This window comes from Pseudonocardia autotrophica, from assembly GCF_003945385.1.
Classification (GTDB): Bacteria; Actinomycetota; Actinomycetes; order Mycobacteriales; family Pseudonocardiaceae; genus Pseudonocardia; species Pseudonocardia autotrophica.
The window spans coordinates 2,336,231-2,450,250 of the sequence record NZ_AP018920.1 but is presented as its reverse complement, the minus strand read 5'-3'; the positions used below and the strand labels follow the sequence as shown (position 1 = coordinate 2,450,250).

Below are 114,020 nucleotides of genomic sequence, written 5' to 3'. Positions count from 1 at the left end.
GCGATGGGATTCGCCGTGCACGTCCCGCACTACCTGTCGCGCTCGGCCTACCCGCAGGCGGCGCGGGTGCTGCTCGACCACGCGGGCCTCTCGGCGGGTCTCTATCTGCCGACCGAGACGCTGACCCGTGCCGCGGAACAGGCCGACACCGAGATCGCCGAGCAGATGGCCGAGTCCGACGAGGTCGTCCAGGTCGTGAAGGCGCTGGAGGAGCAGTACGACCAGGTCGTCGCCGCCCGCGAGGCCGGTGACCTGACCGACGGGCTGGCGGGCGGGCAGCTGCCCAGCGGCGACGAGCTGGCGGCGGAGTTCGAGCGGTTCCTGGCCGAGGGCGGCGACGAGAAGCCGGGCGGGAAGTCCGGCGGCGACGAGCCGCCGCACGAACCTCCCGCCTGATCCCTACAGCAGGTCCAGCGCCGCTCCCACCACGGCGTCCGCGTCGAGCCCGTGATGGGCGTAGACCGACGCGAGATCGCCGGACTGGCCGAACCGGGTCACCCCCAGGTGGGTGGCGGGGACCCGGTTGATCCCGGCCAGGAACGCGAGCGTGTGCGGGTGGCCGTCGAGCAGCGTGACCAGCGGGGCGGCCCGGCGTGCGGGGAACACCGAGTCCAGCACCCACGGCTCCGCCTGCGGCCGGGCCGGCCGGCCGGCCCTGGCCTGGACCGCGTCGAAGAGCAGTCCGGGTGCGGTCACGCACACGACGTCGGCCTCGTGCCCGAGCTCGGCGAGCCGGTCGGCGGCGGCGAGCGCCTCGGTGAGCAGCGGCCCCATCGCGGCGATCGTCACCGACGGCGGGCCGTCCGCCCGGCGCAGCGGGTACGCCCCGGCGACGACCTGCCTGCGGCGCCGCTCGCGGGCGGCCGGATCGGCGGGGACCGCGGCCAGCGACTGGTCCACCGGCCGGGTCGACAGGCGCAGATAGGCCGACGTGCCGTCCGGGCGCCCGAGCCTGGCCAGCGACGCCAGCAGGGTCCACTCGACATCGATGGCGAACGCGGGCTCGTAGGTCACGCAGCCCGGCTGCTCCAGTCCGACCGACGGAGTGGTGATCGACTGGTGGGCGCCGCCCTCCGGTGCCAGCGACACCCCGGACGGCGTCCCGACCAGGATCGACTGCCCGCCCGCGTAGATCCCGAACGACCACGGTTCCAGTGCCCGCTCGACGAACGGGTCGTAGAGCACCCCGATCGGCAGCACCGGGCTGCCCCAGCGCGACCAGGTGGCCCCCAGCTCACCGAGCGCACCGACCAGGTTCCCCTCGGCGATGCCCAGCTCCAGGTGCTGGCCGGTGGGCCGCTCACGCCAGTGCAGGATCGTCTCCGGGTCGTCGTCGAACCAGTCCCGGCGCTCGGCCGTCGACCACACCCCGACCTTGTTCACCCAGCCGCCGAGGTTCGTCGAGGACGACACGTCGGGGCACAGGGTGACCACCCGCCCGGCCGCGTCGGGGGCCTCCCGGGTCAGATCGAGCAGGGCCCGGCCGAGTGCGGCCTGGGTGGTGGCCCGCCCGGTCGGCGTACGGCCGATGTCGGTCGGCACGGCGGGTGCCGGCTCCGGGACCGGTGCCGCCCGGCGCAGCCGACCGGCGGTCTCGGCGCACAGCCGCCCTGGCGGGCTCGCGGGATCGAACCGGCGCCACGGGTCGTCGACATCGGCGCCGACCGTGCCGGCCAGCTCGCTCATCTGCTCGGCGGACAGCAGCGAGCCGTGGTTCTGCGGGTGGCCCGCGGTGGCCAGGCCGTGGCCCTTGACGGTGTAGGCGAGGATCACGGTGGGACGGCTGTCGTCGATCGCCTCGAACGCCTCGCCCAGCGCGGCGGGATCGTGCCCGCCCAGGTTCCGGACGGCGGCGAGCAGCGTCGCGTCGTCCAGCCCGTCGACGAGCTGTGCGACGCCGGGGGCACCGTCGGGCAGCCGCTTGCGGACCTCGGCCGCGTCGCAGCGCAGCAGCCGCTGGTACTCGGGGTTCGGCATGCCGTCGATGCGCTCGCGCAGCGCCTCCCCGCCCGGCCGGGCGAACAGCTCGTGCAGCAGCCGTCCGTACTTCACGGTGAGGACCTGCCAGCCCGCAGCGGCGAACATGCCCTCGATCCGCGGTGCGCCGATGTTGGGCACGACCCGGTCCAGTGACTGCCGGTTGAGGTCGACCACCCAGACGACCTCGCCGAGCTCGCCGACCATCGGGTCCAGGATCGCCTCCCAGACCGCGCCCTCGTCCAGCTCGGCGTCGCCGACCAGGGAGTACTGCCGCCCCTCCCCCGCGCCGCCGAAGTGCGAGTCGACGTAGCGGCGCGCCACGGCGCCCCAGATCGGGGCGGTCGCACCGATGCCGACCGAGCCGGTGGAGTAGTCGACCGGATCCGGGTCCTTCGACCGGGACGGGTAGGACTGCAGCCCACCGAAGGCGCGCAGCGTCGGCAGGTAGGACTCGTCGAGCTCGCCGAGCAGGTAGTTGATGGCGTGCAGCACCGGTGACGCGTGCGGCTTGACCGAGACCCGGTCACCGGCCCGGAGGTGCTCGAACCAGAGCGTCGTCATGATCGTGACCAGCGAGGCCGACGACGCCTGGTGCCCACCCACCTTGAGCCCGCTCGGGTCGCCGCGCCGGTTCGCCGCGTCGATGATCGCGGTGGACAACCACAGCACCCGCCGCTCGATCTCGCCGATCGCCGCGTCGTCGCGTCCGGTGCTTGCCGTCATCGCCGTTCCCTACTCTCGCCGCCCACGCAGGTTGCCGGGGAAGCTCACCAGGATGGGGACGACTGCACAACCGTCCGGGTCGATCACGTGCAGATTGCTCAACATACGGTGGCGTCGATGCGGTTCGGGACCGCAGAGTGCCCACCCGACCGGACGCTCACCGGTAGCCGGCGACGACGGTGCACGGCTCCACCCACCGCCGCACCGCGGGCCCACCGTCGCGCAGACTGCACGCCACGGGATGGGAAGGAGTCGCAGAATGCACACCGACGACAGGGACGGCGCCGTGGACGGCAGGGACGACACCGGCCCGGCCGCCGCGGTACGCGCGGCACCCACCGATCTCGACGGTCACGACGCACGGCTGCTCCTCGCGCTGGCCCGGGAGCCGCGGGCCACCGTGCTGGCGCTCGCCGAGCAGGTGGGGCTGTCCCGCAACACCGTGCAGGCCCGGCTGGCGCGACTCGACCGGCTCGGCGCGCTGGACACCTTCGAGCGCCGGGTCGATCCCGCGGTGCTGGGCTACCCGCTGACCGCCTTCGTCACGGTGCGGGTGGTGCAGCGAGAGCTGGCCGCGGTCGCCGACGCGCTGGACCGGGTGCCCGAGGTGCTGGAGGTCCACGGCATCTCGGGGGCCGAGGACCTCCTCGTGCACCTGGTCGCCCGCGACGCCGACGACCTGTACCGGATCGCCGGGCACCTGCTCGCCATCGAGGGTGTCGAGCGGACCTCCACGTCGCTGGTGATGCGCTCGCTGGTCGGGTTCCGCACCGCCCCTCTGCTGCACCGGCTGAGCCGGGGCGACCGGTGAACCGGCACCGCCCTCCACGCACCTGACGGTCCGGCGTGTGGCGGGCCGAGCATGCCGGGCCGCCCCGGCTACGGTCGTCGGGTGCTCCCCTCGACCCAGCGCACCCTGCTCGCCCGCGTCGCCCGCGCCCAGCGCGACGGCCGTGTCCCCTCGCTCGTCGCCGGTGTCGTCCGCGACGGTGCGCTGGCCTGGCACGCCGGCCGCGGGACCTTCCCGGACGGTGCGGCGCACGACGACGTCCAGTACCGGATCGGGTCGATCACCAAGACGGTCTGCGCGATCACCGTGCTGCGGCTGCGCGACGCGGGCGTCCTCGATCTCGACGACCGGCTGGAGCAGCACCTGCCCGGTACCCCGCTCGGTGACCGGACGCTCGGCCAGCTGCTCTCGCACCTGGCCGGGGCCGGCTCGGAGAGTCCCGGGCAGTGGTGGGAGCGGGCACCCGGCGGCTCGCTCGACGAGCTCGGCCTCGGCGAGGCCGACCGGGTGCTGCCCGCGGCCCGCCGCTTCCACTACTCCAACCTCGGGTTCGGTCTGCTCGGGGAGGTCGTCGCGCATACCCGCGGTACCGCCTGGGCCGAGGTCGCGCGCGAGGAGGTACTGCTCCCACTCGGGATGACCCGCACCTCACCCCGTCCGCAGGACCCGGCGGCGCAGGGCCGCGCGGTACACCCGTGGGCCGAGCTCACACTGCCCGAGCCGGAGCACGACGCCGGAGCGATGGCCCCGGCCGGGCAGCTCTGGTGCACCGCCCGTGATCTGGCCCGGCTCGGCGCATTCCTGCTCGGCGACACCGGCGATGTGCTGGCCCCCGCCACCGTCGAGGAGATGACGCTGCCCGCGGGCATCGACGCGTCGTCGCCGATCTGGGCGGGCTACGGGCTCGGCGTACAGGTGCTGCGCGTCGAGGGCGGGGCGACGCTGGTCGGTCACGGCGGGTCGATGCCCGGCTTCCTCGCCGGCCTGTGGGTCGACCGCGAGGAGGGCACCGGGGCTCTGGCGATGGGCAACACGACTTCGGGGATGGACTCGGGTCTGGCAGCCGGGCTGCTCGCCGACGTGAAGGCCGCCGAGCCGCGGATCGTGGACGCCTGGGCGCCGGAGCCGTCGCCGGTGGATCCGGCCCTGCTCGGCCCGTGGTTCTGGGGCCCGTCGCCGTACGCGCTGCGGGCGGTCCCCGGCGGGATTCTGCACCTGGGCGGGCTGGGCCGCCCAGGACGATCGTCGCGGTTCCGGCCGGGCCCGGACGGCACCTGGATCGGGCTGGACGGCTACTTCGCCGGTGAAACGCTGCGGATCTCCGACGACCACCTGTGGCTGGCCACCTTCGTCTTCACCCGGACCCCCTACGATCCGGCGGCTCCGGTGCCGGGCGGCGTGGACCGTTCCGGATGGCGATAAAGATGAACAAATCGGACAAAATTTGAGCGATATCGAATTGAAACAGTCGGCCGTAACGCGCTGACCTGCACCGACCATTTCCGACGGGTTGCCCCGTCACCACAACATCGTCCGATTTTCCTACACTCCCCCGGCAAGCATGTGCACGATCGAGCGTGCTCGACCAGGGAGGGGGAAACGCCCGAACGGGCGTGACCTGGAATGACACAGGTGGAACCGCGCGCGGATTCCGGCTCTGCCGGATCCGATGAGGGTCGGTCGCGCACCGACTGGACGATCTTCGGGGTGGGCGCGGCACTCGCGCTGCTGTTCGTGGTCTGGGGGATAGCCGCCCCCGACAGCCTCGGCTCGACCGCCGAGACGATGCTCGAGGGCCTGATGCGCGGCGGCGGATGGGGGTTCGTCCTCGCCGCGACAGCGTTCGTGGCGTTCGCACTGTTCCTGGCGTTCAGCCGGTTCGGCCGGATCAAACTCGGCACCGACGACGAACAACCCGAGTTCCGCACCGTGTCCTGGATCGCGATGATGTTCTCCGCCGGGATGGGCATCGGACTGATGTTCTTCGGCGTCACCGAACCCCTGTCGTTCTTCACCACCTCCACCCCACCCGGCGCCGCCGAACCCGGCACCACCGAAGCCATGCAGGTCGCCATGGCCACATCGCTGTTCCACTGGACCCTGCACCCCTGGGCCATCTACGCCGTGGTCGGACTGGCCATCGCCTACTCGACCTTCCGCAAGGGCCGCCGCCAACTGATCAGCCAGGCCTTCATCCCCCTGATCGGACACCGCGCCGCCGAAGGCCCCATCGGCAAGGCCATCGACATCCTCGCGATCTTCGCGACCCTGTTCGGATCCGCCGCCTCACTGGGCCTGGGCGCCTACCAGATCGGCGGCGGCATGCAGACCGTCGGCTGGTCCGATGGCCCCGTCGGACCCGGCACCCTGGCCGCGATCATCGTCGTACTCACCGCCGCCTTCGTGCTCTCCGCGGTCTCCGGCGTCGCCCGCGGCATCCAATGGCTGTCCAACACCAACATGGTCCTGGCCGGCGTACTGGCCCTGTTCGTGTTCGTCGCCGGCCCCACCGTGATCATCCTCGACCTCATCCCCACCTCGATCGGCGCCTACTTCGCCCAGTTCTTCGACATGGTCGGCCGCACCGAAGCCGTCGGCGGCGAACCCATGCTCGCCTGGCTCTCCGACTGGACGATCTTCTACTGGGCCTGGTGGATCTCCTGGACCCCGTTCGTCGGCATGTTCCTCGCCCGCATCTCCCGCGGCCGCACCATCCGCGAATTCGTCGGCGGCGTCATCCTCGCCCCCTCACTGGTCTCCCTGGTCTGGTTCTGCATCTTCGGCGGCACCGCCATCACCCAGTCCCAGCAAGGCACCCAGTTCTCCGACGACTCCAACGTCCAGCTCTTCCAGATGCTCGACGCCTACCCCCTGGCCACCGCCAGCGGCATCCTGGTCATGATCCTGGTCGGCATCTTCTTCGTCTCCGGCGCCGACGCCGCCTCCATCGTGATGGGAACCCTGTCCCAACGCGGCACCATCGAACCCAGCCGCTGGATCGTCATCTTCTGGGGCGCAGTCATGGGCGCCGTCGCCGTACTCATGCTGCTCACCGGCGGCGAGAACGCACTCGACGGCATCCAGAACCTCACCATCCTGGTCGCCGCCCCCTTCGTCATCATCATGGTCCTGCTCTGCTTCGCACTGTTCCGCGACCTCCGCCGCGATCCGGTCGTGCTGCGTGAGCTCAAGGGCGCCGAGGTGATCGAACAGGCCGTGGACTGGGCGACCGACCGGCACGGCGACGACTTCTTCGTCAAGGTCGGCGCCTTCCCCAAGGACGGCTCCGACGACGAGGACTTGCCGAACGGTTACGCCAACGGCCCGGGCACCGGCCCTGGCTACACGATGACCGAGCCCGGGGAGGGCCCGGTCACCGATGGCGACTCCGACCGCAAGGACAGCCCGGTCGGCGGCGACTGAGCGACCCTGCGGCACCACTCGCCGCACATCCGGAGCACGCGGCGGCGGCCGGACACCCACCGGGGTGTCCGGCCGCCGTCGTTCGTGGGAGGGTCTGAAGACGGTCGCGCAGGGGGAGCGGCCGGGGTCGAGGGGGCGACACCAGCGGTCACCGACCGTCCACCGACGGTGAGCGGTCCGGCGTGACCGATACCGCGCGCACTCGTTGCACCATCTACGACCCGACGCGCGGGCCCCCGCGCGCGCCGGAGATCATCAGTCGTGCGCGCAGCCGCACCCGGAGTGGATCATTGAGCCACCCCGGAGCCGAACGGACGGAGGGACCTGACACAGTGGGCCGGATGCGTCTCGTGTTCACCCCCGGGGACGACCAGGGGTACGCCGAGGCCCGGAGCCGGCTGCTGGAACAGTTCCTCGTGTGGGCCCGGCGGCACCGGGTCGAGGTCGACACCGCACTCGTCGCCGCCGCCGTGGACTACAAGTACGCGCGCGACCGCAGGCTCGGCCGGTGGACCCGCGCCCACGTGGCCGACGCACTCGGGATGTGGTTCCCGCGCAAGGTGACCGTCCTGGAACCGGACGACGTCGCCCCCGCCTTCCACGCACTGATCGACTTCCTGGACGACCACGACTGGTTCGATCCCCAGTCGTCGTCGCCCGATGCGCTGCACCGTCAGGTCCTCGACTCCACGCCCGCACTGCACGACGGGCTCGCCGACGAGCGCAACTACGATCTCGGCAAGTTCTGGGGCGTGCAGCTCCACCGCAACGGGATCGACCCGGCCGATCCGGTGGCCGTCCAGCGGTTCCTTGACCGTGCCGGCTCCGGTGAGGCCGATGTCGACCGGCACGCGCTCGCCGAGATCATGCGGCGGGACGCCGAGCGCCCGGCCCGCACCGAGTGGAACCCCGAGCTCCCGCCGGTGCCGATGCCGAGCGCCGCGGCGCTGGTCGATTCGGCCGAGCACTCCGAGGCACTCGATCTGCTGCGCAAGCTCACCGTCTGGGTCCGGGCCGGGCGCCGGCTGACCTCCGACGGCAGGCTCGGGCGGGCGGACGCGCTCGATCTGGCCGCGCACCTGCAGCTCGACCACATCTACCGGGAGTCCGCCCGCACCAGCGACGACCTGCCCGAGGTCTCGCTGCTGCTGCGGTGGGCCCGCGCCGCCCGGCTGGTCCGCGTCGTCCGGGGCAGGCTGCTGCCGGTGAAGAGCGCCGGGCCGCTGCTGAACCGACCGATCGAGCTGTGGCGCAGGGTGTTCGAGTCGGTCGGCCGGCTCGGCGACAACCTCGGCGGCACCGACGTGTTCGGTGCCCCGTCGCTGTTCGGGATGTCGATGTCCGAGGCGTTCCCGATGCTGTGGGTCGGCCTCTACGCCGCGGGCGGGGGGCCCGTCCCGCTGGAGCACTTCCACCGGCAGGTCCGCGACACGGTCAACGACGACGCGGGTTGCGTGGTGGACGACCTGGCCGGCGACGTCGAGCAGCGGCTGTGGCGCCGCGACGTGACCGCGCTGCTCGACGCCTGCGAGCTGCTCGGTGCGATCGAGCTGACCGAGACCCTCGACGCCGACGAGTTGGACGCACTCTCCCAGGTCGCGCACCGCGACGACCCGGATCCCACGGTCGTCGCGCTGACCCCGATGGGGCTGTGGGCGGTGCACGAGTACCTGCTCGAGCAGGGCATGCACGTCCCGGCGCCGGGTGAGCTGGCCGACGAGGACATCGAGTACCTGTGCGTCCGGATGGGCGGAGTGCGCGAGGAGACCGCCCGCGCCGAGGCCGTGCTGTGGGCGCTGTCCCGGGGGCCGGGCGACGCGGTCCGTGAGCTCGACCGGTTCCTGCGGCGTTGCGAGGTGCCCGCGCACCGGGCGCTGGCGCTGCACGCGCTGGGCGAGACCGGGCCCGCCGGGCGGGCACTGGCCGCCCGGCACCGACTGCACGTCGCCGAGCCGGGCCCGGCACTGCCGCCGTCCGGCTGGTCCGGCCCGGCCCCCGCGCCGCGGGAACCGGGTGCGGCCCACCCGGCGGCGGCGCCGCACCCCAGGACCCCGGTCCGGCACAACCTCGAACCCGCGGGCTGAGTCCGCTCAGACCTCGAGGACGACCTTGCCGGTCACCACCCGGTCGTCGATCCGGGACAGTGCCGATCCGGCGTCGTCCAGCCCGAAGCGCTCGCTGATCAGCGGGAGCAGCGCGCCGGAGCGCAGGTGCGGGACCAGCGCGTCCCACTCGGCGCCGACGAACCCGTCCCGGGCCAGCGCGTAGGCACCCCAGCCGACACCGCGGACGTCGATGTTGTTCAGCAGCAGCCGGTTCACCTTCACCGTCGGGATGTCCCCCGCGGTGAACCCGACGACCATCAGCCTGCCCAGCGGGGCGAGGCTGCGCAGCGAGTCGGTGAACCGGTCTCCGCCGACCGGGTCGACGACCATGTCGACGCCCGCTCCGCCGGTGATCTCCTTGACCGCGTCCTTGAACCCGTCGACGCCGACGGTGTGCGCCGCCCCGGCGCGTTTCGCCACCTCGGCCTTGGCCTCGGTGGAGGCGACACCGATCACGGTCGCGCCGAGTGCGGCCGCGAGCTGGACGACGGCGGTGCCGACACCACCGGCCGCGCCCTGGACCAGTACCGTCTCCCCCGCCTTCAGACCACCCCGCAGCTCCAGGGTGAAGTGCGCGGTGAGGTAGTTCATCGGCAGGCAGGCGCCCTCGGCGAAGCCGACCTCGTCGGGCAGCGGGAGGACGGTGGACTCGGGGACCGAGACGGTCTCGGCGAACACGCCCGACATCGTGAAGGCGACGACCCGGTCGCCGGGCGCGAACCGGCTGCCCGGCTCCGCCTCGCGGACCGTGCCCGCACACTCGGAACCGAGCGTGAACGGCGGCTCCGGCCGGTACTGGTACTGCCCACGGGTGAGCAGGACATCCGGGAAGTTGACCCCGGCGGCGGCGACGTCGATCAGCACCTCGCCCGCGCCGCGCGCCGGCGGCTCCACATCGTTGACCCGGACCGCGGACGGCCCGTCCAGCTCGACGACCTGCACTGCGCGCACGTGTTCTCCCTTGCTGTCGCTCGACGGCGGTGTTCCCGCCATCGAACCACGCACGCGCGGGGCCGGCCTCAGATCGGCTGGGCGTCGCCGTAGCGCGGCGAACGTGGCTCGCTCAGCGCGTCGCACAGCTCGGCGAGCCGGTGGTCGATGCGATCCTGTACCCGTTCCAGCGCGTCGAGTTCCAGCATGAGATCGAGCGCGTGGCCGGTGCTGTCACCGGCGAGTGCCCGCTCCAGCTCCGCGCGGCGCTCGGTGGTGCGGTGACGACAGGCATCGGCGGTCGCCTTGTGCGCGACGAGCCGGGCGCGGGCGGTGTCGGCGAGACCGGGGCCACCGGAGACGGTGGCGACTCGTTCCTCCAGCAGGTGCGGGTTCACAGGACCCCCTGATACGTCGGCGTGGTGGGTTCAGCGGTGGCGGGACGGGTGACCGCCACCACACCCACGCTAGACGATCAGCGTGTGCCGCGCATCACATCGCGGGAGTCAGTCGCCGCGGCGCGGGCGCGGGATCAGCTCGGCCGGGCCGCGGCGCCGCTCGGCGACCAGGTCCGTGGTCAGGTGGAAATGCCCACGCCGCGACCGGCGGCACAGGTAGGCCCGCTGCGGCCGGCCACCGAGAGCCTCCAGCTCGCGCGCCGCGCACTCGGCGGCATCCCGGTCCGGGTAGATGACCTTGCCGTCGCTGCCGGGGGCGGTACCGGTCCCGGCGCGCTCGCGCTCCTCGATCTCCCGGCGACCGGGCCGGCAGACCTCGGGCCGCCCGGACCGCATCAGCCGGGCGTAACGGGCCAGCACCCGCCCCCGACCGGCGTCCGCAACGCCACGGCCGGACGGGAGGGTCTCCACCGAGCGCCGCGCAGCCGGGATCAGACCCGGGTGCACCGCCGGGGTGCCGTCGAACTGTCCGTTCATGTCGCCTCCACGTCGCCGTCACTTGTGGATCGCTGGCATCATCCTGCCTCGTTACTGCCCCTCGTGGAGTCCCACGATCGTGTTATACATCACCGCCGAGCAACCCGTTCCGGTGACGGTGCGTCATCTCCGGTCGCGATCCGGCACAGCCGGCTCGGCCGCTCGCGGCATGGTCGTCGGGGGTTGTCACACCTCCGGGTACGGCCGTCGGCGCCGTACTGTGCTGCCGTTCGCCCGCACGTATCCTGGGAACCCGGCTCTTCCGTGACATCACTCACCGGGGCCCGCCGCCCGAGAGCTGCGTGGCCGGAGCCGGGTGGTGATCGGCCCGGGGGGCGAGACATGGCTATCCAGCCCGATACGGCGGTCGACGGCGGCGTGCCGGGCGGGCCGCGCTGGGACGAGGTGTTCACCCCGTCCGATCTCGGGAGCGGTGTGTTCGACGTCCGCTGGGACCTGCGTCCCCGGCTGCGCCGCTGGCTCGCCGCGCAGAACCTGCCGACCGCCTCCGGCCGGGAGGCGCACCGGCCGGCGGTCGACGCCTGGGCGATGCTCGACGGCGGGGTGATCGCGGTGTCCGCGGTGACCCTCCCCGGCACCGGCGCTTCCTCCCCCGCGCCGGCCGCCCTGCTGCTCGGACCGGGTATGCGGGTGATCGGGTACCGGACACTGCGGCTGCTGATCGACCGGCTGGAGCTGCCCGGCCCCGAGCAGCCGCTGGCCGGTGAGCACCTGGACGTGCCGGGACTCGTTGCGGACCTCTTCGATACCCGCCGGCACGACGCCGCGGCGATCGAGCAGGTCGAGCTGCTGGCGAGCTGCACCGATCGCTCGACCCTGCGCTGGGTGGTCACCGCACTGCGGGTCTAACGCCCCCGCGGTTCCGATACCGCGGTTCCGACACAGCGGTTCCGACACAGCGGGACCGCTGCCGGCACCGATCACCCAGTCGTGTCGGCATCGTAACTCCCGTTAATGGGTGTGAAACGGATGTCCGGTTTGCTTCGCCCACGACATTCGTCCGTTCCGCCGGCGCCGGCGGTCCCCGTTCACCCCCACATGACCGGAGTTGCCCGTGCCCGCAGCAGATCTCGCGTGGTTGCTCGCCGCCTTCGCGCTGGTCCTCCTGATGTTCCCCGGCCTGGCGCTGTTCTACGGCGGAATGACCAGCAGCAAGAACGCCCTCAACATGATCATGATGGTGCTGAGCACGCTCGGTATCGCGTCCGTGCTCTACGTCCTCGTCGGGCACAGCATGGTCTCCGGCAACTCGGTCGGCGGCCTCGGCCTGATCGGTAACCCGGTCGAGTACCTCGGCTTCGCCGGCGTGCACGACGACACCGGTTCCGGTGGCCCGGAGGACGTGTTCTGGGCGGCCTTCTTCATCCTGTTCGCCGCGATCACGATCGCCATCGTGGCCAGCGGTGCGGCCGGGCGGATGAAGTTCTCCGCGTGGCTCGTGTTCGCGCCGGTCTGGCTCACCCTCGTCTACTTCCCGCTCGCGCACTGGGTGTTCGCCGCCGACGACGCGGAAGCGGGCGTCGTCGGGGGCTGGATGCTCAACAGCCTCCAGATGCACGACTACGCCGGCGGCACCGCCGTGCACATGAACGCCGGTGTGGCGGCGCTGGCGCTGGCCCTGGTGCTCGGGAAGCGACGCAACCAGGCCGAACGCCCGCACAGCCTGCCGCTGGTCGTGCTCGGCGCGGGCATCCTGTGGTTCGGCTGGATGGGCTTCAACGGCGGCACGGCGGGCGGCGCGAACTTCCTCGCCCAGTACGTCGTACTGACCACGCTGCTCGCCGGCGCCGCGGGCATGGCCGGATTCTGCCTGGTCGAGCGCCTGCGCGACGGTCACGCCACCACCCTCGGGCTCGCCTCCGGGATGATCTCCGGGCTGGTCGCGATCACCCCGTCCGCGGACGCCGTCAACTCGATCGGCGCGCTCCTGGTCGGCTTCGCCGGTGGTGCGATCGTCGCCTGGGCGTGCACCTGGAAGAAGCGGCTGGGCATCGACGAGACGCTCGACGCGTTCGCCGTGCACGGCGTCGGCGGTATCGTGGGCACCGTCTGCGTGATCCTGTTCGCCGCCTCGAACGCCCCGGCCGGGCTGACCGGGATCCTGTTCGGCGGCAGCTGGGACATCGTCTGGCGCGAGATCGTCGCCATCACGGTGACGTGTGTGTACTCGTTCGGGATGACCTATCTGATCGCCTGGGGCCTGGACCGGACGATGGGGCTGCGGGTCGACGACGAGACCGAGCTGGAAGGTCTCGACGTCACCGTGCACGCGGAGAGCGCCTACGACTTCGAGCGGGGCAGCCGGATGGGCAGCGGCCTCAGCACGACCGCGGTGCCCGATGTGTCCGGGACTCCGGGGGCCTCGGAGGAGTCACGGAGCAGCCCCGCCGCCACCTGATCCCTTCTCCGCACCATCACCGCCCGGCCCGCTCCGATCGCGGGCCGGGCGGTGCCGTGTCCCCGGCGCGGACGACCACCGGCGTCCCCGCACCGACGCCGAGCGGATCAGGACCCGAGGATCGCCGATTCGCATGCTGAGACGATCCCCTGGAACACCCCGTTCGACCGGCCGGCGATGTCGGTCATCGCTTCCCCGTCGACCCTTCGGGCCGCGGCGCCGGCCTCCTCGAGGAGGCCGGACGCGTCGCGCAACGACGCCGTCACCTCCGGGTCGGCGGCCGTCACGGCTGCATCGGACAGGTCGCTCGATGCCCGGTCCGAGGCCCGTGCCATCTGCGGGAGCGTGGTCCCGGCACCCAACTGCACAGCGTGCTCGCTCCAGTCCCCGATGATCGATGCCGCGTCCTGGCAGGCCAGCGCGTCGGCCGGGTTCGCGTCCGCGGCCGGGGGCCCAGGCTGGACCGCGGCGCCCTCGGCCGCCTCGACGGCAGGTCGGGCGGACGCCGCGTCGACCCCTTCCGGCGCGGGGTCCGAGCCGCCGAGGAGCATCCCGCACCCACCGAACAGCAGGACCGCGGCGCCGATGCCCACCCCGGCCTTCTGGCGAGAGGTCAGCGTCGGGCGTTCCGGTGGGCTCGCGCTCGCCGGCCGGGCGCCCGGCCGTGCCACGTGGTGCAACCGGACCGTGGGCGCGTCCAGGTCGACGTGTGCCGGTGCCGGCACCGGCAGCCGGCCGGCCGGGACCTCGCCGCCGTACCTGCGCACGTCCTCCCAGGCTCGGGTGGCCTTCGCGGTGAGCTTGACGCGCTTGGCCGGACCGGTGGCAGCCGCGGCGCGCCTGTCCAGGTCACGGGCAGTCGTAGCGGCCATCTTCGCGAGGATCGTGGACACGAGGGGGTACTCCCGGGGTGTGCTCGGCGGCGGGCTGGTCGATCTACGCCGTGTGTCGCCCGGAGCGCCGTTGGCGTCTACCGGTCGCCGAGATCGTCAGGGGACCGCAAGCCGGGTCGATCACCACACGTCGAGCCGGACCGCCCGGTCCGGATGCCCGGGGGTGCGGGCCGGCCACGGTGATCGTCACTTCTGATGATCGCGACCGCCGGTGCGATAACGAGCCGGCGTACGAACCGACACATCGTGCGGCGGCGCGCCCGGAATCGGCCGGACGCCCGGATCAGGAGGACGATGTGCGGCGTGCAGTACGGGCGGCAGCGATGCTGCTGACGGCCTCGGTGGCGGGCGGGCTGCTCACCGGGTGCGATGCGGCGCGGGCCACCGTGTCCCGAGTGGTCGACGGCGACACCATCGACGTCGTCGTCGACGGCCGGGAGCAGCGGATCCGGCTGCTCAACATCGACACCCCGGAGACCGTGCATCCCGACGAGGACGTGCAGTGCCTCGGACCCGAGGCATCCGCGCATCTCGCGTCGCTGCTGCCGGCCGGGACCGAGGTCGAGGTCCTCACCGACGAGGAGACGACCGACCGGTACGACCGGGTGCTCGCCGGGATCCGGCTCGACGACGGCCGCCTGGTGAACGCGGAGATGGCCCGCGCGGGCCTGGCCCTGCCGATGCAGGTGGGCGCCAACGACCGCTTCCTGCCGGAGGTCGAGCAGGCCCACGCCGAGGCGGTCGCCGCGGGCCACGGCCTCTACGACCCGGAGATCGAGTGCACCGTGCCCGGCCAGGTCACGGCCGTCGAGGCGGCTGTCGCGGGCCTGCCCGCACTCGGCGGGTCGAGTACCGCGGATCAGGCCGACACGGCCGCCGCCGGAGCGGCCGCGGTCGCCGCGACGGCACTCGCACTGCGCTCCGCGCTCGGCTCCGACGCGCCACGCGACGGGCTGGTGTGGGCCGCGTTCCGCGACCGGGACGACCGCCCGGCGATGGCGCAGCGGGTGGGAACGGCCGCGGGAACCGCCGAGGAGCGGGCCGACGGTCACCGGGCGAAGGCCCGGGAGCTGCGCACTCCGCCGCCTCCGCCGCCCGCACCACCCGCCCCCACCAGCGGCTCGCGTCCCTCGGCGGGAGCCGGCGGCGGTACCGCGAGCACACCCCGGCAGTCGCCGGCCACCCGGCAACGGCCCGAGCCGGCGCCCGCTCCTGCCCCGGCGCCCGCGCCTGCCCCGGCGGCACGCGACTCCGGCGACTCCGGTGGGTCCGGCGGTCCGCCCGGATACACCGGGCCACGCTGCTACGCGCCCGGCGGGAAGACCTGGAAGCCCTGCTGAGACCAACCCAGGCCGCCACCCCTACGGGTGGGACCACCCCTCCCCTGTTTCTCGCATGGTGTGTGCACGGACACATTCACCGGACGAGGAAAGGGACCGTCGATGACGACATCTCCGTCCACCGATTCCGACACGACCGCCGTCGAGCAGCTCGACGCGGTGGTCCTGGGCGCCGGCGTCGCCGGGCTCTACCAGCTGCACCAGCTGCGTGAGCAAGGGCTGAACGTGCGCGCCTTCGACGCCGCGGGCGACGTCGGAGGCACCTGGTGGTGGAATCGCTACCCCGGCGCGCGGTTCGACTCCGAGGCCTACATCTATCAGTACCTGTTCGACGAGAAGCTCTACACCGACTGGAGCTGGAGCGAGAAGTTCCCCGGCCAGCCGGAGATCGAGCGGTGGCTGCACTACGTCACCGACCGGCTCGACCTGCGCCGTGACATCACCTTCAACACGAAGATCACCAGTGCGCACTACGACGAGGACCGGGGTCGCTGGACCGTCCGCACCGATGCCGGGCACGTCATCGACACACAGTTCTTCGTCAGCTGTGCCGGGATGCTGTCGGCACCACTGACCGACCAGTTCGAGGGGCAGGACTCGTTCGCCGGGCAGCTGGTCTACACCTCGTCGTACCCGGCGGACGGCCTCGACGTGACCGGGAAGCGGGTCGGGGTCGTCGGGATCGGCGCCACCGGTATCCAGGTGATCCAGACCATCGCGCCGGACGTCGGGCACCTGACCGTCTTCGCACGGACCCCGCAGTACGTGCTGCCGATGAAGAACCCGAGCTACGGGCCGGCGGAGCAGGCGGCGTACAAGGCGCGGTTCGCCGAGCTGAAGGCGACCATCCCGCACACCTTCACCGGGTTCGAGTACGACTTCGAGCACGCCTGGGCGGACTGCACGCCCGAGCAGCGGCTCGAGATCCTGGAGAACACCTACCAGGACGGCTCGCTGAAGCTGTGGCTGGCCGGATTCGGGGAGATGTTCTTCTCCGAGGAGGTGTCCGAGGAGATCTCGGAGTTCGTGCGGGACAAGATGCGCGAACGGCTGCGTGATCAGCACCTGATCGATGTCCTGGTGCCGACCGACTACGGCTTCGGCACCCACCGGGTACCCCTGGAGAACGGTTACCTGGAGGTCTACCACCAGCACAACGTCGATCTGATCGGTGTGCAGGACAACCCGATCGCCCGGATCCTTCCCGGCGGGATCGAGCTCACCGACGGCGCCGTCGTGGAGCTGGACGTGATCATCCTGGCGACCGGGTTCGACGCCGGCACCGGTGCGCTGACCCGGATCGACATCCGCGGCCGGGACGGCCGGTCGCTGGCCGAGGAGTGGGGCCGCGACATCCGGACCACGATGGGATTGGCCAAGCACGGCTACCCGAACCTGCTGACCACCGCCGTCCCGCTGGCGCCGTCGGCGGCGCTCTGCAACATGACGACCTGCCTGCAGCAGCAGACCGAGTGGATCACCCGGGCGATCCGGGACCTGCGGGTCGAGGGCAAGTCGACGATCGAGCCGACCGAGCGAGGTGAGGAAGCCTGGGTCGCCCATCACGAGGAGACCGCGGGCGCCACCATCGTCGTCAACACGACGTCCTGGTACCTGGGCTCCAACGTGCCGGGGAAGCCGCGCCGGCTGCTGTCCTACATCGGTGGCGTCGGCACCTACCGGCAGCACTGCGAGAAGGAGGCGGCGGACGGCTATCCGGCCTTCGAACGCCGGTGAGTCAGGCCAGCAGCCCGTGCCGGCGGGCGACCGAGACGGCCTCGGTCCGGTTGCCGGCGCCGAGCTTGCCGTAGATGTTCTTCAGGTACCACTTCACCGTGTTCACGGTGACCGACAGCGACCGGGCCACCTGCTGGTTGGTCCGGCCGACGTCGAGCATCCGCAGGATCTCCAGCTCCCGGCCGGTGAGATCCACCGACGCGGTGGTCACGGTGGCGACCCGTTCCCCGAGCAGCGTCTCGAGCTGCTCGGGGAACGGTGACCTGCCGACCGGCCAGGTACCGGCCCTGGCCCGCACGACGAGCCGCTCCACCACCGCCCGGACGGACGGCCCGCCGTCCCGGACGATCTGCGGCACCCGCTCGGTGAGGACCCGGTCCAGCGCACCGGCCAGCGTCCGCTCGGCCGCCATCCGCAGCGCGGCCCGTTCCTGCACCCCGGCGAGCTGCACCGACAGCACGGCCGCCGACCGGATGCAGCCGCGTTCGGTGTCGGCTCCGACCAGGTTCTCCAGCAGCGCGGCCGCACCCTCGTGATCGCCCTCCGCGGACAGCACCGCGGCCAGCGAGGAGGTGCGGAGCCGGTCGATCGCCTCGGCGATCCCGCCGTGCCGGCACGATCCGTCGGGCAGCTCCTGTGCGACCCGGCGGGCGTCGCGGACCTTGCCGGCGTCGAGCAGCTGCACGATGCGCTCCGCCCCGATCGCGGCCCGCAGCCGGACGAGCCCGAGCCGCTCGGCGACCTGCGCGCCCTCGGCGAGCAGCTCGGCGGCCTCCGCGACGGCACCGCGGCGGGCCCGGACCCGGGCCCGCAGCGCGTACCCGGCGGCCATGAACTCGACGACGCCGCTCTCCGCACCCAGCTCTCCGCACTCCTCCAGCAGCCGCTCGGCCGCGTCGATCCGGCCGCGCATGTAGTGCAGCTCGCCGAGCATCGCGGCCGCCAGCCGGGCCGCGTGCGAACGTTGCCCGGCCGAGCTCCTGGCCAGCTCGACGGCGTCGGTGAGGTGCTCCTCGGCCGCGTCGACGGCCAGCTGGGACAACGCGGCGATACCGGCGAAGCACCGCCCGTACACGGCCGCGAACGATCCGGTCGTGCGGTCGTGGAACGGGCGCGCCCAGCGCTGGCGTTCGCGGGCCATGCCGTGCCGGGTCGCATGGAAGTCGCAGAAGGTCTGGATGTTCGCCCCGACCGCGACCACCCACGGCCGGTGCTCCCACGGCCGGTCGAGGCTGCGCCGGACCAGGCCCTCGGCCCGGTCGGTGCGGTCGTTGTAGATGTCGATGCACGCCTGCACGACGTCCGCCTCGATCTCCATCCCGGCGTCGCCCCGGGGCAGCGCCGACCGCAGCAGGTCCAGCGCGGCCTGCGCCGCGGCGGTGCGCTGGAGCAGGCAGTTCGCCCATGCCACCGCCATCAGCAGGCGAGGACGGTCGTCGGCGGCCGTCGACGGGAGCCGGTTCATCAGCCCGAGCAGGCTGACCATCCGGCTGTGCTCGACGAACGACATCGCGTGCTGCTCGACCAGGTCGGTGGCCCGGCCCACCTCGCCCGCGGCGAGCGCGTGACTGACCGCCTCCGGGGCGAGCCCGGCCCGGGCGAACCAGTCGCTCGCCCGCAGGTGCAGCACCGCGACCCGGTCCGGGTGGTCGCGCCGCAGCCGTCGTCGCAGGTGGTCGGCGAACAGATGGTGGTAGCGGAACCACTCACGCTCGTCGTCGAGCGGCCGCAGGAACAGGTTGCGGATCTCCAGCTCCTCCAGCACCGCTTGGCCGTCGGTGCGCCCGGTCAGCTCACTCGCGAGATCACCGCAGAGCCGGTCACAGACCGACGTCGTCAGCAGTGCGTCGAGGAGGTCCGCCGGCAGCGCGTCCAGGACGTTCTCGGTCAGGTACTCCCCCACCGAGTGGTGCCGGCCGGAGAAGCCGCGGATCAGCGCCTCCGGATCGGCGCAGTCGCGCAGCGACAGCGACACCAGCTGCAGCGCGGCGACCCAGCCGTCGGTGCCCGCCGAGAGCCGGGCGACGTCGTCGCCGTGGAGCGTGAGCCCGTTCAGCTCGACCAGGAACTCGCGGGCCTCGGCCAGGTCGAAGCGCAGCGCGTCCGCGTCGATCTCGACCAGCTGACCGCGCACCCGCAGCCGGGACAGCGGCAGCCGGGGGCGCCGCCGGCTGGTCAGCACCACCGAGAGGTTGGACGGGGCGAAGTCGAGCAGGTGCACCAGCGCGTGGTGCACCGCGGCGTCGTCGATCAGATGCCAGTCGTCAAAGGTCAGCACGACCGGTGCGGCGGCCGCGCCGAGCAGCTCCAGGAGCGTGGACAGCACGTAACGCTGGGTGTCCTCGGCGTTCTGCTCGATCAGCTCGGCGAGGTCCCGCAGCGACTCCTCGGCATCGGGCAGCACCGTGCGCACCGCGCCGAGCAGGTGCGACAGGAACCAGTGCGGGGCGTTGTCGTCGTCGTGCAGGCCGAGCCAGGCGACCAGCGCGCCACCGGACTCCACCTCGCGCAGCCGCTGCACGGCCAGCGTCGTCTTGCCGTATCCGGCCGGTGCGTGGATGACGACCAGCCGGGTCGCCCCGTCGGCGCGCAGCCGGTCGAGCAGGCGCCGGCGTTCGATCACGTTGTGCACGTGGGTCGGCGCACGGAAGCGCGTGGAGACGTGGGGTGGAACCGTGCGACCTGCCGGCTCCGGAGCCGTCATCGGCCCACCTCCGTGAGGATCACCGGGCGTCGCCGCCCGGGCACCGATGGTACGCAGTCATCGGCCCGCAACGGTCCCGGAGAATGTCAGAAGGTGACCAGCGGCTTGATCACGTTGTCGGACTTGGACGCCATCAGCTCGAATGCCTCCTCGATCCGGTCGAAGCCGAACCGGTGGGTGGTCATCGGCGTCGGGTCGACCCGGTCGGAGAGCATCAGCCGGAACAGCCGCTGCATGCGCAGGTTGCCGCCGGTGCACAGCCCGGTCCGGATGGACTTGCCGTTCATCCCGAGACCGAACGCGTCCAGCGGGATCTGCAGCGGGTTCGGGTTCTCGCCGTGGTAGCCGATGTTGGAGACCCGGCCACCGGCCTTGGTCACCCGCAGGCACGCCTCGAAGGTCTGCGGGAAGCCGAACGCCTCGATCGCGGCGTCGACACCGACCCCGCCGGTGATGTCCATGATCTGCTCGACCGGGTCGCCCGCGGTGAAGTCGACGATGTCGTCGGCGCCGAACTGCTTGGCCAGCGCCTGGCGCTCCGGCCGGGACTCGACGGCGATGATCCGGCCGGCGCCGAGCCGGTGCGCGCCGATCGTCGCGCACAACCCGACCGGGCCCTGGGCGAACACGGCCACCGTGTCGCCGATCTCGATCGCCGCGTTCTCCGCGCCCATGATGCCGGTGGAGAGCATGTCGCAGGCGTAGGCGGCCTTCTCGTCGGACAGCTCGTCCGGGATGGGGGCCAGGTTCCCCTTCGCCGCCGGGACGATGAAGTACTCGGCCATGTTGCCGTCGATCTGCGCGGTGTAGCGGTACCCGCCGAGCGGTCCGCCGCACTGGCTGGTGTCGCCGCGTTGACAGTAGTCACAGCGGAAACAGGGGGTGACGGCGTTGACGGCGACCCGCTGTCCCTCGGTGAACCCCTCGACGGCGGAGCCGAGCGCGTGCACCACGCCGACCGCTTCGTGGCCCAGTGTCGCTCCGTCGGCGACCGGGAGCGCGCCCTTCACGGTGTGCACGTCGGAGGTGCAGATCAGGGCCGCGGTCGTCCGGACGACCGCCTCCTCCGGTCCGGGCACCGGGATCGGCTTCTCGACCACGGCCGTCCGGCCGACCTCGGTCATGACGAACGCACGCATCGTCCCGCTCATGGTGGACCTCCCTGTCCGATGTGACGGCACCCACAGTGGCAAGCACGGCGCCGTCATGGCCCACCCCTTCGGGTGGGCACAGCGGAATCGGGGACACTGCCGCACGTGACGACGTGGACCGCTGACGAGTGCGCCGAGCAGTGGGGCGTGCAGGTGGGGACCTGGAACTCCTACGTGAGCCGCGGGCAGGCCCCCGCACCGCTACCCGATCCGGACGACGCCGGGCGGCGCGTCTGGGACGCCGGCGCCGTCCGCGGCTACCCCCGCCCGGGGGTCGGGCACCGCCGCTCCTCGGATGCCGCCGACGACCTGCTGGTCGAGATGGGCGAGGTCGGGGCCCGGATGGCGGAGCTGCGGGACCGCCAGCGCGAACTGCTCCGGGCCGGCCGGGAGGCCGGTTGCGAGATCCGGGCGATGTCCGAGGCACTCGGGATCTCCCGGCAGACCGCCTACTCGTGGCTGAAGAACTGAGCCATTTCGGGATCATCAGGATCGACGAAATTCTGATAGGGTCTTCCCAATTCGGCGCACCATGGACACACCGGACGGCGTGGGGTTCGTCCGGCGTGACCGGGGGCGACGATGGAAGCGCTACCGGGACGGCTGAGCCCCGACCGGCGTCAGTAGCCGATCGCCGAGGTGTAGTCGGCCGCGCCGAAACCGATCGCCGTGGCCACGATCGCGAGGGTGATCAGCGCGAACGGCCAGGACACGCGTCGTTCGACGATCCGCAGCACGGTCATCGCGAGCCCCGCGATCCCGGCTGCGGCCGCGACCACCAATGATCCGGCCACCGACACCAGGATCCGCGATGAGCTGCAGGTCTTCGGCGGGCAATAGTCCAGGAAGGCCATCAGGAAGATGCCGCCGAACACGCCGAGCGCGACCAGCATGCCGGTCAGTGCCAGCGCGATCCCGGACAGCGCGACATCCCACCTGATCACGGGCCGACGGTCCGCGCCGGTCCGCGGGGAACCTGCCGACAGCATGCCTCAACGGTACTCGTATCGCCCGGAGTGGGACAGATCGGACACCACTCCGGGCGATCATCCGTCACCCGCCCCGGCCCGGCGGCGAGGACGTCGAGCGGCTCGGATCAGGCCCGGTGGGCGGCCACCCGGCCACCGCTCACGGCGCCCGGGACGCGGCGCGAGGCCAGCAGGTGATCCACCGAGAACCGGCCGGGACCGGCCGCGGCGAGCGCGAGGGCCAGCGCGGCGATCACGCCGACCAGCTCCCAGCCACCGTCGGACACGAACACGGTGAGCCCGAGGTGCGCGAACAGGAAGGCCCCCACCATCGCGACCACGGTCGCCAGTCCGGCGACGGTCGTCGCGGCACCGGCGATCAGCAGGAGCCCGCCGAGCGTCTCGACGGTGATCACGAACAGCGCGGACAACGTCGGGAGCGGGATCCCCATGCCGGAGAAGCCCTCGGCGACACCGCCGACACCGCCGCCAAGCTTCTGGACACCGTGCGCGACGAGCACGACGCCGAGCAGGATCCGGGCGACCAGCAGGGCGATGTCGGACACGGGCGCGGGGAGCGGGCGCATGTGGCATACCTCTCAATGGTTGAACATTCACTGACTCGTTCGACGGTACCGACATCGGCCGTCCGGCCGCCGCCGCCCGACGTGACGTTCGCCCGCCCCCCGATCGGCGGTTCGGACTTGCCCCGCCGTCTCCCCGTCGGATCACCTGTACGGGTGCCCGACCACTCGACCCTGTCCCACCTGGAGTGCTCCCGCGAGGGAACCCGGCACGACGCCGACGTCGTCCAGGGCACCTCCCCCGCCGGCGCCCCGCTGCTCGCCCGCTACGACCTCGACCGCGCTCGATCGTCGGTCACCCCGGCCGAGATCGCCGGCCGACCGCCCGACCTGTGGCGCTACCACGAGTTGCTCCCGGTGCGTGATCCCGCGCAGGTGGTCACGATGGGCGAGGGAATGACCCCGCTGCTGCCGCTCCCCCGGGCCGGGGCACGTCTCGGCCTGCCGCGGCTGCTGATGAAGGACGAGGGGCTGATCCCGACCGGCGCCTTCAAGGCGCGCGGCGCCGCGGTCGGCGTCTCCCGTGCCGCCGAGCTCGGTGTGCGCGCGGTCGCGATGCCGACCAACGGCAACGCCGGCGCGGCCTGGGCCTGCTACGCGGCCCGCGCCGGGCTCGGCGCCCTGATCGCGATGCCGGTAGACGCCCCGGAGATCACCCGCCGCGAGGTCGTCGTCTCCGGTGCCGAGCTCTACCTGGTGGACGGCCTGATCGGGGACGCAGGCCGGCTGGTCGCCGACGCCGTCGCCCGGCGCTCCGGCTACCAGGACACCTCGACGCTGCGGGAGCCGTACCGGCTCGAGGGCAAGAAGACGATGGGCTACGAGATCGCCGAGCAGCTCGGCTGGCGGGCCCCGGACGTCATCCTGTACCCGACCGGCGGCGGTGTCGGGATCATCGCGATCCACAAGGCGCTGCAGGAGATGCGCGAGCTGGGCTGGCTGACCGGGCCGATGCCCCGGCTGGTGGCGGTGCAGGCCGCCGGGTGCGCCCCGATCGTCGACGCGTTCGACGCCGGTCTGCGCACCTCCGAGGCCCCGGCCGATCCGCACACGGTCGCGTTCGGCATCACCGTGCCCAAGGCACTGGGCGACTTCCTCGTGCTGGACGCGGTGTACGCCACCGGCGGCACGGCCGTCGCCGTCACCGACGACGAACTGCTGGCCGCCCAGCACGCACTGGCCCGGGACGAGGGCACCTGGATCTGCCCGGAGGGTGCGGCCTGCGTGGCCGCGGCCGGCCGGCTGCGCGAGTCGGGCTGGCTGGACGGGGGCGATGAGGTCGTCGTCCTCAACACCGGCAGCGGGCTGCTCTACCCGGACACAGTCGTCGCCGAACCCCCGGTGCTGGCGAAGGACGGGATCATCCCCTGATCGGACCGGGTGTCCCGGCGCCCCGGGCATCGGGCACCCTGTACCCCGTGGCACTGCTCCGACCCGCGGCCGAGCCGCCGCCCGCGCCGCTGTCGCGGTACTGGAAGGCCTACGTGACCGACTGCACCGAGCAGGTCACCCGCTTCCACCGGATCACCGCCGTGGTGGGTGCGACGCAGGTTCGGACCTGGCTCGGGGAGATCGGCAAGCGGCTCGACGCCGAGCTCGAGGCGGTGCACCGGCTCGCCGCGGTCGGCGACTCGATCGAGCCGGCCCGCTTCCGGATCACCGAGCCGCCCGCGAAGCGCATCGCGAGCCGGCTGAGCAAGGCGAAGGTGTCGCTGAAGCAGTCGGTCGACCAGGCCGCCGAGATCGCCGAGCAGGCGGTGCTCGATCCCACCCACGACGACGTCCGGGTGCATCTCGACGTGCTCAACGAGCAGGTCGGGCGGCTGGCGATCGCAGCCCCGCTCGCGGAGGAGCCCGAGCCGGGGCCCCGCCGCCGCCGGTGGCGCCGTCCGGCGTCCTGACGGCGGCGGGACTCGGTCAGAAGGGCCGGTCCCCCGCGATCGCGACACGCTCGGCGACCCGCCGGTGCGGGTGGTAGTCGCCGACCGCGTAGTGCTGGGTGGCCCGGTTGTCCCAGAACGCGAGCGTGCCATCGGTCCACCGGTACCGGACCTGGTACTCGGGCACGTGCGCCTGGGCGAACAGGTGCCGCAGCAGCGCGTCGGACTCCGCGGCCGGCAGGCCGACGATGCGGGTGGTGAACGATGCGTTCACGTTCAGCGTGCGGCGGCCGGTCTCCGGGTGGCTCCGGACGACCGGGTGGGTGACCGGCGGGAACCGGTCCTCGAGCCGCTCCAGCTTCGCCGGGTCCAGGAACCGCGCGAATCCGGGCACCATGTCGTGCACCGCGACGGCGTCGTCGATCGTGGCCTTCACCTCGGCGGACAGGTTGTCGTAGGCGGCGGCCATGTCGGCCCACAGCGTGTCGCCGCCGAACGGCGGGATCTGCACCATCCGCAGCACCGCCCCCATCGCGGGCGACTCCCGGAACGTGGTGTCGGCGTGCCAGATGTTCTCGAAGGTCCGCGCCCCGGCGCCGAACCGGACGACGTCGGCGGTGTCGCCGGCGTCGAGCATCGGGTTGGTCTCCAGCTCCCCCCACGCCGCGCCGAAGTCGCGCTGCTGGGCGCTGCTCAGGTCCTGCCCGGGGAAGAACAGCACCTTCCACTCCAGCAGCGCGCGGTGCAGCTCGGCGCGCAGCTCGCCGGCCGGGACGGTCCGCAGGTCGACGCCGGTGATCTCGGCGCCGAGGGTGCGGCCGAGCGGGGTGACGGTGAACAGCTCGTACGGTCGGTCCGGGCCGTCGCCGGGCAGGCGGCACAGCAGCCGCTCACCCTCGAGAAGATCGACGGCGGGAGTGGACCGGGGCCGGGTGACCGGCGAGTCGAGCTGGATAGTCACCCCCCGATAGTGCGTCCAGGCGACGGGCGCCGACAAGCAGGGTCCACGAACCGGTGAGATGTCCGGTCACCCCGGCCGGGCGCCCGCACGGATCCACCCGAGTGTCGACTCGATATCCGATCCCGGACCGGACACGAGCAGCCCCCGCACGTCGGCGTCCGGGAGCGGGAAGCGCACGCCGTCGTTCAGCGACGCGGCGACCGACGCCGCCAGCGCCGCCGGGCCGACCGACCGCACCAGCAGCGGCACGACCTGCCGATACTCCGAGCCGACCAGCTGATCGAGAGCGGACGCGGCGACCGAGACGTCGAAGTCGATCTCCCCGGCCCCGGTGCCGTCGGCCAGGTCGAGATGGCGCCGCTCCGCGATGACGCCGAGGAGCACCGGGTGCAGCCGGGGATGGTCGCCGACGACGCGATCGGGATCGATCTCCCACATGCCGGGAACACCCAGCCCGAACGCCCGTGCGCAGAACTCCCGGTGGAACCGGTGCAGCGCGAGCAGCCGCAGCACCAGTTCACCGCGCTGGTACTCGGTCCCGGCCGCGGTCCGCCCGGCCGCCGTCAGCACGCCCCAGGCCCACGCCGCCCACGCCGGCTCCGACCCGTCGTAGCGCAGGTCGAACACGTCGACCGCGAGCTCGTACAGATCGCCGAGGACGTCGGCGGGGTCCGGCGGCTCGAACAACTCGTCCCACATGTCGGTCATCACGATCTTTCTACCCGGGCGCGGTTCCGGTCGCCTCGAAACCGCCGGTCGCGGCAGGCAGGATGGGGCCATGACGACCACCGAGCCCGCTCCGGGAACCCGGCGCTCCGGCCTCGACCTGACCTGGGTCGATCCGGAGGTGCGCCCGCAGGACGACCTGTTCGCCCACGTCAACGGCCGGTGGCTGGCGACCCACGAGATCCCCGAGGACCGCGCACAGGACGGCGCCTTCCGGGTGCTGCGCGATCGCGCCGAGGAGCAGGTGCGGGCGATCGTCGAGGAGTGCGCCGCGGGCTCCGCCGAGCCGGGGACCGACGCCCGCCGGATCGGCGACCTCTACCGCTCGTTCATGGACACCGAGCGGGTCGAGCAGCTCGGTGTGGCGCCGCTGCGGCCGCTGCTCGACGAGATCCACGCCGCCACCGGCAAGGCCGAGCTGGCCGCCGTGCTGGGCCGCCGCCAGCGGGAGGGTCGGGCGGCACTGTTCGGCGAGTTCATCGCCACCGACCTGAAGGACTCGTCCCGCTACCTGGTGAACCTCAACCAGTCCGGGCTGGGCCTGCCCGACGAGGCGTACTACCGCGAGGACGGCTCCGCCGAGATCCGCGCCGCCTACATCGAGCACCTGCAGCGCCTCGCCGAGCTGGTCGGACTCGCCGAGCCGGCCAGGGTCGCCGAGCAGGTGATGGAGCTGGAGACGGCGCTGGCCGCCGCGAGCTGGGACAATGTCACCAACCGGGACGCCGAGAAGACCTACACCCTGTTCACCCGCGAGCAGCTCCGGGCGAGCGCGCCCGGTTTCGACTGGGCCGAGTGGGAGGCGGCGCTGGGCGTGCCCGCGCACTCCTACGACGAGGTGATCGTCCGGCAGCCGAGCTTCGTCACCGAGGCGGGCGCGCTGTGGGCGGACCGGCCGCTGGAGCAGTGGCAGGCCTGGCTCGCCCTGCACGTGACGTCCGCCTGCGCCGACCACCTCTCGTCGGACCTGGTCGAGGAGGACTTCGCGTTCTACGGCCGCACCCTGTCCGGCACCCCGGAGCTGCGGGAGCGCTGGAAGCGGGGCGTGTCGCTGGTCGAGGGCGCGATCGGCGAGGCCGTCGCGCAGATCTACGTGCAGCGGCACTTCCCGCCGAAGGCGAAGGAGCGCATCGAGCAGCTGGTCGCCAACGTCGTCGAGGCGTACCGGCAGTCGATCACGACGCTGGACTGGATGAGCCCGGAGACCCGCGAGCGGGCGCTGGACAAGCTCGGCAAGTTCACCCCGAAGGTCGGCTACCCGGAGGCCTGGAAGGACTACTCGGCTCTCCGGATCGACCCGGCCGATCTACTCGGCAACGCCGGCCGGGCCGCGGAGTGGCGGCACGACCACGAGTACTCGAAGCTCGGCGGGCCGGTGGACCACCAGGAGTGGTTGATGACCCCGCAGACGGTCAACGCCTACTACCACCCGCGGCTCAACGAGATCGTCTTCCCGGCCGCGATCCTGCAGCCCCCGTTCTTCGACGCCGACGCCGACGACGCGGCCAACTACGGCGGCATCGGTGCGGTGATCGGGCACGAGATCGGCCACGGGTTCGACGATCAGGGCTCCCGCTACGACGGCGATGGCAACCTCACCGACTGGTGGGAGACCGCCGACCGGACGGAGTTCGAGTCCCGCGCACAGATGCTGATCGACCAGTACTCGGCGCTGTCGCCGAAGGGCCTGCCCGACCACAAGGTCAACGGCGCCCTCACCGTCGGCGAGAACATCGGCGACCTCGGCGGCCTGACGATCGCACTCAAGGCGTACGCGATCGCCAACGAGGGCGGCGAGCCCCCGGTGATCGACGGGCTGACCGGCGAGCAGCGGGTGCTGTTCGGCTGGGCACAGGTGTGGCGGGCGGTCACCCGCGACGCCGAGGCGATCCGCCGGCTGGCGACCGACCCGCACTCGCCGCCGGACCTGCGCTGCAACGCGGTGGTGACGAACCTGGACACCTTCCACGAGGCGTTCGAGGTCACCGAGGACGACGCCCTGTTCACCGAGCCGGGCAGGCGCGTCCGGATCTGGTGACGGCCGCTGCCCGCCCAGGCGCGAGATAGGTGTGCCCGGTCGGGGTGGTGGTGCGCACCCCGTCGGGGGTGCGCTGGACCTGCCACCCCGGCTGCTCGCGGACATGGTTGTGGAACTCGCAGGTGCCACGCCCGTTGTCGAGTGTGGTGCGGCCACCGTCGGCGACCCGCCGGATGTGGTCGACGTGCCGGATCGGTGCGTCGCAGTACGGCTCGGTGCAGCGGTTGCCGCCCCGCGCCCGGACCAGCAGGCCCAGCAATCCGGTGAAGCTGCGGCTGCGTGAGTCGCCACCGATCACGGTGCCCGCCCGGGTGAGCAGCCGCCGCACCGTCTTCCGGCCGGTGCTGGTGGCGAGCAGCTCGACCGGGACGGGGCCGTGGCCGGGGACCTCGGCGGGCAGTGGCGATCCGGGATCGAGCAGGGCCTCCACCGGCACCACGACCTGCACGTCGATGTCGACATCGGTCGCGGTGGCCCGGCCCGTGAGACGCTCGACGACGGTGTCGGCCAGCACCTGCCCCCGGCTGCGGGTCAGCGGCGCCGGATCGACCGAGGCCTGCACGAACGCCTTCTGCAGGGCGGCCAGGCAGGCAGCACCCTGCTCGACGGGGAGGTAGCCGGTCAGGTAGACCATCGCATCCGGTGCCGGGCGCAGCGTGACGCGGCGCTCGGCGCGGGCGGCCTCGACCCGGGCCCGGAACTTCTCCGGCGCGATCTCCGCGGCGAGCCGGCGGACGAGATCACGGAGCCGCCCGATGCCCAGGCGAGTCAGATCGTGGTGTGCGAGCCGGGCGTCGACCCGGGCGCGCTCGGCGGGGTCGAGATCGGAGCAGGCTGCCACCACCGCGGCGACCTTGGTGGCGCTCAGCCCGCCGGAGGTGAACACCTCACGGACGTGGTCGAGCCCCGCCCGCAGGTCCCGGGCGGCCCGGATCCGGGAGCGCGCCTCGGCCGGCGAGGTGTGACAGGCCAGTGCCACCTGAGCGACTGCGCCCCGCTCCAGGCGCTCCGGATCGGTGCGCCCGGCGGCGATGCCGTTGCCGACGTGCTCACGGGCGAACGCGCGGATCCGGGAGGACTGCAGCGCAGCGACGGAGTGCTGCAGCGACTCGATCTGCTGGATCTGGTCGATCAGTTCCGCCTCGGTGCAGCCCGACGGCTCGGTGGCGCGGGCGGCGTGCTCGATCACCAGCTGGACGAGAGCGAGATCGATGCGTGGGAATCCGGGCTCGTCGACATCCGGCTGGTCGGCATCCGGCATGTCCGGATCGGGCGTGTGGACATCGGGCCTGTGGACATCGGGCCTGTCGGTCGGGAGTGGAGGGTCGTGGACCGCCGTCATGGAACCAACAGTACTCGAACGCATGTTCGACGTCGAGTTCTCGTTCACGATTGCAAAGTCCTGACCAGCAGCGATGCTTCGGGCTGCTCCCGTCACTCCCCGGATCCGCTCGGCCGTCCCCACCGGCTCCGGCGGTGCGGTCTCGACACCGATCGTGGTGTCTCGGACTGGGAACGGGGAGCTCCTCGCGCACTCGCCGGCGTCCTCGGCGGTGGCGTCCAGGGCCTGGGAACCGACATGCAACGGTCCGGGGGTGTAGGCGAGGATCGGGCGGTGACGACATCCCCACCCCGCACCGGACTGCTCGCGGTGGTGCTGGGACTGCTGTTCGGGCTGGCCGGGATGTCCACCTCCGGGGTGACCGTCGCGCTCCCGCAGCTGGCGGCCGACCTGGATGTGACGACGGCGGCCTCGACCTGGATGGTCACCGGGTACACGGTCGCGCTCGCCGTGGCCACGCCGGTGCACGGGCGTCTCGCCGACACCGTCGGCATCCGCGGCCCGCTCTGCGCCGGCATCGCGTTGCTGGGGCTCGGAGCGCTGACCGCTGCGCTGGCACCGAACTTCGGGCTGCTCATGGCGGCACGGGTGGTGCAGGGGCTCGGGGCGGCGTCGGTACCGGTGCTCGCGGCGGCGCTGCTCAGCGCCCGGTTGCCCGCGGACCGGCGCGGCCGGGCGCTGGGCAGGCTGGCCGGCACCTCGGCGCTGCTGTCCGCGCTCGGCCCGCTGGTCGGCGGCGCGCTGACCACCGCGGGCGGCTGGCGGGCGGCCGTCGCGTTGCCGGCCATCGGCCTGCTGGCAGTGCCCTACCTGTGGCGGCGCTCGGCCGTCCGCGGCGACGGGATCCGGCCCGACCTGGTGGGCGCCGTGATCGTGGCGACCGCGGTGACCGGGCTGGTGCTGCTCGTCCAGTCCCCGAGCGCGGGAACCGCCGCCGCGGTGGTGGGTGCGGTACTGCTCGCGCTCGGGGTCCCGGCGACCGCGGCCTGGGTCCGGCGCCGGCCCGACGGCTTCCTCCCCCGCGCGGTGATCCGCAACCGCGCGGTGGTGCGCAGCGCGGTGTGCGCCGCGATCATCCCGGCCGCCTGGTTCGCGCTGCTGCTGGGCATCCCGCTGGAGCTGGCCGAGCGCGGCTGGACGCCGTTGGCCACCGGACTGGTGCTGGTCCCGTCGGCGGTGGTCGCGCTGGCCTGCCCGTCGCTGTCGGCTCTGCTGCAGTCCACGATCGGCGCCCGGCGCACGCTGACCGCGGCCTGTGTGACGACGACCGTCGGCCTGCTCGTCGCCGTGGCCGGCGTCACCTGGCACCTGCCGTGGGTGCTCGCGATCGCTCCGATGCTGGTGACGCTGGCGTTCGGCACCGGGCAGCCCTCGATGATCGCCGCCGTCGGCGACGCCGTGCCCGACGACCGGCGCAGCGGCGCGATCGGCGTCGCGACGCTCTGTTTCCTGACCGGTGCCGGGATCGGCGCCGCCACGATCGGCGGGTTCGCCCCGGTCGTCGGGCTTCCGCTGGCGCTCGTGCTGCTCGCGGTGGTGGCGCTGCTCATGAGCGCCGTCGCCGGCTACGCGCGTTCCACCTGAACCTTGGTGTCGGAGAAGGTCGGCGCGTGACCGAGATCGGCGAACCCGGTCGGGTTGATCGCGTTCACCGTCGCCTGGCCCTTGGTCTGTGCGCGCCAGGCGCCCATGCTCGCCATCACCACCCCGCGGGTGACGTCGGCGGTGACGACCGCCCGGACCAGGATCTCGCCGCGCTCGTTGAACACCCGGAGCAGGTCGCCGTCGGTCACCTCGCGGTCGGCGGCGTCGTCGGGATGCAGCCAGCCCGACGGCTCGCCCTGCGCGCGTTGCTGGGCGGGCAGGTTCGCATAGCTGGAGTTGATGTAGGCGTGCGACTTCGGGGAGATCAGCGACAGCGGGTGCACGCCGTCGGTACCGACCGGCGGCACGTAACGGGGTAGCGGATCGACGACGCCGCCGGGCTGGAACTCGTTCGAGCCCTGCCGGAACAGCGGGAGGACGAAGTCGCCGCCGGCGGCGGCCCCGGAGAGGAACTCGTGCCGGCCGGACGGGGTCGGGAACCCGCCCTCGGCGTGCGGGGCGTAGGCGTCCGGGCCGGGCAGGTTCAGCCGGGCCCAGCCGGTCTCGGCCAGCGACGCCGGGGTGATGCCGTCCAGCGCGGGCGCCGACCAGTCGTAGGCGGCGGCGATCAACTCCTCGTCGGTCATCCGGAAGCAGTCGTCGTCGTAGCCCATCGCGGCGGCGAGCCGCCGGAACAGCTCGACGTTGCTGATCGCGTCTCCGACCGGCGGGATCGACGGCCGGTTCAACCCGATGTAGAAGTGCCCCCAGGAGAACATGATGTCGGTCTGTTCCAGCTGGGTCGCGGCGGGCAGCACGATGTCGGCGTAGAGCGCGGTGTCGGTGAGGAACTGCTCGGAGACGACGGTGAACAGGTCGTCGCGGGCCAGGCCGGCGAGCACCTTCTCCTGGTCGGGGCAGACGACGACCGGGTTCGAGTTGTAGACCATCAGTGCCTTCACCGGTGGCCCGTCGATCTCCCCCGCCAGTGCCCGTCCCAGGTGGAACTGGTTGATGATCCGGGTGCCCTCGGGCCGTAGCTCGGGTCGGGACAGCGCGTCCCAGTTCACCGGGAACGCCCACAGCGGCAGCGCCAGCAGCCCGCCGCCCGGCTTGCGCCACGCCCCGACCAGGCCCGGCAGGCAGGAGATCGCGCGGACCGTCGAGCCGCCGCCGGGGTGCCGCTCGATCGCCACCCCGATCCGGATCATGGACGGCTGCCCGGCCGCGTACTCGCGGGCCAGCGTGCGGATGTCGTCGGCCGGGATCCCGGTCTCCGCCTCGGCCCACTCCGGGGTGCAGTCGCGGACCCGCTCGGTCAGCTCGTCGACACCGAGGGTGTGCTGTTCCACGTAGTCCCGGTCGGTCAGCCCCTCGTTGATGATCACGTGGATCAGCGCCATCGCGAGTGCGCCGTCGGTGCCGGGGCGGATCGGGATGTGCCAGTCGGCGCGGGCCGCGGTGCGGTGCTTGACCGGGTCGATCACGACGACCTTCGCGCCGTTGCGCTGCGCCTGCGCGACGAACGGCCACAGGTGCAGGTTCGTCGACACCATGTTGCACGCCCAGATGACGATGTAGCGGGAGTGCACGAGGCTCTCCGGATCGACGCCCGCGGTGGGGCCGACGCTCATCACGTACGCGGTCGACGCACCGGAGTCGCAGTAGGTCCGCTCGCTGACGGTGGCGCCCATCCGGTTGAAGAGCGGGTCGCCGACGTTCAGCCCGTTCAGCGTGCCCTGGGTGCCCAGGTAGCTGACCGGCATGACGGCCTCGGGGCCGTGCTCGTCGATCACCTGCTTCCAGGTGCCGGTGACGGTGCCGATCGCTTCGTCCCAGGTGATCGGCTCGAACCGGCCGGAGCCCTTCGGCCCGGTACGGCGCAGCGGCGCGGTGACCCGGTCCGGGCTGTACACCCGGTCGACGTAGTTGTTGACCTTCACGCAGAGCCCGCCCCGGGTGAAGGGGTGCTCCTTGTCGCCGCGGACGGCGGTCGCCCGGCCGTTCTCGACGGTCACCGTCATCGCACAGCCGTCCGGGCAGTCGTGCGGGCAGATGGCGCGGCGAGTACCGGATCCGTTCAGGTCGATCAACGGCAGCTCGGGAGTGGTGGTCATCGCGGGACTCCTCCGGTGGTGGTGCGGCCAGCATCGGACCCACCGGCGGCGTCCCGTTTCGCGCAGCGCGCCCATTTGTTGCCACTGGGCGACAGACATTGACCGGACGACGTCCGGACGGTGGACTCGGGTGGACGCCCGAGTGATGCGGAGGTGCCCCGTGGTCCTGTCCCCCGGAGCGGCGCCGGTCGCGTCCCGGACCCGGCGCTGCGACGAGTGGCGGGAGGCGCTGCGGCACGACTTCGTCGCGCTCGACGTGGCCCCGGACCGTCGTCGGGGCGGATCGTTCGCCGGGGCGGTCGACAGCGCGACGCTGGCCCATCTGCAGATCTCCCGGGTCTCGTCGGTGTCGCAGACCTGCCGCCGGACCCGGCAGCTGGCCGACCGGGACGACCGGCGGTTCCTGCAGGTCGGGATGCTGACCCACGGGACGGCGGTACTCGACCAGGACGGCAGGCGCGCCGTACTGCATCCCGGCCATCTCGCCCTCTACGAGACCGAACGGCCCTTCACCTGGGCCTTCGGCAGGGACTGGGAGCTGCTGGTCTTCACCTGGCCGCGGGACGCGATCGACCTCACCGCCGGTGAGTCGGCCGGCGCCACCGCCCGGCGCTTCGACACCCGGGCCGGCCTGGGCTCCGTCGTCGCCGGGGTGCTGCGCGAGCTGGCCTGCATGCCGCCGTCGCTGAGCGCCCCCGGTGCGGTGCGGGTCGCCGACGAGGTCGGCGGGCTGGTCGGGACGCTGGCCGGCGAGCTCGCCCCGCCGGCCACCGGCGAGCGGGCGCACGCCGAACTGCGGGATCGGGTCGAGCGGTACCTGGACGAGCACCTCGCTGATCCCGATCTGGGGCCGGCGTCGGTCGCCGCCGCGCATTTCGTCTCCACCCGGCAGTTGCACCGGCTGTTCGCCGGTTCCGGTGAGTCGGTGACCCGCCGGATCCGGCGGGCCCGGCTGGACCGGGCCCGCCGCGACCTCGCCGATCCGCGGCTCGCCGGGACGCCCGTCGGGCAGGTCGCCCGGAGCAACGGCTTCACCGATCTCGCCGGGTTCAGCCGGGCGTTCCGCACGGCCTACGGGACGGCGCCGAGCGACTACCGCGCCCGGGCCGGGCTCGGCTCGCGGTAGACCAGCCTGCGCAGCAGCGCCTCGGCCGGACCGGGCCTCCCCTGCCGCTCCAGCACGACCGCATAGATCAGGAGGAGCAGCCACACCCCGGTCGCGAACAGTGCCATCGTCGCGCTGCCGAGCACCGCCCCCAGCCCGAGACCCCACGCCGCCAGCAGCGGCGCGCACAGCACCGACTGCCCCAGATAGCAGGTGAGCGACCGCTTCCCGACCGCGCCGATCGCGAACCCGACCGGCCCGGGCGCTCGCCCGGTGAGCCGGTCACCGATCAGCCCGAACAGCGCGACGTAACCGATGCCGCAGGCCAGCCCAGTGATCATCTGGGTGGTCGTGAACACCCACATGACCTGGTCCAGACCGCCGAGCGCGCCGACGTGCGCCAGCGCATGCGGCAGCCCGCCGATCCAGCCGATCGCGATGCCGCCGACCGCGGTGATCCACAGCAGCCGTCGGTACTGCGCGGGCTGTTCCAGGATCCGGCGCCGCGCGGCCCAGAAGCCGAGCAGGATCGCCACCGGCACGGCGAGCCCCAGCAGCCCCTGCACCAGCACGATGAACGGCCACATGGTGATCCGCGCGCCCATCGCGGCGAGCACGCTCTCCGACGAGGCGGACGCGGTCACGAAGTCCGGGATCCCGCCGGCGGACTCGGCCGCGGTTCCGGTCGCCAGCACCGCCCAGGCGCCGAGCACCGACATCGCTGCGAGCAGCACCAGCACGCCGGCCCCGATCCCGGCCCACACCAGCAGCGTCCGGTCCGCGCGCCGCACGAACAGCCACACCAGCACCAGCCCGCAGAGGCCGTAGGCGCCGAGCACGTCGCCGCCCCACAGCAGCAGCGCGTGCACGAATCCGAACACCAGCAGCCACAGGTTGCGCCGCTGCAACAGCCGGAACGCCTCGCGTTCCGGTACCCCGTTCTCGCCCTGCCGCCGGTAGATCACGGCGAGGCCGTAGCCGAACAGGAACGCGAACATCGGATACACCCGCAGGTCGACGCCCGTGATCAGCACGGCCTGCACGATCCGGTCCGCGACCGAGCCGTCCACCGGATGGAAGCCGGCGTCGGAGTGTGCCCGCCCGTACAGGTAGAACGGCGTGTTCGCGAGCGCGATCAGCAGCAGCATGAAGCCCCGCGCCAGATCCGGCGCCGGAGCCCGCCCGGTGAGCCCGACCGGCCCGGACAGGCGTGGGCGTCCCCCCTCGACCGTCATGTCCCTCCCCCTCGTGACATCCCCGAACGCAAGCAGACCGGGACGAACCGGGAGCGTCAAGCCGAAAACACCACCCGCCGGAGCTCGGCGGTGAACCGCAGGCGCTGGTCCGGGAGCGATGCCGGATCCGTGGCCCGGGCGGTGAGCTCGTCGGTATAGACCCGGAAGCACCCCTGGATGCCTCGTAGTAGGCCCTCGACCAGGCACGGACCCGGTTCGGCCGGGTCGAGGACGGTCCGCACCATCCGGTGCCCGGTGTCGTCGGGGCGGCCCGCGTCGTCCGGGCAGACGACGAACAGTCCCCGGCCGGCCAGCACCGCCTCCTGAAGCAGGTCCCGGACGAGCTCCGTGTCGTCCACCGTCCTCGGGTCGCCGAACCCCGGCTGCAGCACATGCCGGGCGACCAGCAGATCCTCGTGGTCGATCGCCTCGGCGAGCGCGACGACATCAGCGACCGGATGACCGACGACGCTCGACACGTGCGTCGCCGCGGCGCGCAGCCAGCGCAGTGCGGCGGTCGCCGCCGCGGCCGGCTCGACCTCGGTCAGCAGCCGCCATGCCTCCAGCGGGTCGTCGTGCAGGAGGTGGTGGGCCAGCGCCAGCTGCTCGGCGGGGATCCCGATCCGGACGTGGGTGACGGCCTGGGCGGAGCGTCCGGTGAGCTTGCCGAGATCGGCTTCGGCGACGGCGTCGATCTCGGCCCGGACCTCACCGACGATCGCGTCCGCGAAGACCCGCCCCGGTGCCACCGACACGATGTGCCCCAGGGCATGCGCGATCCGGTCACGGTCGTCCTCCGGGCTCTCGGGTGGGTCGACGAGCGGGAACCTCGGGACGCGGACCGCCTCGACCAGCCGGAACCCCCGGATCAGGCCGACCTCGTCCTCGGCGTAGGCCGACCAGAGCAGCGCGGAGAGCCGGGTCAGCAGACCGGCGACGCGACGGGCGTGCACGGCCTCCCAGTTGCGGGGGACGCGGGCGATCCGGGTGGCGACGGTGCCGCCGCCGGTGGGCCAGGTCGCGACGATCACGGACGCGGTCGGGTCGTGGGCGTAGGAGGTCATGCGGCTTGGACGACGCCGGGTGGCCGGCGGTTCCGGTGGGATTCCGGTCGGGCACCGGGAACCGCGGGGAGCGCCCGGCGGCTGCGCTCAGAAGTTCCCCAGCACCCGCACCGGCGTCACCAGCACCGCGGCGCGGCGCTGCTCGGCCATCACCCGGTCGTACTCCGCCCAGTCGTCGTGGGTGCCACCGCAGGCGGCGAACACCTCCCGCAGCAACCGCGGGACGTCGACACCCTCGGCCGGATCGTCCGGCCCGATGATCTGCGATGACCCCTCGACGGCGGCCCACCGCCATCCGGCCCGCCAGTGCAGCGACGTCGCGGGTCGCGCACGCAACGCCCGCAGCTTGACGGGGCCGTAGGTCACGTAGGCCGCCACCGGGTCACCGCTGACGGGATGGTCGAGGACGCCGGCGTTGACCAGCGAGGTGTGCGGGGTTCCGTCGGACCGGACGACGGCGACGGTGCACAGCCCGCTGTCCTCGGCCACGATCCGCCGGACGATGTCGAGATCGGCGCTCATGGCCCGAGTCTGCCCGCTCAGCGCCAGCCGAGCTTCTTCGTGCAGGCCGGCCAGGCCTTCCAGCCCTGCTGGTCCTGGACCTTCTTGGCGACGGCGATCTGCTCGGACTTCGACGCCTCGTCGGCGCTCGACGCGTACCGGGTACCTCCGAACTCCTCCCAGGTGGACGGCGTGAACTGCAGCCCGCCGGTGAAGCCGTTGCCGGTGTCGGCGTTCCAGTCGCCGGTGCTCTCGCAGTGCGCCAGCTCGTCCCAGGTGTCGGTGCTCTCCACGGACGGCGCCGCGACCGCGGTGCCGACGATGCCCAGCGGGGCGGCCGCCATCGCGGTCAGCGCGCCGATCCGGGCGGCGTGCCGGCCGGTCGCGGTGGGTTTGCGGTGACGTCCTGCCATGGGTCGTGCCTCCGTGCCTCGGGGAGCGGTTCGAACGGGCGACACCGTAATCACGCCGAGACCTCCGGTCACAACTCGTGACACACGCTCACCGTTCGTGGCACGACGAGCGGTCAGCCGTACGCGGCAGCCGCCGAAGGGAGTAACGCAATTCGGACGAACAGCGCAGCGGCACCGATTCAGCCGCCTGCCGATCACCCGGTGCGGGTCGTCGCGGGCACCCGTTCCCCGGTGGCGGCCGCGGGGACCCGTCGCGCCAGCACGGTCGCGACCACCGCCAGTACGACGACCACGCCGCCGTACACCAGCGCGGTCGGCCGCAGCCCCACCGCCGTGGCCGCCACCCCGGCGAGCATGGCGGGCACGCTGAACGCCAGGTAGGCGAGGGTGTAGGTGGCGGCGAACAGCTCACCGCGCTCGTGCGGGGCGGCCAGCGCGGCCAGTGTCCCGAACGTCGCGTATGCCGCCGATCCGAACCCGACCCCGGCCACCAGCGTCCCGGCGGTGGCGAGCGGGAGCAGCCCGGTGAACACCCCGGACAGGGTGACCAGCGTGCCGATCCCCAGCAGCGCCGCTGCCGGGCCCAGCACCCGCACCGGCGCCCGGCGCCGCAGTGCGTAGGCGCTCGCCGCGCCGGTCAGGCACAGCGCCGCCACCACCAGGCCTCCGACGAGATGGTTCCGCACCCCGAACGGCCCGCTCACCACCGAGGGCCCCAGCGACAGGTACAGCCCGCCCAGCGACCAGCTGGCCAGCAGGGTGGGGACGACCGGGCCGAATCCCGGCCGGATCCGCTTCGGCACCGAGATCCGCGGGCGCAGCGAGGCGAGCGCACCGGGCCGGCGGGTGATCGTCTCCGGGATCAGCGCGATCAGCACCGCTGCGATCAGCAGGCCGCCGAGCAGCAGGACCCACACCAGCCGGGTCGGGGCCGGGGCGAACTCGACGAGCGCACCGGTGGCGAGTGCACCCAGGCCGAGCCCGGCGAGCGGTGCGACGCCGTTGACCAGCCCGGCCCGCTCCGGGGCCGGTGCGAGATCGACGACGGTGGCGGGCAGCGTCGCGGTCGCGGCGCCGGTCGCGATCCCCTGCACGATCCGGGCCGCCAGCAGCCAGCCGACGCCGTCGGCCAGCAGGAACAGCACCAGCGCGACGATCTCCAGGGCGATCGCCGCGAGCAGCACCGGCCGGCGGCCGACGTGGTCGGACAGCGCGCCGACGACCAGCAGTGCGGCGATCAGCGCCAGCACGTAGACCGCGAACACCGTGGTCAGCGTGAACTCGGTGAAGGCGAACCGCTCCTGGTAGACGACGTAGAGCGGGGACGGTGCCGACGACGCGGCCAGGAACCAGAGCAGAGTCGCCCCGACCACGGCGAACCCGACCGGTGGGGACAGACGGAACCGCTGCACGACGCTCCTCGGGGCGCTCGGGAGTACTGAGCACTGCCAACGGTCCACGGACGGCGCGGCATTCCCCGGGCAGGTGCGCCGCACACCGATCCTGCCGCGACGGCCCGGGTGGTGGCAGGCTGACCGGGTGCTGCGTGCATCGTCCACCCGGGTGCGACTGTTCAGCGTCCGCTACGAGGTCACCCAGGACGGGCGGCCGGTCACCGGCTGGACCGCCCGGACCTGGCAACCACATCGCGATCTGGTGATCGACGGGCATCCCTACGCGCTGCGCTCGGAGGGGATCGCCCGGTTCGCGCTGGAAGGCGACATCCGCGCGCACATCCTGCGCACCGTCGACCATCCCTACGGCCCGCTCTCGGCGCCGCACTGGAACATCGAGGTCGGCGACCTGAGCTACCGGCTCACCGGCTCCGGGATCGGCCGCCGGTTCGCGCTGCTCACCACCGCGGACGCGGCGAACGAGGCCGGGCGGGTGTGGCGGACCGGGGCGCTGCGGCCGTCGTATGCCGCCCACCTGCCCGGCGCGCTGGCGTTGCCGGTCCAGGTGTTCGTGCTGTGGTCGGCGATGGCGATCTGGCGAGCCAGCGTCGCGGCGGCCACCGCGGCGGTCACCCACTGAGCGATCACCTGCTGAGTGATCACCTACCGAGCGATCACCCACCGGGGGCCGGAGATCAGCGTGCGGTCACGCCTCGCCGCGGTACCCGGCTGCCTGGGCCTGCCACATCCAGCGGGCCTCCTCCAGCGCGCGGCCCAGCTCGATGAGCAGGTCCTCGGTGAGCGGGTCGGCCTTGCCGGCCTGCTCGATGCGCGGGCGCAGCCGGTCGACGGCGACGTCGACGGTCGCCGAGACGGTCAGCACGGTGTCGGCGTCGGACACGTAGCCCTCCGGGTACTCCGGCAGGCCGGTGTCCCGGCCGACGGTCCGCACCCGGCCGTCCGGGGCGACACCGATGGCCGCGGAGCGCTCGGCGACGTTGTCGCCGTGCTCACGGGCCAGGTCGACGAGCTCGTCGAGGTGCAGGTGGACGTCGCGGAACTGCTTGCCGACGAGGTTCCAGTGCGCCTGCTTGGCGATCAGGGACAGGTCGACGAGATCGACCAGGGTCTCCTGCAGCACGCGACCGGTGAGGTCGCGGGCACCGTCGTCGAGCGGGCTGGTGATCGGGGTGGCCATGGTTCGCACGGCTCCTTTCGCGTCGGTCCGGAACGAGCATCGGCGGGGGTCCCCCGCCTACACGGGTGCAACGCCGGACTCGATGTCGGTATGCCCCGAACCGCGCGCCGGCATGCCGTTCCGTGACCCGTCAGACACCCGGTGAGGCATGCCTGACCTGGGAAAAGGCCGGCCTATCTGGCCGCGTGGGTGACCAGCACCGGCACCGGCGACTCCAGGATGACGCGCTGCGCGACGCTGCCGGTGAGCAGCTTGCCGACCGGGCTGCGCCGCCGGACCCCGACGACGAGCAGCGACGCCCCCGCCGCCGCGGCCAGGTCCAGGATCGCCTCGGCCGCGTCGCCGCCGTCGTCGATGACCCGGACGTCGGTCTCCGGGTCGCCGTCGGCGCGCAGCGCGGCGAGCCGGGACTCGACCCGCTCGCGCAACGGGCCGCCGTCGCCGGGCTCGGTGTCGGTCTCGAACCGCTCCTGCTGCTCGGTCGCGAGCGCGACCAGCCTGGTACCTCGCAGCCGGGACTCGCGGACCGCCAGGTCCAGCGCGGCGGCGCCCTCCGGCGTCGGGCCGTAGGCCACACAGATCGTCATTGTCGCTCCCCGTCAAGCGCGTGCGGACGGCGCCGACCCTAACCACGGAATGGGGAGAAACCCGGAAAAGTTCATTGTGTTCGCAGCGGACATAGAGTTATCGAAGCGGACATTGGTAACCGCCACCGCCGGTGATTACCGTTCCCGCCATGCCACGACGGCAGGTCATCGCAGCCCTGGGAATCGTACTCGTCGCCGCACTCGCGGTGACCGCCTTCGCCGACGCCGCCCGGTCCGGGGAGGGTCAGGCGGCACGCTCCAACCTCACCATGATCGCCCCCGCAGCAGCGGGCGGCGGCTGGGACCTCGTCGCCCGCGAGTCCCAGCAGGCCATGCGCACCGGGAACATCGTGAACACCGTCCAGGTGGTCAACATCCCCGGTGCCGGCGGCACGATCGGACTGAACCAGCTGGCCGGGCTCGCGGGCGAGGAGACCACGATGATGGTCACCGGCACCGTGATGCTCGGCGGCATCAGCCAGTCCGGCAGCCCGCTGAGCCTGGCCGACACCACCCCGATCGCCCGGCTCGCCGAGGACTTCGAGGTGATCGCGGTACCCGCCGAGTCACCGTTCCGCACGCTCGAGGACATGCTCGTGGCGTGGGAGTCGAACCCGGCGGCGCTGCCGATCGGCGGCGGATCGGCGGGCGGCATCGACCACATGGTCGCCGCACAACTCGCGCAGGCCCGCGGGCTGCCGGTCGAGAACATGGTCTACACCCCGCATCCCGGCGGCGGCGAGCTGACGCTGAGCCTGCTGTCCACCGCCGCGGGCACCGTCGGCGTCGGGATCTCCGGCTACAACGACTTCCGTGACCTGGTCGAGTCCGGCCAGCTGCGGGTACTCGCCGTCGTCTCGCCCGAGCGGCTGACCGGGGTCGACGCGCCCACCATGGACGAGCTCGGCTTCGGCCAGGTGGATCTCGTGAACTGGCGCGGCCTGGTCGCCCCCGCCGGGATCACCCCGGACGAGCGCGCCGAGCTCGAGACGATCGCCCGCGAGATGGTCGCGACCGAGTCCTGGGCGGAGGCGGTCGAGCGCAACCGGTGGGTGCGCAGCGAGATCTACGGCGAGGACTTCGAGAAGTTCCTCGTCACCGAGCAGACCCGGATCGACGACCTTCTGAAGGAGCTGGGATTGGCATGAGCGGCCGTCCTGCACATCTGTCGAGGGGCGCCCTGGTCGTCCCCGCCATCCTCGCCGGGCTGGGGATCTTCCTGGTCTACGGCACCGTGACGATGGAGGTCGTCGGCGACGGCGGCCTGTTCGGCCCGACCACGATGCCCTGGATCGTGGCGGTGCTGTGCTTCGTCGTCGCTGCGCTGCTCGCGTTCGACATCCTGCGCCCGCGACCGGAGTACGACTCCCCCGCCGAGGCTCCCGCCGAGAGCTCCGCCGGGGACGAGCCCGGCGCGCCCGAGGGCGTCAACGTCCCCGCCGTGCTCACCGCGGTCGGCGGCGTGGCCGGGTTCATTGTCGTGCTGCCGTTCCTCGGCTGGATCCTGTCCGCGACCGGCCTGTTCACCGCGGTCGCGGTGGCGCTGGGCAACCGCCGCTGGCCGAGCATCCTGCTCGGTGGCCTCGCGGTCTCCTCCGCGGTGCAGGTCGTGTTCAGCGGCCTGCTGGGGATCTCGCTGCCCAGCGGGTTCGTCGGGGGGTTCTGAGATGGAACAGCTGTCCAACCTGCTCGGCGGCTTCGCCGACATCATGAGCCCGTCCGCGCTGCTGTTCGTGTTCCTCGGCGCCCTGATGGGCACCGCGGTCGGCGTGCTCCCCGGCCTGGGCTCGGCGATGGCGGTGGCGCTGCTGCTGCCGCTGACCTTCGTCCTGGACCCGACCAGCGCACTGATCATGTTCACCGGGATCTACTTCGGCGGGCTGTTCGGCGACTCGATCGCCGGCTTCCTGATGAACACCCCGGGCAACTCCACGGCGATCGCCAGCACCTTCGAGGGACACCGGATGGCGCTGCGCGGCAAAGCCGCGCAGGCGCTCGCGACCGGCGCGATCGGCGCGTTCATCGGCGGCATGGTCGCCTCGGCGCTGGTCGTGTTCTTCGCGCCGACCCTCGCCCGGCTCGCCACCGGGTTCGGCCCGGCCGAGTTCCTGGCACTCGCCGTGTTCGCCTTCGTCGCGATCTCCGCGGTCGTCGCCGACTCCGCGATCCGCGGCGTCGCGGCACTGGCGATCGGCCTGACCCTGGCGCTGATCGGGATCGACCAGCCGTCCGGCAGCCCGCGGTTCTCGTTCGGCTTCTCCCCCCTGCTCGACGGCATCTCGATCGTCGTCATCACGGTGTCGTTGCTCGCGCTGGGCGAGGTGTTCAGCCAGGCCGCGAAGGTCGGCCGGGCCCAGGACACCAAGGCCGTGATGCCGACCGGCCGCTGGTGGCTGTCGAAGGCCGAGTTCCGGCAGGCACTGCCGGCGTGGCTGCGTGGCACCGCGATCGGCGTGCCGTTCGGGGTCATCCCGGCCGGTGGTGCCGAGGTCCCGACGTTCCTGGCCTACGGCACCGAGCGCCGCCTCGACCGGCGCAAGGCCGAGCCGACGTTCGGCAAGGGCGCGATCGAGGGTGTCGCCGCCCCGGAGGCCGCGGGCAACGCGACCGCCGGTACCGCGATGGGCGCGCTGCTCGCGCTCGGCCTCCCGACCTCGGCGACCGCGGCGATCCTGCTCGCCGCGTTCCAGCAGTACGGCCTGCAGCCTGGCCCGCTGCTGCTGGAGCGCTCCGGGGACATCGTGTGGGCGCTGCTCGCCGGGTTCTTCCTGGCGATGATCGTGCTGCTGATCCTGAACCTGCCGTTCGCGCCGCTATGGGCGCAGCTGCTGCGGGTGCCGAAGTCCTACCTCTACGCCGGCATCGCGGTGTTCGCCGCGTTCGGTGTCTACGCGGCCGGTGCGAGCACCGTCGATCTGGTGATCATGCTGGTGCTGGGCGTGCTGGGGCTCGCGATGCGGCTCTACGACATCCCGGTCGCGCCGGTGCTGATCGCGGTCATCCTCGGCCCGCTCGCCGAGTACTCGCTGCGCGACGCGATGGGCAACTCGGACAACGACCCCGCCGTGCTGGTGTCGAGCCCGATCACCGTGGTGCTCTACCTGCTGCTGCTCGCCGGGCTGGCCTGGACGGCGTGGCGCCGGTACGCCGAGAAGCAGGCGGCCGACGTCTGACGCGGGCCGATCGGGCGCACCCGATCAGGCCGGCGACCAGCCCAGTGCCGGGGCGACGGTCGTGGCCAGGTCGGTGATCAGCCGCTGGTTCTGCTCCGGTCCGAACGCCGGCGGCAGGAACAGCACGATCTCGTCGGCGGCGGCGATCCCCGGATCGGCGAGCAGTGAGCCGAGCACCTCGTCGGGGGTGCCGTGGTGCACCGGGCTGATCCGCTGCCCGGCCGGGAGCGCGGCGGTGATCACCGGCTCCAGCGCGCCCTGCGGGCGCGAGGTGGCCATCCCGAGGGTGCGGCGTTCCTCGTCGTAGGCGGCGTAGCGGGCACGCAGCTCGGCCGTGGTGCCGGGCAGCACCGAGGCCGCCGCCGCGACCGGCGGTGGCTCGGTGCGCTGCTCGACCAGCCAGGTGTCCCGGTAGGCCGCGATCAACCGGGCCTGGTACTCCGGGAACGTCTCGCCGTCGGCGAGCCCGTGCAGCACGGTCCCGGTGATCAGGCCCATACCGCGCCGGGCGGCCCGGACCGCCGAGTCGATGCTCGCCGCGCCGATCCGCAGCCGGCCGCGCAGCCCCGGGCTGTGCGGGGTCACCCGGATCTCGGTGCCGGCCGGGGCACCCTGACCCGGGCCGTCGACGACGTGCAGCGGCGCACCGGAGACCGCGGTGAGGAACCGGTCGAGCCGCCGGTTCGCCTCGGTCCGGGCGTCGGTGTCGACTCCCCCGAACACCGCGTCCCAGGTTGCGGTCGATCCGGTCGCCAGCGCCAGCTCGAGCCGCCCGCCGACGAGCAGATCGGTGGTACCGGCCGCCTCGGCGAGCAGCACCGGGTCCTGGTAGCGCATCGGGAGCACGGCCGAGCCGAGCCGGATCCGGGAGGTGTGCCGGCCGGCCGCGGCGAAGAACGGCAGCGGCGAGGACAGGTAGTGGTCGAAGTGCCGCTGGTAGGCCCAGCCGGACTGGTAGCCGAGCTCCTCGGCGGCCCGGTAGAGCGCGATGCCGTCGGCCAGCCCGGCGGCCGGGCCCGCGTCGTCGGTCCAGGAGACCCGGGTGTTGAACCCGAGCGCGGTCACCGGGCGGGCCCCGGTGACCGGCGGCGCACCGGCGGTCATGCGGCGGCCCGCTCGGTGCCGGGGACCGAGTCGAGCAGGATGCGGGTGTAGGAGTCCTGCGGATCGTCGAACACCGCCCCGACCTCCCCCTGTTCGACGACCCGGCCGTGGCGCAGCACGGACACGGTGTGCGCGAGCTGGCGGATCAGCGACAGATCGTGTGAGACGAACACGTAGGTCAGCCCACGCTCGGCCTGCAGCCGCAGCAGCGTCTCGACGATCCCGGCCTGCACGGTCACGTCGAGCGCCGAGGTCGGCTCGTCGAACACGATCACGTCCGGTTCGAGCACCAGTGCCCTGGCGATCGCGACCCGCTGCCGCTGCCCACCGGACAGCGCCGCCGGCCGCCGTCCGAGCAGCTCGGCGGAGAGCCCGACCGATGCCGTGGCGGCCCGCACCCGCTCCGCGCGCTCGCGCCGGTCGCCCACCCGGAAGCGGTCCAGCGGCTCGCGCACCAGCCGCTGCACCTTCCACATCGGATCCAGCGAGGTGAACGGGTTCTGGTAGACGAGTTGCAGGTGCCTGCGCAGCTCGCGCAGCGCCGCCGGTGAGCGGGATTCCAGCTCCGAGCCGGCGACGGCGATCCGCCCGGAGTCGGGGCGTTCCAGCCCGAGCAGCAACCGGATCGCGGTCGTCTTGCCGGAGCCGGACTCGCCGACCAGCGCGTGCGTGGTGCCGCGGCGCACGGAGAACGACACGTCGTCGACGGCGGCGACCCGGGAGGTGCCGGTGCGGAAGGTCTTCGCGACCTGCGACACCTCGATCTCCACCGGTGTCGCCGGATCGGCGAGCCGCGCGGCACCGGCGTCGCGCAAACCGCCCCAGCGGTCCGGGTTCAGCGCGGGCACGTCGGCGTGCAGCCGCCGCGCGTAGACCGACGACGGCCGGTCGAACACCTGCGTCGTCGGTCCCGACTCCTGCACCGATCCGTCCTTCAGCACGACGAGGTCCTCGGCCCGGTCGGCGGCGATCGCCAGGTCGTGGGTGATCAGCAGCAGCCCGATGCCGAGGCTCTCCCGCAGCTCGGAGAGCAGGTCCAGGATGTGCCGGGCGATGGTGACGTCGAGCGCGGAGGTGGGCTCGTCGGCCACCAGCAACGACGGCCCGGGCAGCACGGCGAGCCCGATGAGCACCCGCTGCAGCATGCCGCCGGACAACTCGTGCGGGTAGGCGTCGAACACCCGGCGGGGTTCGGGGAGGCCGACCCTGGCGAGTGTGTCGAGCACCAGCTCGCGGCGGCCGCCCGGCTCGGCGCCGTCGGCGAGCGCGGCCGCCTCGAGCCCCTGCGAACCGATCGTCCGGACCGGGTTGAGTGCGCTGCCCGGATCCTGCGGGACGAAGCCGAGGGTGCGTCCGCGCAGCGGCCGGAAGCGCCGCTCGGGCAGCCCGAGCACCTCGGTGCCGTCGATCTCGATCCGGCCGGTCGCGCGGCCGGTGTCGGGCAGCAGCCGCAGCACCGACCGGGCGATGGTGGACTTTCCGGAGCCGGACTCGCCGATCAGCGCGAGCGAGCCGCCCGCATCCAGTTCGAGGTCCACACCGGACACCGTCGGGCGTCCGGAGGAAGCCCGCCCGGAGTAGGGCCGCCCGGAGTAGAACACGGACAGGTCGGACACCCGCAGCAGCGGGGCGGTCAGTCGGTCGTGCGGAGCCATCGGCTGATCCTGTTCACGGAGAGGACGGTGACGATCGTGACGAGCGCGGGCGCCCACACCAGCCAGGGCGCCATCGGGTGGTCCTTGCCGGAGGCGACGAGCAGCCCCCAGTCCGACGCCGGCGGCGGATCGCCGTAGCCGAGGAAGGCCAGGCCGGCGATCACCAGGATCGACAGGCCGAAGTGCAGCACGGCGAGCTGCAGCACCGAGCGCGACGCGTTGGGCAGTACGTGCCGCAGCAGCACGTGCGTGCGGGACCCGCCGAGCAGCAGCGCCGCCTCCACGTAGACGGCGCTGCGGGCCCTGAGCACCTCCGAACGCATCACCCTGGCGAACACGGCGACCGCCGAGATGCCGGTCGCGACGGCCGCGTTGATGGTCTGGAAGCCGAGCGCCGACACCACGACGACGGCCAGCAGGAAGCTGGGGATCGCCAGCAGCACGTCGACGAACCGGGCGAGCAGCACGTCGACGAACCCGCCGAGGAACCCGGCGAGCAGCCCGATCAGGCCGCCGCTGAGCACCCCGATGGCAACCGCGACGAGCGCGCTCGTCACCGACGACGCGGTGCCGTGCACGACCCTGGCGAACAGGTCCCGGCCCAGGTGGTCGGTACCGAACAGGTGCTCGGCGCCCGGCGGGAGGAACAGGTCGGCCGGGACCCCGTCGACCGGGTCCTGCGCGGTGAACAGTCCCGGCGCGACCGACCAGGCCACGACCAGCGCGACCACGAGGAACGACAGCACCACCCCGACCGGGACCCGGCGGGCGGGGGCGCGGTCCGGCCCGCGGGGTGCAGTGGCGGAGCCGGAGACGGTGGAGACGGTCATCGGGCGGCCGCTCCTCGTTCGGGACCGGCCTGCAGCGACACCCGCGGATCGAGCAGCGGGTACACCAGGTCGGCCACCAGGTTGACGACGACGAACACGACGGCCGCGAGTGCCACCACCGCCTGCAGCACCGGCAGGTCCTGCATCGCGACGGACCGCTCGACGAGCGAGCCGATCCCGGTCCGCCCGAACACCGCCTCGGTGATGACGGCACCGCCGAGCAGCTCCCCGACCGTCAGCGCCAGCACCGTCACCACCGGCAGCGACGACGGCTTGAGCAGGTGGCGCAGCAGCAGCGCCCACCTGCCGAGCCCGCGCGAGCGGGCGACGGTCGCGTACTCCTGGCGGGCCTCGTGGTCGAGGTTCGCGATCAGTACCTCCGCGATCTGGGCGGACACCGGGATGCCGAGGGTGAGGGCGGCGACGAACGTCGCCGTCGGCGAGTCGGCGTCGATCGCCCGGAACAGACCCAGCTGGAACGACAGCAGCTGGATCAGCAACAGCCCGATCAGGAAGTTCGGCACCGACAGGAACAGCGAGGGGAACGCCCGCAACGCCGGTCCGAACGGGCGCGGCAGGTACTGCGCGCCGAAGGCGATCCCGAACGCCAGCAGCACCGCGACCACCAGCGCGGTCCCGGCCAGCGCGAGCGTCGAGCCGAGCACCTCGGTCAGCATGTCCGCCACCGGCCGGTCGGACCGCAGCGACAGGCCGAGGTCACCGACCAGGAACCGGCTCAGCGCCTCCCACAGCTGTACGTACACGGGCTGGTCGAGGCCGTAGTAGGCGACGATCCGGGCGATCTCCTCCTCGCTGAACCCGTTCTCCGGGTTGCGCAGGGTGGCGGTCACCGGATCGCCGGGCAGCACGCTGATCACCACGAAGGTGAACACGTAGGCCAGCAGCACCACGACGACGGCCTGCCCGGCCCGGCGCAGCGCGTAGCCGGCGTAGTCCCCGTTCACGGCGGCCTCAGTCCTCGATCCAGGCCGTGTAGTAGTTGGCGTAGGCGACACCGTTGTAGGTCACGTCGTGCACCCGCGGGGACTGCAGGTAGATGCGCTGCACGATCTGCGTGATCGGCACGAAGTACGCCTGGTCGAGCACGTGCGCCTGCAGCTCGTCGAGCTGCGCGTCGCGGGCGGCCGGATCGCTGGCACCGGCGATGCCGGCTGCGAGCTCGACCAGCTTCGGGTCGCTGCGGCCGACGCCGAACCAGTCCTCGCCGTTGTTCGCGTCGGTCAGGATCCCGCTGACCGTGCCGGCGTCGATGATGCTGCGGGTGACCTCGTAGAGCCCGACCGAGCCGAAGTCGACCCGCTGGGTGTAGGTGACGACGTCGAAGGACCGGATGTCGACGGCGAACCCGATGGCCCGCAGCTGCTGGGCGATCAGCTCGTCGACCGCGGTCGAGGTCGCCAGGTACGGGTTGGGGTGCAGGGTGACCGACAGCGGCGTCCCGTCCTTGGCGCGGGTGCCGTCGGCGCCGCGCACCCAGCCGGCCTCGTCGAGCAGCTGTTCGGCCCGGGCCCGGTCGAACGCGAACGACGCCGAGTGGTCGGTCGCGCCGGGCACGTTGCTCTGCAGGAACGACTCGGCGGGCAGCCAGTCCGGGGTGTAGACGGTGGAGAGGATCTCGTCGCGGTCCAGGCCGTGCTGCAGCGCCTGCCGGACCCGGACGTCGTCGAACGGGGCGGCGGCGGTGTTCACCGCGAAGCCGTTGACGAACCCGAGATAGCGCGGCGTCGCGGTGCTGAATCCCTGCGCCTTGAAGCTCTCCAGCTCCTTCGGCGACGGGTTGTAGGCGACGTCGGCCTGCCCGGAGCGGACCGAGGAGGCGCGCACCGGCTGCTCGGAGACGACCTTGTAGGTGATGGTGTCGATCCGGGCCGCGCCCTGGTGCTCGGACACCTCCGGCGCCCAGTCGTAGTCGTCGCGCTTGCGGAGCACCACCGAGTCGTCGTCGCGCCAGGACTCGACGACATAGGGCCCGGACCCGACGGCGTTCGACAGGTCGGCCTGCTCGGTGGCGGGCCGGGCGAGCGTCGCGGGCGAGATCAGGATCGAGCCGTGGTAGCCCAGGGTCGGGATGAAGCCCAGCGTGGGCGAGGAGAAGGCGACCCGCACCGTGGCCGGGTCGACCGCCTCGGCTCGGTCGTAGGTCTTGGGGAACAGCCCGATCGGCCGGATCCCCTCGTCCGGGCGGCCCTCGGCCCACAGGTCGAGATTGGCGACGACGGCGGCCGCGTCCAGCGGGGTGCCGTCGGAGAAGGTGACGCCGGGCCGCAGGCGGAGGGTGAACTCGGTGGCGTCGTCGTTGCGCTCCCAGCTCTGCGCGACCCACGGTGACACGGCGCCCGCCTCGTCGACGTGCACGAGCTTGTCGGTGACGTGCCCCCAGACGTGGCCCTGGAAGCTGGAGATCGCCGAGTTGTTCGGGATCCAGGTGTCGCCGAGCGAGTCGATGAGGAAGGTCAGGTCGCCGCCGGCCCGCGGCTCGCCGGAGCCGCCGGTCTGCGCGGCGCCGGGGCTGCACGCGGTGGCGAGGACGGTCGCGGCCAGCAGGCCGATCACGATCCGGAACGCGCGTCGCGCGGTGTGGGACGTACTCATGGGAGGTCGTGCTCTCCTCTGGTGGTCAGCGGGTGAGGAGACGGCGGCCGGCGTCGAGCAACGCGGCGTCCGCCTGCGGGGGATGCACCCGGACGCACAGGACGTCACGCAGATGCCGTTCGAACGGCTGGTGACGGGTGAGCGCGGGATTGCCCAGCGCGGCGACGGCGGTCTCCACCGCGGCGACCACCGACCGGGCGATCTGGACCTTCAGCAGCGAGAGCTGCGGCAGGTGCGCGGTGTCGCCGGCCTCGATCCGCAGCAGCGCGCCGAAGAGCAGCGTCTCGGCCTGCGCGAGGAGCGCGTCGATCTCGCCGGCGACGGTGCGGATCCGCTCGGTCTCGGCGATCGGGCGGCCGAGCGCGGCCGGGACCCGCTCGCGGGCGTAGCGGACGAACGCGGCCCTGGCCGCCCGAGCGACACCCACGTACAGCGCGGGATGGCCGAAGCTCGCCGGCCCGGCGGCCGCGGCCGGGTCCCGGTAGACGCCGTCGGCGCCACGCGGGATCTCGACGAACGCGTCGGCGGGCAGCGCCACGTCGTCGTAGACGACGTCGTGCGTGTTCGACGCGCGCAGCCCCAGGTGGTCCCAGGTGTCGATCCAGCTGATCCCGGGAAGATCCGCGGGGACGATCAGGTGCCCGACCCGGGGCGCCTCCGGATCGCCGTCCGGCTCGTCGGCCGTCGCCCACACGACGTGATAGGCCAGCGCCGTCCCGCCGGTGGCGTAGGCCTTGCGACCGGACAGCGACCAGCCGTCGCCGGTGCGCCGGGCGACGGTGGCCGGGAGGCCACCGCGGGCCGGGGCGCCCAGCTCGGGCTCGGCCCGGATCGCGTTGATCAGGGTGGGCTCGCGGGCCGAGCGGCGCAGCACCTCGGCGTAGCGGGCGGCCGGCCAGCTCCCGGCCGCCGCCTGGCCCTGGTGGGTGGCGAGGGTGTTCGCGGCGAGCAGCGCCACCGACGGATCGCCCTCGCCGAGCGCGACCAGGATCCGGGCGGCGTCCCGCGCGGACACACCCGGCCCGCCGAACCGCTCGGCGACGGTCGCGGTGAGCAGCCCGGCCCGGTGCACGGCGTCGATCCCGGCGACCGGGATCGCACCGCTGCGGTCGTAGTGCTGCGCGGTGCCCGCCAGCTCGGCGGTGACGGCGGCGAGCCCCTCCTCGGACAGGTCCGGGACGGGGAGCGCGGTCCTGCGCTCGTCCAGCGCGGTCACCGGGCACCGGCCAGCGCGTCGGCGTCGAACCCGGGGGCGAGCGCGCCCGGGTGCTCGGCCTGCAGGGTGCCGCGGCGGCCGGTCGCGGCCCGGTGGGCGAGCTCCTGGCGGACCAGCGGCAGCACGTGCCGCCCGTAGTCGGCGGCGTCGGCGAGGGTGTCGTAGCCGCGGATCGAGACCAGGTCGGCGCCCACGTCGACGTAGTCGACGATCGCGGCCGCCACCGTCTCCGGGGTGCCGACCAGCGCGGTGGCCGCGCCGGCGCCGTTGGTCACCGACGCCGTGCGGGTCCACAGTGCCCGGTCGTAGACCTCGGAACGGGCGGCGAAGTCGAGCGCCCGCCGGGAACCGACGTTCTGCGGGGTGTCGGCGAGATGGCGCTTGCCGAAGGTGCCCTGATCGAAGGTGGCGCCGATCTTCTCGGCGTAGTCGTAGGCCTTGCGCCAGGCCAGCTCGTCGGTCCGGTCGATGATCGGCCGGAAGGTCACCCAGATCCGCGGCCGCGGGCGGCCGGCGGTGTCGGCGATGTCGTGCACCCGCCGGATCTGGGCGCGGATCTCGGTGAGCGGCTCGCCCCAGAAGCTGAACACGTCGGCCTGCCTGCCGCCGATCTCGAACGCCTCGTCGGACTGGCCGCCGATGGAGATCGGGATCGTGTCGCCGAAGGGCCGGAAGCCGGGGCCGAAGTCGTCGAACCGGTAGAAGTCGCCGTCGTGCGAGAACGGCTCCGGTTCGGCCCAGGCCCGGCGCAGCAACTCGATGAACTCACCGGTCCGGGCGTAGCGGCGCGCCTTGGGCAGGTAGTCGCCGTGCCGGGCCTGCTCGGCGTCGTTGCCGCCGGAGATCAGGTGGACGACGGCGCGGCCCTCGGTGAGCTGGTCCAGGGTCGCCAGCTGCTGGGCGACGACCAGCGGGAACGCCGTGTTCGGCCGGACCGCGACGATCGGCCGGAGCCGCTCGGTGAGCTGCCCGACCGCGGAGGCGACGACGAACGAGTCGGCCGACGACGAACCGTAGGGCAGCAGCGTGTAGTCGTAGCCGGACTCCTCCAGGGTGCGGACGTAGCGGCGGAAGTAGTCCAGGTCGATGCCGCGGCTCGGCCGCGGCGCCAGCTCGGTGGACGGGTTGAGGTGCGAGAGCGAGATGAACTCGACGGTGCGGGCCGCGGTCGGCGGGAGGGCATCGGTGGTCACGGGAGGTCTCCAGGGGTGGTCGGACGGAGCCGGTCAGATCGCCTTGCCGGGATTGAGGACGCCGCGCGGGTCGAACACCGCGCGCAGCTGCTGTTGCAGGTCGACGACGTCGTCGCCCAGTTCGTCGCGCAGCCAGCGGCGCTTGAGCAGGCCGACGCCGTGCTCGCCGGTGAGGGTTCCGCCGAGCCGCAGCGCGGTCGTGAACACCTCGCCGGCGCAGGCCCAGACGTGCTCGTCGAGCTCGCGGCCGGGTTCGAGGACGAGGATCGGGTGCAGGTTGCCGTCGCCGGCGTGCGCCATCGTCGCGATCCGGATCCCGCTGCGGGCCGAGATCGCGGCGATCGCGTCGACCGCATCGGCGAGCCGGGACCGGGGGACGGCGACGTCCTCGACGAGCACCCGGCCCAGCCGTTCCAGCGCAGGCAGCCCGGCCCGGCGGGTCGCCAGCAGCGCCTCGGCGCCCGCCGGGTCGGCGGCGACGTCCACGGAACCGGCGAGCGGCTCCACCACCGCCCGCACGGCGTCGATCTCGGCGTCGGCGCCGAACCCGTCGGTCTGCACCAGCAGGAACGCGCCGCCGCGCGGTGCCGGCCCGCCCGCGTCGGCGATGGCGGTCAGGCAGGCCGTGTCGAGCAGCTCGGCGACCGATGGCTGCAACCGGGCCGCGGTGATCGCGGCGGCGGCCGCGGCAGCCGCACCGATCCCGTCGAACCAGGCCGCGAGGGTGGCCGTGGCGACCGGCGCCGGGCGCAGCCGCAGGGTGGCCCCGACGACCACCCCGAGGGTGCCCTCGGAGCCGACGAACAGGCCGGTCAGGTCGTACCCGGCGACGCCCTTCACGGTGCGCCGGCCGGTGGCGATCCGGCGGCCGTCGGCGAGCACCACGTCGAGGCCGAGCACCGAGTCGCGGGTGACGCCGTACTTGGCGCAACGCAGGCCGCCCGCATTGGTGGCGATGTTGCCGCCGATCGTGGAGATCGCCAGGCTGGCCGGGTCGGGGGCGTAGCGCAGGCCGTGCGCGGCGGCGGCCGCATCCAGGTCGGCGGTGATCACGCCCGCCTCGGCGACGGCGTACTCGTCGGCCGGGGAGATCTCGACGATCCGGTCCAGCCCGGTCAGGTCGAGCACGATGCTGCCCGCCCCGGCGACGGCTCCGCCGGACAGTCCGCTGCCCGCCCCGCGGACGACGACCGGGGTGCCGGTGGCGTTCGCGTGCGCCAGCACCGCGGCGACCTCGTCCACCGATCCGGCGACGACGACGGCGTCCGGATCGGAGCCGGGATCGAAGCCGGAGCGGTCGAGGCGGGCCGCGGCGCGGGCTGCCGGGTCGGTGCTCCAGCCGGGCAGCGTGGCGGGATCGATGAGGGTGCTGGTCACGGGTCCTGCTTCCGGGTCGGCCCTGCCGTGCGGACACGGCAGGCCGGCGGCCCGCACGGCGGCGGGTCGTCGGGGCGGCGCGCGGGAGCGCGCTGGACGCGGGGTACGACCCGGGGCGGCGCTGCGGCCGGGTCTCAGCGGGAACGACAGCCGGTGGAGCCGACCGTGCCGTGATCGATCACCCGGCGGCGGGTCAGTGCGGTCCCCGTGAACTCCCCGGCAGCCCGGGCGGACGACGACGGACGGCGGCGCGGCGCTGTCGCGCTCGGGTGCTGGGCCGTCGGGTGCACCCGACGAGTGAAGCCCGGGTCGTCGCCCGCGGTCCAGCGACGAATCCGCATCGGTGCCGATCGCGGTTCGTGATCGGTGCGGCCGCGGGGCCCCGGAGCGCGCGGGGCGGGCCAGGCCGGCAGGGCGGGCGGGGTCACGGCGTCACCCCGGTGGCGACCGGGCGTTCCGGATCGTTCGACCAGGCCGACCAGGAGCCCGGGTAGAGCGCCGCCGGGACACCGATCGCGGCGAGCGCGGCCACCTGGTGCGCCGCGGTCACCCCGGAGCCGCAGTAGACGCCGACCGGTCGCCCCCGGGCCCCGAGCGCGGCGAAGCGCGCCCGCAGCTCGGCCACCGGGCGGAAGCGGCCGTCCGGGCCCAGGTTGTCGCCGGTCGGTGCGCTGACCGCGCCCGGGACGTGACCGGCCCGCGGATCGATCGGCTCGACCTCACCCCGGTAGCGCTCGCCGGCGCGGGCGTCGAGCAACAGTCCCGATCCGGCGAGCTCGGCCGCACCGTCGGCGTCGAGCACCGGGAGCAGGCCGCCGGGGAGCACGACGTCACCCGGCGCGGGGGCGGGCACGTCGCCGGATTCCACCGGCAGTTCGGCCTGCTGCCAGGCGGACAGACCGCCGTCGAGCAGGCGGACGTCGTCGTGACCGCCCCAGCGCAGCAGCCACCAGGCCCGGGCCGCGGCCAGCCCGCCGGACGCGTCGTAGACGACCACCGGCCGGTCCGCGCGGATCCCCCAGCGGCGGGCGGCGGACTGCAGGGCGGCCGGTTCGGGGAGCGGGTGCCGCCCGTCGGCCGGATCACCGGTGTGCCGGGACAGCTCGGTGTCGAGATCGACGTAGACGGCGCCGGGCAGGTGGGCGGCACGGTGGTGGGCGCGCCCGTCCGGGTCGCCGAGCGCCCACCGCACGTCGAGCAGCACCGGCGGACGCGGTCCGGCCAGATCGGCGGCGAGCGCGGCCGGCCCGACCAGCACGGCCGCGGCCGGGTCGGTCAGCGGTTCGGCACGCGCGATCGGGCCCGTGCCCTCGCGGAGCCGTTCCAGCCACAGCACCGTGGTCGCCGCGGCCGTGCGGTGGGTCCGGTCGTTCAGTGCGTCGTGCACGCCGCCGGTGATGCTCACCAGCTCGGCCGACGGCAGGCCTGCGAACCAGCGCCGGACGTCGTCGACCGGGCTGATCGCGTCGGCCGCCCCGTGCACTCCCAGCACCGGGACGTCGATCGCGCCGGGCCGCGCCCGGTCCGCCCAGTCCGCCGGCGGCGGCTCGGCGAGCGCGCCGCGGCGGACGGCGTCGTCACCGTCGAGCCGGCCGCGGTGGGCCGGGCACGACGTCCGCACCGCGAGTTCGTCGGCCCAGCTCGGCGCCGGCGTGCCCGGCGCCGCGGCGAGCGGCAGCCCGGCCAGGACCAGGCCGTCCAGGCCGGTCCCACCGGCCCCGCCGCTCGCCGCGAACCCGGCCGCCCAGAGCGCACCGGTGTCGGAACCGACGAGTACCCGCGGTGGCGGGCCGGGCTCCCCCGGCTCCTCGGACGGTGTCCGGCCGAGCAGCGCGCAGACCTGCGAGCGGGTCCGTTCCTCGTCGACGGTGGGATCGGAGACCGCCCAGACCCGGTAGCCGTCGGCGGCGATCCGGCGGCCGAACCGCTCGTAGACGGCGGCGTGCTCACCGCGGCCGGGGACCACGACGACCGTGCCGCGGGGCGCGATGCCCTCGGGCTCCGCCCAGGACGCGATCACCGGGACCGCACCGACAGCAGTCATGACAGACCTCACCTCGTACTCGGCTTCGACGGGCTGCCCGGAGACGACGCCGGGGCCGCTGGGTGTCCCTGGGTGTAATTCAGCGCCGGTGGACACCGCCGGGTGCCGGACCGGGTTCTCGCTACCGGTGACGCGGACAGAGCGCGGAGCACACGGTGCCGTGGTCGACCACCCGGCGCCGGGTCAGCTCACCCGCGGCGTCCCCGGTCGGGGGCAGGATCGTCGTGCGGGCCACGGACACAGCAGACCCTGCGCAGGGCCCTCCCGTCCAACGACGAATGTTCATCACAATCGATCACGAATCACGATCAGTGCTGTTACGGTCCGGCCGTGCCCGCCGTCCTCGACATCATCGCGCTCCGCAGCATCGTCGCCGTCGCCGACCAGGGCGGCTTCCACCGGGCCGCGGAGTCGTTGATGGTGTCGCAGTCCGCGGTCAGCCAGCACGTCCGCAGGCTGGAGAAGGCGGTCGGACGCCCGCTCGTCCGCAAGGACGGCCGCGGCAGCCGGTTCACCCCGGAGGGCGAGGCGCTGATCGGGGAGGCCCGGCGCATCCTGTCCGCGCACGACGACGCACTGCGCAGGCTCGGTGTCGGCGACCCGCGCGAGTCGCTGGTGCTGGGCTCCACCGAGCACGCCGCGGACGAGCTGCTCCCCCGCGTGATGGCCCGCCTGCAGGAGGTCTTCCCCGGCGTCGCCGTCCGGTTCCGGCTCGACCGCTCCAGCCGGCTCAACGACGCGCTCGACCGCGGCACCCTCGATCTCGCCATGTACATCGGCGATCCGGCCGACGCGCCGGCCGGGTTGAGCAGGCCCGCCGGAGCCATCCCGCTGACCTGGTACGCGGCGCCGGGATGGCGTCGCCCGGCCGACGGGCCGATCCCGCTGGTGGTGATCGACAGCCCCTGCACGATCCGGCGTCGTGCACTGCGGACCTTGTCGGACAACGGATTGCCCGCGACCGTCGTGGGTGAGGCCGCGTACCTGGCCGGGGTGCTCAACGCCGCACGGGGCGGGCTGGGCGTGGCACTCGTCGCCGGGCTCGGGCCGGCCCCGGAGGGGCTGGAGGTGTGCGGCGAGCTGCCCCCGGTGCCGCCCGAGCGGCTGCACCTGCGGGTACGCGCCGGATCCGATCCGCGCCTGCTGGAGTCCGCCCTCGGAGCGCTGTCCCAGGTGCTGGTCGGCGACGGCGCGCCCTCCGGTACCTGACGCCCCGCCGGTACCGCACCGCTGCGCGGGTCAGTCGCGCGCGGTGAACCCGGCGGCGCGGGCCTTGTCCTCGGGCCCCCACAGCGTCGTCGACAGCTCGCGGCGCACCAGCGGCACCACCTCGGTGGCGAACCGGATCAGCACCTCGTGCTGCGTCGCGTACGGCAGCACCGGGTTGATCGAGACGGACTGCACGTCGTGGCCATAGGCACGGTGGTAGTCCACGATCTTCTCGGCGACCCGCTCCGGGGTCCCGACCAGCGCCGGACCGCGCGCGACGGCCTCCTCGACGGTCGCGAACGAGGTGACCTTGCCCGGCCGGTCGTCACCGGCGTGCGCGGCCCGCAGCTTCGCCGCGAACCCCTCGTAGACCGGCCGGTACTCGGCGATCGCCTCGGCGTCGGTGTCGGCGAGGAACAGCCCGCCCGATCCGGACCCGACATAGCCGACGGCCGGATCGTGGCCGTGCTCGACGAGCTTGTCCCGGTACCGGTCGATCAGGACCCGGTAGTTCTCCCGCGGCTGCAACGCGTTCGCCGAGAAGATCGGGTCGCCCCACCGGGCGGCCAGATCGACGGCGTGGGTGGAGGTCGCCGAGCCGTGCCAGATCCGGAACGGGCCGTCGAACGGGCGCGGGAAGGTCGTCACCCCGGCCAGGTCGGCATGATGGGTCCCGGCCCGGTCGACATCGGTCTCGCGCAGCAGCAGGCGCAGCAGCTCGTAGTTCTCGGTGAGGTACTCGTACTGTCGGGCGAGCTCCAGCCCGAACATCGGGAAGTGCCGGTCCTCGTTGCCCTTCCCGATCACGATCTCCAGCCGGCCACCGGAGAGCTGGTCGACGGTGGCGTAGTCCTCGGCGACCCGGACCGGATCGAGCAGTGAGAGCACCGTGACACCGGTGGAGAGCAGGATCCGCTCGGTCGCCTGGGCGATGGCACCGAGCAGCACGGTCGGCGCCGACGAGACGAACTCCCCGGCGTGCCGCTCGCCCACCGCGTAGGAGTCGAACCCGAGCCGCTCGGCGAGCACCGCGGTCTCGACCACCCGGGTGAGCCGCTCGTGCACCGAGATGATCTCGCCCGTCACCGGATGCGCGGTGTGCGGGACGATGTCGAGAACCTGGAACCTCACGGGTGCCTCCCCCTGTCGACGCCGGCCGCCGGTGCGAGCGGAACGCCTGTCGGTGCCGGGCGGCTACAACGCCCGGGACGGGGCCGGCCGTCGGCGGGACGCGGATCCCGGGAACGGCGGGGCGGAACCGGGCCGCCGCGGCGGGCGCCGGAGGGGACCGGCGGGCACCACGGCAGGGCGGCCGACCGGAACCACGCTACCAACCCGGGGGCCCGACGCGCCGCCGTCTCGGTGACCGCCCCCCCTCGACGCGGGCCGGGTGCTGCGGTGAGTATGGAGGGGTGACCGGAGAGCTGCGCCTGGTGGCGCGCCTGCACGTGGACCTGGGTCGTACCGGGTCCGCCTGCTGTCGCTGACCTGCGTTCCGCCCTCCCGGCCGCCGCACCGCGCGGCCGTCCGTCCGGCTGTCCCGGAGGTCACGCCATGTCCCGGCGCCCCGTACCGCTGTCCGTCCTCGACCTGTCCCCGGTACCGGCCGGTGCCGGGGTCTCCGACGCGCTGCGCAACACCCTCGATCTGGCCCGCGCCGCCGAGCGGGCCGGGTACGCCCGGTTCTGGCTGGCCGAGCACCATCTCAACCCGGGCGTCGCCGGTGCGTCCCCGGCAGTGTTGATCGGGGCGGTCGCCGCCGCGACGTCGACGATCCGGGTCGGGGCGGGTGCGGTGCAGACCGGGCACCGCACCTCGCTGTCGGTCGTCGAGGACTTCGGCACCCTGGACGGCCTGCACCCCGGCCGGATCGACCTGGGCCTCGGCCGATCCGGTGCCCGGCCACCGTCACGGCGCGATCCCGCCGGGCGGGAGCCGAGGGTGGTCGGCGGGATCCTGATCCCGGCGCCGTTCTCGTTCGCCGGGCTCGTCGGCTCACCCCGATTCCGAGCGCAGGCCGAGCTGCTGGGCAGGCCGGGGCCGGAGGTGCCGGACTACGACGAGATCGTCGGCACCGTCCTCGGGCTGATCGAGGGCACGCACCACAGCTCGGAGGGGGTCCCGGTGAGCGCCGTCCCCGGCGAGGGTGCCGACCTGCAGCCGTGGGTGCTCGGCTCCAGCGGCGGGGACAGCGCGGCCGTCGCCGGTCGCCGGGGTCTGCGGTTCGCCGCGAACTACCACGTCAGCCCCGGCACCGTGCTCGACGCGGTGCAGACCTACCGGCAGGAGTTCCGGCCGTCGGCGGCGCTGGCGCGGCCGCACGTGATGGTGTCCGCCGACGTCGTGGTCGGTACCGACGACGCGCACGCGGAGCGGATCGCCGCGGGCTACGGGCCGTGGGTGCACAGCATCCGGACCGGTGCCGGTGCGATTCCCTATCCCGCGCCCGAGGCCGCCGCCGGGCTGCCCGCCGATCCGGGCGTGGTCGCCGACCGACTGGACACCCGGTTCGTCGGTGGGCCACACGCCGTCGCCGACCGACTGGCCGCGTTGCAGGAGGTGACCGGGGCCGACGAGCTGCTCGTCACCACGATCACCCACCGGCACGCCGACCGGGTCGCCTCGCAGGATCTGCTGGCGGCGGAGTGGGCACGGCGCACGCGGATCCCCGGCTGATCCGTCGCGGGCTGCCGCGCGCCCGCTGATCGGCGTTCATCACGGTGTTACATCCGGACATTCCTCGGCAACGGGACCCCTCTACCGTCGTTCGCATCCCAGCTTGGATCCAAAGCATCGGATCCGAGGCCGCGTCGACCGAGGAGTCGAGATGGAAGACACCCGGCCACCAGGGCTGCACCTGGAGGGCGTCGACAAGACGTTCCGGTCCGGCCTCCGCCAGGTCAGTGCGCTCGAGGGCGTGCGCATCCATTCCCGGCAGGGCGAGTTCCTGTCCCTGATCGGCCCGTCCGGCTGTGGCAAGAGCACCGTGCTGCGCATGCTGGCCGGGCTGGAGGAACCGACCTCGGGGCAGGTCCGGGTGCACGACCGGACTCCCGGCGAGCTCCGCCGCCACAACGACACCGGCATCGTCTTCCAGGAGAGCGCGCTGCTGCCGTGGCGCTCGGTGCGGCGCAACGTGCAGCTCCCGCTGGAGCTGGCCGGAGCGCGGATCGATCCGGCCGCGATCGACGACATGATCGCGCTCGTCGGCCTGTCCGGATTCGAGCAGGCCCGGCCCGCGCAGCTCTCCGGCGGCATGCAACAGCGGGTGGCGATCGCCCGCGCGCTGATCAACAAGCCGAGCATCCTGCTGCTCGACGAGCCCTTCGGGGCGCTCGACGACATGACCCGCCAGACCATGAACCTGGAGCTGCAGCGGATCTGGACCGAGCGGCCCGCGACCACCCTGATGGTCACCCACGGGATCGCCGAGGCGGTGCTGCTCAGCGACCGGGTGGTCGTGATGAGCCCGCGCCCCGGCCGGATCCGGCACGAGGTGACCATCGATCTACCCCGGCCCCGCACCGCCGAGACCACCCGCACCCCGGAGTTCCATCACATCGTCGACGATCTGTCCGACCTGCTGTTCGGAAACGGGTCGGCCCGGCCCGCGCCGCAGGGCGCCACCGCATGAACCGGCTGCTGAGCCCCGGCCTGGCCGGCGCACTGGTCATCGCGGTGGCCTGGCAGGTCGTCGGCGCGACCGGGCTCGCCGGCCCCGGCATCGCCACCCCCACCGCGATCGTCGCGGGGATGGTCCAGGACGGGTGGGCGTACTACGGCCCGCACCTGCTCACCACGTTCCAGTCCGCCGCGGTCGGCTACCTCTGGGGCAACCTCGCCGCGCTCGGCTGCGCGGCGCTGGTGGTGACCGTGCCACCGCTGGAACGGGTGTTCGTCCAGATCGGTGTCGCCTCGGCCTGCGTCCCGCTGATCGCGATCGCACCGATCCTGTCCGCGGTGTTCAACGGCCAGGTCATCTCGGCGATCCTGGCGGCGATCTCGGTCTTCTTCATCACCCTGGTCGGCGCACTCAACGGTCTGCGGCAGACCGCGCGCACCAGCGCCGACATGATCCACGCCTTCGGCGGGAACCGGCTGCAGCTGCTGCGCAAGGTGCAGTTCCGCTACGCGCTGCCGAGCATCCTCACCGCACTGCGGATCGGTGTTCCCGGTGCGGTGCTCGGGACGATCGTCGGCGAGTTCATGGGCCAGCGCACCGGTCTCGGCGCCGCGCTGGTCGTGTCCCAGCAGCAGAGCGACGTCGCCCGCACCTGGGGTATCGCGCTGGTCGCCGGGCTGCTCACGGCGCTGCTGTTCCTCGCGATGAACGTGGTGTCGCGCCGCCTGGTCCCGTGGGCCCCGAACGAGCAGGAGGTGCGCGCATGAGCACCCCCGCCGAGTTCGCCACCCGCACACCGAACCGTGAGCTGCTGCGCCAGGCCGGCACCCGGGTCGCCTCGACGATCGCCTCCGCGGTCGCCGCGCTCGCGCTGGTCCTCGTCGCGTGGACCGCGTTCGTGCAGCTGGTCGGCGTCAGCGACTTCATCGCCAAGACCCCGCTCGACGTCTGGCGCTACGTGGTCTCCGGACCGGACGCGCCGGCGCAGCGGGCGGAGCTGTTGAGCAGGCTCGGTGTCACGCTGGGCGACGCCGCGCTCGGATACGTCGCAGGGCTCGGTCTCGCGGCGGCGGTGACACTGCTCTTCTACTTCTCCCGGCTGCTGGAGCGGATGTTCATCCCGTCGGTCACCGCGCTCAGCGCGATCCCGATGGTCGTCGTCGCACCGATCCTGGTGCTCGTCTTCGGCCGCGGCCTCACCTCGGCCGCCCTGATCGGCGCGGCGGTCGTGTTCGTCCCGGCGCTGCTGATGATGCTGGACGGGATCGCACGGACCCCACGGTCGCTGGTCGACATGTGCGACGCCTACGGCGGCAGCACCTTCGACCGGTTCCGCAAGTTCGCCCTGCCGCACGCACTCCCCCACTGGTTCGCGGCGGCCCGGATCGCGGTCACCCAGGCGATGATCGGGGCGCTGCTCGCCGAGTGGCTCTCCACCGGCGCCGGGCTCGGCGGCCAGATGCTGCTCGACGCCAACCAGTTCCAGTTCGACCGGCTGTGGTCCGGCGTCGCGCTGCTGACCTTCACCAGCATCTGCCTCTACCAGCTCGCCTCGGTCGTCGAGTCGCTCGTCGCCGCCCGCATGGCCGGCCGGCTCTGATCTCGTTCCCCGCCCCCGTCACGAAGGAACCCGACATGTCCGGCACCCTCTCCCGCCGTCAGCTCCTGCGGCGCGGCCTCACCCTGGGCGGCGCCGCGCTGCTCGCCCCGGCCGCGCTGAGCGCCTGCGTCTCCGGCACCGACGGTCCCGCAGGCAGCACCGACGGGCTCGGCGTCGCCTCCCAGCGCCTCGCCTGGCTGATGAACGCCCAGTTCGTCGGCTCCTATGTCGCCGAGGACCGCGGCTACTACCGGGAGGAGGGCTTCTCCGGCTCCGAGATCGTCTCCGGTGGCCCGACCGCGGCACCGATCGAGTCCGACGTGCTGGAACGCACCTTCGCCGGGGTCTCCCAGGTACCGATCGTCGGCGCCGCGGTCGCCCAGGGCGCCCCGCTGAAGATCGTCGGAGCGGTGTACCAGCGCTACGCCGGATGCATCGTCTCGATGGCGGACTCCCCGATCCGCTCGCTGGAGGACCTGCGCGGCAAGACCATCGGTTGCTCGTCGTCCAGCGAGCCGGTGTGGCGCAATTTCCTGGCCTCGATGGACCTGAACGACCAGCAGATCTCCACCGTCCCGGTACAGGGCGATCCGATCGCCATGACGACCGGCGAGTTCGACGGCTACCTCGGCTTCCTCAACAACCAGCCGATCGACCTGCGGGTCAAGGGCTTCGACGTCGAGACGATGCTGCTGGCCGACGTCGGTTTCCGGCTCCCGGGCCAGACCTACATCGTCAAGCAGGAGGATCTGGACGCCGAGCCGGAGAAGGTCAAGGCCTTCCTGCGCGCCGAGATCCGTGGCTGGAACGACGCGCTGGCCGACCCGGAGATGGCCCTCGACATCACCCTGAACAACTACGGCGCCGGGCTCGGTCTCGATCCCGAGGCCACGGCCGAGGCGCTGCGGGTGCAGACCGAGCTGATCCGCAGCACGGACGGCGCCCAGCACGTCGGGCTGCTCACCGACGCCCAGGCGCGGGAGAGCGCGGCCGCGGTGACCCGCGGCGGGCTCGATGTGAGCGCCGAGACCCTGTTCGACCTCGGACCGATCACCGAGATCTACGCCGAGGAACCCGCGCTGCGCGTGGCATGACCAGCGGGCCGGATCCGATGAGTGTCCGTCGAGTGGAGGAGAACCAGTGACCGATCCCGACCTCATCCTGCGCGGCGGCACCGTCGTCACGCACGACGGGAGCGCCGAGATGGATGTCGCGGTGCGCGACGGCGTCGTCGTCGCGACGGGCCCGGACCTGCGGCTGCGGGCCGCCCGCGAGCACGACTGCACGGGCCGGCTCGTCCTGCCCGGGCTGGTCGACGTGCACGTGCATCTGCGCGAGCCCGGGATGACCGAGAAGGAGGACTTCGGCAGCGGTACCCGGGCGGCCGCCGCGGGAGGTGTCACGACGATCGTCGACATGCCCAACACCAGCCCGCCGGTGACCACCGCCGCCCGGTTCGCCGAGAAGCTGGAGCTGGTGCGGGACAAAGCGCACGTGGACTTCGGGCTATACGGGATGATCGACCACGACAACGCGGACGAGATCGCAGGCGTCGCCGCGCAGGGTGCGATGGGCCTGAAGCTGTTCATGGGCCAGACCACCGGCGACAACCGGTGCCCGGACGACGCCGCGATCTTCCGCGGGCTGGAGGCCGCCGCACGCGAGGGCCTGGTCGTGGGCGTGCACGCGGAGAACGACCACATCCTGCGGATGCTGATCGACCGGCTGCGCGCCTCCGGCCGCACCGATCCGCGGGCCCACCTGGAGAGCCGTCCGGACTTCATCGAGACCGAGGCGGTCACCCGGATCATCACCCTGGCCACCGAGGCGGGCGCGCAGCTGCACATCCACCACCTGTCCAGCGCCGCCGGCCTGCGGCGGCTGGTGAACCTGCGGGCCGAGGGCCACCGGGTCACCGCCGAGGCGCTGGTGTCGCACCTGCTCCTGGACGACTCCGCCTACGACACTCACGGCAACCTGATCAAGCTCAACCCGCCGATCCGCCCGGCCGGCGACGTGGCGGCACTGTGGGCCGGGATCGACCGCGGCGATCTCGACATGGTCGCCACCGACCACGCCCCGCACACCTGCGCCGAGCAGGCCGAGACCGACGTCTGGCGGGCCTACGGCGGCTTCATCGGGGTGGAGACGATGCTCCCGCTGATGCTCACCGAGGCGGCGCGGGGGCGGCTCACCGTCTCCGACGTCGTCCGGCTGTGCTCCTACACCCCGGCCCGGCGCTGGTCGATGCCCGGCAAGGGGCACATCGCCCCCGGTTTCGACGCCGATCTCGTCGTCGTCGATCCGGACCGGGAGTACCCGCTCGACGCGTCCGGCCTGCACTCCAAGCACAACGCCACCCCGTACGCCGGCTGGCCGCTGCGCGGGGCGGTGGAGACGACGTTCCTGCGCGGGACGATCGTGCACCACGACGGCGAGATCGTCGGGCCGCCGTCCGGGCGCCAGGTCCGTCCGCGGCCGGTGCCGAACCGAGGAACGAGGTAGATCGTGCAGAGTGCGCCCGCCGTACTCGACGTCGTCGAGTCGATGCTCCACGAGGTCACACTCACCCCTCCCGACCGGGCACCGGCGCCGCCGGTCGTCGCCGGCATCGGGACGACCGCGAGCCGCGCGCTGGCCGGGAGCCTGCTCGCCGACGCCTTCGCCGCCGAGGGGATCACCCCCGGCGGATCGGTCCCGTTCGACGACCCGGATGCGCTGCTCGCCGACCGGTCCTGGTCGCTGGCGCTGGTCCTGAGCCCGTGGAAGATCGAGCTCGCCTCCCGGCTGCCGGCCATGACCGCCTCGGCGACCCGGATCGTCGCCGCCGACACCCTGGTCCGCACGGCACAGGGGGTGCTGGGGGTCAACACGAACACCTGGGCCGCCCAGGCCGCGATGCAGGCGCTGCTGCCCGGCGACGCACCGCCGCAGGTGCTGGTGCTGGGCTCCGGCGGCTCCGCCCGCTCGGTCGCCGCGGCCGTGCGCCGGGCCTGGCCGCGGGCCGAGCTGTTCGGCAGCGCCCGCAACGCGGCGGCACTCACCGGGTGGGCCACGGCGTTCGACGCCACCGCGGTGAGCCCGGCCGACGCCGCGGACCTCTCGCCTACGCTGGTCGTCAACACCACCACCTGGGGGGAGACCCCCGAATCGGAGCAGCGGCCGTTCGCCTTCGACACCGCGCGGATCCTCGCTCCGGGCAGGTACCTGTTCGACCTGAACAACCGGACCTCCACGCTGCAGACCGCAGCACTGACCGCCGGGATGAGCGTGATGTCGGGGACGTTGATGCAGCGGGTGACCAACGCCTGCCGGGCTCGGCTGTTGCGGGAGCTGAGCCGATGAGCACATCGGGAACGCCGACGGTCCGGGCCGCCTCCGGAGCGCCACCGGCGCGGGAACGGGTGTACCGGTTCCTGCGCCAGCAGATCACCAGCGGCGAGTACCGCGGCGGGCGCAGGCTGGTCGAGGAGGAGATCGCCGACGAGCTGGAGGTGAGCCGCACCCCGGTGCGCGAGGCGCTGCAGCGGCTGGCCTCCGACGGACTGGTCGACCGGCTGCGCCGCGGCCATCTGGTCGTCGTCGAGTTCGGTGACGAGGCCAGGGCCGAGCTGCACGAGCTGCGGGTCGCCTTCGACCAGGCCGCGGCCAAGCTGCTGGTCGCCCGGACCGGCCGCGTCGACTGGGACCGGCTCTACGCGATGCTCGATCCGCTGGCCGAGGCCGTCGCACAGCACGGGACCGCGAGTGCGGACTACCGGATGGTGCACCTGGACCTGCACATGGCGCTCAACCGGGAGGCCTTCGCGGCGCTCGGCCCGTCGCTGCTGGACCGGCAGACCTTCCTCTACCCGGCGGACGACTACGTCCAGCAGCCCGGCCACGAACCCGTCCGTCAGCACCGCGAGCTGCTCGATGCGCTGAGCTCGGGCGATCTCGTCCGGGCGCAGGCGGCAGCAGCCGAACACGCGATCCGCGCAGGGAGTATCCGGTGACCACCGTCCTGATGTTCGTCAACGGCCAGGCCATGAGCGGCGGGGAGCTCAACGACTCGCTGGCCGGTGCCCGGTTCGCGGGCCGGGTGCGCACCGCGCCGGAGTACCGCTTCTACTCCTTCGCCGACGTGTTCCCCGGGATCCGGCACACCGGGGCCGACGGCTGGTCGGTCCCCGGTGAGCTCTACGAGGTGTCCTACGCCGACCTGTTCGGGCGCCTGCTGCCGCGCGAGCCCGCCGAGCTGGAGCTCTCGGTGATCCGGCTCGACGACGGACGGCACAGCCTCAGCATGGTGTGCCGCTCCGGTGCGACCGAGGCCGGGACGGTCACCGAGATCACCCACACCGACGGCTGGCTCGGGCACCTGCGGGACGGCGCGTCCCCCGGCCCGGGCGGATCCCGGTGAGCGATACCGGGGAGCCCGGCGCGCTGGCCCGTGCGGTCGAGCTCGCCGGGCAGGCCCGCGCGCGCGGTGATCATCCGTTCGGCGCGGTCCTTCTCGACGCGGCGGGCGTCGTGCTCGGCGAGGCCCGGAACACCGTGGTCAGCGACCGGGACCCGACCGCGCACGCCGAGCTGGCGCTGCTGCGCGCGGTTCCCGGCGGGGCGACGCTCTGCGCCAGCGCCGAACCGTGCGCGATGTGCGCCGGTGCGATCGGCTGGTCGACGGTGTCCCGGGTGGTGTACGCCCTGGGCCGGGCGGAGCTGGCCGGGCTGACCGCGGGCGACGGCGAGGGCGCCCGGACGTCGCTGCCGTGTCGCACCGTGCTCGCCGCCGCACCGCACCCGATCGAGGTCGAGGGTCCGGTGCCGGTGCCCGGTGCGCGCGAGGTGCACGCCGGGTACTGGATGCCGCAGCGGGCCGACCGGATCGCCGGAACCGCCCGATGAGCGAGATCCTGCTCGCCGGGCAGGATCCGGGCATCGCCGACCACTACCTGTGGTGCACCCCGCGGACCGTCACCTGGGGGACACTGCCCACTCCGCGGAGCGCACCGGTGCTGCGGATCGCATCGGGCGAGACGGTCACCTTCGACACCGTCTCCCAGGAGGGCCTGATGGAGGACCAGGGTCGCGACCCGGTCCGCTACTTCGGCGCCCACGGCGTCCCCGCCGCGCAGGTGCTCGACGACGCGGTGGAGCTCGCCCGCTCGGACCTGCACCGCATGCCGTCGCCGGCCGGCCCGCACATCGTGCTCGGTCCGGTGCACGTCGACGGCGCACTCCCCGGGGACTGGCTGCGGGTCGACTTCCTGGAGCTGCGGCCGCGCGTCCCCTACGGCGTGATCTCCACCCGGCACGGCCGCGGGCTGCTGCCCGGCCGGTTCCCGGAGCCGGGCGGCGAGCCGGTGCAGAGCGCGTTCTGCCGTCTCGAACAGGACCCGGATGGCGGCGGCACCCGCGCCCGGTTCGCCCATCGCGGCGGCAGCGCGCTGATCGGCGTCCGGCCGTTCCTCGGGCTGTGCGGGGTCACCCCGGCCGGATCCACCCCGCGCAGCTCGATCCCGCCGGGCCCGTTCGGCGGCAACATCGATCTGCGTGAGCTCGTGGCCGGGACGTCGCTGTACCTGCCCGTGCAGACCGCGGGCGCCGGCTTCTATCTCGGCGATCCGCATCTCGCGCAGGGCAACGGGGAGATCGCGCTCACCGCGCTGGAGGGATCGCTGCGGGTGACCGTGCGGCTCTCGCTGGCCCGGGAGCCGGCGCCACCGCCGGTGGCGCCGTGGGCGCTGACCCCGCGGCACTGGATCCTCACCGGGCTGGATGCCGATCTGGACGAGGCGATGCGCCGCTGCGCCGAGCAGGCCGTCGAGCTCCTGGTGCAGCGCACCGGGATGACCCCGACCCAGGCCTACCTCTACCTCAGCGCCGCCGGTGATTTCGCGGTGACCCAGGTCGTGGACCGGGTGAAGGGGGTGCACTGTCTCATCGACCGCAGTCCAATCGAGCACGGCCTCATCGACCGCAACCTGGTCGAGCACGGCCTGATCGAGCACGGTCCGGTCGAACACGGCCCGGTCGGCGTCTGAGCGACCGCGCGGGTCGTCGGTGAGCGTCGTCGGTGAGCGTCGTCGGTGAGTGTCGTCGCAGCACCCGGGCGCCGCCGGTTCGGCGGAGGTATCGTCGGCGACCGTGCCGACCGCCCCGCGGTCGCGGCCGTACCCGCTCGGGTGGTGGCCACGACGGCGGCCCGGTCCACTCGGGAGACGTCCCCGGAGCACCAGCTTCCGCCGGCGTCCCGTCCCGCACCGGCCGCGATCCCCGGCCACGGCACGTCTCCGACGCACTGCCGCGCCGTCGCCCCCGGACGTCACCCGTCCGCGGCACGGCGCCGAGAGGAACCACGATGCGCCTGTTGCGCACGCTGTCACTGCTGGTCCCGGCCGCCGTACTCGCGGCGGGGTGCGCGGCCCCCGGCTCCGCGCCGCCCGCCGACGACGGCGACTCCCGGACCGTCCGGATCGGGGTGTCCGACGGCGCCGAGCCCTACTGGAACGTCTTCACCGAGAAGGCCGCCGCCGAGGGGATCACCGTCGAGCTGGTCAACTTCACCGACTACAACCAACCCAATCCGGCACTGTCCCAGGGGCAGCTGGACCTCAATCAGTTCCAGCACCTGCAGTACCTCGCCAACTACAACGTGCAGAACGACGACACCCTCACACCGATCGGTGCGACGGCCGTCTACCCGCTGCCGTTGTACTCGACCCGGCACTCCGATCTCGCGCAGATCCCGGACGGCGGCCAGATCGTCGTCCCGAACGACGCCGTCAACCAGGCCCGGGCGCTGAACGTGCTGCAGTCCGCCGGGCTGCTGACGCTGACCGACGGGGGCACCACCACCTCGACCCCGGCCGACATCGACCAGGCCGCATCGAGGGTGAGCGTCACCCCGGTCGACGCGGCCCAGACCGCGGCCAACCTGCCCAGCGCGGACGGCGCGATCGTCAACAACAACTACGCGACCTCGGCGAACCTGACCTCCGACCAGGTCCTGTACCAGGAGGATCCGGACTCCGACGCCGCGAAGCCCTACATCAACCTGTTCGTCGCCCGGGCCGAGCAGGCCCAGGACCCGGACCTCGCGACCCTGGTCCGGATCTACCACGACCAGGAGGTCCTCGACGCGGCCCGCAAGGACCTCGGCGACGACGGCGTCTTCCGGGACAACACCCCCGAGGACCTGCAACAGACCCTCGCCGGTATCGAGCAGCAGCTGCGGGCGGGCTGATGGCCGCCCCGGTGATCTCGTTCGCCGGGGCGACCCGCACGTTCCCGGCCCGCCGCGGGCCCGGGGTCACCGCCGTCGACGACGTCGATCTCGACATCGCCGAGGGCGGGATCACCGGGGTCATCGGCTGGTCCGGGGCGGGCAAGTCGACCCTGGTCCGCATGATCAACGCACTCGAGCTGCCGACCGCGGGCACCGTGACGGTGCGCGGGCGGGTCACCTCGGAACTGTCCGAGAGCGGTCTGCGCGCGCTGCGCGGCGAAGTCGGGATGATCTTTCAGCAGTTCGCCCTGCTGAACTCCCGGACGGTCGCGGGCAACGTCGGTTACCCGCTGAAGGTGGCCGGCTGGTCCCGCGAGGCCCGCCGGGCCCGGGTGCGCGAACTGCTGGAGTTCGTCGGGCTCGACGGGCTGGCCGGCCGCTATCCGGCCCGGCTGTCCGGCGGGCAGAAGCAGCGCGTCGGCATCGCCCGTGCGCTCGCCACCTCGCCCGGGATCCTGCTCGCCGACGAGGCGACCAGCGCACTCGATCCGGAGACCACCCGTGAGGTGCTCGCCCTGCTGCGGCGGGTCAACCGGGAGCTCGGCACCACCGTCGTGGTGATCACCCACGAGATGGAGGTCGTCGCCGCGATCTGCGACCGGGTCGTGGTGATGGAGGCCGGCGCGGTCATCGAGCACGGCCCGGTGTACGACGTGTTCGCGGCGCCGTCGCACCCGGCGACGGCCCGGTTCGTACACGGCGTCCTGCAGGACGTGCCGTCCACCGAGACCGTCGGACGGCTGCGCAGCCGCTTCCCCGGCCGGCTGGTCACGGTCGCCATCGGTGGGCAGGGCGGTGGTGAGCGCGCCCAGGAGATCCTCGCCCGGGTCACCGCCGAGCAGGGTGTGCGCAGCACGGTCGTGCACGGCGGCATCCGTGAGCTGGCCGAGCGCCCGATCGGCAGTCTCACCCTGGAGCTGACCGGTGACGACAGCGCGGTGCAGGCCGTCGTCGACGAGCTGTCCCGGCACACCGGGGTGACCGAGGTGACCGGATGAGCCCCGCCGCGACGGACTGGGCGACGCTGCAGCCGGTGCTCTGGCTGTCCGTGCTGCAGACCATCTACATGGTGTTCTGGACGATGCTGATCGCAGGCTCGCTCGGCCTGCTGCTCGGCGTCGCGCTGCACACCACCAGGGCCGGCGGCCTGTACGCGAACCGGGCAGTCTTCACCGTGCTGAACGTGCTGGTGAACCTCGTGCGGCCGATCCCCTTCATCATCTTCATCACCGCCGTCGGCCCGCTCACCCTGCTGGTCATGGGGACGACGATCGGCACCCGCTCGGTGCTGTTCCCGATGGTCGCGATGGCGACGTTCTTCATCGGCCGGATCGTCGAGCAGAACCTGGTGTCGGTGGATCCGGCCGTGGTCGAGGCAGCCCGGGCGATGGGCGCGAGCCGGTTCCGGATCGTCTGGAGCGTGCTGGTGCCCGAGGCGCTGGCCCCGCTGGTGCTCGGCTACACGTTCACCTTCATCGCGGTCGTCGACATGTCGGCGATGGCCGGCTACGTCGGTGGCGGTGGCCTGGGCGACTTCGCCATCTCCTACGGCTACCAGCAGTTCAACTGGCCGGTGACGCTGCTGACCGTCGCGATCATCGTGGTCATCGTGCAGCTCGCCCAGCTGCTCGGGAACACGATCGCGCGCAGGGTGTTGCACCGGTAGGAGGATGTCGGGTGCCGGCCCGCCCTGCGCGGGCCGGCACACGGCGACACGTCGGGAGGACACCGCACATGCCCCGCAATCAGGTCCACCTCGCCGCGCACTTCCCGGGCGTCAACAACACCACGGTGTGGAGCGACCCGGCGTCCGGCAGCCACATCGACTTCGAGTCGTTCGCGCACTTCGCACGGACCGCGGAACGGGCGAAGTTCGACTTCCTGTTCCTCGCCGAGGGCCTGCGGCTGCGCGAACACCGCGGCGAGATCTACGACCTGGACGTGATGGGCCGCCCGGACACCTTCACCGTGCTGCACGCGCTGGCCGCCGTCACCGAGCGGCTCGGGCTGGCCGGGACGATCAACTCCACCTTCACCGAGCCCTACGACGTCGCCCGCCAGTTCGCATCGCTGGATCACCTGTCCGGCGGCCGTGCCGCCTGGAACGTCGTCACCTCGTGGGACGCGTTCACCGGTGAGAACTTCCGCCGCGGCGGATTCCTCCCGAAGGAGCAGCGCTACTCACGGGCCAAGGAGCAGCTCGCCGCGACGGCCGCGATCTGGGACTCGCGGCTCGGCCCGGACGACCGCTCCACGTTCTCCTACACCTCCGGCCAGTTCGACATCCGCGGCCGGTTCGCGCTGCCCCGCAGCCCGCAGGGCCGCCCGGTGATCCTGCAGGCCGGTGACTCCGAGGAGGGCCGCGAGTTCGCCGCCGCGGCAGCCGACGCGATCTTCTCCCGGCACGCCGAGCCGGGCGCCGGGCGCGCGTTCCTGGCCGATGTGAAGGGCAGACTGGCCCGCTACGGCCGCGGATGGGACGACCTGAAGATCATGCCGGCGGCGACCTTCGTGCTCGCCGACACCGACGCCGAGGCCGCGGAGCGAGCCGAGACGATCCGGCACCAGCAGGTCAGCCCGCAGACGGCGATCGTATTCGCCGAGCAGCTGTGGAACACCGACCTGTCCGACCGGGACCCGGACGGCCCGCTGCCCGAGTTCGACCCGGTCGAGGGTGAGCTGGTGTCGAAGGGCCGCGCCAGCGTGCGGCAGTACCGCGATCCCAAGGCGGTCGCCGACGAGTGGCGAGCGCTCGCTGCGGAGAAGAACCTGTCACTGCGCGAGACCGTGATCGAGGTCGCCGGGCGGCACACCTTCGTCGGCAGCCCACAGACCGTCGCCGCCGCGATCGACGACGCGGTGCAGACCGACGCCGCCGACGGCTACGTGCTCGTCCCGCACGTCACCCCGGGCGGGCTCGACGAGTTCGCCGACCGCGTGGTGCCGCTGCTGCAGGAGCGCGGATCGTTCCGTACCGAGTACACCGGCCGCACCCTGCGCGAGCACCTCGGCCTGCCGGAGGTCGCGACGACGACCGATCCGACCGAGGCCGCGACCGCGGCACCCGGCGCCTAGGCCCCGGGTCCCGGCGCCGTCCGAACCGCCGGGCCCCGGGAGTTCAGGAGCGGCGGTCGTCGCCGTCGTGGCGGTGCTCGCCGTCGCCGTCGCCCTGCGCGCTCTCCCGCTTCGCGCGGGCCGCGATCATCGCCATCGCGAACGGGATGCCCAGCAGCAGGCCGAACGACAGGATCCCGGCGATCCAGTCGGTCGGCACCAGGACCAGCACGATCACCGCGATCGCGACGGCCTGCAGCACCCGGTCCAGGGAGAACCGGTCGTCGCGCGTCAGCGACGTCATCTCCGACTCCAGGTCCGGGTCGGAACGGCGCAGCTCGCCCTCCAGGTCGGCCAGCGAGCGCTCCTCGTCGCGGTTCAACGGCGACGCGAAGGGGCGCGGTTCGGGATCCGGTGCCGCACCGGCGGGCTCCGACGGCGGCGGTGGCGGCAGGGGTGGCGGTGTGGCTGGCATTGCTCCTCCTCGGTGCCGAGCTGCCGGCGATCCGAGCTTTCCGGTGGACCCCACACATTCTAGCGAAACGGACATAGTTCCGCCTGATCGTGGGCCGACGCAACGCCATCGTGATGTCGTACCGGATCTCCGCACCCGCCCGGCCGCGTCCGCCGCGGGACGGCAGGATCTCGGTCATGGAACGGCTGCACGACCTCGTCCACCGGCACGACCCGATCGCGGTACTCGATCTGCTCGACGACCGGCCCGCGCACGAGGTGGCCGACGGGCTCGCCCGGCTGGAACCGGTCGACGCGGGATGGGCGTTCCGTCTGTTGGACAAGGACCGCGCCCTCGAGGTGTTCGAGGAGCTCGATCCGGTCCACCAGCAGGAGCTGCTCGCCGGGCTGCGCGACGACGCGGTGGGCGCACTGGTCGAGGAGATGGACCCGGACGACCGTGCGCGGATGCTCGGCGAGGCCCCGGCCAAGGTCGCGACGCGGGTGCTGGCCGGCCTGTCCGCCGGTGAACGGGCGATGACGGCCGCGCTGCTCGGCTACCCGGACGGCTCGGTCGGCCGGGTGATGACCCCGGAGACGGTCGCGGTGCCGGTGCACAGCTCGGTCACCGAGGCGCTCGCCGTCGTACGCCGCAAGGGCGCCGACGCCGAGACCGTCTACACGCTGCCGGTCACCGACGCCGGCCGGCGGGTGCTGGGCACGGTGTCGCTGCGCGATCTCGTGCTGGCCCGGCCGGACACCCCGGTCGCCGATCTCGTCGACCGCGCCGCCCCGCGGGTGCGGGCCGTCGACGACGGCGAGACCGCAGCCCGCCTGATGGGTGAGGCGAACCTGCTGGCGCTGCTCGTCGTCGACTCCGAGGACCGGCTGCTCGGCCTGCTGACGATCGACGACGCCGTCGAGATCCTGGAGGCGGCCGACACCGAGGACGCGGCCCGGCAGTCCGGTGCGGCGCCGTGGTCCGGGCACTACATGTACGTGAAGGTCACCCGGCTGGCCCGCACCCGCGCGCTGTGGCTGGCGGTGCTGCTGCTCGCCGCCGTGCTCACCGTCAACGTGCTGCAGATCTTCGAGGACTCCCTGGAGCAGGTCACCGCGCTGGCCCTGTTCATCCCGCTGCTGGTCGGCACCGGCGGCAACGCCGGTGCCCAGGCCGCGTCGGCGGCGGTGCGCGCGATCGCGGTCGGCGAGGTGCGGCTCGCCGACCTGCCCGCCGTCGTGTGGCGGGAGCTGCGGGTGGGGCTGCTGCTCGGCACCCTGCTCGGCGGGCTCGGGCTGGTCGTCGCGTCGGCGTTGGTGGGCGTGCAGATCGCCACCGTGGTCGCGGTGACCCTGGTGGCGATCTGCGGCTGGGCGGCGACGGTCGGGGCGACCATGCCGTTGCTCGCCCGCAGGCTCGGGATCGACCCGGCCGTGGTGTCCGCGCCGATGGTCACGACGCTGGTCGACGCGACCGGCCTGCTGATCTACTTCTCGGTGGCCCGGTTGCTGCTCGGAGTCTGAGCGAGGTCGTCGGTGGCGCCGTGCCCTGAGCCCCCGTTCCTCGAGTCGCCGTTCTCCGAGACGCCGTTCTCCGAGACGCCGTGCCCCGAGCCGCCGTGCCTCGCGCCCCCGTTGCCCGAGACGCCGTTGCCCGAGACGCCGTGCCCGGAGCCCGCGTCCGCTCCGGGGCCGGGGGTCCCGCCACCGGCGGCGGCGCGCCGCCGTGACACCACCAGGCTGGCGATCGCGGCGACCGCGATCGTGCCGGAGATGAACAGCAGCGACAGCCAGATCGGCACCTCCGGCACCGGCACCGGCTGTCCGCCGTTGATGAACGGCACGTTGTTCTCGTGCAGCGCGTGCAGGGTGAGCTTCACGCCGATGAAGGCCAGGATGACCGACAGGCCGTGCGCCAGGAAGATCAGGCGCTCGAGCAGGCCGCCGATCAGGAAGTAGAGCTGCCGCAGGCCGAGCAGCGCGAACGCGTTCGCGGTGAAGACCAGGTACGGCTCCTGGGTCAGACCGAAGATCGCCGGGATCGAGTCGAACGCGAACAGCAGGTCCGTGAGCCCGATCGCCACGATGACCAGGGCCATCGGGGTCAGCAGCCGCTTGCCGTCGATCTTCGTGACGAGCTTCGCACCGTCGTACTCGGTGGAGGTCGGCAGCACCTTGCGGACCATCCGGATCAGCCTGCTGTCGGCGGCGTCGCCGTGGTCGCCGTCGTCCTTCGACAACGCCTCCTTGATCTGCGAGTAGGCCAGCCAGAACAGGATGATCGCGAAGATGTAGAAGACCGCGGCGAACCGCTCGATGATCACAGCGCCGACCGCGATGAAGCCACCGCGCATCACGATCGCTATCGCGATGCCGATCAGCAGCACCTTCTGCTGGTGGATCCGCGGCACCGCGAACGCCGTCATGATCAGCAGGAAGACGAAGAGGTTGTCGACCGAGAGCGCCTTCTCGGTCATCCAGCCGGCCATGTACTCGCCGCCGTACTGCCAGCCGGAGAACATCCCGACGCCGACGCCGAACAGCAGGGCGATCGCGACGTAACCGGCCGACCAGATGGCGGACTCACGCAACGTCGGTTCGTGGGGTGTGCGGACGTGTCCGACGAAGTCGAACACCAGCATGCCGAGCACGAAGACACACGTGGCAAGCCAGACCCAAAGGGGAACATTCACAGCAGGACCTCCAGCGCAGGTTGGGGCGCTGAAGGTCTCCTCCGCCCGCTGATCGCGGACCGGCGCCACCGGGATCCAGCTCGTCCTGGTTCCGTGATGACGGCAACGCCGTGTTCGGGAGTACTCCCCTTCTCCGGCGAACCGTAAGGCATACCGTCCGGTTACCGACAGTCGGGGCGGTCGCGACCTTGGTCACGCCTGTCCGAATCGACCGCTCCGCGCTGCGACGAACAGGGGCGTACTCATCACTCCGGACGGAGCATCGGCGCCGGTCAGCCGGCGGACTGCCGCGCCGTGACCGACTCCCGGACCACGGGCTGGACCGGACGCGGGCCGGACGGCACGGGCTGCGCCGGGAGACCGGGACTCCCCGGCGACGGGAAGCTGGACCGGCGCTGCGCCGGAAAGCCGAGCCTCCCCGGCGACGGAAGGCCCGGCCCGCGCTGCGCCGGCCGGTGCAGCGGGGCCAGCGCCGGACGGGACGGCAGCTCGGGCAGGACCGGCGGCGCCGCGACGTGCAGCGACCGAACCGGCGGCAGCGAGTTCCGGAACGGCGTCGGCACCGGCGACGGCCGGGTCTGCTCCCGCACCGCGCCACCGACCGGCCCACGGGCACAGTCGGGCAGCAGCCGGGCGGCGAGCCGCAGCGCCGCACGCCGCGACTCCCGGCATCCGGCCAGCACCCGGCGAGCCCGGCCCGGCCCCGACACCGTCCGGCCGCGGGCGAGATCGGCGAGCGAGCGCCGGACCACCATCTGCGGATCGGGCGCCCCCGGCCGCACGGCGACGGTGGTGATCGGCACACCGGTGGCGCGCAGGACGTCCAGATCGGGCAGCAGCCCTCCCCCGTCGCCGTCGCTGTCCACCAGCAGGATCCCGGCGCTCCGGGGTCCGATCACCGGCACCGCCGGATGCCCGATCACCGGATGCCCGGTCACCGGCCCGGCCATCACCGGGACGGCCGCGCGGATCAATCGCTGCACGGCACGCGAGTACGGCTGCACCGCGACGACAGGCCCCCGGGGCGTGCACCGGGTGGCCAGCACCAGCACCCGCACCGGGAGATGCGGGTCGGCGATCCGCCGCTCGACGACGGCCAGCCCGGCGGGCTCGGTCAGGTCGGCCGCCAGGATGTCGACGATGGCGCCGGTCGCCCGGCCGATCCGCTCGGCCGCGGCGGCGAGCCGGTCGGTGTCCCGGGCGACCAGCACGATCGAGTACCCGCGCTCGGCGAGCTCGCGGGCGTAGGCCTCGCCGAGCCCGCGGCTGCCCCCGGCGATCAGTGCTGTCGGCATAGCGGTGACGGTAGATCGGGGCCGCTGTGGCGCCACTGAGAACGATCATCGACGAAGCCGGGGCCGCCGGTGACCGGTTGCCCCGGCCGCCGGGTTCCGGATACGGTGCACGATCCGGTCGCACTACAAGCCGCTTGCGACGTGCACGCTCGGGCGCGACCGGAACCGGCGATCCGTTCAACCACGCAGCGGACCCCGCACCAGCCATCGGCGAACGCGAGGGACCCAGATGCGCACAGCGACTCGACCTACCCCGACCGCCGGGACGGCCCGCGACGGCCGAGGCGGCTACGACCACCTGATCCCCCAGCTCGAGCAGCTCGCCTGCTCGACCGAGGACTCCGACACCCGGCGCGACCTGCGCGACCACGTGATCCGGGAGCTCCGGCCACTGGTCCGTAACCTCTCCCGGCGGTTCGCCCCGGGCGGGCGCGGCATCGAGGACGTCGAGCAGGCCGGGATGCTCGGCCTGGTCAAGGCGGTCGACCGGTACGACCCCGCCGCGGCGAGCGGTGGCCCGCTGGGCTTCTTCGTGCCCAGCATCCGCGGCGAGATGAAGCGCTACCTGCGCGACCACTCGTGGTCGGTGCGGGTGCCACGCGACCTCAAGGAACTCGCCGTCCGGGTGCAGCGCACCGCGGACACCCTGGGCCAGGATCTGGGCCGGGCGCCGCGCCCGTCCGAGCTGGCGCGCGAGCTCGGCGTCGGAGTGGACGAGATCGTCGACGCGCTCGGCGCGCTCGACTCGCACCGGGCCCGCTCGCTGGACGCCCCCACCGGGGACGGCTCCGAGTCCGGTGACGGCCTCCCGCTCGGCGAGCAGTTGGGCGGCCTCGATCCCGGTCTCGAGATGGCCGCGCACCGCGGGGAGATGAACGCGCTGATCCGCGAGCTGCCCGAGCGGGAGCGGACGATCCTGATGATGCGGTTCTACGGCGACCGCACCCAGTCCTCGATCGCCGCCGAGATGGGGATCTCCCAGATGCACGTGTCCCGGCTGCTGAGCCGGACCCTGGCCGGCCTGCGCGAGGCCCTCTCCGGGTGAGCCCCGGCCGCCCGCTCCGGGCGATCCGCGCAGCTCGCCCGACCCGCGCAGCTCGCCCGATCCACGCACCCGCTCGATCCACGTGGTCCGCACACCCGTTCACCACGCCACACACCCCGTGCAACAGGTGTGCGGCGCAGCGAAGGGGTGAGCGGCGCAGCGGCGCGCGGTGTGCGGCCGCGGAGCTCAGGCGGTCGCGCCGGCCGGGTGCACCGGGTGGCGTCCCTCCGCGAACTCCTCGATCAGCTTCGCGCAGAACGCGTCGAGGTCGTCCGGGTTGCGGCTGGTGACCAGGCCCTCGTCGCAGACCACCTGCTCGTCGACGACGGTGGCACCGGCGTTGCGCAGGTCGGTGCGGATGCTGGGGTACGAGGTCAGGGTCCGACCACGGACGACGTCGGCCTCGACCAGCGTCCACGGACCGTGGCAGATCGCGCCGACCGGCTTGCCCGCGGCGAAGAAGGCCTGCACGAACGCGACCGCAGCCGGATCGGCGCGCAGGTTGTCCGGATTGACCGTGCCGCCGGGCAGTACCAGCGCGTCGTAGTCGTCGGCGGAGGTGTCCGCGACGGCCCGATCCACCTCGACCAGCTCGGCCGGGTTGATGTCGGCGTTCATCGACCGGATCGGGTCGGTGGACAGCGAGACGAGGTCCACCCGGGCTCCGGCCCGGCGCAGCTCGTCGCGAGGCTGGACGAGCTCGACCAGCTCCACGCCGTCGGTGGCCAGGATCGCGACCGTCCGGCCCTCGAGTTCGTTCGTCACCGTGGGGTCCTCCTCGGCGGGTCGATGTGTGTTCCCTCCCCGGCTTCCCGTTGCGCGCCGGTCCAATCATCGGATCCCGATCCGGTGTCCGTGGCAGTCCCGGTCGCCGGCCGGGCCCGTCGCGGGTTATCGTCCACCTGAGTAGCTGATCGATACCCAGGAGCCGGAATGGATGCGCAGCGGACCGCCGCGGGCCAGGCCTGCTCGGTGGCGCGCACGATGGCACTGCTGTCCGACCCGTGGGCGGTGCTGATCGTGCGGGACGTGGGGCGCGGCATCCACCGGTTCGACGAGCTGGCCCGGAGCCTCGGCGTCGCCCGCACGGTGCTCAGCCGCCGGCTGTCCGCCCTGGTCGAGTCGGGGATCGTCGAACGGGCCGGTTACCGCGAGCCCGGGTCACGGACCCGCCCGGAGTACCACCTGACCCGACGCGGCCGGGATCTCGGCGTCGTCCTCGCGGCGATGATGGACTTCGGCGACCGGCACCTGGCCGGCCCGGAGGGCCCGCCCGTGGTGCGCCGGCACGCGGGCTGCGGCGCACCGGTACGGCTGGTCGGCGTCTGCGCCGAGGGTCACCGGCTCGGTGCCGGCGACCGCGTGCTGCTCGAACCGGGCCCCGGCGCCGCGCCGGGATCACCCGCACCCGATCTGGAGGAACGATGACGGCGCACACCACCGACGGCACCGACACCACCGGGAGCACCCGCCGGCGCGAGCACGAGTGGTCCGACCCGGCGGCGCTGGCCGCGGCCGCCACCGAGCTCGACGGCCTGGAGTTCCTGCGCCGCATCGCCGACGGCCGACTGCCCGGTGCTCCGATCGGCAGCCTCGTCGGCTTCCGCCCGGTGTCCGCGGAACCGGGACGGGTGGTCTTCGAGTTCGAGCCCGCCGAGCACCAGTACAACCCGATCGGCTCGGTGCACGGCGGCGTCTACGCCACCCTGCTCGACTCGGCGTGCGGCTGCGCGGTGCACTCCACGCTGCCCGCCGGGACCGGCTACACCAGCCTCGACCTGTCGGTGCGCTTCCTGCGCCGGATCACCGTCGACACCGGCACGGTGACCTGCACCGGGCACGTCGTGCACGCCGGGCGGCGGACCGCGCTCGCCCGGGCCGAGCTGACCGACGCCGGCGGAAAACTGCTGGGCGAGGCCACGTCGAGCTGCATGATCCTGCCCGGACCCTGATCCCGGCTCAGCGACCGGCCCCGCCGGCGACCCCGGCCGGGACGGCGGGCCCCTGCTCCGCCGCCACGCCGCTCTCCGACGCCCGCAGCGCGGCCTCGACACAGGTCGCGACCCGGACCACGCCGGACGTCTCGGTGTCCACCCCGTAGAGCGCGGGCCCCGACAGGTCCGGGGAGAGGGCGCGGGCGTCGTCGGTGACGGCAGCGAAACCGTGCCGGCCGTACACCCAGACCGCCCGGTCACCGTCGCGCTCGGCCAGCTCGTCGCCGGCGACCGGTGCCGACAGGAACAGCAGCTCCCCGTCGACGACGGCGAAACGCTGCTCCGCCACGACCGCCCCGGCGGGCAGCGTGCCGGCGAGGGCGTCGAAGTCGGTGCCCCGCGCCGGGGTGCAGGCCCGCAGCGCGGCACCGGGATCATCGGCGGCGAGCCGGGTGAACTCCTGCAGCGCGGTGTCCGGGCGGTCGTCGGAGTGCGCCTCCCCCGGGCCGACGAGCGCACCGACCCCCACCACGAGCGCGGTGAGCAGTCCGGCACCGGCCAGCAGTACGCCCGCACACCAGGCCGCGGTCCTCAGGACCAGCGACCCGGTTCCACCCATGGCCTGCACGTTAGCCGCTCCCGGCCGCTCCGGCGGCGCGGAAAGCAAACGGTTACCCGGCGGTGACTCCGCAGGGGTGATTCGCTCGCCCGGTCGGGGGTGACCCTTTGCCACCACGCGTCCTACCGGCTATCGGATCTTGTCCGGGCAACCGGAGGCGCGCCCGGCCGGATCCACTCAGGACCCCAGCGCCAGCACGTTGCAGACGTCGCCGCGGCCGCCGGTGGTGACCAGCCCGCGCTGCGAGCGGATCCGCTCGGCGAGGTACCCGGCGTCCTGCCCGACCCCGGAGAACCGGCCCGAGCCCCACGTCCACTGCCACGGCAGGCCGAGGAAGAACAGGCCGGGCACCGAGGTGGAGCCCCGGGTGTGCACGGGCGTCCCGCGGCCGGTGAAGACCGGCACGTCGATCCAGCCGAAGTCCTGCCGGAACCCGATGCACCACACCACCGAGGTGATCCCGCTGCCGTCCAGCTCGAGCTCGACGGTCTCGGGTCCGGGCTGCCAGACCGGGGCGTAACGCTCCCCCGGCGGCGCCTCGATCCCCTGGCGCTCGATGTGCGCGTCGATCGTGTCCTTGATGGACTCGCTGACCTGGTCGGCGTGGTCCAGAGCGGCCTTCAGGCCCGGCCGGAAGTGCATCGTGCCGGCGGCGTGGTCGGCGAGCGGCCCGTAGAGCCGCATCCCCTCGGCGGCGAACCGGCGCAGGTCGATGTCGCGGCCGCCGTCCCGGCCGGTGACGTAGTGGTTCGCCTGGGCGCGCACGGCCTCCCGGCGCGGATGCTCGGTGACCGGCATCCGGTAGTAGCCCATCTCGTCGAGCCAGTCGGTCACGTCCCGGCCCCGGTGGAAACGCGCCACCCGCGGCGCGTTCCCGACCGCCAGGTGCACCCGCCTGCCCTCCAGGTGCAGGTCCTCGGCGATCTGCGCCCCGGACTGCCCGGATCCGACGACGAGCACCTCACCCGGCGGCAGCCCGGCTCCGCTGCGGTAGTCCTGTGACTGCACCTGGGTGATCCCCGGCGGCAGCGGCTCGGTCAGCGGCGGGGTGACCGGGGTGTGATAGCCGCCGGTGGCGACGACGACCTGGTCCGCGGTGCAGGTCCCGGCGCTGGTCTCCAGCGTGAACGTGCCGCGCTCGTCGCGGGTCAGCCGGGTGACCGAGACGCCCTCGCGCAGCGGCGGATCGACGAAGGCCCGGTAGGCCTCCAGGTAGGAGACGATCTCCTCGCGCACCATGAACCCGTGCGGGTCGTCCCCGGCATACGGGAAGTCCGGCAGGTCGCACTGCCAGTTCGGGGTGACCAGGCAGAACGTGTCCCAGCGGTGCCGCTTCCACGACGAGGCGACCACGTCGCGCTCCAGCACCAGATGGTCGATGCCGCGGACGTCGAGGCAGCGGCTCATCGCCAGCCCCGCCTGACCGCCACCGACGACGATCACCGGCCGGTGCTCACCGTCCAGATCGGACGGCGGCACCGGCCGCGCGTCCCTGTGCACCACCGCGGTCATCGGCACCCCTCGCTCACGTCGTCGCACTCGCCTGCAGCGACACCACGGTCGACCCGAGACATTGCGGAATCGTGTCGACCGGACTACCGAAACATTTCCCCGTGTTACGCAACGAGGCCGTCACACAACGCTGATCCGGAATCGTCGACGTAGTCCGCCGACAACATTTCGGAAACGTCGCACTGGTGTCGTTGTCGCTGCCGGATCTCCCTACTCCCGGCATTCCCGCGAACCATACGCCGATCCCCGTCACATCATCGAGGAGCCGAGAACATGACCAGTGCCGAGCTGTCCGACGTCGAGAAGAAGAGCCTCGAGGAGATCCCGCACCCCTCGCTGCCCGAGGGTTCCAGCATCTACGGCGGCACCAAGGTCTTCCCCGACCTGCAGGCCGAGGACGGCGAGACCTACTTCACCCTGGTGCACGGCATCGCGCACGAGTCGTCGGTGAGCTTCGTGGCCGTGCTGCAGGCGACCCGCGCACTGCGCAAGGGTTTCGAGTCCGCGATGTACTTCTACGGACCGGGTTCGCTGAACTGTCTGGCCACCCGTGGGTTCCCGACCACCGGGACGTCCGCGTTCCCCGGCGAGCACAACATCAACGACCAGCTGAAGACGTTCCTCGCCGAAGGCGGAAAGGTCTACTGCTGCCGTTTCGGGCTCTCGCTGCACGGCGCCCGCGAGGAGGACCTCATCGAGGGCGTGATCCCGACCCACCCGCTCGACGTCCAGGACGCGCTCATCCACTACGCCCGCAAGGGCGCGATCATCAACTCGACCTACCAGCTCTGATCCTCGCGGGCGGTTGCCGCGGCACCGGCCGCGGCAACCGCTCCCGAGCGCTCACCGCCCGCCCCTGGAGGTCCGCCGCATGTCCGCTCCGTCGTCCCACGACACCGATCTCGGCCTGCAGGCCCGCGCCGAGATGGCCGTCCGCGGGGTCGCGATCGATCCCGATCCGGCACCCGCCGGGCGCCCCGGCGTCACCGATCTCGGGTCGTCGATCCCGCTGCGCCGCCCCGGTGGCGCAGGCCCGTCGGCCGACGGGCACGTGCTCGTCGACGGCCTGAAGACCACCGTCCCGATCGTGGCGGACTCCCCCTACCGGCTGCGCGACGGACGGCTGGTCCGCAGCGGGGCCGGCGGCGGGGTCACCGACATGGGCGTCGCCGTCGAGACCGTCGCCCGGCCCGCGTTCTACGACCTGCGCACCGCCGACGGCGTCTCCTACGAGCAGATCGCCCGGCTGCACGGCAACGACGTGCTGGCCTCCACCGTCGTCCAGACCTGCGTGCGCTACGGCGAGAACGACCGGTGCCGGTTCTGCGCCATCGAGCAGTCGCTGCGCACCGGCGCCACCACCGCCGTCAAGACCCCCGAGCAGCTCGCCGAGGTCGCCGAGGCCGCCGTCCGGCTCGACGGGATCCGGCAGATGGTGCTCACCACCGGCACCTCCAACGGCCGCGACCGCGGCGCCCGGCACCTGGTCCGCTGCGTGCGCGCGATCCGGGCGGCGGTGCCCGGGCTGCCGATACAGGTGCAGTGCGAGCCGCCGGCACCCGACGACCTGGCCGTGCTCACCGACCTGCACGAGGCCGGGGCGGACGCGCTCGGGATCCACGTCGAGTCGCTCGACGACGACGTCCGGCGCCGCTGGATGCCCGGCAAGGCGACCGTGCCGCTGGCGCAGTACCGGCTCGCCTGGGACGAGGCGGTGCGGGTGTTCGGCCCGAACACGGTCTCGACCTACCTGATCGTCGGACTCGGCGAGGATCCGGACGAACTGGTGGCGGACGCGGCCGGATTGATCGCCCGCGGCGTCTACCCGTTCGTCGTCCCCTACCGCCCGATCCCCGGCACCCTCGCGTTCGACGACGGCGTGCCCGGCCCGGATCCGGCGCTGCTCGCCGACGTGACCGCCCGGGTCGCCGCCGAGCTGCGCGCCTCCGGGATGCGCGGCTCCGACCAGGCCGCCGGCTGCGCGGCCTGCGGGGCGTGCAGCGCACTGTCGGCAGCGGGGGGCTGAGCCGTGAGCACGATCGATCCCGGCCATCTCACCCGCACCTCCCGCTGGGTCGCCGACGAGCTGCTGGGCGGCCGCCCCGCACACCGGGCGTGCCCCCCGGACCTGACGATCGTCGAGTCCCGCGCGGCCGACGGCGACGACCGGCCGGTCACCGCGTACCGGCGGCTGCGCCGTGCGGTGTTCTGCCAGGAGCAAGGGCTGTTCCCGGACTCAGCGACCGCCGATCTCGACGAGCACGACGCCGATCCGCGGGCCGTGGTGCTGCTCGCCCACGACGCCGCCGGTGAGCTGCTCGGCGGCGTCCGGCTCGGGCCGGCCGACCCGGGCGGCCCGGACATCGGCTGGTGGACCGGCAGCCGGCTGGTCGTCGCTCCGGGCGCGCGGACCCGCGCCGGGGTCCGGGTCGGCGCCGCACTGATCCGCGCCGCCTGCGCCCGCGCCGAGGCGGCCGGGGCACTGCGGTTCGACGCCGACGTGCAGACCCGCAACGCCGCCCTGTTCACCCGGCTCGGCTGGGAACGGGTGCAGCACACCGAGGTCGCCGGCGTCGCGCATCTGCGGATGCGGTGGCCGATCACCCGGGTCCGGGCACTCGCGACCGCGACCAAGGCCCCGCTCGGGGCGCTGCTCGGCGCGCTCGGCCCGGCCGGTTTCGTCGGTGACGACGGCGCCCCGGTCCCCGGCACCGACCTGGTCGCCTGCTGCGACGCGATCGTCCCGGCGATGGTCGAGCGCGACCCGGAGTGGGCGGGCTGGGCCGGGGTGCTGGTCAACGTCAACGATCTCGCCGCGATGGGTGCTGCCCCGGTCGGGCTGCTCGACGCGCTCGGCGCCCGGGACGCGTCGTTCGCGCACCGGGTGCTGTCCGGGGTGCGTGCCGCCGCCGACGCCTACGGTGTCCCACTGCTCGGCGGGCACACCCAGCTCGATGTGCCCGCCGCGCTGTCGCTGACCGCGCTCGGCCGCACCGCGCATCCGGTACCCGGCGGCGGTGGACGCCCCGGGCACCGGATCCGGCTCACCACCGACCTCGGTGGCGGCTGGCGTCCCGGCTACGGCGGCCGCCAGTGGGACTCGACGACGACCCGGCGCCGGGCCGAGCTGTCGGCGATGGTCGGGGCGATCGGCCCCGCCGCGGCGCACCGCCCGGCCGCGGCCAAGGACGTCTCGATGGCCGGCATCGCCGGGACGCTCGGCATGCTCGCCGAGGCGTCCGGGACCGGTGCGGTTCTCGACGTCGCCGCGGTACCGCGCCCGGACGGCGCCACCGTCGGCGACTGGTTCACCTGCTTCCCCGGGTTCGGCCTGCTCACCGCGGACGATCCGGGTGCCCCGGCGCCGCAGGCGGGCCCGGCCGTGTCGGCGGTCTGCGGCGAGCTGGTCGGCGGGGAGGGTGTCCGGCTGCGCTGGCCGGACGGCGCCCTGACCGACGCGGCCCCCGGGCCGATCACCGGGATGGGTACCGCGGGGGTGGCCCGATGACCGCGACGACGTTCGCCGCCGCCGCCCAGGGTTTCGTGCGCGACCTGGAGGAGGACTTCGTCCGGGTCGCCACCACCATCGCCGAGGCCCGGTCCCGGGGGGTGGCGCTTCTCGCGCTGCCCGAGGCCGCGCTCGGCGGCTATCTGACCTCGCTGCACGGCGAGGTCGCCGACGGCCCGCCCCGGCTCGACCCGGACGGGCCCGAGATCCGGCGGCTCGCCGCACTGGCCGGGGACATGGTCGTGACCGCCGGGTACTGCGAGGCCGGTGACACCGCGTCCGGCGGACTGCCCTACAACAGCTGCGTCGCCGTCACCGGGGACGGGGTGCTGGGCAATCACCGCAAGGTGCACCAGCCGCTCGACGAGAACGCCTCTTACGCGGCAGGCGACCGGTTCGCCGCGTTCGACACGCCGGTCGGCCGGATCGGGATGATGATCTGCTACGACAAGGCGTTCCCGGAGGCGGCCCGGGCGCTCGCGATGGACGGGGCCAGGACCGTGGTGTGCATGTCGGCGTGGCCTGCGTCGCGCACGAACCGGGCGGCGGTGCTCGCCGAGGACCGCTGGGCGCGCCGGTTCGACCTGCACGACCGGGCCAGGGCGCTGGAGAACCAGATCGTGTGGGTGTCGGCGAACCAGGCCGGTACCTTCGGCGACATGCGTCTCGTCGGCTCCGCGAAGATCGTCGATCCGGGTGGTGAGGTGCTCGCCACCACCGGATCGGAGGCCGGGCTGGCCGTGGCGTCGATCGGCGTCGACGAGGCCGTCGACGCCGCCCGCCGCTACATGAGCCACCTGCGGGACCGCAGGCCGGACGCCTACGGGCCCCGGCCCGTCGTCGCGGGGGTGTGACGGGTGCGGATCGCCGCGGCCGCGGCCAACTTCACCCGGGACGTGGCGTTCGATCTCGAACGGATCGGGGTGATCATCGCGCACGCCCGCGACGCCGGGGTCTCAGTGCTGGCGCTGCCCGACGGGGCGCTCGGCGGCTACCTCGACGACCTACGCGTGCCCGATCCCGCCCCGGCCGACGGCGGCTCGCTGCCACCCGCGCTCGACCCGGACGGCCCCGAGGTGCGCGCGGTCGCCGAGCTGGCCCGGGAGATGGTCGTCTGCCTGGGGTTCTGCGAGGCCGGCGCGGACGGCGAGCGCTACAACGCAGCGGTCTGCCTCACCGGTGACGGGGTGCTCGGGCGGCATCGCAAGGTGCACCATCCCTCAGGGCTCGCCGCGCTGTTCACCCCTGGCGACGGGTTCACCGCGTTCGACACCCCGGTCGGCCGGATGGGCATGCTGATCGACCACGACAAGACGTTCCCGGAGGCGGCCCGCTCGCTGGCCCTCGACGGGGCCGAGCTGATCGCCTGCCTGTCGGCGTGGCCGACCTCGCTGACCAACCGCGCCCCGCGGATGGCACAGGACCGCCAGGCCCGGCTGTTCGACCTCTATGACCAGGCCAGAGCAGGGGAGAACCAGGTATTGCTGCTGTCGGCGAACCAGAGCGGGCGCAACGGGTCGCTGCACTTCCTGGGCCGGGCGAAGGTCGTCGGGCCGGGCGGGGAGATCCTGGCCCGGACCTGGTCGAAGGGCGGTCTCGCGGTCGCCGACGTCGACCCGGGTGGTCTGATCGGCGCGGCCCGCGCCGTGCTGCACCACCTGAAGGAACGCCGACCCGATCTCTACCGTGGCTGATCCACTGCGGGTGCGGCTCTCGACGTACTCGACCAAGCCACGTGGTGGGGTGGTGCACACCCTGGCGCTGGCCGAGGCGCTGGCCGCCGCCGGGCACGACGTCACCGTGTACTCGCTCGCCCGGGGCGGCGACACCGGCTTCTTCCGGCGGGTCGATCCGCGGGTGCGGGTGCACCTGGTGCCGGTGCCCGATCTCGACGGCGAGCCGGTCGGCGCCCGGATCCTGCGCTCGATCGACCTGCTCGCCGGAGCGTTGGCGCAGGCGCCGGACGCCGGGATCCGGCATGCACAGGACTGCCTGTCCGCCAACGCCGAGGGCCGCGCCCACGGCTACCGCTCACTGCTGCGGACCGTGCACCACGTCGACGAGTTCAGCACCCCGGAGCTGGTCGCCTGCCACGAGCGCGCGATCGTCTCGCCGGCCGCGCTGGTCTGCGTGTCCCGGGCGGTCGCCGCCGAGGTCGAGGCCGGCTGGGGCCGGCACGCCACCGTGATCGGCAACGGGGTCGACGCGGCCCGCTTCGCCGCCGCCGACGGGTCGCCCTGGCGGGATCGGTTCGGCCGCTACGTGCTCTCGGTCGGCGGGATCGAGCCGCGCAAGGGCACCGCGGACCTGATCGCCGCGATGGCGCTGCTGCCGGGGCTGCGGCTGGTGATCGGCGGCGGCGAGACCCTGTTCGACTACCGCGACTACCGGGCTTCGGTGCTGGCCGAGGCGGCTCGGCTGGGTGTGACACCGGAGATCCTCGGCCCGGTCGACGACGACGACCTGCCCGGCTTGATGGCGGGCGCGGCCGCGTTCGCGTTCCCGTCGGTCAAGGAGGGTTTCGGGCTCGCCGCGATGGAGGCCCTCGCGGCCGGGGTACCGCTGGTGACCCGGGACCTGCCGGTGCTGCGCGAGGTGTTCGGCCCGGCCGCCCGGTTCGCCGCCGACCCGGCAGGGTTCGCGGCCGAGCTCGGCGCGGCCGTCGCCGGAGAGGACCCGGTGCGCGAGCGCGCCGGCCGGGAACTGGCCGACCGGCACTCGTGGACGGCGGCGGCCGACCGGCACGTCCGGCTGTACCGGGAGTTCGCTGCTACCGGATCTGCTTGTTCGAGCGCCCCTTGATCGCGCCGTAGGCGACGGTCCCCAGGAACGCCACCCCGGCCAGGACGGTCAGCCACACCAGTCCCTCGATGATCACACCGAGCAGGGCGAAGACCAGATAGACAGCGACGAGAAATCCGACGATCTTCCACATACCGGTCAACGCTACGGGGTCGAACGCTGTGATCGCCCGCCGGAAGCCCGGCTCCCCCGCCCGGCTCTGCCCGGCCCGCCCGGCCTTGCTCGGCCCGCCCGGCTTGCTCGGCCCGCCCGGTCTTGCTCGGCCCGGACCGCTTCGGGCGGTTTCGACCGGTTCCGGTTCCGACGTGATCCGGGCCACGTCGATCCGGTAACCTGTCCGTAACACGTCGCCGTGTTCCGGAGGTGCCGCGATGTCCGAGCCGAAGCGGTCCGCCGCCGTCGTCCCGCTGTGCCGGGCGATCCGCCGCGAGGACCTCCCGGGCGTGCACTGCCCGCACTGCGCAGCGCCCGACCCGCGCCGTGGGCCCGCCGTCATCCTGTCGTTGCCGGTCGAGTGCCTGATCAGCGACGACGACCTGCTCGCCGGAGAGCTCTGAGCCCTCCCGGCTCCCGACTGCTCCCGACTCCCGGCGGCTCCCGGCTCCCGGCCGGGCATGATCACGGATCGGGAACCGGATCGGTCGCCTACCGGCGATATCGGTTCCCGATCCGTGATCATGGTCGTCCGCGACCTGCTCTCCGCGCCCCGGACTGCCGAACCTGCCCGCGAACGGGCCCCGGGCCGTCATGATCCCGAATCCGGAACCGAGACGATCGCTGAGCGAACGTTTCGGTTCCGAAGACGAGATCACCGCCCGGCAGCCCGCCGGCCCCGCCCCGGGACGCCGGGGCAGGTTCGGCCGAGCCGTCACAGCAAGCCCTGGCGGGGCCGGAGCAAGCCGGACGGGTCGTGCGCTCGGGGCCGAGCAAAGCCGATTCGCGCCGCACCGAGACCGAGACCCACCCGAGCCGGGGCCCCACACACGCCGTCCCACCCGAGCCGGGGCCTCACACCCGAGCCGGCGCCGACACACCCCGGCCCGCCCGAGCCGGGTCCGACACTTCCCGCGCCGCCCGAGCCGACACCCACGCTGCCCACGCTGCCCGAGCCGACGCCCACGCTGCCCGCGCTACCCGAGCCGACACCCACACACCCCACCGCGCCCGAGCCCTCACCCCTCCCCCCGCAGCACCACGCGCCCCAGCACCCGGCAGGCCAGCAGCGCGACCTCGACGTCCACCCGTCCGTCCGCGAGCGGCCGGCCCCGCGCCTGCTCGGCCCGCCGCAGCCGGTACTGCACGGAGTTGCGGTGCAGGTGCAGCTCCGCGGCCGCACCGGCCAGGCTCCCGCCGGAGCGGAGATAGGCGTCGACGGTGTCGCGGAGCCGTTCGTGCGCCTCGTCGTCGAGGGCGAGATCGCCCAGCACCTCCTGCACCCACGACGCCAGCAGTTCGACGTCGCCGCCGAGCAGGATCAGCGGCCCGAGCGCGGCGGCCGCGGTCACCGGGCGGCGGTCCACCGGATCGGCGGCCGTCACGACCGCCTGCGCCTGCCGGGCCCTGCGGTGCGAGCGGCGGAACCCGTCGAGTTCGCGCTCCGGGGTGCCGAGCGCGACGAACACCTCGTCCGGATCAGGGATCTCGACGGCGGGATCGAGCGGCCCCGCGAACCACACCCACAGCGTCGCCCCGTCCGGCGCGACCACCAGCGGGGCCCGCCCGCCACCGAGAGCCTCGCCGACGACCGCGACCGCCCGCTCCAGTGCCCGGCCGGGATCGGCCGCGTCCGACCAGAAGACCGCCGCCAGATGGTCGCCGGTGACCGGATGCCCCAGTACCCGCTCCACCTCGGTTGCGGTCCCGCCCCGGCCGGCGAGCACCGCGTCGACCATCGCGAGGCGGGCCGCGTCCCGCCGGCGCACCCAGCCGTCCCGCTCGGCCTGGTGCACCGCGACCATCGCCTCGGAGATCCGGTCGACATAGCCGAACGCCACCGTCGACAGCTCCCCGACGGCGGCCACGATGTCCCCGGTGCCGAGCCCGGCCGCCTCGATCCGGGAGATCAGCTCCCGCTGGAACGCGGCCTGCCCGAGCCGGTAGGCGCGCAGCACCACGGTCACCGGGACGCCCTGCTGGGCCAGCCGGCGGGCGAACTCGGTGGCGGCCGGCGGGACCGGCGCGTCGTCCGGGTCGCCGCCGCCGGTGAGCACCGCCAGCGCACCCTCCAGTGAGCCCTCGATGGTGCCGACGAGCAGCTCCCGGGATCGCGGGTCCCGGCCCAGGTCGGGCAGCCCGGCATCGATCTCGGTGAGGACGTGCGCGGCGAGCGCTCCGACGTCGTCCCGGACGGTGCCCGCGAGCCGGGCCAGGGTGTCGGTGACCGGTGTCACGGGCGGCACCGTAGCGGAGCTCAATCCTCCAGGCGCAGCGCCCTGGCCGGGCAGGCCTGCACCGCGGCGTGCACGTGCTCACGATCGGATTCCGGCGGGTGCTCGTCATGCACGACGACGACGTCGTCGGTCCCGATCTCGAAGTAGCCGTCGGCCATGGCCTCGCACATCCCGTAGCCCTCGCAGGAGCCGATGTCGGCGACGATCCGCATCTCAGACCCCCTCGCGGTCGAGGGCGACGAAGTCGACCTTGTCGCGGACCCCGCAGTCGGGGCAGGTCCAGTCGTCCGGGATCTCCGACCAGGCGGTGCCGGCCGGGAACCCCTCGGCCTCGTTGCCCGCGGCGACCTCGTAGGTGTAGCCGCAGCCGGGGCAGCGCGCGGCGGTGACGCCGTCGACCTGCTTCTGCCGGGCCTGGTCGGTCTCCTCCTGCGGGACCTCGTCGGCCGGCGGCGGGTACGCGGCGAGCAGCTTCTCCCGCTTCGCCGGGTGCACGTTCGCCAGCCGCAGGTCACCGTCGTAGTGCGCGAGCACCAGCGGGTCCATCACCCGGCGGAACACCGGCGGCACGATGGCGGCCAGCATCATCCCGGTGTAGCCGGTCGGCAACACCGGAGCCTCCGGGAAGTCGCGCAGCGTCTGGAACCGGCGGGTCGGGTTCGCGTGGTGGTCGGAGTGCCGCTGCAGGTGGTAGAGCAGCACGTTGGTGGCGATGTTGTTCGAGTTCCAGGAGTGCGCCGGGGTGACCCGCTCGAAGCGGCGGCGGTCGGCCGGGCCGACCTTCTGGCGCAGCATCCCGTAGTGCTCCATGTAGTTGACCAGCTCCAGCAGCGTCAGCCCGAACACGGCCTGGATCAGCAGGTAGGGCAGCACACCCCAGCCGAACAGCGCGATCAGCGCGCCCCACAGCACCAGCGACATCAGCCAGGAGTTGAGGACGTCGTTCCCGATCCGGAACGGGTGCCGGTCCCGGCGGGCGTAGCGCTTGCGCTCCAGCCGCCAGGCGCTGGCCAGGGAACCGAACACGGTGCGCGGCCAGAACCGGTAGAAGCTCTCGCCCATCCGGGCCGAGGCCGGGTCCTCCGGGGTGGAGACCCGCACGTGGTGGCCGCGGTTGTGCTCGACGTAGAAGTGGCCGTAGAAGCACGGTGCGAGCGCGATCTTCGCAGCCCAGCGCTCGACGTCCTCCCGCTTGTGGCCCAGCTCGTGCGCGGTGTTGATCGCGACGCCGGAGACGGTGCCGAGGGTGATCGCGAGTCCGATGTTGCCGATCGTCGGTGCGCCGGCGGTCGCGATATACCAGATCCCGGTGATCAGGCCCGCGTACTGGACCGGCAGGTAGGCGTAGGTGACCCAGCGGTAGTACCGGTCCTCCTCCAGCTCGGCCATGATCTCGTCCGGCGGGTTCGTCGGGTCCTTGCCCGCGACCAGGTCGATCGCCGGGACGATCACCAGGACGACGACCGGGCCGAGCCACAGCACCGCCGACAGGCCGGTCAGCTGGTGCAGGCCGATCGCGAGGAACGGCAGGATCGGGACGACCAGGCCCAGCAGCCAGGCGTAGCGCTTACCGTCCTGCCAGCTGTATTTCCCGTCCACCGGTTCTGCCAGCGGGTAGGTCTTCACGGCTGCTCTCCCTCGCGTCGGCTCTGACGGACGCCGACGACGGTAGGGAGATCGCGGTCACGTTCCTTCGGTCCCGGGAACGAAGCTGTGCGCCGCCTTCGGTCCCGGTGCACAAAGGCCGGGGCCGGCCGTCCCCCTCGTGACGGCCGGCCCCGGCTCGGCGCTCACTCCCAGCGGAACCAGCGGGCCGCCCCGATCGCGCCGACGAGCGCGACGATCACCAGCCCGAGCACCGACCCGAGCTGCGGCGGCACCCCCCGCCAGGCGGTGCCCAGCATCTCCACCGTCGCACCGAACGGCAGCACCTTCCCGATTTCCTTGAGCGATCCGGGCAGGGCGTTCGGGTCGCCGAACATCCCGCCGAGTGCACCGGTCCCCAGGAAGATCACCAGACCGCCGGCGATCACCGCGTTCGTCGTCGGTGCCAGCGCGGCGAGCAACGCCCCGAGGGAGAAGAACGCGACGGTCGCCAGCAGCAGACCGCCCACGGCTGCCCACGGCGACGCGGGCAGCCCGGCGTCGAACGCCAGCACCGCGACCACCAGCGCCAGCCCGATCCCGACCAGCACCTGGGCGAGTCCGACGACGATCTGGGCCACCAGCACCGGTACCGGGCCCGCCGGGGTGACGCCGAGCCTGCGCAGCACCCCGGTGCGCCGGTAGGAGGCCAGGAAGCTCGGCACGTTCACGATGCCGACCAGGCCCAGCACGGTTGCCGCTGCGACCGGGATGCCCACGGCCTCCAGCGGGGTCCGCCCGTCGAGCGCCTCCGGTGGGATGTCCGGCATGGTCAGCCCGATCATCGTGAGGATCAGCAGCGGCAGCGCGAACGGGACGATCAGCCCGGAGGTGTCCCGGGCGACCATCCGCGCCTCGGCGCCGATCAGCGCGGTCCATCCTGCGAGCGGCGTCCCGGCCGGCCGGGTCGCAGGGGGCCCGGCCGTCGCAGGGGTTGCAGGGGTCGTTCGGGTCGTGTTCACACCAGCACCTCCGTGTCCCGGCCGGTCTCCAACCGGCGCCCGGTCAGTTCCAGGAAGGCGTCGTCCAGGCTCGGCCGCTCCTCCCGCAGTCCGGTGGCGACGACGCCCTGGCGCACCAGCTCGGCCCCGACCGGCCCGAGCAGGTCGCCGGTCCCGGCGACGGTGATCTCCTCCCCGATCCGCTGCACCTCGCCGACCCCGGGCAGGGCGCACAGTGCGGCCCGGTCGTACCCCCCGGCCGTCCGGAACCGCACCCGCTGCGCCAGCCCGGCCTTCTCCACCAGTCCGGCCGGTGTCGAGTCGGCGACCACCCGGCCTGCGTCGAGCAGCAGCACCCGGTCGCAGAGCCGCTCGATCTCGTCGGTCCGGTGCGTCACCAACAGCACCGTGACGCCGTCGGCGGCGAGATCGCGCACCACCTCCAGGATCCCGTCCCGCGACCGCGGATCGAGCCCCGTGGTCAGTTCGTCGAGGATCATCACCCGCGGTTCGCCGACCAGCGCCAACGCCACCGACAGCCGCTGCTGCTGGCCGCCGGAGAGCCGATCGAACCGGGTCCCGGCCTGCTCGGTCAGGCCGACCGCGGCGAGCAGCTCCTCGGGATCGCGGCCGGTGCGGTGCAGGGCGCGGTGCAACCGGAGCAGCTCGACGGCGGTGAGCATGTCGTGCAGCGCGGCCTCCTGCAGCTGCACACCGAGCACCGCACGCACCGCGCCCCGATCCCGCCACGGGTCGAGCCCGAGCACCCGGACGGTGCCGCGGTCCGGCCGGCGCAGCCCGGCGACGCACTCGACGGTGGTGGTCTTCCCGGCCCCGTTCGGCCCGAGCACCCCGGTCACCGATCCGACCCGGACGGTGAAGCCGACGTCGTCGACCGCCACCCGGTCCTTGTAGCGCTTGTGCAGGTCCTGCACTTCGATCGCGTCCATGGCACACAGCCTGTCCGGCGGCGGGGGCCCGCCGTGAGTGCCGGACGTCGTGACCGCCGCCCATGACTTCCGGCACTCCGGGGCGCCTTGCCGACCCGTCTACTGTGCCCGGTATGCGCAGGATCGACCCGAACGTCGTCGCCGGGATGATCATGACGGCGCTCTGCCTGATCCTGGCCGTGCCGATGGCCCTCGAACAACTCGACCCGAGCGGCGGCAGGCCACTGGGGCCGTCGTGGCTGTGGTGGGCGATCTACGCGGTGTTCCTGGCCGCGCTGATCCTCGGCGGCTGGCTGGACGAGTGGATCGGGGCGGCCCCGACCCGCTGGCTGCTGGCCGTGATGGTGGTGGCGGCCGCCGCCCTGGTGCTGCTCGCGCCGGCGTTCGGATGGCTGCCGATCCTGCTCGTGTTCACCGCCGCGCTGTCGGTCTACCACGTGCCGTACCGGGTCACCGCCGTGATCGTGCTGCTGAACTGCGGTGTGGTCGTGGTCGTCGGAATGCTGGGCGGCAGCCAGAGCCTCGCCGGTTCGCTGACCGCGGGCGCGATCTACCTGATGCTGCAGCTGTCGTCGGTACTGCTCCTGGTGGCGCTGCGCCGGGAGGAGCGGTCCCGGGCGCAGCTGGCCGAGGCGCACGCCGAGCTGGCCGCCGCCGGCGCCGTGCTGGCCGAGACCAGCCGGGCCGAGGAACGGCTGCGGATCTCCCGCGAGCTGCACGATCTGGTCGGGCACCAGCTGACCGCGCTCGCCCTGGAGCTGGAGATCGCGACCCATCGCGACGACAAGGCCGAGCACGTCGACCGGGCCCGCGGCATCGCCAGGGACCTGCTCGCCGACGTCCGCTCGACGGTCGGTGAGCTGCGCAGACGGGCACCCGACCTGACCGGGACGCTGCAGCGGATCACCGCGCAGCTGCCCCGGCCCGAGGTGCACCTGACCGTCGCCGACGACGTCGAGGCCGACGAGGAGCACACCGTGGCCGTGATCCGCTGCGTGCAGGAGATCCTGACGAACGCGATCCGGCACGCCGACGCGGCGAACGTGTGGATCGAGATCGACCCGGCGGCCGAGGGCGGACTGCGGCTGCACGCGCGCGACGACGGCCGCGGCGCGACCGGCGAGATCGTCCCCGGCAACGGGCTGCGCGGGCTCGCCGAGCGGACCGGCGCGTTCGGCGGGACCGTCGACTTCGGCGCCGCGGCGCCGCGCGGTTTCACGGTGACGGCGGTGCTGCCGTGAGCATCCGGGTCTGCCTGGTCGACGACCAGACGCTCGTCCGGCACGGGATCCGCGGGCTGCTCGACATCCCGGGCGACATCGAGGTGGTCGCCGAGGCCTCCGACGGTGCGGAGGGGGTCGCCGCGGTCGCCGAGCACGCACCGGACGTCGTCCTGCTGGACCTGCGGATGCCCCGCCACGACGGCCTGTGGGCGCTCGAGGAGCTGCGCACCCGCGGTCTCGACGTGCCGGTCCTGGTCCTCACCACCTTCGACGACGACGAGCTGGTCCTGCGGGCGCTGCGCGCGGGCGCCCGCGGCTACCTGCTGAAGGACGTCACCCTCGAACAGCTGGTCGGCGCCGTCCGCACGCTCGCCGACGGCGGCACCCTGATCAGCCCGGCGATCACCGAGCGGTTGCTGCGGGTGGTCCGCGAGAGCCCCGCCCCGCCCGACGACGACGTGCCGATCCAGCAGCTCTCCGAGCGGGAGCTGGAGGTGCTGCGGCTGCTCGCGGGCGGGTACGCGAACCGGGAGATCGCGCAGGTGCTGTTCCTCGCCGAGGGCACCGTCAAGAACCACGTGTCGAGCGTGCTGCTCAAGCTCGGCACCCGGGACCGCACCCGGGCCGTGCTGCGGGCACTGCACCACGGCCTGCTCGACCCGCCGCACGGATCGGAGCACGCCCGGTGAGCCCACCCCGGATGGTCGCGCCCGATCTGGCCCGCGGCGCGATGCTGCTGCTGATCGTGCTCGCGCACGCCCCGCTCTACCTGACCGGCACCCCGCCGGCACCGTCGGTTCTCGACACCGTGGTCACGATCGGGACGACGTTGCTGGTGGACAGCAGGGCGTACCCGATGTTCGCCGCGCTGCTCGGCTACGGGCTGGTGCTGAGCGTGACCCGGTTGCGGGCGTCCGGGGTGTCCGAGCGGGACGCGCGCCGCTCGATCCGGCGCCGCGGGCGCTGGCTGCTGGTGTTCGGGCTGGTGCACGCGCTGCTGGTGGCGCCGATCGAGATCCTCGGCGCGTACGGGCTGGCACTGCTGCTGGTCGCCGGGCTGGTGTTCCGGCCGGACGCCACGGTGCGCCGGGCAGGGTACCTGCTGCTCGCGCTCAACAGCGTCGCGATCGTGGCGTTCACGCTCGGCGCGGTGGACGAGGGCCCGAGCGGCCCCTACGCACCGGGCATGCTGGGGCACGACGTCGAGGGACTGTTCGTCCGGCTGATCGTCTGGCTGGTGGCGGTGGTGTCCAACGTCGTGGTGTGGCCGGTGCTGGTCGCGCTGCTGATCGGGGTGCTCGCCGGACGGCACCGGGTCCTGGCCGACGCCGGCCGGTACGCCGGGCTGCTGCGCCGCCTGGTGCGGGTGGGCATCCCGGTGGCGGTGCTGGCCGCGGTGCCACTGGTGCTGGTCGAGCACGGCGTGCTGCCCGCCGGGCTCGCACCGGCCGCGACCCTGCTGCAGATCCTGTCCGGGCTCGCCGGTGGGCTGGGCTACGCGGCCGCGTTCGGTCTGCTCGGTGCGCGATTGCAGGGCGCGCCGCTGCCGGTCGTGCTGCGTCCGCTCGCGGCCGCCGGGCGGCGTTCCCTGACCTGCTACCTGCTGCAGTCGTGCCTGCTGGTCGGGCTGCTGTCGCAGGCGTTCCTCGGGTTCGGTGCCGGGACCGGAGCGGCCGGAGCGGCGCTGGCCGCGGTCGTCGCCTGGTCGGTGTCGGTGTCGGTCGCGACCGGCCTGGAGCGGTTCGGCCTGCCGGGGCCGGTGGACGCGCTGCTTCGAAAGCTGGTCCGCAGGGGCCTGCCGGAGCCGGGCTCGGCGCTACCCGCACGCAGCTGAGCGCGCCGTCACAGATCTTGCGCATGATCTTCCGCCGACCGGGTACCCCGTAACCGTACGGACGGAAACCGACGGGACGGAGGCGACGATGCGGGTGATCGGGCGGTTCGCGCGGGCGTGTGGCGGCAGCACCGGACGGGGTGTCGATCGGCACCATCGGTGAACCCGGATCTCGCCCGCGCCGCCGACGCCATCACCCGGCTGCTGGCCGAGCTGGGGCCCGGAACATCACCCGCCGTCGTCTCCGCGACGGTCCGCGAAGCATGCGAGGACCTGCGGGGCAGCCCGGTCGGTGCGCTGCCCGAGCTCGTCGAGCGGCTGGCCAGGGCCCGGTTGACCGCCGACGCCTGAGCCCGCCGATCACCGGAACGACCGGTCGTGGGCCGATGCCCGTGAGGCCTCCCGGTGCTGCCAGGCAGCGCTGTCGGTGTGCCGGCGGCAGTGCCACCGGTATGCCGGCCCGGCAGTGCCACAGGAATGCCGGCCCGGCAGTGCGGGTACCCCGCGGACGTGACATCGCACGAGGACACCCACGGCGCCCGACAGCCCCCGGTCGATCCGGCACGTGCTCTGGACGAGCTCGAGGAACGCGTCCTCGGCCGGACCGTCGATCCCGCGGACGGTGACCGGCAGCGGGACCGGGACCCCGCCGGCACGCAGGACACGGGAGACACCGACCCGGTCGAGGGCGATTCCGGCACCGGGATCGACCAGGAGCCGCCCGGCTGAGGACCATCCCGTCCTCCGCCCGGCTTGTCCCTTTCGCCCCGGTCACACCATGCTGGGCGGGTGAGCGCCGGGGCGACGACCGACAGCAGCGACACCGACCGGTCCGCCGTCGGCCGTCTGACGGCGGCGGCGCTGGTCGCCGTGTCGGCGGTGGCCCTGTTCGGGTTCGAGCAACGCCCGGTCGGCTACCTGCTGATCGTCGCGGGTCTGGGGCTCGCCGCCGCGGTCGATCGGCTGCTGCTGCGCCATCTCGCGCTGATCGCGGCCGGTCTGGTGATCATCAGCACCATGCCGCTGGCGGCCGACCTCAGCGACGCCGGGATGCTCCGCTTCACGGTGGTGCTCTCGCTGGCGGTGCTGGTGCCGCTGCTGGTGTCTCGCTTCTGGTTCGGCGAGGACATCATCCGCTTCCCGATGCTGACCGGGAAGCGCTGGAGCGGCTTCGAGTACGGCTACCTGGCGCTGGTCGTCGTCGCCGGGTACCTGATCCTGCCGGTGTACTTCATCGGCACCGGCGCCTATCAGAACTGGCCGGAGATCAGTACGACGAACGAGATCGCCCGGCTGTTCATCGGGGTCAACGCGGTCGGCCTGTGGGACGAGCTGTTCTTCATCTGCACGGTGTTCGCGCTGCTCCGACGGCACTTCCCGTTCTGGCAGGCGAACCTGCTGCAGGCCACGGTGTTCGTCGCGTTCCTCTGGGAGCTCGGCTACCGCGGCTGGGGACCGCTGCTCACGATCCCGTTCGCGCTGCTGCAGGGCTACATCTTCCAGCGGACGCGCTCGTTCACCTACGTGCTGACCGTGCACCTGACGTTCGACATCGTGATCTTCGGGATCCTGGTGCACGCCTACAACCCGCAGCTGTTCGACCTGTTCGTCACCAGCCCCCGCTGACGGCCCGGCGGAGCCTCGTCAGGAGCGGCCGAGCCGGTGCAGCCGCAGGGCCAGCTGCAGCTCCAGCGACCGTTCCGGGTCCTGCCAGCCCTCCCCCAGCAGCCGGCCGATCCGGTCCAGGCGCTGCGCGACCGTGTTGACGTGCACGTGCAGCGCCGCCGCGGCGCGGGTCGGGCTGGCCCCGGCCGCGTAGTACGCCTCCAGGGTCCGCAGCAGATCGCTGCCACGGCGCTCGTCGTGCTCGGCGATCGGGCCGAGTATCCCGCTGACGTACCCGGTGACATCGGGCCGCTCACCGAGCAGCAGCCCGGCGAAGCCCAGCTCCGCGGCGGTCGCCGACTCCCCCGCCCGGTCCAGCGCGAGCAGCGCCTCCATCGAGCGGCGGGCCTCGGCGTACAACGGGCCGGCGCCGTCCGCAGGCCGGAACGGTCCCGCCGCGCCCACCGTCACGACACCGTCCGGGTCCTGCTCGGACGCCGGCCGGGCCAGCCGGGCACCCACCGCAGCCGGGTCGTCGCCGGGTAGCAGCACGACGACCGCTCCGTCCTGCTCGCCCACCAGTGCGGATCGCCCGCCGAGGGTCGCCGCCTCCCGGACCAGCGCACGTCGCCGGGCCGGATGGGTCCGGCAGACCAGCAGGACGTGCGGGTGGCGGATGGACACGCCCAGCGCGGCGAGCCGGGCGAGCGTCGCCGGTCGCGGCTCCCCGGACGCGAGGAGCTCCGCGATCCCGTCGGCGCGGTCGATCCGGTCGGACTCGTCGGCGCGCTGGGTGAGCAGCAGCACGAGCGCGGTGACCATCGCGGCCCGCTCGACGATCCGCACCTGCCCCGGGGTCAGCTCGACCGGCCGGCCCGGGGCCGGTTCCGCACCGGGCCCGGGTGCCGCATCGCCGGACCGGACCGGCCCGCCGAGCAGCAGGGTGCCCAGCCGCTGCCCGCCGGCGATCACCGGCGTCACCCAGGCGCCACCGGCACAGGGCACCGCGACCGGGCGGCCCGCACTGTTCCCGGCCCGCCGCAGCGCCGCCGCAGCGTCCAGCCCGCCCGGCACCGATCCGTGCCGGGCAGCGGGCACGCCGTCCGGGTCGAGCACGCTCACCCAGCAGCCGAGCAGCCTGCCCAGTGCCTCGGCGATGTCGTCGACGTCGCCGCCGTCCAGCACGACACCGGCGAACCGGTCGTGCGCGTCCGAGGCCTCGGCGATCGCGGCGTGCGCGCCGCGCAGCGCCTCCAGCGCGGTCGCGGTGTCGGTGAGCCGGCGCGCCTGCACCAGCGAGACGGCGGCCAGCGCGGCCAGCGAGCCGAGCAGCGCTGCGTCGTCGGCACCGAACGGGCGGGCCGAGCGGTTGGCCGCGAAGAGCACGCCGACGAACTCGTCGTCGACCAGCAGCGGGGTGCCGCAGATGGCGACGATGCCCTCCTCCCGCACCGCGCTGTCGATCTCCTCGGTGTGCCGGTAGCGGTCGTCACCGGCGTAGCGGCCGGTCCGGTGCGGGGTGCGGCTGGCCGCGACCAGACCGCCGAGGCCGGCCCCCAGCGGGAGCCGCAGGGTCTGGAACCGGCGCGACACCGACCCGGAGGTGACCCGCATGTAGGTGTCGCCGCGTTGTGCGTCGTAGAGGGTCAGGTACGCGACGTCGGTGCCCAGCAGCACCCTGGCCCGGCGGACGATCGTGTCCAGCACCGATCCGGTGTCCGACCCGGAGGCGAGGTCCCGGGCGATCTCGACCAGTGCGGCCAGCTCGGACTCGCGGCGGCGGCCGGCGTCCATCGCGGCGCCGACCCGCAGCGCGAGCGCGCCGGCCTCCGGGGCGGAGCCCGACAGCTCCGCCGCGACCCGGGTCAGCTCCTCGGTGGGCGCGGCGCCGTCGGCCCGGTCGGCCAGCAGCCGGAGCAGGTCGAGGACGGTGCGCACGCGGCCATCCTGCCCGCGGGACTGCCGGGCACCGAGGCCCGGCCTCAGTCGGACTTCCAGGCCCCCGGCCTGCCGTACAGATCACGCAGGTCGAGCAGGTGATTGCGCATGGCCTCCTCGGCCTCGGCCGCCTCACCACGGGCGATGTGCTCGGTGATCTCGCCGTGGCAGGCGTCGACCTCGGCCCAGCGCTGCGCGGGGACCGCGGCCCGGTCCAGCCGGGTGCGCAGCACGTCGCCCACCGGCTGGCCCATCATCGTGAGCATCAGGTTCCCGGTCGCCATGAGCACCGTGGTGTGGAAGTCCATGTGCTCGACGAAACCGCTCGGGTCGCGCGGGTCACGCGGCGCCGAGGCGGCCGCGCGCAGCGCCTCGACGGTCTCCGGCGCGGACCGCTGGGCGGCCAGCCGGGCAGCGGCCGGCTCCAGCAGCAGCCGGGCCTCCAGCAGGTCGGCCATCCCCAGCCGCGGCGTCGTGACGAGCACGCCGAGCGCACCGCCGACGTCCTCGACCAGCCGGGCGGGATCGGGTGCGGCGACGAACGAACCGCCCTGCACCCCGCGCCGGGTGTCGATCAGGTGCTGGCTGGCCAGCACCCGCAGCGCCTCGCGCACGGTGGACCGGCTGACCCCGAACATGCCGGTCAGCTCGCTCTCCGCGGGCAACCGCGCGCCGGGCGCGAGTGCGCCCCGCATGATCTGCGAGCGCAGCTCGTCGGCGACCTGCCGGTAGGCCGGGCGGACCCGCTGCACCTGCAGCCGGGCCGTCGGCGCCGCCGGGACGGCAGCCGCCCCGGACCGGCCCGTGGGGCGTCGCGCACTCGGGCTCATGGTCACGCTCCACAGCTCGGCCGCGTCGGATCCGGCCCGCCACACCGGCGGGCCCGGCCGAGCGTACCGGCCGGCGGGGCCCCGATCGGGTCGCGCCCCGGAGAAACATCAGACCGACACCGTAACCTCAGGAAACCCTTGCCTCGTTAAGTGTCTGACGTTTACGGTCGGCGGGCCTCGGGCGCGCCGGACCCGGCCCGCCCCGTACAGGTCAGCGACGACCCGTGACCGTTGCCCCGGTCGCGGCCGACGAGGGAGCGCAACGCGTGACGATCAAGCCGGGATGGCAGGGACGCTTCTTCGAGGACTTCGAGGTGGGCGACATCTACCAGCACCCGCTCGGGCGCACCATCACCGAGACCGACAACAGCTGGTTCACCCTGCTGACGATGAACACCAACCAGTCGCACTTCAACCGGCAGGTGGGCGAGTCCTCCGAGTTCGGCCGGATGCTGGTGGTGTCGCCGCTGACGATCGCCGTCGCGATGGGCCAGTCGGTCATCGACACCACCCAGAACGCGTTCGCCAACCTCGGCATGGACGACCTGCGGCTGACCGCCCCGGTCTTCGCCGGCGACACCCTCTGGTCGGAGTCGATCGTGCTCGCCGTCCGGGAGTCCGGCTCGCGTCCGGCCGCCGGGATCGTCACCATCCGCACCCGCACCCTCAACCAGGACGCCGTCGAGGTGCTCACCTTCAAGCGCACCTTCTACGTGCACCGGCGCGGCGCCGAGCGGGCCGGATCGCTGTTCCCGCAGGCGGCGACCCCGCTCACCCTGGAGGACGTGTGAGGCGGCCCCTGGACGACGTCCGGATCGTCTCGCTGGAGCAGTACGGCGCCGGTCCGTTCGGGTCGATGCACCTGGCCGAACTGGGCGCCGAGATCATCAAGATCGAGGACCCGACGGTCGGGGGCGACGTCGGGCGGACCATCCCGCCCTACGCCGAGCAGGGCGACTCGCTGTTCTTCCAGTCGTTCAACCGGGACAAGTCCTCGATCACCCTCGACGTGCGCACCACCGAGGGCCGCGAGGTCTTCCACGACCTGGTCCGCACCGCCGACGCCGTCTACTCCAACCTGCGCGGCGACGTCCCGGCCAAGCTCGGCATCCGCTACGAGGACCTGCGCGAGATCAACCCGCGGATCGTCTGCTGCTCGCTGACCGGGTTCGGGATGACCGGCCCGCGCTCCACCGAGCCCGGCTACGACTACGTGCTGCAGGCGCTCGGCGGCTGGATGTCGCTGACCGGTGAGCCCGGCGGGGCCCCGCAGAAGACCGGCCTGTCGCTGGTCGACTACTGCGGCGGCTACGTCGCCGCGATCGCGCTGCTCGGCGCGATCCACGGCGCCCGCCGCGACGGCGTCGGCACCGACTGCGACCTGTCGCTCTACGACACCGCGGTCAGCCTGCTCACCTATCCCGGGACCTGGCACCTGACCGCGGGCTACGAACCCACCCGTACCCGGCGGTCGGCGCATCCGTCGCTGGTGCCGTTCCAGGCGTTCGAGGCCGCCGACGGCTGGCTGGTCGTGGGCTGTGCGAAGGAGAAGTTCTGGCAGCGGCTCACCGTGGTGCTGGAGCGCCCCGAGCTGGCCGACGACCCGCGGTTCGCCACCTTCGCCGACCGGGCCGAGCACCGCGACGAGCTGCTGCCGCTGCTCGAGGAGCTGATCCGTACCCGCACCGTCGCCGACTGGCTGGCCCCGATGTACGCGGCGGCCATCCCGTGTGCCCCGATCCGGGACGTGGCCGGGGCGCTGACCGACCCGCACACGATCGAGCGCGACCTGCTCGCCGAGACCGACCACGCCGTCTTCGGGGCGGTGCGCAGCCTGCGCAGCGCGGTCCGGGTCGGCCCGCCCGGCGCGGACCGGGCGCCGACCCGGGCGGCACCGGCGATGGGCGCCGACACCGACCGGGTGCTGCGCGAGCTGGGCTACGACGACACGAGGATCACCGCGCTCCGCGACTCCGGTGCGCTGGGGAGGGACTGAGATGGACTTCCGGCTCACCGACGAGCAGCGCCTCTTCCGGGAGACCCTGCGCGACTTCGTCGACACCGAGATCGTGCCGGTCGCCCGGGAGTGGGAACAGTCCGGCCGCTACCCCACCGAGATCGTCGAGAAGATGAAGCAGCTCGGGCTGTTCGGCCTCGCGGTGCCCGAGTCCCACGGCGGCCTGTCCGCGGACACGGTGTCGTTCGCGCTCGCCTTCGAGGAGATCTCGCGCGGCTGGATGGGCGTCGCCGGGATCCTCGGCAGCCACTCGGTGTCCTGCTTCATGCTGGCCCGGCACGGCACCGAGGAGCAGAAGCGGCGCTACCTGCCGGAGCTGGCCACCGGCGCCCGGCGCACCGGGATCGCGCTCACCGAACCCGGCGCGGGCACCGACCTGCAGGGCATCCGGACCACCGCCCGGCGCGACGGCCCCGACGGGGACTACATCGTCAACGGCACCAAGATGTGGATCACCAACGCGCGGTACGCCGATCCGCTGCCGGTGCTGGTCAAGACCGACCCGTCGGCGGACCCGGCGCACAAGGGCATGAGCATCCTGCTCGTCGAGGCGGGCTCCCCCGGCTTCGAGGTGACCGCCGACATCGGCAAGCTCGGCTACAAGGGCCCGGAGTCCTGCGAGGTCGTGCTCACCGACGTCCGGGTGCCCGCCTCGCAGCTGCTCGGCGGGGTGGAGGGCCGCGGGCTTCAGCAGGCGCTGTCGTCGCTGGAGACCGGCCGGATCAACATCGCCGCGCGCAGCGTCGGGATCGCCCAGCGGGCCTACGACGAGGCGCTGGGCTACGCCAGGGCGCGGACCGCGTTCGGCCGCCCGATCGGCGAGTTCCAGGCCGTCGAGCAGCGGCTGGCGCAGATCGCGGTCCGGCTGCAGGCGGCCCGGTTGATGACCTACTGGGCGGCGTCCCGGATGGACGACGGCGTCCGGATGGACACCGAGTCCGGCATGGCCAAGATCTTCGCCTCCGAGCAGGCCCTGGAGTGCGCCATCGACTCGATGCGGATCCACGGCGGCTACGGCTACTCCACCGAGTTCGAGGTGGAACGGCTCTACCGGGACGCCCCGCTGATGTCGATCGGCGAGGGCACCAACGACGTGCTGCGCGGCGTCGTCGCGAAGGCGCTGCTGGCCGGGAAGGCGACCATCCGGTGAGCTCCCCCGACGAGCTGGGCGCACTCGCCGCCCGGCTGGGCTACGCGCTCGACCCGGCACAGCTCTCGGCGATGGCCGAGGCGGTCGCGGGCGCCGAGTCGGCGGTGTCCGAGCTGCGCGGGATCCCGGTCCCGCCGGCGGCCGCCGATCCGGCCGCCGGCGAGTACTGGCTCCGCCCGCCGGCCGGTGCCGCGACGGACGGCCGGCCCACCGGCGACGATCCGCTCGCCGCGGCGCTGCGGGCCGCCTGGTCCGGCCGGGTGCCCGAGTCGCTGGACCGGCTCGAACGGCTGCACGCCGAGCTGAACTGCACGATCCGGGTGCTGCGCGACCGGGCACTCGGCGCGCGGCCGGTGGACGGGCCGCTGACCGGCGTCCCGTTCGCGGTCAAGGACGTCATCGACGTCTCGGGCGTCCCGACGACGGCCGCCTCCCGCACCCGCGCCGACGCCGCCCCCGCCGCGGAGTCGGCGACCGTGGTGGCCCGGCTGGAGGCGGCCGGCGCGGTCGCGGTGTCGAAGGACGCCACCACCGAGTTCGCCGTCGGCGGGCCGCACCCGCCGCTGACCGGGGCCTGCCGCAACCCGTGGGACACCGGACGCTGGGCGGGCGGCTCCTCCACCGGCACCGCCGCCGCGGTCGCCGCCGGGGTGGTGCCGTTCGGGCTGGGCACCGACGTCGGCGGGTCGGTCCGGCTGCCCGCCGCCTGGTCCGGACTGACCGGCCTGAAGCCGACCGCCGGGGCGATCCCGCGGACCGGATCGGTGCCGCTGTCCTGGACCGCCGAGACGATCGGCCCGCTGGCCCGCGACGCGCGCACCGTCGGGCTGGTGTTCGGACTGCTCCGGGGCCCGGACGGACGTGATCCCCGGGCCCCGGAGCTCCCGGCACTGCCGCCGGTGTCGGTGCCGGCGGACCTGCGCGGGCTGCGGATCGCCTGCCCCGGCGGCTACCTCACCGAACTGTGCGACGGCGCCGTGCGGGCCGGGGTGGACCATCTGCTCGACGTGCTCACCGGGGCCGGGGCCCAGGTCGTCGCCGGGGAGATCCCGTCGGCGCACCTGGCCCTGCCGATCGGCTACCAGATCGTGTTCGCCGAGGCCGCCGCGGTGCACCGGGCCGATGCCGCCCGCTGGGACTCCTACGACCCGGTGACGGTGCGCCGGATCAGCCAGGGCATCACCACTCCGGCCGCCGATCACCTGCGGGCACTGCAGTTCCGGGTACAGCTGCAGCACGAGCTCGACGCGGTGTTCGCCGGGGCCGATCTGATCGTGGTCCCGACCACCCCCGGCACGGCGCCGCGGCTGCCCGACTGCACCGTCACGGTGGACGGCGAGCGCTACCCGCTCTACGCCGCCCAGTCCCGCGCGACGATGCTCGGCAACCTCACCGGCGCGCCCGGCCTGGCACTGCCCACCGGGTTCGCCCCGGACGGCTGCCCGGTCTCGGCACTGCTGATCGCCCGCCCGCACGACGAGATCACCGCGCTGCGGGTGGCGGCCCTGTTCCAGGACCGCACCGATCACCACCGGCGCCGGACGCCGGTCGCCGAGCGGATCGGTGGGCCCTTCCCACCGGACCACATCTGAGCTGTTCGCACCGACCTGGAGGTCACCGATGACCCTGAGCGAGGCACCGCCGCGCGCCACCCTGGCCGCCACGGTGGGCGAGTTCGCCGCCCGCACCACCCTCGACGACATCCCCGCCGACGTGCTGGAGCGCGCCCGCCACCTGGTGCTCGACGCCGTCGGGCTGGCGTTCGCCTCCACCTCGCACCCGTTCTCCGGGGTCGCGCTGCGGGCGCTGACCGCGTTCGGCGGGGCGGGCGAGCAGCCGGTGCTGGGCTTGCCGGACCGGCTCCCGGCCCGGGACGCCGCCGTGCTCAACGGCGTGCTGATCCACGGCATGGACTTCGACGACACGCACATCCCGGCCGTCACCCACGTGTCCGCGGCCGCGCTGCCCGCGGCGCTCGCCGCCGCGGTAGCCGCCGGCACCGACACCCGGACGCTGCTGCTGGCCTACGTGCTCGGCGTCGAGGTCTCGGCCCGGGTCGGGATCGGCGGCGCCGGCGGGTTCCACGACGTCGGCTTCCACCCGACCGCCGTCGCCGGAGCCTTCGGGGCCGCGGTCGCCGCGGGCCGGGTCTCCGGGCTGGACGCCGCCGGGATCACCACCGCCCAGGGCATCGTCGGCTCGATGAGCGCCGGCCTGCTGGAGTTCCTGGCCGACGGCTCCTGGACCAAGCGCCTGCACCCCGGCTGGGCGGCGATGTCCGGGCTGACCGCCGCCGGCTTCGCGAAGGCGGGCTGGAGCGGCCCGGCCGAGGTCTACGAGGGCCGGTTCGGCCTCTACAACACCCATCTCGCCGGGCGGGAGACCCGGCCCGACGCCGTCGGGACCGGCCTGGGCGAGACCTGGGAGCTGATGCGCACGGCCGTCAAGCCGTACCCGATCTGCCACTTCATCCACGCCTTCGCCGACGCCGCGCTCACCCTCCGGCCGGAGATCGGCGACACCGGCATCGTCGCGATCCGGTGCGCGATCCATCCGGTCCCCGCCAAGGTCGTCTGCGAGCCGCCCGCGGCGAAGTGGGCCCCGCGCGACGAGTACGACGCCAAGTTCAGCCTCCCCTACGTCGTCGCCACCACGCTGCTGCGCGGCCGGTTCACCCTCACCGAGCTGGACGACGACGCGCTCGCCGACCGGGCCGTGCTCGACCTGGCCCGCAAGGTCCAGGTCAGCGACGACCCGGACAGCGCGTTCCCCGCCGCCTACTCCGGCGCCGTCGAGATCGAGCTGGCCGACGGCCGGGTGCTGCGGCACCGCGAGCAGGTCAACCGCGGCCACGAGGAACGCCCGCTCGCCAACGCCGAGATCGTCGACAAGTTCCGCAGCACCATCGGCCGGGCCGCGCCGGACGCCGTCGCCGACCGGGTACAGGCGGCCGTGCTGGGGCTCGGCGACGCCACCCCGGCCGCCGACTTCGCCGAGGCGTGCCGTGGCTGACCGCCCGGTGCAGGTGGGGGTGTTCCTCACCCACCAGCAGCCGGCCGGCCGCGATCCGCTGACCGCGCTGGACGAGCAGCTGCGGCTGGTCCGCGCGGCCCGCGACGGCGGCCTGGACTCGATCTTCGCCGGGCAGCACCACCTGCCCGAATCGTTCTCGCACATCCAGCCGCTGCCCTGGCTGGCCCGGCTCGCCGCCGACGCGGGCGACCTGCGGATCGGTACCGGCATCCACCTGCTGGCCCTGCACAACCCGGTGGACACCGCGGAGAGCTACGCCGGGCTCGACGTCGTCGCGGGTGGCCGGTCGGTGTTCGGGATCGGGCTCGGCTACCGGGAGACAGAGTACGCCGCGTTCGGCATCCCGCCCGGGGAGAAGGTCCGCCGGTTCACCGAGAACCTGCGGATCGTCCGCGCACTGTGGTCCGGCGAGCCGGTGCACGCCGACCTGCCGTGGTGCCGGCTCGACGGGGTCCGCGCGACCACCCGGCCGGCGTCGTCGCCGCCGGTGTGGATGGCCGCGAACTCCGACGCCGCCGTCCGCCGGGCGGCCCGGCTCGCCGACACCTGGATGATCAACCCGCACGCCACGGCGGGCACCGTGCGCCGTCAGCTGGAGCTGTTCCACGCCGAGCGAGCGACGCACGGCCGCGAGCCGCTCGGCGAGCTCCCGCTGATGCGCGAGATCTTCTGCGCGCCCACCCGGGAGCGCGCGCTCGAGCTTGCCCGGCCACACCTGGCCGCCAAGTACGAGGTCTACGCCGACTGGGGGCAGGACCGTGTCCTGCCCGGAAACGAGTCGTTCCGGGCCGGTTACGACGACCTCGCCCACGACCGGTTCGTGGTGGGCTCGCCGGAGGACTGCCTCGCGGCGCTGGTGCCGTGGCGCGACGAGCTCGGCGTCGACCATTTCGTACTCCGCACCGACTGGGCCGGTATGCCGGTCGAACACGCGCTCGCCTCACTCGACCTGCTCGCCCGCGAGGTGGCACCCGTGCTGCGCTCCTCCCCCGCCGTCCGGCCCGCCGCGGCCGGCTGATCCTCCGACCGGAAGGACCCCCCATGGACTTCGGCGTCTTCATCCCCATCGGCAACAACGGCTGGCTGATCTCCGAGAACAGCCCGCAGTACATGCCGAGCTTCGACCTCAACAAGCGGGTCGTGCAGGAGGCTGAGCTGCAGGGTTTCGCCTTCGCCCTCTCGATGATCAAGCTGCGCGGCTTCGGCGGGAAGACCGAGTTCTGGGACCACAACCTGGAGTCGTTCACGCTGATGGCCGGGCTCGCCGCCGTCACCGAGCGGATCAAGCTCTACGCCTCGACCGCGGTGCTCACGCTGCCGCCGGCGCTGGTCGCCCGGATGGCGACCACGATCGACTCGATCGCACCCGGCCGGTTCGGCATCAACATCGTCTCCGGCTGGGCCAAGGGCGAGTACGACCAGATGGGCCTGTGGCCGGGCGACGACTACTTCTCCTACCGCTACGACTACTCCACCGAGTACGTGCGGGTGCTGCGCGACCTGTTCGAGAAGGGCCGCTGCGACCTGCAGGGCGAGCACTTCACGATGAACGACTGTGTGCTCTCCCCGCGACCCTCCGGACACGTGGACATCGTCTGCGCCGGGCAGTCCGAGCGGGGCATGCGGATGGTCGCCGAGTACGGCGACTACAACTTCGTGCTCTCCCCCGGCGTCAACGACCCGGAGGTCTACCGGGAGTCCACCCAGCGGCTCGCGACGGCCGCCGAGGCGACCGGCCGGGACGTGGGATCGCTGCCGCTGTTCATGGCGATCATGGCCGAGACCGACGAAGAGGCCCAGGCCAAGTGGGCCTCCTACAACGCCGGGGCGGACGCCGCGGCGCTGGGCTACATGTCCGACGAGGGCAGCAAGGACGCCACCGCCGACGGCTCCGGGACCGCCCGGACGATCAACCTCCCGGAGGGCGCGGTGAACTTCAACATGGCCACGCTGGTCGGCAGCTACGAGACCGTGGCGCGGCAGATCGACCAGGTCGCGACGATGCCCGGGGTGAAGGGGATGATGTTCACCTTCGACGACTTCGAGCAGGGTGTGCACGACTTCGGCACCCGGGTGAAGCCGCTGCTGGGCTGACGGAGCGGGCGCTTTCAGCCCGGTCCGGTGGGACGCTCACCGGCCCGGGCGAGCAGCGCACGCGCCCGGTCGACGACCGGCTTGTCGACCAGCGCGCCGTCGAGGACCGCCACCGCACCGGCGCCGGCGGCCTCGACCACGGCCCGGGCCCAGGTCAGCTGCTCCGCCGTCGGCCGCAGTGCGGCGGCGACGGCGTCGATCTGCGCGGGATGGATGCACAGCTTCGCGGTCATCCCGAGCGCCGCGCCGGCCGCGGTGTCGGCGCGCAGCCGGTCGGCGTCGCGCACCGCGGTCGTCACACCGTCGATCGGGGCGGTGACTCCCGCCGACCGGGCGGAGAGCACCAGCTCGCAGCGGGCGACCCGCAACGCGTCGTCGTCGGTGTGGTCCACCCCGAGATCGACGGCGAGATCGACACTGCCGAACGCCGGCCGGACGACGCCGGGTGCCCCGCACACGTCCTCGGCGCGCCGGACGCCGCGGGCCGTCTCGATCAGCGGCACGATCGGGGTTCCGCCGGGCAGTGCCGCGGCCAGCCCGGCGAGCTGCCGCCCGGACTCGGCCTTCGGCAGCATCACCGGGCAGCCGGTCCCGGCGACGGCGGCCACGTCCTCGGCGTGCCACGGCGTGCCGGTGCCGTTCACCCGCACCATCGCCCGGCCACCGGCGGCCAGCCAGTCCAGCACGCCGGCGCGCGCGGCGGCCTTGCCGTCCGGGGCGACCGCGTCCTCCAGGTCGAGCACCACGACGTCGGCACCGCTGGCGACCGCCTTGTCGAAACGGTCCGGGCGGGAGCCGGGGACGAACAGGAAGGTGACGGCGGACGCGATCGGCTGCACGTCATGACATTAAAAGTCTGATGTTTCGGCGTCAACGGGTGTTCAGTCGCGCCAGCGACGCTCGTAGCGCTCCTGCGCCGCCGCTCGGTCGACCGCGCCGGCCGCGGCACGGACCGCCGCGGCGTGCCCCACCGGATAGCCGGCCTTCGCCACCCGGTGCTCGGCCGACTCGTACATGTAGGCGACCGAGTAGAAGTAGCCGAGCAGTGCCCCGGCCAGTACCGAGAGCGCCTTGACGTACGTCGGCCCCGGGATGAGCAGGAACAGCGCGACGCCGATCGGCAGCAGCTGCACGGTGACCCGCGCGAGATGGCGCAGCTGCCAGCTCGGCGCGGTGACGTCGTGCAGTACCCAGCTGCGGTGCCGGGCCGGCAGCGCAGCGCCGTAGGCGTAGAGCAACCAGCGCAGCGGACCGGGTCGGATCGACTCGCCCACGATTGGACCCCCAATTCTTGGTGCACCAACAATGTACGATGCGGGACGTGGTGAGCGCATCCCAGGGTGACCCGGACGACCTGCTCCGGCTGGACCGGCAGGTCTGCTTCGCGCTGGCGGTCGCCGCGCGGAACGTGATCGCGCTGTACCGGCCGCTGCTCGAGCCGATGGGCCTGACCCACCCGCAGTATCTGGTGCTGCTGGCGCTGTGGGAGCGCTCGCCGCGCTCGGTCGGCGAGCTGGCCGACGAGCTCGCACTCGATCCGGGCACGCTGTCGCCGCTGCTCAAGCGACTGGAGGCGGCCGGGCTGGTGGACCGGCGCCGGGTCCCCGGCAACGAGCGGACGCTCGCGGTGACCCTGACCTCGGCCGGGCGGGCGCTGCGGGCCAGGGCCGAGGCGATCCCGCCCGCGATCGTCGAGCGGCTCGGGATGCCGCTCGACGAGCTGGAGGACCTGCGCGTCGTGCTCGACCAGGTGATCGAGGCCTCCCGGCGGCAGGAGCCGTAGCCGGGGCCGATCACCGCACGGATCCGCGGTGCGACGGTGAGTCATCAGTTCTGTGGAGCGCGGCTAACGACATCCCGCACGGACACGACGAACCGGCAGATCCCGGCACTCGCCGGGGACTCCCCTTCTCCTCCCGTGGAGGAACACGTGTCCAAGGCCGGGCTCCTCGGCACCGTCCTGCTCGTCACCGGCGTCGTGTACGCGTGCTCGGGGCCGGACTCCCCCGGGACCGACACCGCGGTCGACACCGCCGCGGCGCATCCGTCCGCGTCCGCGCCGGCGGCGGCCGCCGCACCGGCCACGGCACCCGGTTCGGACGGCGCGTCCTCGCGGACCGGCTTCGGCGTCGACCCGGACACCGTCGTGGTCACCTCGGTGATCGACGGCGACACCTTCCGGGTCGGCGACCGCCGGATCCGGGTGATCGGCATCGACTCCTGCGAGGTGGGCACCACCGGCGGGGACGCCGCGACCGCCGCCGCGCGGCGGCTGCTCACCGCGGGCACCGTGACGCTGACCCGGGAGCCGGGCGTCGATCTCGACCGCTTCGGGCGCGAGGTCCGCTACGTCGCGGTGTCCGCCGGGGATCTCGGACGGCTGATGGTCCCGGCCGACCACACCGGCGTCTACCGGGGCGGTGAGAACGCCTCGGCGTCCTACCTGAGCGGGCTGACCGGGCTCGACCGGGGCCGCAGCTGCGGGCCTTTCACCACCGCGGCCACCGACACCGACACCGCCGGAACCGCCCGGCCTGCCCCCGCCCCCGCCCCCGCAGCGGCTCCGGCTCCGGCTCCGGCCAGCTCACCGCCGGCGACCCGGGCACCGGCACCACTGCAGGCCGCGCCGCGAACCGCGGCGCCCCGGCCCACCGCGGCACCACAGCCCGCGGTGCAGGCACCGCCGCCCGCGCCGTCCGGCGGTGGCGGGGTGTACTACAAGAACTGTTCCGCGGCCCGGGCCGCCGGAGCCGCGCCGATCCTGCGTGGCCAGCCCGGCTACCGCGGGCCGCTGGATCGCGACAACGACGGGGTCGCCTGCGAGTGATCCCGGCCGCTACCGTCAGCGGTGTGCTGATGACCGCCGACGCCGCCGTCCTGCTCCTGGTCGATCTCCAGGAACGGCTGGCCCCCGTGATCCACCAGGGTGACCGGGTGATCGACCGGACCGTCCGGCTCGCCGAGGCCGCGACCCTGCTCGGGGTCCCGGTGCTGGCCACCGAGCAGATCCCGGAGAAGCTCGGCCCCACGGTCGAGCCGCTGGCCGGCTATCCGCATCTCGTCACGCACAAGTCCTCGTTCGGCGCCGATCCCGGTGGGCTGGTGCCGCCCGGCCGCTCGGAGATCGTCGTGACCGGGATGGAGGCGCACGTCTGCGTGCTGCAGACCACGCTGCGCCTGATCGAGGACGGCCACCGGGTGCTGCTGGCCGCCGACGCCGTCGGCTCCCGTGACCCGGAGGACCGGGCCGCCGCCCTGGACCGGGCGCGGGCCGCCGGCGCCGAGATCGTCACCTCGGAGATGGTGCTGTTCGAGTGGCTGCGCGACGCGACCCACCCGCGGTTCCGCGAGGTGCACAAGCTCCTGAAGTGACGGCGGGCCCGGAGCGGCGCCCCGGGCCCGCCTCGGGAGGTCAGCCGCGCAGGCTCCCCAGCAGCGCGGCCGCCTCGGCCCGGAACCGCTCGACGTTGCCGAGCTTCACGTCCTCGTAGCCGCGCACCAGCCCGGCCGTCTCCGCGACCGCGACGACGGTGTCCACCGGGTCGGTGATCCCCGCGTCGGCGGAAGCGGCGTCGGCAGCAGCGGTGCCGGCGGTCGCAGCACCGGCGGTAGCGGTGCCGGCAGCAGCAGTGCCGGCGGCCGGGCCGTCCAGGGTGTCCAGTGCGGCCCGCACCAGCGCCTGGTATTCGCCGACCAGCTCCCGCTCGAGGCGGCGGACCCCGG

General features: G+C 73.3%; 109 protein-coding genes (2 of these 109 running past the window's edge). 62 read left to right on the top strand and 47 right to left on the bottom strand.

From position 1 onward, the window contains the following. A protein-coding gene (locus tag Pdca_RS11555; protein ID WP_085915349.1) for a proteasome assembly chaperone family protein crosses the window boundary here: on the top strand, nt 1-396 show its 3' portion. It extends 561 nt beyond the left edge of the window; only the last 396 of its 957 coding nucleotides appear in the window; the start codon falls outside the window, past its left edge; the stop codon is at nt 394-396. Nucleotides 397-399: 3 nt separating this feature from the next. Here the strand turns inward: Pdca_RS11555 and Pdca_RS11550 are convergent, their stop codons facing one another. Continuing rightward, nucleotides 400-2,703 carry a transketolase-like TK C-terminal-containing protein gene (locus Pdca_RS11550; RefSeq protein WP_085915350.1) on the bottom strand — a complete coding sequence of 768 codons (2,304 nt, stop codon included), beginning with the start codon at nt 2,701-2,703 and terminating at the stop codon, nt 400-402. A 259-nt stretch (nt 2,704-2,962) separates the two neighbouring features. Here Pdca_RS11550 and Pdca_RS11545 point away from each other — a divergent pair, with 259 nt between their 5' ends. The 4 genes from Pdca_RS11545 to Pdca_RS11530 all read left to right on the top strand — a co-directional run bounded on the left by Pdca_RS11545 (nt 2,963) and on the right by Pdca_RS11530 (nt 9,000). Next, nucleotides 2,963-3,514, top strand: a complete 552-nt coding sequence (locus Pdca_RS11545) for an Lrp/AsnC family transcriptional regulator (RefSeq protein ID WP_232021524.1) — start codon at nt 2,963-2,965, stop codon at nt 3,512-3,514. A gap of 81 nt (nt 3,515-3,595) precedes the next feature. Then, on the top strand, nt 3,596-4,915 hold the full coding sequence (locus Pdca_RS11540) for a serine hydrolase domain-containing protein (RefSeq protein WP_232021523.1): 1,320 nt from the start codon (nt 3,596-3,598) through the stop codon (nt 4,913-4,915). Nucleotides 4,916-5,116: 201 nt separating this feature from the next. Beyond that, on the top strand, nt 5,117-6,916 hold the full coding sequence (locus Pdca_RS11535) for a BCCT family transporter (protein WP_125911365.1): 1,800 nt from the start codon (nt 5,117-5,119) through the stop codon (nt 6,914-6,916). 341 nt (nt 6,917-7,257) lie between these two features. After that, a complete protein-coding gene (locus tag Pdca_RS11530; protein WP_125911364.1) occupies nt 7,258-9,000 on the top strand; it encodes a hypothetical protein in 1,743 nt (580 codons plus the stop codon). Between the two features lie 6 nt (nt 9,001-9,006). On the opposite strand, the gene Pdca_RS11525 is transcribed toward Pdca_RS11530, so the two are convergent. The 3 genes from Pdca_RS11525 to Pdca_RS11515 all read right to left on the bottom strand — a co-directional run bounded on the left by Pdca_RS11525 (nt 9,007) and on the right by Pdca_RS11515 (nt 10,886). Further along, on the bottom strand, nt 9,007-9,972 hold the full coding sequence (locus tag Pdca_RS11525) for an NADPH:quinone oxidoreductase family protein (protein WP_166665935.1): 966 nt from the start codon (nt 9,970-9,972) through the stop codon (nt 9,007-9,009). Between the two features lie 68 nt (nt 9,973-10,040). Continuing rightward, the gene (locus Pdca_RS11520; RefSeq protein ID WP_085914177.1) at nt 10,041-10,349 is read right to left on the bottom strand and encodes a hypothetical protein; all 309 of its coding nucleotides are present in this window, start codon (nt 10,347-10,349) and stop codon (nt 10,041-10,043) included. 108 nt (nt 10,350-10,457) lie between these two features. After that, a complete protein-coding gene (locus Pdca_RS11515; protein WP_085914178.1) occupies nt 10,458-10,886 on the bottom strand; it encodes a hypothetical protein in 429 nt (142 codons plus the stop codon). Between the two features lie 342 nt (nt 10,887-11,228). Here Pdca_RS11515 and Pdca_RS11510 point away from each other — a divergent pair, with 342 nt between their 5' ends. Together Pdca_RS11510 and Pdca_RS11505 are read left to right on the top strand one after the other, a co-directional pair. Then, nucleotides 11,229-11,756 (top strand): hypothetical protein, encoded by a 528-nt coding sequence (locus tag Pdca_RS11510; RefSeq protein WP_125911363.1) that lies wholly within the window; start codon nt 11,229-11,231, stop codon nt 11,754-11,756. 205 nt (nt 11,757-11,961) lie between these two features. Next, entirely contained in the window at nt 11,962-13,305 is a 1,344-nt protein-coding gene (locus tag Pdca_RS11505) for an ammonium transporter (protein WP_232021522.1), read from the top strand. 107 nt (nt 13,306-13,412) lie between these two features. Here Pdca_RS11505 and Pdca_RS11500 read toward each other — a convergent pair whose 3' ends face one another. After that, nucleotides 13,413-14,177 (bottom strand): hypothetical protein, encoded by a 765-nt coding sequence (locus Pdca_RS11500; RefSeq protein ID WP_125911362.1) that lies wholly within the window; start codon nt 14,175-14,177, stop codon nt 13,413-13,415. Between the two features lie 344 nt (nt 14,178-14,521). Between Pdca_RS11500 and Pdca_RS37510 the strand changes: the two genes are divergently transcribed. Next, a complete protein-coding gene (locus tag Pdca_RS37510) occupies nt 14,522-15,538 on the top strand; it encodes a thermonuclease family protein (protein WP_085914181.1) in 1,017 nt (338 codons plus the stop codon). Between the two features lie 102 nt (nt 15,539-15,640). Further along, a complete protein-coding gene (locus Pdca_RS11490; RefSeq protein WP_085914182.1) occupies nt 15,641-17,275 on the top strand; it encodes a flavin-containing monooxygenase in 1,635 nt (544 codons plus the stop codon). A gap of 1 nt (nt 17,276) precedes the next feature. On the opposite strand, the gene Pdca_RS11485 is transcribed toward Pdca_RS11490, so the two are convergent. Then, complete coding sequence (locus Pdca_RS11485) at nt 17,277-19,979, bottom strand: winged helix-turn-helix domain-containing protein (protein ID WP_085914183.1); 2,703 nt, start codon at nt 19,977-19,979, stop codon at nt 17,277-17,279. Nucleotides 19,980-20,065: 86 nt separating this feature from the next. Then, nucleotides 20,066-21,130: an NAD(P)-dependent alcohol dehydrogenase gene (locus Pdca_RS11480; protein ID WP_085914184.1), complete on the bottom strand. Its 1,065-nt coding sequence runs from the start codon at nt 21,128-21,130 to the stop codon at nt 20,066-20,068. A 105-nt stretch (nt 21,131-21,235) separates the two neighbouring features. Here Pdca_RS11480 and Pdca_RS11475 point away from each other — a divergent pair, with 105 nt between their 5' ends. Next, nucleotides 21,236-21,601: a hypothetical protein gene (locus Pdca_RS11475; protein WP_085914185.1), complete on the top strand. Its 366-nt coding sequence runs from the start codon at nt 21,236-21,238 to the stop codon at nt 21,599-21,601. 149 nt (nt 21,602-21,750) lie between these two features. Here Pdca_RS11475 and Pdca_RS11470 read toward each other — a convergent pair whose 3' ends face one another. After that, nucleotides 21,751-22,074 (bottom strand): hypothetical protein, encoded by a 324-nt coding sequence (locus Pdca_RS11470; protein ID WP_125911361.1) that lies wholly within the window; start codon nt 22,072-22,074, stop codon nt 21,751-21,753. 152 nt (nt 22,075-22,226) lie between these two features. Continuing rightward, nucleotides 22,227-22,685 (bottom strand): DoxX family protein, encoded by a 459-nt coding sequence (locus Pdca_RS11465; RefSeq protein WP_085914187.1) that lies wholly within the window; start codon nt 22,683-22,685, stop codon nt 22,227-22,229. 153 nt (nt 22,686-22,838) lie between these two features. Between Pdca_RS11465 and Pdca_RS11460 the strand changes: the two genes are divergently transcribed. Further along, nucleotides 22,839-24,053 (top strand): threonine synthase, encoded by a 1,215-nt coding sequence (locus Pdca_RS11460; RefSeq protein WP_232021521.1) that lies wholly within the window; start codon nt 22,839-22,841, stop codon nt 24,051-24,053. Between the two features lie 47 nt (nt 24,054-24,100). Continuing rightward, a complete protein-coding gene (locus tag Pdca_RS11455) occupies nt 24,101-24,583 on the top strand; it encodes a hypothetical protein (protein WP_085914189.1) in 483 nt (160 codons plus the stop codon). A gap of 16 nt (nt 24,584-24,599) precedes the next feature. Here Pdca_RS11455 and Pdca_RS11450 read toward each other — a convergent pair whose 3' ends face one another. Then, complete coding sequence (locus Pdca_RS11450) at nt 24,600-25,523, bottom strand: TauD/TfdA dioxygenase family protein (protein ID WP_085914190.1); 924 nt, start codon at nt 25,521-25,523, stop codon at nt 24,600-24,602. 66 nt (nt 25,524-25,589) lie between these two features. Continuing rightward, nucleotides 25,590-26,231 (bottom strand): hypothetical protein, encoded by a 642-nt coding sequence (locus tag Pdca_RS11445; protein WP_085914191.1) that lies wholly within the window; start codon nt 26,229-26,231, stop codon nt 25,590-25,592. A gap of 70 nt (nt 26,232-26,301) precedes the next feature. Here Pdca_RS11445 and Pdca_RS11440 point away from each other — a divergent pair, with 70 nt between their 5' ends. After that, nucleotides 26,302-28,287: a M13 family metallopeptidase gene (locus Pdca_RS11440; protein ID WP_085914192.1), complete on the top strand. Its 1,986-nt coding sequence runs from the start codon at nt 26,302-26,304 to the stop codon at nt 28,285-28,287. Here the strand turns inward: Pdca_RS11440 and Pdca_RS11435 are convergent. Further along, nucleotides 28,253-29,548, bottom strand: coding sequence for an HNH endonuclease (locus Pdca_RS11435; RefSeq protein ID WP_085914193.1), 1,296 nt, complete (start codon nt 29,546-29,548; stop codon nt 28,253-28,255). The genes Pdca_RS11440 and Pdca_RS11435 overlap by 35 nt on opposite strands. Nucleotides 29,549-29,902: 354 nt before the next feature. On the opposite strand from Pdca_RS11435, the gene Pdca_RS11430 reads away from it, so the two are divergent. Then, nucleotides 29,903-31,213: an MFS transporter gene (locus Pdca_RS11430; RefSeq protein ID WP_158092221.1), complete on the top strand. Its 1,311-nt coding sequence runs from the start codon at nt 29,903-29,905 to the stop codon at nt 31,211-31,213. Here the strand turns inward: Pdca_RS11430 and Pdca_RS11425 are convergent. Continuing rightward, a complete protein-coding gene (locus Pdca_RS11425) occupies nt 31,195-33,330 on the bottom strand; it encodes a molybdopterin-containing oxidoreductase family protein (protein ID WP_085914195.1) in 2,136 nt (711 codons plus the stop codon). The genes Pdca_RS11430 and Pdca_RS11425 overlap by 19 nt on opposite strands. 160 nt (nt 33,331-33,490) lie before the next feature. On the opposite strand from Pdca_RS11425, the gene Pdca_RS11420 reads away from it, so the two are divergent. Beyond that, nucleotides 33,491-34,456 carry an AraC-like ligand-binding domain-containing protein gene (locus Pdca_RS11420; RefSeq protein WP_158092222.1) on the top strand — a complete coding sequence of 322 codons (966 nt, stop codon included), beginning with the start codon at nt 33,491-33,493 and terminating at the stop codon, nt 34,454-34,456. Here the strand turns inward: Pdca_RS11420 and Pdca_RS11415 are convergent. From Pdca_RS11415 to Pdca_RS11395, 5 genes are all read right to left on the bottom strand, one after another. Beyond that, entirely contained in the window at nt 34,423-35,670 is a 1,248-nt protein-coding gene (locus Pdca_RS11415) for a DUF418 domain-containing protein (protein ID WP_085914197.1), read from the bottom strand. The genes Pdca_RS11420 and Pdca_RS11415 overlap by 34 nt on opposite strands. 56 nt (nt 35,671-35,726) lie before the next feature. Next, entirely contained in the window at nt 35,727-36,734 is a 1,008-nt protein-coding gene (locus tag Pdca_RS11410; RefSeq protein ID WP_085914198.1) for a hypothetical protein, read from the bottom strand. Between the two features lie 87 nt (nt 36,735-36,821). Further along, entirely contained in the window at nt 36,822-37,256 is a 435-nt protein-coding gene (locus tag Pdca_RS11405; RefSeq protein WP_085914199.1) for a pyridoxamine 5'-phosphate oxidase family protein, read from the bottom strand. A 17-nt stretch (nt 37,257-37,273) separates the two neighbouring features. Further along, nucleotides 37,274-37,648 carry a transglycosylase family protein gene (locus Pdca_RS37505; RefSeq protein WP_085914200.1) on the bottom strand — a complete coding sequence of 125 codons (375 nt, stop codon included), beginning with the start codon at nt 37,646-37,648 and terminating at the stop codon, nt 37,274-37,276. A gap of 194 nt (nt 37,649-37,842) precedes the next feature. Beyond that, nucleotides 37,843-39,060 carry an MFS transporter gene (locus Pdca_RS11395; RefSeq protein WP_232021520.1) on the bottom strand — a complete coding sequence of 406 codons (1,218 nt, stop codon included), beginning with the start codon at nt 39,058-39,060 and terminating at the stop codon, nt 37,843-37,845. A 127-nt stretch (nt 39,061-39,187) separates the two neighbouring features. On the opposite strand from Pdca_RS11395, the gene Pdca_RS11390 reads away from it, so the two are divergent. Beyond that, a complete protein-coding gene (locus Pdca_RS11390; protein ID WP_125911360.1) occupies nt 39,188-39,682 on the top strand; it encodes a hypothetical protein in 495 nt (164 codons plus the stop codon). A gap of 66 nt (nt 39,683-39,748) precedes the next feature. Here the strand turns inward: Pdca_RS11390 and Pdca_RS11385 are convergent, their stop codons facing one another. Both Pdca_RS11385 and Pdca_RS11380 read right to left on the bottom strand, forming a co-directional pair. Beyond that, entirely contained in the window at nt 39,749-40,240 is a 492-nt protein-coding gene (locus Pdca_RS11385; protein ID WP_085914202.1) for a Dps family protein, read from the bottom strand. 173 nt (nt 40,241-40,413) lie between these two features. Further along, complete coding sequence (locus tag Pdca_RS11380; RefSeq protein WP_085914203.1) at nt 40,414-40,827, bottom strand: universal stress protein; 414 nt, start codon at nt 40,825-40,827, stop codon at nt 40,414-40,416. Nucleotides 40,828-40,976: 149 nt separating this feature from the next. Here Pdca_RS11380 and Pdca_RS11375 point away from each other — a divergent pair, with 149 nt between their 5' ends. Genes Pdca_RS11375 through Pdca_RS11365 form a run of 3 tightly spaced genes read left to right on the top strand, consistent with a single transcriptional unit; the run spans nt 40,977 to nt 44,000 of the window. Further along, complete coding sequence (locus Pdca_RS11375) at nt 40,977-41,975, top strand: Bug family tripartite tricarboxylate transporter substrate binding protein (protein ID WP_085914204.1); 999 nt, start codon at nt 40,977-40,979, stop codon at nt 41,973-41,975. Then, entirely contained in the window at nt 41,972-42,493 is a 522-nt protein-coding gene (locus Pdca_RS11370) for a tripartite tricarboxylate transporter TctB family protein (protein WP_085914205.1), read from the top strand. Before Pdca_RS11375 ends, Pdca_RS11370 begins: the two co-directional genes overlap by 4 nt. Before the next feature lies 1 nt (nt 42,494). Continuing rightward, complete coding sequence (locus Pdca_RS11365; protein WP_085914206.1) at nt 42,495-44,000, top strand: tripartite tricarboxylate transporter permease; 1,506 nt, start codon at nt 42,495-42,497, stop codon at nt 43,998-44,000. A gap of 24 nt (nt 44,001-44,024) precedes the next feature. Here the strand turns inward: Pdca_RS11365 and Pdca_RS11360 are convergent, their stop codons facing one another. The 9 genes from Pdca_RS11360 to Pdca_RS37775 form a co-directional block, all read right to left on the bottom strand. Beyond that, complete coding sequence (locus Pdca_RS11360) at nt 44,025-45,104, bottom strand: LLM class flavin-dependent oxidoreductase (RefSeq protein WP_085914207.1); 1,080 nt, start codon at nt 45,102-45,104, stop codon at nt 44,025-44,027. Next, complete coding sequence (locus tag Pdca_RS11355; protein WP_085914208.1) at nt 45,101-46,759, bottom strand: dipeptide ABC transporter ATP-binding protein; 1,659 nt, start codon at nt 46,757-46,759, stop codon at nt 45,101-45,103. Before Pdca_RS11355 ends, Pdca_RS11360 begins: the two co-directional genes overlap by 4 nt. Beyond that, nucleotides 46,738-47,589, bottom strand: a complete 852-nt coding sequence (locus Pdca_RS11350; protein ID WP_085914209.1) for an ABC transporter permease — start codon at nt 47,587-47,589, stop codon at nt 46,738-46,740. Before Pdca_RS11350 ends, Pdca_RS11355 begins: the two co-directional genes overlap by 22 nt. Then, a complete protein-coding gene (locus tag Pdca_RS11345; protein WP_085914210.1) occupies nt 47,586-48,554 on the bottom strand; it encodes an ABC transporter permease in 969 nt (322 codons plus the stop codon). Before Pdca_RS11345 ends, Pdca_RS11350 begins: the two co-directional genes overlap by 4 nt. Nucleotides 48,555-48,561: 7 nt before the next feature. Further along, nucleotides 48,562-50,202, bottom strand: a complete 1,641-nt coding sequence (locus tag Pdca_RS11340; protein ID WP_085914211.1) for an ABC transporter substrate-binding protein — start codon at nt 50,200-50,202, stop codon at nt 48,562-48,564. 25 nt (nt 50,203-50,227) lie between these two features. Beyond that, nucleotides 50,228-51,418, bottom strand: coding sequence for an acyl-CoA dehydrogenase family protein (locus tag Pdca_RS11335; RefSeq protein WP_085914212.1), 1,191 nt, complete (start codon nt 51,416-51,418; stop codon nt 50,228-50,230). Beyond that, complete coding sequence (locus Pdca_RS11330; protein WP_085914213.1) at nt 51,415-52,611, bottom strand: LLM class flavin-dependent oxidoreductase; 1,197 nt, start codon at nt 52,609-52,611, stop codon at nt 51,415-51,417. The genes Pdca_RS11335 and Pdca_RS11330 overlap by 4 nt, the downstream gene beginning before the upstream one ends. 33 nt (nt 52,612-52,644) lie before the next feature. Next, complete coding sequence (locus Pdca_RS11325; protein ID WP_085914214.1) at nt 52,645-53,988, bottom strand: FAD-binding oxidoreductase; 1,344 nt, start codon at nt 53,986-53,988, stop codon at nt 52,645-52,647. 424 nt (nt 53,989-54,412) lie between these two features. Continuing rightward, nucleotides 54,413-56,032: a rhodanese-like domain-containing protein gene (locus Pdca_RS37775; protein ID WP_166665934.1), complete on the bottom strand. Its 1,620-nt coding sequence runs from the start codon at nt 56,030-56,032 to the stop codon at nt 54,413-54,415. Between the two features lie 330 nt (nt 56,033-56,362). On the opposite strand from Pdca_RS37775, the gene Pdca_RS11310 reads away from it, so the two are divergent. Beyond that, entirely contained in the window at nt 56,363-57,241 is an 879-nt protein-coding gene (locus Pdca_RS11310; protein WP_085914216.1) for a LysR substrate-binding domain-containing protein, read from the top strand. 30 nt (nt 57,242-57,271) lie between these two features. Here Pdca_RS11310 and Pdca_RS11305 read toward each other — a convergent pair whose 3' ends face one another. Further along, nucleotides 57,272-58,372 carry an LLM class flavin-dependent oxidoreductase gene (locus Pdca_RS11305; RefSeq protein WP_085914217.1) on the bottom strand — a complete coding sequence of 367 codons (1,101 nt, stop codon included), beginning with the start codon at nt 58,370-58,372 and terminating at the stop codon, nt 57,272-57,274. A gap of 423 nt (nt 58,373-58,795) precedes the next feature. Here Pdca_RS11305 and Pdca_RS11300 point away from each other — a divergent pair, with 423 nt between their 5' ends. The 15 genes from Pdca_RS11300 (at nt 58,796) to Pdca_RS11230 (ending at nt 72,808) form a co-directional block, all read left to right on the top strand. Then, entirely contained in the window at nt 58,796-59,917 is a 1,122-nt protein-coding gene (locus Pdca_RS11300; RefSeq protein WP_085914218.1) for an LLM class flavin-dependent oxidoreductase, read from the top strand. A 151-nt stretch (nt 59,918-60,068) separates the two neighbouring features. Further along, complete coding sequence (locus Pdca_RS11295) at nt 60,069-60,875, top strand: ABC transporter ATP-binding protein (protein ID WP_085914219.1); 807 nt, start codon at nt 60,069-60,071, stop codon at nt 60,873-60,875. Next, entirely contained in the window at nt 60,872-61,630 is a 759-nt protein-coding gene (locus Pdca_RS11290; protein ID WP_085914220.1) for an ABC transporter permease, read from the top strand. Before Pdca_RS11295 ends, Pdca_RS11290 begins: the two co-directional genes overlap by 4 nt. Then, nucleotides 61,627-62,463: an ABC transporter permease gene (locus Pdca_RS11285; RefSeq protein WP_085914221.1), complete on the top strand. Its 837-nt coding sequence runs from the start codon at nt 61,627-61,629 to the stop codon at nt 62,461-62,463. Before Pdca_RS11290 ends, Pdca_RS11285 begins: the two co-directional genes overlap by 4 nt. Before the next feature lie 35 nt (nt 62,464-62,498). Further along, nucleotides 62,499-63,557: an ABC transporter substrate-binding protein gene (locus Pdca_RS11280; RefSeq protein ID WP_085914222.1), complete on the top strand. Its 1,059-nt coding sequence runs from the start codon at nt 62,499-62,501 to the stop codon at nt 63,555-63,557. Nucleotides 63,558-63,603: 46 nt separating this feature from the next. Further along, a complete protein-coding gene (gene allB, locus Pdca_RS11275; protein WP_085914223.1) occupies nt 63,604-64,968 on the top strand; it encodes an allantoinase AllB in 1,365 nt (454 codons plus the stop codon). A 3-nt stretch (nt 64,969-64,971) separates the two neighbouring features. Next, nucleotides 64,972-65,808 (top strand): hypothetical protein, encoded by an 837-nt coding sequence (locus Pdca_RS11270; protein WP_085914224.1) that lies wholly within the window; start codon nt 64,972-64,974, stop codon nt 65,806-65,808. Continuing rightward, a complete protein-coding gene (locus Pdca_RS11265) occupies nt 65,805-66,458 on the top strand; it encodes a GntR family transcriptional regulator (RefSeq protein WP_085914225.1) in 654 nt (217 codons plus the stop codon). The genes Pdca_RS11270 and Pdca_RS11265 overlap by 4 nt, the downstream gene beginning before the upstream one ends. After that, nucleotides 66,455-66,865 carry an allophanate hydrolase-related protein gene (locus tag Pdca_RS11260; RefSeq protein ID WP_085914226.1) on the top strand — a complete coding sequence of 137 codons (411 nt, stop codon included), beginning with the start codon at nt 66,455-66,457 and terminating at the stop codon, nt 66,863-66,865. Before Pdca_RS11265 ends, Pdca_RS11260 begins: the two co-directional genes overlap by 4 nt. Further along, complete coding sequence (locus tag Pdca_RS11255; protein WP_085914227.1) at nt 66,862-67,350, top strand: nucleoside deaminase; 489 nt, start codon at nt 66,862-66,864, stop codon at nt 67,348-67,350. The genes Pdca_RS11260 and Pdca_RS11255 overlap by 4 nt, the downstream gene beginning before the upstream one ends. Next, nucleotides 67,347-68,489 carry an acetamidase/formamidase family protein gene (locus Pdca_RS11250; RefSeq protein ID WP_085914228.1) on the top strand — a complete coding sequence of 381 codons (1,143 nt, stop codon included), beginning with the start codon at nt 67,347-67,349 and terminating at the stop codon, nt 68,487-68,489. The genes Pdca_RS11255 and Pdca_RS11250 overlap by 4 nt, the downstream gene beginning before the upstream one ends. Nucleotides 68,490-68,806: 317 nt before the next feature. Beyond that, a complete protein-coding gene (locus Pdca_RS11245; RefSeq protein WP_085914229.1) occupies nt 68,807-69,691 on the top strand; it encodes a MetQ/NlpA family ABC transporter substrate-binding protein in 885 nt (294 codons plus the stop codon). Continuing rightward, nucleotides 69,691-70,731: a methionine ABC transporter ATP-binding protein gene (locus tag Pdca_RS11240; RefSeq protein ID WP_085914230.1), complete on the top strand. Its 1,041-nt coding sequence runs from the start codon at nt 69,691-69,693 to the stop codon at nt 70,729-70,731. Before Pdca_RS11245 ends, Pdca_RS11240 begins: the two co-directional genes overlap by 1 nt. Further along, nucleotides 70,728-71,399 (top strand): methionine ABC transporter permease, encoded by a 672-nt coding sequence (locus Pdca_RS11235; RefSeq protein ID WP_085914231.1) that lies wholly within the window; start codon nt 70,728-70,730, stop codon nt 71,397-71,399. Before Pdca_RS11240 ends, Pdca_RS11235 begins: the two co-directional genes overlap by 4 nt. A gap of 68 nt (nt 71,400-71,467) precedes the next feature. Continuing rightward, nucleotides 71,468-72,808 (top strand): NtaA/DmoA family FMN-dependent monooxygenase, encoded by a 1,341-nt coding sequence (locus Pdca_RS11230; RefSeq protein WP_085914232.1) that lies wholly within the window; start codon nt 71,468-71,470, stop codon nt 72,806-72,808. Nucleotides 72,809-72,851: 43 nt separating this feature from the next. Here Pdca_RS11230 and Pdca_RS11225 read toward each other — a convergent pair whose 3' ends face one another. Further along, the gene (locus Pdca_RS11225) at nt 72,852-73,262 is read right to left on the bottom strand and encodes a DUF3040 domain-containing protein (protein WP_158092223.1); all 411 of its coding nucleotides are present in this window, start codon (nt 73,260-73,262) and stop codon (nt 72,852-72,854) included. A gap of 176 nt (nt 73,263-73,438) precedes the next feature. Between Pdca_RS11225 and mgtE the strand changes: the two genes are divergently transcribed. Then, entirely contained in the window at nt 73,439-74,764 is a 1,326-nt protein-coding gene (gene mgtE / locus Pdca_RS11220; RefSeq protein ID WP_085914269.1) for a magnesium transporter, read from the top strand. On the opposite strand, the gene Pdca_RS11215 is transcribed toward mgtE, so the two are convergent. Then, entirely contained in the window at nt 74,728-75,933 is a 1,206-nt protein-coding gene (locus Pdca_RS11215) for a TerC family protein (RefSeq protein WP_125911359.1), read from the bottom strand. The genes mgtE and Pdca_RS11215 overlap by 37 nt on opposite strands. A gap of 272 nt (nt 75,934-76,205) precedes the next feature. Further along, nucleotides 76,206-77,228, bottom strand: coding sequence for an SDR family NAD(P)-dependent oxidoreductase (locus tag Pdca_RS36035; RefSeq protein WP_085914234.1), 1,023 nt, complete (start codon nt 77,226-77,228; stop codon nt 76,206-76,208). A gap of 229 nt (nt 77,229-77,457) precedes the next feature. Between Pdca_RS36035 and Pdca_RS11205 the strand changes: the two genes are divergently transcribed. Continuing rightward, on the top strand, nt 77,458-78,273 hold the full coding sequence (locus tag Pdca_RS11205; protein WP_085914235.1) for a sigma-70 family RNA polymerase sigma factor: 816 nt from the start codon (nt 77,458-77,460) through the stop codon (nt 78,271-78,273). A gap of 186 nt (nt 78,274-78,459) precedes the next feature. Here the strand turns inward: Pdca_RS11205 and Pdca_RS11200 are convergent, their stop codons facing one another. Next, entirely contained in the window at nt 78,460-79,038 is a 579-nt protein-coding gene (locus tag Pdca_RS11200; RefSeq protein WP_085914236.1) for a type 1 glutamine amidotransferase domain-containing protein, read from the bottom strand. A 168-nt stretch (nt 79,039-79,206) separates the two neighbouring features. Here Pdca_RS11200 and Pdca_RS11195 point away from each other — a divergent pair, with 168 nt between their 5' ends. Both Pdca_RS11195 and Pdca_RS11190 read left to right on the top strand, forming a co-directional pair. Further along, nucleotides 79,207-79,701 (top strand): winged helix-turn-helix transcriptional regulator, encoded by a 495-nt coding sequence (locus Pdca_RS11195; RefSeq protein WP_085914237.1) that lies wholly within the window; start codon nt 79,207-79,209, stop codon nt 79,699-79,701. After that, the gene (locus Pdca_RS11190) at nt 79,698-80,225 is read left to right on the top strand and encodes a PaaI family thioesterase (RefSeq protein ID WP_085914238.1); all 528 of its coding nucleotides are present in this window, start codon (nt 79,698-79,700) and stop codon (nt 80,223-80,225) included. The genes Pdca_RS11195 and Pdca_RS11190 overlap by 4 nt, the downstream gene beginning before the upstream one ends. Before the next feature lie 7 nt (nt 80,226-80,232). Here Pdca_RS11190 and Pdca_RS11185 read toward each other — a convergent pair whose 3' ends face one another. Together Pdca_RS11185 and Pdca_RS11180 are read right to left on the bottom strand one after the other, a co-directional pair. Further along, nucleotides 80,233-80,826 (bottom strand): hypothetical protein, encoded by a 594-nt coding sequence (locus Pdca_RS11185; protein WP_085914239.1) that lies wholly within the window; start codon nt 80,824-80,826, stop codon nt 80,233-80,235. 177 nt (nt 80,827-81,003) lie between these two features. Further along, nucleotides 81,004-82,338: an MSMEG_0569 family flavin-dependent oxidoreductase gene (locus tag Pdca_RS11180; protein WP_085914270.1), complete on the bottom strand. Its 1,335-nt coding sequence runs from the start codon at nt 82,336-82,338 to the stop codon at nt 81,004-81,006. 273 nt (nt 82,339-82,611) lie between these two features. Between Pdca_RS11180 and Pdca_RS11175 the strand changes: the two genes are divergently transcribed. The 6 genes from Pdca_RS11175 (at nt 82,612) to Pdca_RS11150 (ending at nt 88,648) form a co-directional block, all read left to right on the top strand. After that, complete coding sequence (locus Pdca_RS11175; RefSeq protein WP_085914240.1) at nt 82,612-83,130, top strand: MSMEG_0572/Sll0783 family nitrogen starvation response protein; 519 nt, start codon at nt 82,612-82,614, stop codon at nt 83,128-83,130. A gap of 79 nt (nt 83,131-83,209) precedes the next feature. Then, nucleotides 83,210-84,364 (top strand): MSMEG_0568 family radical SAM protein, encoded by a 1,155-nt coding sequence (locus tag Pdca_RS11170; RefSeq protein WP_232021519.1) that lies wholly within the window; start codon nt 83,210-83,212, stop codon nt 84,362-84,364. Nucleotides 84,365-84,367: 3 nt separating this feature from the next. Then, nucleotides 84,368-85,846 (top strand): MSMEG_0567/sll0787 family protein, encoded by a 1,479-nt coding sequence (locus Pdca_RS11165; RefSeq protein WP_232021518.1) that lies wholly within the window; start codon nt 84,368-84,370, stop codon nt 85,844-85,846. Continuing rightward, the gene (locus Pdca_RS11160; RefSeq protein WP_232021517.1) at nt 85,843-86,700 is read left to right on the top strand and encodes a carbon-nitrogen hydrolase family protein; all 858 of its coding nucleotides are present in this window, start codon (nt 85,843-85,845) and stop codon (nt 86,698-86,700) included. The genes Pdca_RS11165 and Pdca_RS11160 overlap by 4 nt, the downstream gene beginning before the upstream one ends. A gap of 3 nt (nt 86,701-86,703) precedes the next feature. After that, nucleotides 86,704-87,540: a carbon-nitrogen hydrolase family protein gene (locus tag Pdca_RS11155; protein ID WP_232021516.1), complete on the top strand. Its 837-nt coding sequence runs from the start codon at nt 86,704-86,706 to the stop codon at nt 87,538-87,540. After that, a complete protein-coding gene (locus tag Pdca_RS11150; protein WP_232021515.1) occupies nt 87,533-88,648 on the top strand; it encodes an MSMEG_0565 family glycosyltransferase in 1,116 nt (371 codons plus the stop codon). Before Pdca_RS11155 ends, Pdca_RS11150 begins: the two co-directional genes overlap by 8 nt. On the opposite strand, the gene Pdca_RS35465 is transcribed toward Pdca_RS11150, so the two are convergent. Continuing rightward, nucleotides 88,617-88,781, bottom strand: coding sequence for a hypothetical protein (locus tag Pdca_RS35465; protein ID WP_166665933.1), 165 nt, complete (start codon nt 88,779-88,781; stop codon nt 88,617-88,619). The genes Pdca_RS11150 and Pdca_RS35465 overlap by 32 nt on opposite strands. Before the next feature lie 238 nt (nt 88,782-89,019). Between Pdca_RS35465 and Pdca_RS11145 the strand changes: the two genes are divergently transcribed. Then, a complete protein-coding gene (locus Pdca_RS11145) occupies nt 89,020-89,205 on the top strand; it encodes a hypothetical protein (RefSeq protein ID WP_085914241.1) in 186 nt (61 codons plus the stop codon). 615 nt (nt 89,206-89,820) lie between these two features. Here the strand turns inward: Pdca_RS11145 and Pdca_RS11140 are convergent. The 5 genes from Pdca_RS11140 to Pdca_RS11120 all read right to left on the bottom strand — a co-directional run bounded on the left by Pdca_RS11140 (nt 89,821) and on the right by Pdca_RS11120 (nt 94,573). Next, entirely contained in the window at nt 89,821-91,038 is a 1,218-nt protein-coding gene (locus Pdca_RS11140; RefSeq protein ID WP_232021514.1) for a PucR family transcriptional regulator, read from the bottom strand. Between the two features lie 20 nt (nt 91,039-91,058). After that, nucleotides 91,059-91,250: a ferredoxin gene (locus Pdca_RS11135; protein ID WP_085914243.1), complete on the bottom strand. Its 192-nt coding sequence runs from the start codon at nt 91,248-91,250 to the stop codon at nt 91,059-91,061. Between the two features lies 1 nt (nt 91,251). Continuing rightward, entirely contained in the window at nt 91,252-92,664 is a 1,413-nt protein-coding gene (locus Pdca_RS11130; protein ID WP_085914244.1) for a fatty acid desaturase, read from the bottom strand. A gap of 164 nt (nt 92,665-92,828) precedes the next feature. Next, nucleotides 92,829-93,644, bottom strand: coding sequence for an ABC transporter permease (locus tag Pdca_RS11125; RefSeq protein ID WP_197719969.1), 816 nt, complete (start codon nt 93,642-93,644; stop codon nt 92,829-92,831). After that, nucleotides 93,641-94,573: an ABC transporter ATP-binding protein gene (locus tag Pdca_RS11120; RefSeq protein WP_085914246.1), complete on the bottom strand. Its 933-nt coding sequence runs from the start codon at nt 94,571-94,573 to the stop codon at nt 93,641-93,643. Before Pdca_RS11120 ends, Pdca_RS11125 begins: the two co-directional genes overlap by 4 nt. Nucleotides 94,574-94,686: 113 nt before the next feature. On the opposite strand from Pdca_RS11120, the gene Pdca_RS11115 reads away from it, so the two are divergent. The 6 genes from Pdca_RS11115 (at nt 94,687) to Pdca_RS11090 (ending at nt 99,256) form a co-directional block, all read left to right on the top strand. Further along, on the top strand, nt 94,687-95,814 hold the full coding sequence (locus Pdca_RS11115) for a sensor histidine kinase (RefSeq protein ID WP_158092224.1): 1,128 nt from the start codon (nt 94,687-94,689) through the stop codon (nt 95,812-95,814). Further along, nucleotides 95,811-96,485, top strand: coding sequence for a response regulator (locus Pdca_RS11110; protein ID WP_085914248.1), 675 nt, complete (start codon nt 95,811-95,813; stop codon nt 96,483-96,485). The genes Pdca_RS11115 and Pdca_RS11110 overlap by 4 nt, the downstream gene beginning before the upstream one ends. Continuing rightward, nucleotides 96,482-97,630, top strand: coding sequence for a DUF418 domain-containing protein (locus Pdca_RS11105; RefSeq protein WP_125911358.1), 1,149 nt, complete (start codon nt 96,482-96,484; stop codon nt 97,628-97,630). The genes Pdca_RS11110 and Pdca_RS11105 overlap by 4 nt, the downstream gene beginning before the upstream one ends. 159 nt (nt 97,631-97,789) lie before the next feature. Further along, nucleotides 97,790-97,981 carry a three-helix bundle dimerization domain-containing protein gene (locus Pdca_RS11100; protein WP_085914250.1) on the top strand — a complete coding sequence of 64 codons (192 nt, stop codon included), beginning with the start codon at nt 97,790-97,792 and terminating at the stop codon, nt 97,979-97,981. Nucleotides 97,982-98,140: 159 nt separating this feature from the next. Continuing rightward, nucleotides 98,141-98,359, top strand: a complete 219-nt coding sequence (locus Pdca_RS11095; RefSeq protein WP_085914251.1) for a hypothetical protein — start codon at nt 98,141-98,143, stop codon at nt 98,357-98,359. Between the two features lie 60 nt (nt 98,360-98,419). After that, nucleotides 98,420-99,256, top strand: coding sequence for a CPBP family glutamic-type intramembrane protease (locus Pdca_RS11090; RefSeq protein ID WP_197719968.1), 837 nt, complete (start codon nt 98,420-98,422; stop codon nt 99,254-99,256). A gap of 18 nt (nt 99,257-99,274) precedes the next feature. On the opposite strand, the gene Pdca_RS11085 is transcribed toward Pdca_RS11090, so the two are convergent. Further along, complete coding sequence (locus Pdca_RS11085) at nt 99,275-101,173, bottom strand: helix-turn-helix domain-containing protein (RefSeq protein ID WP_085914252.1); 1,899 nt, start codon at nt 101,171-101,173, stop codon at nt 99,275-99,277. 44 nt (nt 101,174-101,217) lie between these two features. After that, nucleotides 101,218-102,003, bottom strand: a complete 786-nt coding sequence (locus tag Pdca_RS11080) for a FadR/GntR family transcriptional regulator (RefSeq protein ID WP_085914275.1) — start codon at nt 102,001-102,003, stop codon at nt 101,218-101,220. A 266-nt stretch (nt 102,004-102,269) separates the two neighbouring features. Here Pdca_RS11080 and Pdca_RS11075 point away from each other — a divergent pair, with 266 nt between their 5' ends. The 7 genes from Pdca_RS11075 to rutA are packed head-to-tail and all read left to right on the top strand — an operon-like array spanning nt 102,270 to nt 110,297. Next, a complete protein-coding gene (locus tag Pdca_RS11075) occupies nt 102,270-102,794 on the top strand; it encodes a MaoC family dehydratase (RefSeq protein ID WP_085914276.1) in 525 nt (174 codons plus the stop codon). After that, complete coding sequence (locus Pdca_RS11070; protein WP_085914253.1) at nt 102,791-103,999, top strand: CaiB/BaiF CoA transferase family protein; 1,209 nt, start codon at nt 102,791-102,793, stop codon at nt 103,997-103,999. Before Pdca_RS11075 ends, Pdca_RS11070 begins: the two co-directional genes overlap by 4 nt. A gap of 1 nt (nt 104,000) precedes the next feature. Further along, the gene (locus Pdca_RS11065; protein ID WP_085914254.1) at nt 104,001-105,170 is read left to right on the top strand and encodes an acyl-CoA dehydrogenase family protein; all 1,170 of its coding nucleotides are present in this window, start codon (nt 104,001-104,003) and stop codon (nt 105,168-105,170) included. Continuing rightward, nucleotides 105,167-106,762 carry an amidase gene (locus tag Pdca_RS11060; RefSeq protein WP_232021513.1) on the top strand — a complete coding sequence of 532 codons (1,596 nt, stop codon included), beginning with the start codon at nt 105,167-105,169 and terminating at the stop codon, nt 106,760-106,762. Before Pdca_RS11065 ends, Pdca_RS11060 begins: the two co-directional genes overlap by 4 nt. A gap of 28 nt (nt 106,763-106,790) precedes the next feature. Then, complete coding sequence (locus tag Pdca_RS11055) at nt 106,791-108,182, top strand: MmgE/PrpD family protein (RefSeq protein ID WP_085914255.1); 1,392 nt, start codon at nt 106,791-106,793, stop codon at nt 108,180-108,182. Then, entirely contained in the window at nt 108,175-109,221 is a 1,047-nt protein-coding gene (locus tag Pdca_RS11050) for an LLM class flavin-dependent oxidoreductase (protein WP_197719967.1), read from the top strand. The genes Pdca_RS11055 and Pdca_RS11050 overlap by 8 nt, the downstream gene beginning before the upstream one ends. A gap of 23 nt (nt 109,222-109,244) precedes the next feature. After that, a complete protein-coding gene (gene rutA, locus Pdca_RS11045; protein WP_085914256.1) occupies nt 109,245-110,297 on the top strand; it encodes a pyrimidine utilization protein A in 1,053 nt (350 codons plus the stop codon). A 14-nt stretch (nt 110,298-110,311) separates the two neighbouring features. On the opposite strand, the gene Pdca_RS11040 is transcribed toward rutA, so the two are convergent. Further along, nucleotides 110,312-111,136 carry an HpcH/HpaI aldolase/citrate lyase family protein gene (locus Pdca_RS11040; RefSeq protein WP_085914257.1) on the bottom strand — a complete coding sequence of 275 codons (825 nt, stop codon included), beginning with the start codon at nt 111,134-111,136 and terminating at the stop codon, nt 110,312-110,314. 42 nt (nt 111,137-111,178) lie between these two features. Then, nucleotides 111,179-111,571 carry a DUF5313 family protein gene (locus Pdca_RS11035; protein ID WP_085914258.1) on the bottom strand — a complete coding sequence of 131 codons (393 nt, stop codon included), beginning with the start codon at nt 111,569-111,571 and terminating at the stop codon, nt 111,179-111,181. A gap of 50 nt (nt 111,572-111,621) precedes the next feature. Here Pdca_RS11035 and Pdca_RS11030 point away from each other — a divergent pair, with 50 nt between their 5' ends. The 3 genes from Pdca_RS11030 (at nt 111,622) to Pdca_RS11020 (ending at nt 113,669) form a co-directional block, all read left to right on the top strand. Continuing rightward, on the top strand, nt 111,622-112,080 hold the full coding sequence (locus Pdca_RS11030) for a MarR family winged helix-turn-helix transcriptional regulator (protein WP_232021667.1): 459 nt from the start codon (nt 111,622-111,624) through the stop codon (nt 112,078-112,080). A 147-nt stretch (nt 112,081-112,227) separates the two neighbouring features. Further along, nucleotides 112,228-113,124, top strand: coding sequence for an excalibur calcium-binding domain-containing protein (locus tag Pdca_RS36805; protein ID WP_232021512.1), 897 nt, complete (start codon nt 112,228-112,230; stop codon nt 113,122-113,124). 29 nt (nt 113,125-113,153) lie between these two features. After that, nucleotides 113,154-113,669, top strand: coding sequence for an isochorismatase family protein (locus Pdca_RS11020; RefSeq protein WP_232021666.1), 516 nt, complete (start codon nt 113,154-113,156; stop codon nt 113,667-113,669). Between the two features lie 40 nt (nt 113,670-113,709). On the opposite strand, the gene Pdca_RS11015 is transcribed toward Pdca_RS11020, so the two are convergent. Continuing rightward, nucleotides 113,710-114,020: the 3' end of an indolepyruvate ferredoxin oxidoreductase family protein gene (locus Pdca_RS11015; RefSeq protein ID WP_085914260.1), read on the bottom strand. 3,295 nt of this gene lie beyond the right edge of the window; 311 of the gene's 3,606 nt are visible here — the last part of the coding sequence; its start codon lies beyond the right edge, outside the window; it ends in the stop codon at nt 113,710-113,712.

Coding starts and splice junctions, on each gene's coding strand:
- Pdca_RS11550 (WP_085915350.1), bottom strand. CDS start 2,703: ATGACGGCAAGCACCGGACGCGACGACGCGGCGATCGGCGAGATCGAG.
- Pdca_RS11545 (WP_232021524.1), top strand. CDS start 2,963: ATGCACACCGACGACAGGGACGGCGCCGTGGACGGCAGGGACGACACC.
- Pdca_RS11535 (WP_125911365.1), top strand. CDS start 5,117: ATGACACAGGTGGAACCGCGCGCGGATTCCGGCTCTGCCGGATCCGAT.
- Pdca_RS11530 (WP_125911364.1), top strand. CDS start 7,258: ATGCGTCTCGTGTTCACCCCCGGGGACGACCAGGGGTACGCCGAGGCC.
- Pdca_RS11515 (WP_085914178.1), bottom strand. CDS start 10,886: ATGAACGGACAGTTCGACGGCACCCCGGCGGTGCACCCGGGTCTGATC.
- Pdca_RS11510 (WP_125911363.1), top strand. CDS start 11,229: ATGGCTATCCAGCCCGATACGGCGGTCGACGGCGGCGTGCCGGGCGGG.
- Pdca_RS11500 (WP_125911362.1), bottom strand. CDS start 14,177: ATGGCCGCTACGACTGCCCGTGACCTGGACAGGCGCGCCGCGGCTGCC.
- Pdca_RS37510 (WP_085914181.1), top strand. CDS start 14,522: ATGCTGCTGACGGCCTCGGTGGCGGGCGGGCTGCTCACCGGGTGCGAT.
- Pdca_RS11490 (WP_085914182.1), top strand. CDS start 15,641: ATGACGACATCTCCGTCCACCGATTCCGACACGACCGCCGTCGAGCAG.
- Pdca_RS11485 (WP_085914183.1), bottom strand. CDS start 19,979: ATGACGGCTCCGGAGCCGGCAGGTCGCACGGTTCCACCCCACGTCTCC.
- Pdca_RS11480 (WP_085914184.1), bottom strand. CDS start 21,130: ATGAGCGGGACGATGCGTGCGTTCGTCATGACCGAGGTCGGCCGGACG.
- Pdca_RS11465 (WP_085914187.1), bottom strand. CDS start 22,685: ATGCGCCCGCTCCCCGCGCCCGTGTCCGACATCGCCCTGCTGGTCGCC.
- Pdca_RS11445 (WP_085914191.1), bottom strand. CDS start 26,231: ATGACCGACATGTGGGACGAGTTGTTCGAGCCGCCGGACCCCGCCGAC.
- Pdca_RS11440 (WP_085914192.1), top strand. CDS start 26,302: ATGACGACCACCGAGCCCGCTCCGGGAACCCGGCGCTCCGGCCTCGAC.
- Pdca_RS11435 (WP_085914193.1), bottom strand. CDS start 29,548: ATGCCGGATGCCGACCAGCCGGATGTCGACGAGCCCGGATTCCCACGC.
- Pdca_RS11425 (WP_085914195.1), bottom strand. CDS start 33,330: ATGACCACCACTCCCGAGCTGCCGTTGATCGACCTGAACGGATCCGGT.
- Pdca_RS11415 (WP_085914197.1), bottom strand. CDS start 35,670: ATGACGGTCGAGGGGGGACGCCCACGCCTGTCCGGGCCGGTCGGGCTC.
- Pdca_RS11410 (WP_085914198.1), bottom strand. CDS start 36,734: ATGACCTCCTACGCCCACGACCCGACCGCGTCCGTGATCGTCGCGACC.
- Pdca_RS11405 (WP_085914199.1), bottom strand. CDS start 37,256: ATGAGCGCCGATCTCGACATCGTCCGGCGGATCGTGGCCGAGGACAGC.
- Pdca_RS37505 (WP_085914200.1), bottom strand. CDS start 37,648: ATGGCAGGACGTCACCGCAAACCCACCGCGACCGGCCGGCACGCCGCC.
- Pdca_RS11385 (WP_085914202.1), bottom strand. CDS start 40,240: ATGGCCACCCCGATCACCAGCCCGCTCGACGACGGTGCCCGCGACCTC.
- Pdca_RS11380 (WP_085914203.1), bottom strand. CDS start 40,827: ATGACGATCTGTGTGGCCTACGGCCCGACGCCGGAGGGCGCCGCCGCG.
- Pdca_RS11375 (WP_085914204.1), top strand. CDS start 40,977: ATGCCACGACGGCAGGTCATCGCAGCCCTGGGAATCGTACTCGTCGCC.
- Pdca_RS11370 (WP_085914205.1), top strand. CDS start 41,972: ATGAGCGGCCGTCCTGCACATCTGTCGAGGGGCGCCCTGGTCGTCCCC.
- Pdca_RS11365 (WP_085914206.1), top strand. CDS start 42,495: ATGGAACAGCTGTCCAACCTGCTCGGCGGCTTCGCCGACATCATGAGC.
- Pdca_RS11360 (WP_085914207.1), bottom strand. CDS start 45,104: ATGACCGCCGGTGCGCCGCCGGTCACCGGGGCCCGCCCGGTGACCGCG.
- Pdca_RS11355 (WP_085914208.1), bottom strand. CDS start 46,759: ATGGCTCCGCACGACCGACTGACCGCCCCGCTGCTGCGGGTGTCCGAC.
- Pdca_RS11350 (WP_085914209.1), bottom strand. CDS start 47,589: ATGACCGTCTCCACCGTCTCCGGCTCCGCCACTGCACCCCGCGGGCCG.
- Pdca_RS11340 (WP_085914211.1), bottom strand. CDS start 50,202: ATGAGTACGTCCCACACCGCGCGACGCGCGTTCCGGATCGTGATCGGC.
- Pdca_RS37775 (WP_166665934.1), bottom strand. CDS start 56,032: ATGACTGCTGTCGGTGCGGTCCCGGTGATCGCGTCCTGGGCGGAGCCC.
- Pdca_RS11300 (WP_085914218.1), top strand. CDS start 58,796: ATGTCCCGGCGCCCCGTACCGCTGTCCGTCCTCGACCTGTCCCCGGTA.
- Pdca_RS11295 (WP_085914219.1), top strand. CDS start 60,069: ATGGAAGACACCCGGCCACCAGGGCTGCACCTGGAGGGCGTCGACAAG.
- Pdca_RS11290 (WP_085914220.1), top strand. CDS start 60,872: ATGAACCGGCTGCTGAGCCCCGGCCTGGCCGGCGCACTGGTCATCGCG.
- Pdca_RS11285 (WP_085914221.1), top strand. CDS start 61,627: ATGAGCACCCCCGCCGAGTTCGCCACCCGCACACCGAACCGTGAGCTG.
- Pdca_RS11280 (WP_085914222.1), top strand. CDS start 62,499: ATGTCCGGCACCCTCTCCCGCCGTCAGCTCCTGCGGCGCGGCCTCACC.
- Pdca_RS11265 (WP_085914225.1), top strand. CDS start 65,805: ATGAGCACATCGGGAACGCCGACGGTCCGGGCCGCCTCCGGAGCGCCA.
- Pdca_RS11250 (WP_085914228.1), top strand. CDS start 67,347: ATGAGCGAGATCCTGCTCGCCGGGCAGGATCCGGGCATCGCCGACCAC.
- Pdca_RS11245 (WP_085914229.1), top strand. CDS start 68,807: ATGCGCCTGTTGCGCACGCTGTCACTGCTGGTCCCGGCCGCCGTACTC.
- Pdca_RS11240 (WP_085914230.1), top strand. CDS start 69,691: ATGGCCGCCCCGGTGATCTCGTTCGCCGGGGCGACCCGCACGTTCCCG.
- Pdca_RS11235 (WP_085914231.1), top strand. CDS start 70,728: ATGAGCCCCGCCGCGACGGACTGGGCGACGCTGCAGCCGGTGCTCTGG.
- Pdca_RS11230 (WP_085914232.1), top strand. CDS start 71,468: ATGCCCCGCAATCAGGTCCACCTCGCCGCGCACTTCCCGGGCGTCAAC.
- Pdca_RS11225 (WP_158092223.1), bottom strand. CDS start 73,262: ATGCCAGCCACACCGCCACCCCTGCCGCCACCGCCGCCGTCGGAGCCC.
- mgtE (WP_085914269.1), top strand. CDS start 73,439: ATGGAACGGCTGCACGACCTCGTCCACCGGCACGACCCGATCGCGGTA.
- Pdca_RS36035 (WP_085914234.1), bottom strand. CDS start 77,228: ATGCCGACAGCACTGATCGCCGGGGGCAGCCGCGGGCTCGGCGAGGCC.
- Pdca_RS11205 (WP_085914235.1), top strand. CDS start 77,458: ATGCGCACAGCGACTCGACCTACCCCGACCGCCGGGACGGCCCGCGAC.
- Pdca_RS11195 (WP_085914237.1), top strand. CDS start 79,207: ATGGATGCGCAGCGGACCGCCGCGGGCCAGGCCTGCTCGGTGGCGCGC.
- Pdca_RS11190 (WP_085914238.1), top strand. CDS start 79,698: ATGACGGCGCACACCACCGACGGCACCGACACCACCGGGAGCACCCGC.
- Pdca_RS11185 (WP_085914239.1), bottom strand. CDS start 80,826: ATGGGTGGAACCGGGTCGCTGGTCCTGAGGACCGCGGCCTGGTGTGCG.
- Pdca_RS11180 (WP_085914270.1), bottom strand. CDS start 82,338: ATGACCGCGGTGGTGCACAGGGACGCGCGGCCGGTGCCGCCGTCCGAT.
- Pdca_RS11175 (WP_085914240.1), top strand. CDS start 82,612: ATGACCAGTGCCGAGCTGTCCGACGTCGAGAAGAAGAGCCTCGAGGAG.
- Pdca_RS11170 (WP_232021519.1), top strand. CDS start 83,210: ATGTCCGCTCCGTCGTCCCACGACACCGATCTCGGCCTGCAGGCCCGC.
- Pdca_RS11160 (WP_232021517.1), top strand. CDS start 85,843: ATGACCGCGACGACGTTCGCCGCCGCCGCCCAGGGTTTCGTGCGCGAC.
- Pdca_RS35465 (WP_166665933.1), bottom strand. CDS start 88,781: ATGTGGAAGATCGTCGGATTTCTCGTCGCTGTCTATCTGGTCTTCGCC.
- Pdca_RS11145 (WP_085914241.1), top strand. CDS start 89,020: ATGTCCGAGCCGAAGCGGTCCGCCGCCGTCGTCCCGCTGTGCCGGGCG.
- Pdca_RS11135 (WP_085914243.1), bottom strand. CDS start 91,250: ATGCGGATCGTCGCCGACATCGGCTCCTGCGAGGGCTACGGGATGTGC.
- Pdca_RS11120 (WP_085914246.1), bottom strand. CDS start 94,573: ATGGACGCGATCGAAGTGCAGGACCTGCACAAGCGCTACAAGGACCGG.
- Pdca_RS11115 (WP_158092224.1), top strand. CDS start 94,687: ATGCGCAGGATCGACCCGAACGTCGTCGCCGGGATGATCATGACGGCG.
- Pdca_RS11080 (WP_085914275.1), bottom strand. CDS start 102,003: ATGAGCCCGAGTGCGCGACGCCCCACGGGCCGGTCCGGGGCGGCTGCC.
- Pdca_RS11065 (WP_085914254.1), top strand. CDS start 104,001: ATGGACTTCCGGCTCACCGACGAGCAGCGCCTCTTCCGGGAGACCCTG.
- Pdca_RS11055 (WP_085914255.1), top strand. CDS start 106,791: ATGACCCTGAGCGAGGCACCGCCGCGCGCCACCCTGGCCGCCACGGTG.
- rutA (WP_085914256.1), top strand. CDS start 109,245: ATGGACTTCGGCGTCTTCATCCCCATCGGCAACAACGGCTGGCTGATC.
- Pdca_RS11020 (WP_232021666.1), top strand. CDS start 113,154: ATGACCGCCGACGCCGCCGTCCTGCTCCTGGTCGATCTCCAGGAACGG.